71 protein-coding genes and 2 pseudogenes are annotated in these 81,964 nt (G+C 53.9%); 30 read left to right on the forward strand and 43 right to left on the reverse strand.

Features of this window, described 5'->3' with window-relative positions; all coding sequences use genetic code 11:
- Positions 1 to 251: 251 nt before the first annotated feature.
- Positions 252 to 911, reverse strand: a complete 660-nt coding sequence (elbB, locus tag HP566_RS03585; RefSeq protein ID WP_249975896.1) for an isoprenoid biosynthesis glyoxalase ElbB — start codon at positions 909 to 911, stop codon at positions 252 to 254.
- Positions 912 to 1,090: 179 nt separating this feature from the next.
- Between elbB and hemB the strand changes: the two genes are divergently transcribed.
- Both hemB and ppk1 read left to right on the forward strand, forming a co-directional pair.
- Positions 1,091 to 2,098: a porphobilinogen synthase gene (gene hemB / locus HP566_RS03590; RefSeq protein WP_249975897.1), complete on the forward strand. Its 1,008-nt coding sequence runs from the start codon at positions 1,091 to 1,093 to the stop codon at positions 2,096 to 2,098.
- A 125-nt stretch (positions 2,099 to 2,223) separates the two neighbouring features.
- A complete protein-coding gene (gene ppk1, locus HP566_RS03595) occupies positions 2,224 to 4,416 on the forward strand; it encodes a polyphosphate kinase 1 (protein ID WP_249975898.1) in 2,193 nt (730 codons plus the stop codon).
- Positions 4,417 to 4,502: 86 nt separating this feature from the next.
- On the opposite strand, the gene metE is transcribed toward ppk1, so the two are convergent.
- Positions 4,503 to 6,800 (reverse strand): 5-methyltetrahydropteroyltriglutamate--homocysteine S-methyltransferase, encoded by a 2,298-nt coding sequence (metE, locus tag HP566_RS03600; protein ID WP_249975899.1) that lies wholly within the window; start codon positions 6,798 to 6,800, stop codon positions 4,503 to 4,505.
- 98 nt (positions 6,801 to 6,898) lie between these two features.
- On the opposite strand from metE, the gene HP566_RS03605 reads away from it, so the two are divergent.
- Positions 6,899 to 7,837 carry a LysR family transcriptional regulator gene (locus HP566_RS03605; protein WP_249975900.1) on the forward strand — a complete coding sequence of 313 codons (939 nt, stop codon included), beginning with the start codon at positions 6,899 to 6,901 and terminating at the stop codon, positions 7,835 to 7,837.
- On the opposite strand, the gene HP566_RS03610 is transcribed toward HP566_RS03605, so the two are convergent.
- From HP566_RS03610 to HP566_RS03630, 5 genes are all read right to left on the reverse strand, one after another.
- Complete coding sequence (locus HP566_RS03610) at positions 7,800 to 9,407, reverse strand: ATP-binding protein (protein WP_249975901.1); 1,608 nt, start codon at positions 9,405 to 9,407, stop codon at positions 7,800 to 7,802. The genes HP566_RS03605 and HP566_RS03610 overlap by 38 nt on opposite strands.
- Positions 9,408 to 9,425: 18 nt before the next feature.
- Positions 9,426 to 10,184: a winged helix-turn-helix domain-containing protein gene (locus HP566_RS03615; RefSeq protein ID WP_284041297.1), complete on the reverse strand. Its 759-nt coding sequence runs from the start codon at positions 10,182 to 10,184 to the stop codon at positions 9,426 to 9,428.
- A 446-nt stretch (positions 10,185 to 10,630) separates the two neighbouring features.
- On the reverse strand, positions 10,631 to 10,810 hold the full coding sequence (locus HP566_RS03620; RefSeq protein WP_249975903.1) for a PLDc N-terminal domain-containing protein: 180 nt from the start codon (positions 10,808 to 10,810) through the stop codon (positions 10,631 to 10,633).
- 71 nt (positions 10,811 to 10,881) lie between these two features.
- A complete protein-coding gene (locus HP566_RS03625; RefSeq protein ID WP_249975904.1) occupies positions 10,882 to 11,397 on the reverse strand; it encodes a retropepsin-like aspartic protease family protein in 516 nt (171 codons plus the stop codon).
- 16 nt (positions 11,398 to 11,413) lie between these two features.
- A complete protein-coding gene (locus tag HP566_RS03630) occupies positions 11,414 to 12,760 on the reverse strand; it encodes an MFS transporter (protein ID WP_249975905.1) in 1,347 nt (448 codons plus the stop codon).
- Between the two features lie 230 nt (positions 12,761 to 12,990).
- Between HP566_RS03630 and HP566_RS03635 the strand changes: the two genes are divergently transcribed.
- Genes HP566_RS03635 through HP566_RS03645 form a run of 3 tightly spaced genes read left to right on the forward strand, consistent with a single transcriptional unit; the run spans position 12,991 to position 15,687 of the window.
- Positions 12,991 to 13,704, forward strand: a complete 714-nt coding sequence (locus HP566_RS03635; RefSeq protein ID WP_340163061.1) for a substrate-binding periplasmic protein — start codon at positions 12,991 to 12,993, stop codon at positions 13,702 to 13,704.
- Positions 13,697 to 14,428: a substrate-binding periplasmic protein gene (locus tag HP566_RS03640; protein ID WP_249975907.1), complete on the forward strand. Its 732-nt coding sequence runs from the start codon at positions 13,697 to 13,699 to the stop codon at positions 14,426 to 14,428. Before HP566_RS03635 ends, HP566_RS03640 begins: the two co-directional genes overlap by 8 nt.
- Entirely contained in the window at positions 14,425 to 15,687 is a 1,263-nt protein-coding gene (locus HP566_RS03645; RefSeq protein ID WP_249975908.1) for a GGDEF domain-containing protein, read from the forward strand. The genes HP566_RS03640 and HP566_RS03645 overlap by 4 nt, the downstream gene beginning before the upstream one ends.
- 190 nt (positions 15,688 to 15,877) lie before the next feature.
- On the opposite strand, the gene HP566_RS03650 is transcribed toward HP566_RS03645, so the two are convergent.
- The 3 genes and pseudogenes from HP566_RS03650 to HP566_RS03660 all read right to left on the reverse strand — a co-directional run bounded on the left by HP566_RS03650 (position 15,878) and on the right by HP566_RS03660 (position 18,999).
- Complete coding sequence (locus tag HP566_RS03650) at positions 15,878 to 16,048, reverse strand: hypothetical protein (protein WP_249975963.1); 171 nt, start codon at positions 16,046 to 16,048, stop codon at positions 15,878 to 15,880.
- A gap of 53 nt (positions 16,049 to 16,101) precedes the next feature.
- Positions 16,102 to 17,725, reverse strand: a pseudogene (locus HP566_RS03655) (BCCT family transporter).
- A 248-nt stretch (positions 17,726 to 17,973) separates the two neighbouring features.
- Positions 17,974 to 18,999, reverse strand: a complete 1,026-nt coding sequence (locus HP566_RS03660) for a PDC sensor domain-containing protein (RefSeq protein ID WP_284041298.1) — start codon at positions 18,997 to 18,999, stop codon at positions 17,974 to 17,976.
- Between the two features lie 159 nt (positions 19,000 to 19,158).
- Between HP566_RS03660 and HP566_RS03665 the strand changes: the two genes are divergently transcribed.
- A complete protein-coding gene (locus HP566_RS03665; RefSeq protein WP_249975909.1) occupies positions 19,159 to 19,515 on the forward strand; it encodes a hypothetical protein in 357 nt (118 codons plus the stop codon).
- A gap of 63 nt (positions 19,516 to 19,578) precedes the next feature.
- Here HP566_RS03665 and HP566_RS03670 read toward each other — a convergent pair whose 3' ends face one another.
- The 5 genes from HP566_RS03670 to trmB all read right to left on the reverse strand — a co-directional run bounded on the left by HP566_RS03670 (position 19,579) and on the right by trmB (position 26,172).
- On the reverse strand, positions 19,579 to 20,472 hold the full coding sequence (locus HP566_RS03670; protein ID WP_249975910.1) for an AEC family transporter: 894 nt from the start codon (positions 20,470 to 20,472) through the stop codon (positions 19,579 to 19,581).
- Positions 20,473 to 20,590: 118 nt separating this feature from the next.
- Positions 20,591 to 23,560 (reverse strand): bifunctional [glutamate--ammonia ligase]-adenylyl-L-tyrosine phosphorylase/[glutamate--ammonia-ligase] adenylyltransferase, encoded by a 2,970-nt coding sequence (gene glnE / locus HP566_RS03675; protein WP_249975911.1) that lies wholly within the window; start codon positions 23,558 to 23,560, stop codon positions 20,591 to 20,593.
- A 68-nt stretch (positions 23,561 to 23,628) separates the two neighbouring features.
- Entirely contained in the window at positions 23,629 to 24,000 is a 372-nt protein-coding gene (locus tag HP566_RS03680) for a diacylglycerol kinase (RefSeq protein ID WP_249975912.1), read from the reverse strand.
- Positions 24,001 to 24,031: 31 nt separating this feature from the next.
- On the reverse strand, positions 24,032 to 25,510 hold the full coding sequence (dacB, locus tag HP566_RS03685; protein WP_249975913.1) for a D-alanyl-D-alanine carboxypeptidase/D-alanyl-D-alanine endopeptidase: 1,479 nt from the start codon (positions 25,508 to 25,510) through the stop codon (positions 24,032 to 24,034).
- Positions 25,507 to 26,172: a tRNA (guanine(46)-N(7))-methyltransferase TrmB gene (gene trmB, locus HP566_RS03690; RefSeq protein WP_249975914.1), complete on the reverse strand. Its 666-nt coding sequence runs from the start codon at positions 26,170 to 26,172 to the stop codon at positions 25,507 to 25,509. The genes dacB and trmB overlap by 4 nt, the downstream gene beginning before the upstream one ends.
- 210 nt (positions 26,173 to 26,382) lie before the next feature.
- Here trmB and HP566_RS03695 point away from each other — a divergent pair, with 210 nt between their 5' ends.
- The 7 genes from HP566_RS03695 (at position 26,383) to HP566_RS03725 (ending at position 33,499) form a co-directional block, all read left to right on the forward strand.
- The gene (locus HP566_RS03695) at positions 26,383 to 28,263 is read left to right on the forward strand and encodes a beta-ketoacyl synthase (protein WP_249975960.1); all 1,881 of its coding nucleotides are present in this window, start codon (positions 26,383 to 26,385) and stop codon (positions 28,261 to 28,263) included.
- Positions 28,263 to 28,757: a pantetheine-phosphate adenylyltransferase gene (gene coaD / locus HP566_RS03700; RefSeq protein ID WP_249975915.1), complete on the forward strand. Its 495-nt coding sequence runs from the start codon at positions 28,263 to 28,265 to the stop codon at positions 28,755 to 28,757. Before HP566_RS03695 ends, coaD begins: the two co-directional genes overlap by 1 nt.
- Positions 28,758 to 28,833: 76 nt before the next feature.
- Positions 28,834 to 29,082, forward strand: coding sequence for a YfhL family 4Fe-4S dicluster ferredoxin (locus HP566_RS03705; protein WP_039182874.1), 249 nt, complete (start codon positions 28,834 to 28,836; stop codon positions 29,080 to 29,082).
- A 12-nt stretch (positions 29,083 to 29,094) separates the two neighbouring features.
- Complete coding sequence (locus HP566_RS03710) at positions 29,095 to 30,402, forward strand: MATE family efflux transporter (RefSeq protein ID WP_249975916.1); 1,308 nt, start codon at positions 29,095 to 29,097, stop codon at positions 30,400 to 30,402.
- Positions 30,403 to 30,551: 149 nt separating this feature from the next.
- On the forward strand, positions 30,552 to 31,862 hold the full coding sequence (locus HP566_RS03715) for a short-chain fatty acid transporter (protein WP_249975917.1): 1,311 nt from the start codon (positions 30,552 to 30,554) through the stop codon (positions 31,860 to 31,862).
- 75 nt (positions 31,863 to 31,937) lie between these two features.
- Complete coding sequence (locus HP566_RS03720; protein WP_249975918.1) at positions 31,938 to 32,462, forward strand: acyl-CoA thioesterase; 525 nt, start codon at positions 31,938 to 31,940, stop codon at positions 32,460 to 32,462.
- Positions 32,463 to 32,494: 32 nt separating this feature from the next.
- Positions 32,495 to 33,499, forward strand: coding sequence for an ion transporter (locus HP566_RS03725; RefSeq protein ID WP_249975919.1), 1,005 nt, complete (start codon positions 32,495 to 32,497; stop codon positions 33,497 to 33,499).
- Between the two features lie 16 nt (positions 33,500 to 33,515).
- Here HP566_RS03725 and HP566_RS03730 read toward each other — a convergent pair whose 3' ends face one another.
- Positions 33,516 to 34,910: a PLP-dependent aminotransferase family protein gene (locus HP566_RS03730; RefSeq protein ID WP_249975920.1), complete on the reverse strand. Its 1,395-nt coding sequence runs from the start codon at positions 34,908 to 34,910 to the stop codon at positions 33,516 to 33,518.
- Between the two features lie 96 nt (positions 34,911 to 35,006).
- On the opposite strand from HP566_RS03730, the gene HP566_RS03735 reads away from it, so the two are divergent.
- The gene (locus HP566_RS03735; protein ID WP_249975921.1) at positions 35,007 to 35,612 is read left to right on the forward strand and encodes a LysE family translocator; all 606 of its coding nucleotides are present in this window, start codon (positions 35,007 to 35,009) and stop codon (positions 35,610 to 35,612) included.
- On the opposite strand, the gene HP566_RS03740 is transcribed toward HP566_RS03735, so the two are convergent.
- On the reverse strand, positions 35,609 to 35,971 hold the full coding sequence (locus HP566_RS03740; RefSeq protein WP_249975922.1) for an I78 family peptidase inhibitor: 363 nt from the start codon (positions 35,969 to 35,971) through the stop codon (positions 35,609 to 35,611). The two genes, HP566_RS03735 and HP566_RS03740, sit on opposite strands and share 4 nt — an antisense overlap.
- A gap of 98 nt (positions 35,972 to 36,069) precedes the next feature.
- Complete coding sequence (locus HP566_RS03745; protein WP_016916094.1) at positions 36,070 to 36,201, reverse strand: entericidin A/B family lipoprotein; 132 nt, start codon at positions 36,199 to 36,201, stop codon at positions 36,070 to 36,072.
- Positions 36,202 to 36,386: 185 nt separating this feature from the next.
- Between HP566_RS03745 and HP566_RS03750 the strand changes: the two genes are divergently transcribed.
- A complete protein-coding gene (locus HP566_RS03750) occupies positions 36,387 to 36,806 on the forward strand; it encodes an HIT domain-containing protein (protein ID WP_249975923.1) in 420 nt (139 codons plus the stop codon).
- A gap of 52 nt (positions 36,807 to 36,858) precedes the next feature.
- Here the strand turns inward: HP566_RS03750 and HP566_RS03755 are convergent, their stop codons facing one another.
- Genes HP566_RS03755 through HP566_RS03770 form a run of 4 tightly spaced genes read right to left on the reverse strand, consistent with a single transcriptional unit; the run spans position 36,859 to position 39,533 of the window.
- On the reverse strand, positions 36,859 to 37,860 hold the full coding sequence (locus HP566_RS03755; protein ID WP_249975924.1) for a nickel/cobalt transporter: 1,002 nt from the start codon (positions 37,858 to 37,860) through the stop codon (positions 36,859 to 36,861).
- A gap of 59 nt (positions 37,861 to 37,919) precedes the next feature.
- Positions 37,920 to 38,603 (reverse strand): DUF1007 family protein, encoded by a 684-nt coding sequence (locus tag HP566_RS03760; RefSeq protein ID WP_249975925.1) that lies wholly within the window; start codon positions 38,601 to 38,603, stop codon positions 37,920 to 37,922.
- Positions 38,604 to 38,610: 7 nt separating this feature from the next.
- Positions 38,611 to 38,985: a hypothetical protein gene (locus HP566_RS03765; RefSeq protein WP_249975926.1), complete on the reverse strand. Its 375-nt coding sequence runs from the start codon at positions 38,983 to 38,985 to the stop codon at positions 38,611 to 38,613.
- Positions 38,982 to 39,533, reverse strand: a complete 552-nt coding sequence (locus tag HP566_RS03770) for a hypothetical protein (RefSeq protein WP_249975927.1) — start codon at positions 39,531 to 39,533, stop codon at positions 38,982 to 38,984. Before HP566_RS03770 ends, HP566_RS03765 begins: the two co-directional genes overlap by 4 nt.
- 118 nt (positions 39,534 to 39,651) lie before the next feature.
- On the opposite strand from HP566_RS03770, the gene HP566_RS03775 reads away from it, so the two are divergent.
- Complete coding sequence (locus tag HP566_RS03775) at positions 39,652 to 40,788, forward strand: glycerate kinase (protein WP_249975928.1); 1,137 nt, start codon at positions 39,652 to 39,654, stop codon at positions 40,786 to 40,788.
- A 289-nt stretch (positions 40,789 to 41,077) separates the two neighbouring features.
- Positions 41,078 to 41,554, forward strand: coding sequence for a Dps family protein (locus HP566_RS03780; protein WP_249975929.1), 477 nt, complete (start codon positions 41,078 to 41,080; stop codon positions 41,552 to 41,554).
- An 82-nt stretch (positions 41,555 to 41,636) separates the two neighbouring features.
- Here HP566_RS03780 and HP566_RS03785 read toward each other — a convergent pair whose 3' ends face one another.
- Positions 41,637 to 43,100: an aminoacyl-histidine dipeptidase gene (locus HP566_RS03785; RefSeq protein ID WP_249975930.1), complete on the reverse strand. Its 1,464-nt coding sequence runs from the start codon at positions 43,098 to 43,100 to the stop codon at positions 41,637 to 41,639.
- Positions 43,101 to 43,132: 32 nt separating this feature from the next.
- On the reverse strand, positions 43,133 to 45,298 hold the full coding sequence (locus tag HP566_RS03790) for a tRNA(Met) cytidine acetyltransferase TmcA (protein ID WP_249975931.1): 2,166 nt from the start codon (positions 45,296 to 45,298) through the stop codon (positions 43,133 to 43,135).
- Positions 45,299 to 45,628: 330 nt separating this feature from the next.
- On the opposite strand from HP566_RS03790, the gene dctP reads away from it, so the two are divergent.
- From dctP to HP566_RS03820, 6 genes are all read left to right on the forward strand, one after another.
- Positions 45,629 to 46,732 carry a TRAP transporter substrate-binding protein DctP gene (gene dctP, locus HP566_RS03795; protein ID WP_249975932.1) on the forward strand — a complete coding sequence of 368 codons (1,104 nt, stop codon included), beginning with the start codon at positions 45,629 to 45,631 and terminating at the stop codon, positions 46,730 to 46,732.
- Between the two features lie 60 nt (positions 46,733 to 46,792).
- Positions 46,793 to 47,296, forward strand: coding sequence for a TRAP transporter small permease subunit (locus tag HP566_RS03800; RefSeq protein ID WP_249975933.1), 504 nt, complete (start codon positions 46,793 to 46,795; stop codon positions 47,294 to 47,296).
- On the forward strand, positions 47,293 to 48,627 hold the full coding sequence (locus HP566_RS03805; protein ID WP_249975934.1) for a TRAP transporter large permease: 1,335 nt from the start codon (positions 47,293 to 47,295) through the stop codon (positions 48,625 to 48,627). The genes HP566_RS03800 and HP566_RS03805 overlap by 4 nt, the downstream gene beginning before the upstream one ends.
- Before the next feature lie 224 nt (positions 48,628 to 48,851).
- A complete protein-coding gene (locus HP566_RS03810; RefSeq protein ID WP_249975935.1) occupies positions 48,852 to 49,844 on the forward strand; it encodes an iron ABC transporter substrate-binding protein in 993 nt (330 codons plus the stop codon).
- A gap of 93 nt (positions 49,845 to 49,937) precedes the next feature.
- On the forward strand, positions 49,938 to 51,524 hold the full coding sequence (locus tag HP566_RS03815; protein WP_249975936.1) for an ABC transporter permease: 1,587 nt from the start codon (positions 49,938 to 49,940) through the stop codon (positions 51,522 to 51,524).
- Positions 51,521 to 52,621, forward strand: coding sequence for an ABC transporter ATP-binding protein (locus tag HP566_RS03820; RefSeq protein ID WP_249975937.1), 1,101 nt, complete (start codon positions 51,521 to 51,523; stop codon positions 52,619 to 52,621). Before HP566_RS03815 ends, HP566_RS03820 begins: the two co-directional genes overlap by 4 nt.
- Here the strand turns inward: HP566_RS03820 and cydC are convergent.
- From cydC to polA, 6 genes are all read right to left on the reverse strand, one after another.
- Positions 52,605 to 54,377 carry a thiol reductant ABC exporter subunit CydC gene (cydC, locus tag HP566_RS03825; protein ID WP_249975938.1) on the reverse strand — a complete coding sequence of 591 codons (1,773 nt, stop codon included), beginning with the start codon at positions 54,375 to 54,377 and terminating at the stop codon, positions 52,605 to 52,607. The genes HP566_RS03820 and cydC overlap by 17 nt on opposite strands.
- Entirely contained in the window at positions 54,365 to 56,077 is a 1,713-nt protein-coding gene (gene cydD / locus HP566_RS03830) for a thiol reductant ABC exporter subunit CydD (RefSeq protein WP_249975939.1), read from the reverse strand. The genes cydC and cydD overlap by 13 nt, the downstream gene beginning before the upstream one ends.
- Positions 56,061 to 56,180: a cytochrome bd-I oxidase subunit CydX gene (gene cydX / locus HP566_RS03835; protein WP_249975940.1), complete on the reverse strand. Its 120-nt coding sequence runs from the start codon at positions 56,178 to 56,180 to the stop codon at positions 56,061 to 56,063. Before cydX ends, cydD begins: the two co-directional genes overlap by 17 nt.
- 12 nt (positions 56,181 to 56,192) lie before the next feature.
- On the reverse strand, positions 56,193 to 57,329 hold the full coding sequence (gene cydB / locus HP566_RS03840; RefSeq protein WP_284041299.1) for a cytochrome d ubiquinol oxidase subunit II: 1,137 nt from the start codon (positions 57,327 to 57,329) through the stop codon (positions 56,193 to 56,195).
- Positions 57,329 to 58,834 carry a cytochrome ubiquinol oxidase subunit I gene (locus HP566_RS03845; protein ID WP_425348168.1) on the reverse strand — a complete coding sequence of 502 codons (1,506 nt, stop codon included), beginning with the start codon at positions 58,832 to 58,834 and terminating at the stop codon, positions 57,329 to 57,331. Before HP566_RS03845 ends, cydB begins: the two co-directional genes overlap by 1 nt.
- A 370-nt stretch (positions 58,835 to 59,204) precedes the next feature.
- The gene (polA, locus tag HP566_RS03850; protein ID WP_249975942.1) at positions 59,205 to 61,973 is read right to left on the reverse strand and encodes a DNA polymerase I; all 2,769 of its coding nucleotides are present in this window, start codon (positions 61,971 to 61,973) and stop codon (positions 59,205 to 59,207) included.
- A gap of 222 nt (positions 61,974 to 62,195) precedes the next feature.
- Between polA and HP566_RS03855 the strand changes: the two genes are divergently transcribed.
- A complete protein-coding gene (locus tag HP566_RS03855) occupies positions 62,196 to 63,155 on the forward strand; it encodes a homoserine kinase (RefSeq protein WP_249975943.1) in 960 nt (319 codons plus the stop codon).
- A complete protein-coding gene (speA, locus tag HP566_RS03860) occupies positions 63,152 to 65,074 on the forward strand; it encodes a biosynthetic arginine decarboxylase (protein ID WP_249975944.1) in 1,923 nt (640 codons plus the stop codon). The genes HP566_RS03855 and speA overlap by 4 nt, the downstream gene beginning before the upstream one ends.
- A 106-nt stretch (positions 65,075 to 65,180) precedes the next feature.
- On the opposite strand, the gene HP566_RS03865 is transcribed toward speA, so the two are convergent.
- Positions 65,181 to 65,846 carry a fumarylacetoacetate hydrolase family protein gene (locus HP566_RS03865; RefSeq protein WP_249975945.1) on the reverse strand — a complete coding sequence of 222 codons (666 nt, stop codon included), beginning with the start codon at positions 65,844 to 65,846 and terminating at the stop codon, positions 65,181 to 65,183.
- Positions 65,847 to 65,964: 118 nt separating this feature from the next.
- Entirely contained in the window at positions 65,965 to 66,948 is a 984-nt protein-coding gene (thpD, locus tag HP566_RS03870) for an ectoine hydroxylase (RefSeq protein WP_249975946.1), read from the reverse strand.
- A gap of 176 nt (positions 66,949 to 67,124) precedes the next feature.
- Between thpD and HP566_RS03875 the strand changes: the two genes are divergently transcribed.
- Positions 67,125 to 67,580, forward strand: a complete 456-nt coding sequence (locus tag HP566_RS03875; RefSeq protein ID WP_249975947.1) for an META domain-containing protein — start codon at positions 67,125 to 67,127, stop codon at positions 67,578 to 67,580.
- A 42-nt stretch (positions 67,581 to 67,622) separates the two neighbouring features.
- On the opposite strand, the gene HP566_RS03880 is transcribed toward HP566_RS03875, so the two are convergent.
- Positions 67,623 to 69,752 (reverse strand): heavy metal translocating P-type ATPase, encoded by a 2,130-nt coding sequence (locus HP566_RS03880; RefSeq protein ID WP_249975948.1) that lies wholly within the window; start codon positions 69,750 to 69,752, stop codon positions 67,623 to 67,625.
- Positions 69,753 to 69,828: 76 nt separating this feature from the next.
- On the opposite strand from HP566_RS03880, the gene HP566_RS03885 reads away from it, so the two are divergent.
- Positions 69,829 to 70,299, forward strand: a complete 471-nt coding sequence (locus HP566_RS03885) for a MerR family transcriptional regulator (RefSeq protein ID WP_249975949.1) — start codon at positions 69,829 to 69,831, stop codon at positions 70,297 to 70,299.
- A 50-nt stretch (positions 70,300 to 70,349) separates the two neighbouring features.
- Positions 70,350 to 70,921 (forward strand): annotated as a pseudogene (locus tag HP566_RS03890) (integrase core domain-containing protein); the annotation flags it as partial.
- A gap of 53 nt (positions 70,922 to 70,974) precedes the next feature.
- Here the strand turns inward: HP566_RS03890 and HP566_RS03895 are convergent.
- From HP566_RS03895 to HP566_RS03940, 10 genes are all read right to left on the reverse strand, one after another.
- Complete coding sequence (locus tag HP566_RS03895) at positions 70,975 to 72,672, reverse strand: nitrilase-related carbon-nitrogen hydrolase (protein WP_249975950.1); 1,698 nt, start codon at positions 72,670 to 72,672, stop codon at positions 70,975 to 70,977.
- A 17-nt stretch (positions 72,673 to 72,689) separates the two neighbouring features.
- Entirely contained in the window at positions 72,690 to 73,688 is a 999-nt protein-coding gene (locus HP566_RS03900) for an acetamidase/formamidase family protein (RefSeq protein WP_249975951.1), read from the reverse strand.
- A gap of 114 nt (positions 73,689 to 73,802) precedes the next feature.
- Entirely contained in the window at positions 73,803 to 74,519 is a 717-nt protein-coding gene (locus HP566_RS03905; protein WP_249975952.1) for an ABC transporter ATP-binding protein, read from the reverse strand.
- A complete protein-coding gene (locus HP566_RS03910; RefSeq protein WP_249975953.1) occupies positions 74,506 to 75,228 on the reverse strand; it encodes an ABC transporter ATP-binding protein in 723 nt (240 codons plus the stop codon). Before HP566_RS03910 ends, HP566_RS03905 begins: the two co-directional genes overlap by 14 nt.
- Complete coding sequence (locus HP566_RS03915; RefSeq protein ID WP_249975954.1) at positions 75,225 to 76,265, reverse strand: ABC transporter permease subunit; 1,041 nt, start codon at positions 76,263 to 76,265, stop codon at positions 75,225 to 75,227. Before HP566_RS03915 ends, HP566_RS03910 begins: the two co-directional genes overlap by 4 nt.
- Before the next feature lie 63 nt (positions 76,266 to 76,328).
- Positions 76,329 to 77,201: an ABC transporter permease subunit gene (locus tag HP566_RS03920; RefSeq protein ID WP_249975955.1), complete on the reverse strand. Its 873-nt coding sequence runs from the start codon at positions 77,199 to 77,201 to the stop codon at positions 76,329 to 76,331.
- A gap of 105 nt (positions 77,202 to 77,306) precedes the next feature.
- Positions 77,307 to 78,542, reverse strand: a complete 1,236-nt coding sequence (locus tag HP566_RS03925; RefSeq protein WP_249975956.1) for an urea ABC transporter substrate-binding protein — start codon at positions 78,540 to 78,542, stop codon at positions 77,307 to 77,309.
- 149 nt (positions 78,543 to 78,691) lie between these two features.
- Complete coding sequence (locus HP566_RS03930; protein WP_249975957.1) at positions 78,692 to 79,342, reverse strand: ANTAR domain-containing response regulator; 651 nt, start codon at positions 79,340 to 79,342, stop codon at positions 78,692 to 78,694.
- Positions 79,339 to 80,517, reverse strand: coding sequence for a transporter substrate-binding domain-containing protein (locus HP566_RS03935; protein ID WP_249975958.1), 1,179 nt, complete (start codon positions 80,515 to 80,517; stop codon positions 79,339 to 79,341). Before HP566_RS03935 ends, HP566_RS03930 begins: the two co-directional genes overlap by 4 nt.
- 899 nt (positions 80,518 to 81,416) lie before the next feature.
- Positions 81,417 to 81,749 carry a hypothetical protein gene (locus HP566_RS03940; protein ID WP_249975959.1) on the reverse strand — a complete coding sequence of 111 codons (333 nt, stop codon included), beginning with the start codon at positions 81,747 to 81,749 and terminating at the stop codon, positions 81,417 to 81,419.
- Positions 81,750 to 81,869: 120 nt separating this feature from the next.
- On the opposite strand from HP566_RS03940, the gene HP566_RS03945 reads away from it, so the two are divergent.
- On the forward strand, positions 81,870 to 81,964 hold a 95-nt coding region (locus HP566_RS03945), incomplete at its 3' end, for a transposase (RefSeq protein ID WP_249975962.1).

The raw sequence follows: 81,964 nt of genomic DNA on the forward strand, positions 1-81,964 counted from the left end.
GAACATGGTCCTGGCACCACTAACAATCCGGTGCGGCCCACCCTTGCATTGACAGACAACCCTGTCACCAACTTTTACCAGATCCATGAGACTTCTCGCTAATATCCATGAGGCATGTCATCTGGTACCCGAGAATAGCGATGATTTTTCGGGATGAAAACCCCTACAGAACAGAAGCGTATGGCGGCAATTGCCATGAGTCCCGGTCTTTCTTACGTGCTTGTCTGTGTCCTACAGGCTGACGTGTCTATTTAGCCCATCATTTCATCAATACGATCCACTAGCTTAAAGATGCCGGTAGCCGCCTCACTGATACGTGTTGCCAGCATATAGGCAGGCGTTGTGACCACCCGGTGCTCCAGGTCCACCACGATATCTTCAACGCTGCAACTGCGGTGCAAGCCGCCCATGGCGCTGATCGCCCCGGAAACACTGGGGTCGTGGCCAATGGTTACGGCAATTCCGTCCCCTAGCAGGCGCGGCACCATCACCGGCGCAATACACATCAAACCAATAGGCTTCGCCTCCTCCTTAAAGCCCGCCAATGCTTCCTTTAAACTTTCCAGTACCTGCATACCGTCGCCCTGTTCGGCAAAGTCAGACAGGTTTTTGGCAACCCCAAAGCCGCCGGGCACAATAACCGCATCAAACTCATCGGCATTCAGTTCAGTGATCGGCGTGATTTCCCCCCGGGCCAAACGCGCTGATTCCTGCAATACATTACGCTTATCGCCCTCCACGGGCGCTTGGGTTAAATGGTTAATAACATGGTGCTGCTCCACATCTGGCGCAAAACAGCGATAACCAATACCTAACTGATCCAGACGCAGTAACGTTAATGTGGTTTCATAGATTTCGGAACCATCAAAAACACCGCAGCCTGCGAGTACTACAGCTACCTGTTTGGTCATGCCTATCTCCTTATGGTCGCCTGTATGTTAACCACTTACATTTAGCGACCTGGCCAAATCGTTCACTTTAGCCAGTCTGCATAGTCGCCACAAGGCGGCTTTCGCCGCACAGTATGGCTGATATACTCACTCTAAGCCTACGGGCACCCTTTTATGTTTGCGTTTTGCGGAGAAACCTTTTGAGTACACCAAGCCCCCGTCACTTTCCTGCCACGCGTATGCGCCGTATGCGCCGTGATGATTTCTCCCGCCGGTTAATGCAGGAAGCGACGTTATCGCCTGCGGACCTGATATTGCCAGTGTTCGTTCTGGAAGGAGAAAGCAAGCGCGAAGCGGTTGCCTCCATGCCTGGCGTCGAACGCCTCTCGATCGACCTGCTAATTGAACAGGCACGCGAAGCCTATGCGTTGGGGATTCCTGCACTGGCGCTGTTCCCTGTGGTTGGAGCGGAACAGAAAAGTGAGCTGGCAGAAGAGGCATACAACGCCAATGGATTGGTACAACGCTGCGTACGTGCGCTAAAAGAGGCACTGCCGGAGCTGGGTATTATCACTGACGTTGCCCTCGACCCTTATACCATTCATGGTCAGGACGGCATTCTTGACGAGCATGGCTACGTACAGAACGACCGCACGGTAGATACACTGCTCAAGCAGGCACTTTCCCATGCAGAAGCAGGCGCCGATGTTGTCGCTCCTTCGGACATGATGGACGGCCGTATCGGTGCCATTCGGCAGGTACTGGAGCAGGAGCACCTGCATAACGTTCGGATTATGGCCTATAGTGCCAAATATGCCTCCAAGTACTATGGCCCCTTCCGTGATGCCGTGGGTTCAGCGTCCAACCTTGGGAACGCAGATAAACGCACCTACCAGATGGACCCAGCCAACAGTGATGAAGCGCTGCATGAAGTGGCGATGGATATCACCGAAGGCGCTGACATGGTGATGGTCAAGCCCGGTATGCCCTACCTGGATGTGGTGCGTCGTGTAAAAAGCGAGCTTCAGGTCCCCACCTTTGCCTATCAAGTCAGCGGTGAGTATGCGATGCACCGTGCGGCTTTTGATAACGGCTGGCTGGAGGCTGAGCCGGTAATACTCGAATCACTGATGTGCTTCAAGCGGGCTGGCGCTGACGGTATTCTGACCTACTTCGCCCTGGAAGCAGCACGGCTACTAAAGCGTTAGGATGACGCTTCACAGTAACAAGATGACAAACCGGTGACACCGGTTTGTCATCTTTCCCCTGCATACTGCCTTTATGAAAAGTTATAACGCTATGATGAGTATGGGTCATTCACGCGGGGCAGCTTATGGACAACCAAACGCCGGATTCCACGTCTTCAACGCCTTTTGAACCTCAGGGTAGCGAAGGTGAGAGCGTACCACTACGTCTTAATCGGACAACCACCGGGGTACAGGCGCGTGAACCCCAGTCGGAAACCGATCTTGACGATCCCCAGCTCTATTTCAACCGGGAGATCTCACACCTGAATTTCAATATTCGCGTGTTAGAGCAAGCGCTGGATGATGCGCACCCATTACTGAACAGACTGATGTTTCTGTTGATTTTCTCATCCAATATGGATGAGTTTTTTGAGATTCGTGTTGCCGGATTGAAGCATCAAATCGCGCTGGGGGATGACACTACCGCCGCTGACGGACGCTTACCCAAAGCCGTGCTGGCACACATTTCCGACATCGCCCATCAACAGATTGAACGCCAGTACCAAATTTTAAATGAAACGCTGCTGCCAGCATTAAAATCCCAGGGGCTGCGCTTTCGGCCTCGGGACCAATGGAACGATGCTCAAAAAAAATGGGTACGGGAGTTTTTCGATAACGAAATTATGCCGGTGATCAGCCCCATTGGCCTGGATCCCTCTCACCCCTTCCCACGGCTGGTAAATAAAAGCCTCAATTTTATTGTAGAGCTAGAGGGCAAAGATGCCTTTGGCCGCTCCGGTGGGATGGCTATCCTACCCGCACCCCGCTCATTACCACGCCTAATGGCCCTCCCTAAAGTGCTATGCGCGGAGGGCTTTTCGGAGTATGTGTTTTTATCATCCATGATTCACGCCCACGCAGAAGAGCTGTTTCCCGGTATGCGTGTGCGTGGCTGTTACCAGTTCCGGCTTACCCGCAATGCAGATATGACGGTTGACCCCGAAGAGGTTTCCGATCTGGCGTCGGCGCTTCGCGGTGAGCTGCTGGCCCGTCGCTATGGTAGCGGCGTACGTCTCGAAGTGGCCGATAATTGCCCCGATGACTTAACCAGCTTTTTACTGCGCCAGTTTGAGCTGGAAAGCATTGATTTATACCGGGTACGAGGCCCCGTTAACCTAACGCGTATGATGGCGGTACTGGGCGATGTGGATCGCCCCGAACTACTGTACCGCCCCTTTACACCCAATGTACCCAAAGCGCTAAAGGGAGGCAGCCTGTTCAGCGCCATTGCCAGGAGCGATATTCTCCTACACCATCCCTTTCAGTCTTTTTCACCCATTGAAGATTTATTAAGGGAAGCCGCCCGCGATCCTGACGTATTAGCCATTAAACAGACGCTTTACCGTACCGGGGCCGACTCTTCCATCGTAAACGCACTGGTAGATGCCGCCAGCCAGGGCAAGGAAGTGACGGTGGTCATTGAGCTTCGGGCCCGCTTTGATGAAGCCGACAACCTGCAACTGGCATCACGCCTCCAGGAAGCAGGAGCCATTGTGATTTACGGCATCATGGCTTACAAAACCCACGCCAAGATGCTGCATATCGTACGGCGTGAAAAAGGCGAGCTACGCCACTATGCGCACCTGGGAACCGGCAACTACCACTCGAAAACTGCCAAACTCTATACCGACTACAGTCTGCTGACAGCCAACAAGGCGCTATGCGCCGATGTACATAAGGTCTTTCAGCAACTTTCCGGCATGGGTCGGGCACGCAAAATTGATACTCTGCTACACGCGCCCTTTACTCTCCATGAACGGCTATTGGAAATGATCGACCGGGAAGCCCAGTTGGCTCGTAAAGGCAAACGGGGCCATATTATTATCAAATGTAACTCCCTGACCGAACCCAAACTCATTAAAGCGCTATATCACGCTTCCCAGGCGGGCGTGGAGTGCGACCTGATCATTCGCGGTATGTGCTGCTTGAAACCGGGTATTGCAGGCGTTTCGGATAATATTCGCGTGCGCTCCATCATAGGCCGTTTTCTGGAACACACCCGGGTGTTTTACTTTCATAACGATGGTAAATCGGAAACCTGGTGTTCAAGCGCCGATTTCATGTCACGCAATATGTTTCATCGGGTTGAAACCTGCTTTCCTCTGCTGGATAAAAAGCTTGCCACCCGGGTGCGTAAAGACCTGGAAACCTATCTCGTCGATAACTGCCAGAGCTGGTTACTACAGAGCGATGGCAGCTATCAGTTACAGGACCCTGGGAACAGCGATGCCATCAGCGCACAGGAAACGCTGCTCTATGCCTACTCCTCAAAAAGCTAGTGGCCGCTACTTTAAAGCCGCGATGCTCTGAGAGCACCGCGGCTTTTATCACTATCCTAAAGCACCCTGCTTAGGCACATGGGTATTTAGGCGTAGCGTTGACGAAGTATCTTTGCGGCTTCCACCATATTCGCCAGGGCGGGTTCCACCTCTGCCCAGCCACGGGTTTTCAGGCCGCAATCCGGGTTCACCCACAACCGCTCTGCCGGGAGTTTCTCCAGCGCTTTCTCCATCAGCGTCACCATCCATTCGACGTCGGGAATGTTAGGAGTATGGATATCGTATACGCCTGGGCCAATCTCGTTTGGGTATGCAAAGTCTTGGAAGGCATCCAGTAACTCCATATCCGAGCGCGACGTTTCTATGGTGATAACATCGGCGTCCAACGCCGCGATGGCACCAATAATGTCGTTAAACTCAGAGTAACACATATGCGTATGGATCTGGGTGCTATCCGCCACACCTGACGCACTTAGCTGGAAGCTTTGCACTGCCCAATCGAGATATGTTTGCCATTCGTTCTGGCGTAAAGGCAGACCCTCCCGCAGCGCAGGCTCATCAATTTGAATAATCTGGATACCGGCCTTTTCCAGGTCCATCACCTCATCGCGCAGAGCCAGGGCAACCTGGCGACAGGTGGTGGCACGGGGCTGGTCATCACGTACGAACGACCATTGCAGGATGGTGACAGGCCCGGTAAGCATCCCCTTCATGGGCCTTTGCGTCAGGGTTTGGGCGTATTCACTCCAACGCACCGTCATCGGTGTCGGTCGGGTGACATCGCCAAAGATAACCGGGGGCTTAACACAGCGGGAACCGTAACTCTGTACCCATCCAAAACGGGTAAATGCAAAGCCTTCAAGCTGCTCACCGAAGTACTCCACCATGTCATTGCGCTCGGCTTCACCGTGCACCGGCACATCCAACCCCAAGGCCTCCTGGCGTTCCACCGCATAGGCAATTTCTTCACGCATGCGTGCTTCATAGTCAGCCTGGCTAAGTTCGCCCGCTTTAAAGGCGCGGCGCGCTGCACGAATCTCCTTCGTCTGCGGAAAGGAGCCAATGGTTGTGGTAGGAAACATCGGTAACGGTAACGTGCGCCGCTGGGCAACGGCTCTTGCCGCATAGGGTGATTGACGCTGGCTATCCTGTGCGCTGATCGCCGCCAAACGCTCACTGACGGCAGGTTGGTGAATACGCGCTGATTCACGACGTGCATCCAGAGCACGGGTAGCGTCATTAACCCGCTGTTCATCGACAGCTGTTGCCCGATTATCCACCAGCCGTGCCAGAGTGACGACTTCATCCAGTTTTTGCCGGGCAAAGGCTAACCAGCTGACTAATTCACCATCAAGTTCCGTCTCCTGAGCCAGATCAACCGGCACATGTAATAACGAGCAACTGGGCGCCAGCCATAACCGCTGCCCAAGGCGGACTTTTAGCGGCAGCAAGCGTTCACGCAACACCGCCAAATCGGCACGCCAGATATTACGGCCATCCACAAAGCCAATGGAAAGTACCTGGTGAGGACTTAGACGATCAATAACACTTTCAACCTGATGCGGTGCACGCACTGCATCAATATGCAGCCCCGCCACTGGCAAACGCGTAGTTAATGACAGGTTGTCACCCAAGGCACCAAAATAGGTTGCGAGCAGCAGCTTTACAGGGGCTGAGTGCAGACGATGGTAGGCACGCTCATAGGCTTGCTGCCACTCCAGCGGTAAATCCTGTACCAGCGCTGGTTCATCCAACTGTACCCACTCAATGCCCTGGGTAGCCAGGCGGGCCAGAATCTCGCTATATACGTCCAGCACACTATCCAGCAGTGTCAGACGATTAAAGTCATGGCCTTTGGTTTTACCCAGCCATAGCCACGTCAGCGGACCAGTGAGCGTGACCTTGGGTGTGAAACCTCCCTGCAGCGCTTCCTCAACTTCGTTGAACAAGCGGCTGGATGCCAGCGTAAATGTCAGACCTTCATGCAGCTCAGGTACCAGGTAGTGGTAGTTGGTATCAAAATACTTGGTCATTTCACATGCGGCGGCAGGCTCCCCGCTAGGCGCACGCCCCCTGGCCATACGAAATGCAGTGTCTATATCAACCTCCCCTGCATTTACTTCTTGCTGGGCTTTAAATCGACCCGGTACGGCACCTAACATCACAGAAACATTGAGCACCTGATCGTAAAAAGCAAAGTCTCCTACGCTAACAAAATCCAACCCGGCATTGTGCTGTGTTTGCCAGTGGTGCAAGCGCAAGGTCTGGCCTGCCTGTTCCAGTTCCGTGCGAGAGACCTCCCCTTTCCAATACGCTTCCGTGACTCGTTTAAGTTCGCGCTGGGCACCGATACGGGGATAGCCGAGAATATGAGAAACTGTCATGATGAAGCCTTACAACGTGAATGATTTCACACAGTCTGATCACCCCAAAAAATGAATCAAACTAAAGTTTTTAATACAAAACATGAAAAATACTCACCATGATTGAATTACGACATCTGCGTACACTGCTTGCTCTACGGGAAACCGGTTCGCTGGTGGAGGCCGCTGAGCGTATCCACCTTACTCAGTCAGCATTGTCGCATCAGTTGAAAGACCTGGAAGGCCGGGTAGACAGCGCGTTATTTGTCCGTAAAACACGCCCCGTGGAATTTACCCGTGCGGGGCTGCGCCTGCTGGCCCTGGCCGATCAAATTCTTCCTGAAGTGCGCAAAGCGGAGCGCGATCTTGCACGCCTGGCGGGCACCGAGCAGGGGCGCCTGCATATGGCCATTGAGTGCCATAGCTGCTTTCAGTGGCTTATGCCCACGGTGGATTATTTTCGAGATCACTGGCCTGAGGTGGAAATCGATATTCCCAGCGGTCACCACTTTGATCCGCTGCCCGCGCTTGCCCGCGAACAGCTTGATTTGGTGATTACCGCGGACCCTCAACCGCTTGAAGGCGTCCATTATGCTCCGTTGTTTCGCTACGAGGGGTTACTGGCCGTTGCCCGGCAGCATCGCTTTGCCGGACAACCTTTTATTGAACCTCAGGATCTTGCTGACGAGACGCTGATCACCTACCCGGTGGAACAATCCCGGCTGGATGTCTTTACCCAGTTTCTGAGTCCTGCCAATGTGCGCCCCAAGGAGATTCGGACTGCTGAGCTTACCATCATGATGATGCAGTTAGTGGCCAGTGGCCGTGGTGTCTGCGCCCTGCCGAACTGGGCACTTACCGAGTACCTGGAACGTGACTATGTAAGCGCAGTTAAATTAGGTGAGCATGGTATTTGGAGCACGCTATACGCCGCCATTCGTGAGGAAAACCTTGACGCACCCTGGATGCAGGACTTTTTACGCACAGCCAGGGACACCTCATTTGCCGTGTTGTCAGGTATTAAGCCAGCGTATCGCGACGAGGAATCAGCAGCGTAAAACGTGCGCCCCCAAGGGCTGGGCTGGAGTCGACAGTCACGCTGCCCCCATGCCCGGCCATGATTTTCTGGACAATGGAGAGACCCAATCCATACCCACCGGAGCTACGGGCACGGCTGTCATCAAGCCGGGCAAACGGTTTGAAAATATCCGCCCTCGCCTCAAGAGGAATGCCGGGGCCGTCATCTTCAACATCAATACGCACTAAATGCGGCTCATCCCATAGGCGAATCATCACCTGGGATTTACCGTAGCGGCAGGCGTTGCTCACCAGATTTTGCAACGCACGCTGCAAGTAGCGGGGCTCTGCCATCAACTCAATTTCCGGGCTGGTTGCTAACACCAGGTTCAGCCCTTTATGCAACGGCGTAAGCGTGTCGATAACACGTTCCGCCATCGCCCGACACTCTACCAGTGTCATTTCAAGCTCTGCGCCATTAACAGCTTCCCCCCCCAGGCGAGCATAGGTAAGAATTTCATCCACCAGATCATCAAGTTCCGCAATATCGGCATCGATTCCCTGCAACTGGCGCCGGATTGCCGGCTGGTCGGTCATGTCTTCAACCATTTGCACTGCAAAACGAATACGCGCCACAGGGGTGCGCAATTCATGGGAAACGGCACGAATCATCTCCTGCTGGCCACGGAGCAGCGTCTGTACCTGGTTGGCCATTCCATTGAACGCCATCCCCAGGCGGCCTAAAAAATCGCCACTTTCCACTTTGACCCGGGTTTCCAAACGGCCACTGGCTATACGCGTCGCGGCCAGTTCCAACCGCGACATACGGGCCTCTATACTGCGCATAATCAAGTAAATAATCAGGCTAAGGACAACCATTAACCCAATCAACAAAGGCAAATGAAGATTGAGTGGCAAGGTATCACCACGGGTGATAGGGCCAGCCTGAAGCCACTGATATTCTCCAGGCAACTGGTAGAGCAAGGTAACCGACAGCTTATCAGAAGCCAGGCGTGTGATGACGCCACCCAACGTCAACTGGAACTGCTGCTCCGCAATAAGATCATCAGGGGGGGTGGAGAGCAGCGCCAGAGGCCAGCTTCCCGGACGAAGTGAGGCAAGCGCTTCCAGGCGCTCTGCTCTCGGCATACTGGCAAGCCACTCGCCCAACAACACCATACTGCCTTGCCACTGCCGCTCACTCCAGGCCACCAGGGTGGCCTCCAGCATCCAGCTCTCTTCAGTGCTGTCATCGGGTATTCGTTGGCGCAACCGCCAGGGGTCCTCAGTGACGAGTACTGTGCCCCGCCCAATACGCTCCCGCTCAAAATAGCCAAGATCAACGTCGTGGAGTTTGCGCAGCGACAGCTGCATACCTAACACATCAGAAAAGTGGCTTAGCCGCTCTTGCCGCTCATCAACCGGTATATCTGCCAGTTGTTGTGTCATTAACGACATGGGCAGTGCGGCAAGCTGCTCACGATAATCCTCCCGGCGGACCTGCTCAATGAATGAGCGCCCCCCAAGAGCTATCAGAAATACGACACACAACGCGAGCCCCAGCAGTAAATAGAACCTTAAGAACGAACCGTGGCTGAGCACTCGCCGCATGAGGCGAACCTCTCTTAATTAGCTGTCTTTAACAAAAAGGTAACCCTTGCTGCGCACTGTTTTAATACGGTGTGGCTGGTTAGGGTCATCACCGATTTTGGGCCGAATACGCGAAACGCGCACATCGATTGAGCGATCCTGGCCATCATATTTTATGCCACGTAAATCGCTAAAAATTTCTTCACGGGTTAATACACGCCCGGCATTACGAGCCAACAACCATAGAAGGTCAAATTCAGCACTGGTCAGGTCGATGCGCTCACTAGACAACCACGCCTCGCGGGTAGCATTATCGATCTCCAGGTTCTCGAACTTAAGGCGCATTTCGCCGTCGGGAGCAGGCCCATCGGCACGCCGTAAGAGCGCGCGCATACGTGCTAACAACACTCGGGGCTGAACAGGCTTGGGCACATAGTCATCAGCCCCCATTTCCAGCCCCAGCACCTGATCAAGGTCGTCGGTGCGGGCCGTTAGCATCATGATGGGCCCGGCAAAATTAGGCCGCACCCGGCGACAAATAGCTAAACCATCTTCACCAGGTAGCATTAGATCGAGGATGACCAAGTCAGGCTGCAGGGTCAAAATACGGTCAACCCCTTTCGCGCCATCTGCTTCCAGTGTGACCTGAAAGCCATTGGCTTCCAGATATTCACGGGTGAGTTCCGCCAAACGCTGGTCATCTTCGATTATCAGCACGTGGTCTTGATCGGGATATTCAGGCATTATCGACTCTTGTGACCCAAGTGCCTGAAATTGCTGTTCCAAGTGATCTACCATCCTTTTTCTTCACTCCGCTTAGGCCGTTTGTATTATCACCTGCTCACCCTACGCAGAAGCAGGCTGTGATAACGTTCAGGATACCTCAAAATCATCCAAACACCTGGCTCCTTCCCCTTTTCTTCACTTATCCAAGCTTAACAGGCATTAATGGAGCACCTTGATTCTTCCACCGTCAAGCGCTAATGTGGGTAAGGCTAACTGTCGACAATCTGACAGGAGGAGAAAGCCATGGGAAATGGCAAGACTAAAAGTGTTATCAAACGTGTTTATGTTCCTACTCAGGTGCGTGATTTGCCCAACGGGGAGAAACTAAAAATCCCAGGGCACTATAAGGCACCGCCCGATGATGGCAACAACTCGCTTGACTAGCATACATCGGTAACGAAAAAGGCAGGCCCCTGGAGGCCTGCCTTTTTTATACCCGGAGTAGAGTCGCGTACTCGCTATCCTTTGGGCCCAAGCAAGAACCACGCAATTAGCCCAACCAACGGGAAAAACAGCAGGACCAGAATCCACAGCAGTTTCGCTACTCCACCGGCAGAACTCTTCGCTACTTTAACAATGGCCCAAATCACAATGATGAGCCAAATTAACCCTAGCAAACCACCTACTTCAATACCCATAGCAACTCCTTAGCGCGTGACATCCATGAGCTTTAAGCTAATCACAACACTTCGAGGCTTACAAGCGCGATTCACTGATCCGGCAGACTTATTACCATTTCGCCACCGCGAATTTCAATCGCCAGTAAATTTAGAAAGCTCATACCGAGTAACACAATATCGCGCTCCATACCTGGGCTAATGGAACCCTGCACGTTGCTCACCCGTATTCCGCCTAGCATCACCTCTTCAAGCTGGGTTAAGTTTCCCTCTACACGCCCATTGGCGGTATTAAACCAAGCGCTGCGGCCTGGCTCCAAGCCTAACCTGGACGCCATATTTTCAGGCACAGCGACATACGTTGCCCCTGTATCCAGTAAAAAAGTAACCGGCTCTCCATTGATCTGCCCTGGGGCTTCAAAGTGACCGGAGCGGTTACGTTGCAATGTGACAGGCCCACTGTCAGGCGTAGCATGCATTACATGGGCGTTGGGTGTCATGATGTTGTCAAATCCGCCATCCACTAACCACGTACCAACCCCCAGCAGTAGCACCCAAAACAGCAGCATCAAGACGATACCACCGCGCTGTGCTGTTTGTGTTGCCATGTGTCTCCCCAACGGGTTATGCGTTTTCCCACGCAAGGGCTGCATCGCGCCCTCGCTGCTCATTAACGCCAGCACAAATCAGCATGGCAATAATAAATAACCCTACACATAACAGAATAGACGCTTGTAAGCCGACTAGCGTTTGTAAAATACCCAGCATCACAATCCCCATGACGCCAGCCAGTTTATTAGCCAGCCCCCAGAACCCGAAGAATTCAGCGGATTTTGCCAGTGGTGAGAACACCCCCACCAATGCCCTACTGGCGGACTGGCTCGAGCCCAGACTTAAACCAGCCAAGCAGCCGACCACCAAAAACACATACTGCGCCTGCCACTGCCATTCAAAGCGGCTATTGATCCACCCGGTTAATCCAGGTGTCGCCCAAATAGCCAGAATGGCCGCTACCCACAGTGCCAATGTAACGAGATAGGTACGCTTGGCGCCCAGCTTGTCCTGTACAAACCCAAATCCCAGCGCACCCGCAGCCGCCGTTATCTGAACGATGATAAACATAATGTTGCGGACACTCTCATCCCAGCCAATCACCTGGGCACCATAGATAAATGCAAACGCAATAATGATGTAGACTCCTGCCATCGAAAACAGCAGCGATACCAGAAAAACAGTCAAATCCTTAAAATGACGTAGCTCATGAAGTGTCGAGAAAACGCGCTGTTTGGCAATCTGTCGATAAGAAACACCATGGGGCCTTGGTGTCTCCCGCTCCTTAAGCCACAGAAAGGTGGGAATAGCCGCTATTAAAAAAAAGCCTGCTGCAAAGGGGCCAACCCAGCGTATGCGCTCAAAGTTTTCCGCAGTGGCTTCCCCTAAGACCACAAGCGTAAACCCAGCAGCGAACAGGCCTCCTATATAGCCTAACGCCCAACCAAACCCCGAAATCTTACCCAACGCATCAGGAGGACCCAGCTCAGGTAAAAACGCAGCGATAAAGGATTCACCCATGGAGTATGCGTAGTTTGAAAGCACAATTAATAATAAACCAATCACCACATACCCAGGCTCAACAATGTAAAGCATCGCGGTAGTGGCGACCGTTGCGAGGTAGCTGATGAGTAAAAAACGTTTTTTTTCTGCCCGATAGTCCATAACAGCACCACACAGCGGCGCGGTAATGACTACCATTAAATAACTGATCGCCAGTGCCAAACTCCATAAAAAATTAGCTAAGCGAAAGCCATCTCCTCGATCTCCTACAATCACGGTTGTAAAAAGCTCGCCGAACACAACGGTAATGATCAGCAGGGTATAGGCCTGATTGGCGAAATCAAACATCGCCCAGCCAAAAATTTCGCGGTGCGATGCAAAGGCAGGAGCAACCTTGGCAGTCTGGTCAGGCAACATATTGAGTCTCTCTTAAAGGGGACAACAAGATTACCAGCTTGGTGTTCCAAGCCGCTATGGCCAAACGTTAATAGAATTGAGATGACAGCGCCCCTAAGTTGCTCTAAGTTTGCTCAATCAGGGAACAATAGGAACGCAGTTAAATGGCTTATGGCTGCACTAATATAACGCGCTTAACAGCCGCAGGCACACTTTGTGTCAGCAGCGTTATTACGCTGGCTTCCATAAGTGTGGATGCTTGTGCAGCATCAGATGCCTCTCTGTCTTCACTAACTTTTGTTACTGAAGAGTATCCCCCCTATAATTACTTGACTGATAACGGCTTGGCCGGAAAATCCATCGACCTGCTTGAGGCAATACTTGAGCACACCAGTACTCCGTTTAGCCGCGAAAATATACTCTATTACCCTTGGGTACGGGGTTATAATCTTGCGCTTAACGAACCAAATACAGTGCTATTCTCCACAACCCGCACCCCAGCCAGGGAGAGCCAGTTTCATTGGGTTGGTCCGATTGCTGAGGATCAAGTGGTACTACTGGCTCGCAGCGATGTGACGTTGGATATAAACACTCTGGAAGACGCTATTGATCAAGGCCTTAGCGTGGCGGTCATTAGAGAGGACATTGGTGCCCAAGCCTTAACAGAATTAAGTTACCCAGAACACCTTGTTCGCTCGGCTATTGATAATCGCAGTGCACTTTATATGCTGCTACATGGCCGTGTGGATCTATGGGCATACAGTGCTGATGTGGCTGAATGGATTGCACAGGAAGAGGGATATGCGCCAGACACGCTAAAACCGATCTATACACTGATGGGAAAATCTTATCTATACTTTGCTATCAACCAGGACACCGACCCACGGCTAGTCACTCAGATGCAGCAGGCCCTGGATGAGGTAACCAACCTTCCGGCAACCACACAGGCAATTAACGATGGTTAAAGGTTCTCCAGGCAGGCATTCGCAGCGACTGTCCAGTATGGTTGCCACAGTGCTGATTAGCGGCCAAATAAGTGCCGCTGCCTGGGCGCAAATTCCTCCCTTAACCATCAACACCGAAGAATATCCACCATTCAACTACCGGGATAGCCATGGTGCGGTGGCTGGTACGGCAACTCAGCTACTGCGTAGTGCGCTGAGCCAGGCTGGCATTGAAGCACGTTTTCGGGTGCTCCCCTGGGCACGTGCATACACCGAGGCCACGTTACGTGATTACCATTGTGTTTACTCCACCACTCGTACTGAGGCGCGGGAGGCCCTATTTCATTGGGTAGGTCCGCTGGTGGTTAACGAGTGGTCAGTGTTCGGGTTGGCTGAGCGCCAATTAAAGCTCACCGACTTAAATGATCTCCGCTACTGGCGGGTTGGTAGTTTCAGAGCAGATGCGGTAGGAGACTATGTCGCCAATCAGGGAATTGAAGTGTTAAGGGCGCCTAGTGAACGGGAAAATATAGCGCGCCTGGAAGCTGGTTTTCTGGATGTCATAGTGACGGGCAAAGCCACCGGAGAATTTATTGCCAAGGAACAAAACATAGCACTGCAACACCTGCTTACCTTCTTTTATGCCCCACTGTACCTTGCCTGCCATCCAAGTGTGCCGCGTGAAATGATCGAACGTATTCAGACACATCTTGATGCACAGTTAGCCGCTGAGGCAATGCCGTGACTCATAACATATCGGCTAGCAAAGGCCGCCTGACCCTTAAACAAGCCCTACTCACGCTGCTCATTGCGATTGTTATCAGCCTGGTGGCAGGTGCCGTTGAGCTGTTTGGGTACGTAAACAGCATGCGCGAGGATATTCAACAGCGTACTACCCAGCAGTTGGCCATTATCAATGGTGCGGCGGCGGAAGCGGCTTTTCAGCTTAATCCAGATCTCGCCCATCAAATCGCTTACGGTTTATTTAGTAATAGCGAGATTGCCCAGGTTACTATTCAAGACGATTTTGGTCGGGCGCTGGCCGAATTTTACCCCGACTCTCCACCCCACCCTACGTGGTTAAGTAAACGCTTGTTTGGAGATATTCTTCATCATGAAATGTTGCTCAACTACTACATGGGCAGCAGTATGCCTGATGCGATTGTGGGAGAAATTCAGATTGCATTGGATCAAGGCTATTTAACCGAGCGTTTTTTGGCCCGCGGCTACCTGGTGGTAGGCTCCAGCATCTTTGAAGCCTTTTTGCTCAGCAGTGTGGTAATTGCGTTTTTCCATTTCTTTATTACCCGACCGCTATTAAAAGTACACTCTGCCATCACCCAGACAGATCCAGCGCAACCCGGAAAATGGCCTAAGCCCACGCTTCGGGGCCATAAAAATGATGAGTTAGGCCACTTGGTAGAAAGTCTGGATCACTTGCTCAACGAGTTTCAAGTGGGATTGGAACAGCGAGACCATTTACATCAGCTCTCGCAATACGACGGTCTGACGGGCGTTGCCAACCGCCGCTACTTTGATAGCTTCTTTGCGCAACAGTGGCAGTGGGCAAAACGCGCACAACAGCCCTTGTCCGTCATCTTTATCGATATCGATAATTTTAAAGAGTTTAACGACCATTATGGGCATGCCATGGGCGACGACACGCTACGTGCTGTGGCCAAAGCCCTCAACCTCTGCGTTGATCCGCAACGAGATTTACTGGCCCGTTATGGCGGTGAAGAGTTTGTCTGCGTCTTGCCAGGAAAGAATCATGCCGAAGCAATACACGTCGCCAACTGTTTACAAAGCGCTGTACTCTCACTAGCCATTCCCCATGCCTTTTCCAGCACACACACCCACCTTACTGCCAGTATGGGGGTTTCCAGCATGCTGCCAGACAAGTCGATGAGCGCCGACGATTTATTAAAATGCGCCGACCAACGGCTTTATCACGCCAAGCGCGGCGGCAGAAACCGGATACAGACAAGCGAGCGCCCGGCATAGCTGGGCTCAGGCTGATGACCAACCCTTTGCTTGCTGAGTAGCGGGGGTCTTTCGCCAGGGATGGCGAAAGTAGCGCCCACGGATGGGTCCCACAGCGCCCCCGTATAGGGTTACTCAAGACCGCTTCTCTGCTTTGCCAGTCTCCACCCAGCAAGACGGGCGCGGCAGCAAGAGGCGAAGACGAATTATCTCACAGCAGCCAGTGCGCGAGCACCGCTGACAGTCCAATCACCATAGCCGTCACCACGGCGATCGTGACGATACGGTCAAGCCAACGGTCAAAAACCGCGCCTTTAGGCTGCCATCGTGTCTTGGGCTGCCGTCGTGTCGCGCCGTGACGCCCCTGCCGAGCCATTAGCACGCCGGTTCCATGTGCGCTCCCTCCCCTACAACCAGAAGCTGATTAGCTATTATTTAGCTATTAATACGCCGATTGACCACACTGGGTGTACGCCGTAAACGCTCTTCTTCGCCCAATTGCTCTGCTTCAAATGCATCCGCACCTACCGGCGTTTCACCATGGCGACGATATAGCTGTGTCAGCAATGCCTTACGGTCAGCACGCAGTTCGCGTATCAATACTATTACCATCATATATAGAATAAAGGTAAACGGTAACGCTGACAGCACGGCGGCTGACTGCAAGCCGGATAAGCCTCCCGCCGCAATCAGCGTCAAGCAAATTGCGGCGATCAACACACCCCAGACCACACGTTTGTACAGGGGAGGGTTGATAGAACCATTATCCGTCATTTGCGCCACGATATACGATGCTGAGTCTGCTGACGTCACCAGGAAAATAAAGATCAGCATCATCGCCACCACCGATAACGCACCAGAGAATGGCATTAACTCGAACATCTCAAACAGGGCAACGGTAATATCAGCCTCTGTTGCGGCAGCCAGCCCTACATTATCGCCATTTAGCTCCATATTAAGCGCAACCCCACCAAACACGCCAATCCATAGGCAGGCCAGTAGTGGTGGTACCAGCAAAACTCCAAAAACATACTCTTTAATAGTTCGTCCACGCGATACGCGGGCCACAAAGGTGCCTACAAAAGGTGACCATGATTACCCAGGCCCAATAGAACACCGTCCAACTGCTTGCCCACTCATTATCACTATAGGGCGAGATACGCAGGCTCATACCAATAAAGTTCTGTAAGTAGTCACCAATCCCTAACGTAATGGTTTCCAGAATTACGATCGTAGGGCCAGTGACCAGCACATACACCATCAAGCCAATGCATAGCACCATATTCAGGTTGGATAATCGCTTGATGCCTTTATCAAGACCTGACCATGTGGACGCCATATAGGCACAGAACATGGTAAAGAGAATAATAAACTGCCACAGACCATTTTCCGGCAGACCAAACACTGCATTAAGGCCGCCGTTCACCTGCAGAACGCCCAAACCTAATGAAGTAGCAACCCCCATCACAGTTGCGACCACTGCAAAGACATCTAACCATGAAGCATAGGGGCGGATGCGGGGGTTTTTTGCCGTCACCGATGAAAGGACTGACGAGACAAGCCCTGCCTGCCCCTTACGAAACTGAAAATAGGCAATGATTAAACCAACCAGGGAAAAAGCAGCCCACTGGTGAATGCCCCAGTTAAAGTAGCTGTACTGGATTGCATAACGCGCAGCTGCTTCGGTTTCCGCAGGCATATCTCCATAAGGTGGGTTGATGAAGTGACTCATAGGCTCAGCCATGCCATAAAACACCAACCCCACACCAAACCCGGCGGCCAACAACATACTTACCCAGGAGAAAAAGCTATAGCTTGGGGTGCTGTCCTGCGGCCCGAGACGCACTTTGCCATATTTACTCAGTGCCAGTGCAACCAGGAAGATAACAAAACCAAATACAGAGATGAGATAAAACCAGCCAAATAATTCCGTTATGGTACCCAGTGCCATTTCTGCCGCTTGACCAAAACTTTGTGGAAAAAATGCTCCCGTGACCACCAAGCCAAAAATGATTACCGCTGATGCGATAAACACTGACTTTCCTCCATGATCCGCCATACAACCATCCTGTTAGAAGTAGCTATTAAACGCGTCGTGCCAACATGTTATATAGCCTACCGCTCTCAGTATCCTGTCGTACAGTGTTGTATAAAATTGCATTAGCAAAGTACTACTTAAGCAGTAGGTAAGTAGCAAAACAGCCCGCAATCTTTGGCGGGCTGTTTCATAAGACACGTACCAGCAGAGTTCAAAAAAGCAGCATGTACCACTCGTAGAAGTACCAACTTATTGACTACCGATATAGCTCAGTTACTGCCAAGATGGTACTCGACGACGCCAAGCCACCCTAGCCCCTGGTAGGTTTCGTAGCCGGGAGTTTCTGCAAAGCTGACCAATTTATCCTCATGCTGATAGTAGCCGCGTGTAGCGTTGTTACGCTGTAATGGGTAGGTACTGCCGATATTGTCAGGCTGGGTATCCGCAATAACACGGTAAGAGGCATCTAACAGCATCACTCGGCTTAACGCCCTCTCCTCCTCGGTAAGCCCAACACCTTCCACTACGTCTTGAGCCTGTGGCGCCCAGTCAAAGAAAATTCCCAACACACCTGTTGTCCTGCCATCGCGTTCGCCACCCTGGCGGATCGCCGTCGCGTAAGTCGCCACCGCCGCCTCGTTCAGCGCAGGGTTTTGCTCAATATCGGTGACCACAAACTCATCACCGTTGGCAGTTTTCATGGCACGCTTAAACCACTCAGTATCGGACACATTAATGCCCTTAACGCCGGGGTACTGATCCGGCCTTCCGTTGGCAATCACATTACCCTGCGCATCGGCCACCCATAAATCCAAATAGACGGTATACGAGCGTAAAATGGTGGCTAACCGTGAGCTGGCATGGCTGCAGCGCTGCTCACTGGGTGACTCAGCCACCTCGACCACCGCACTATCCGTCGCCCACCAGCGTACGTCACAGGAGCGCTCAAATAAATTGCGATCAATAATTTCGACGGCGTTCAACGCAATGTCAGTAAAACGCTGGCCACGGAATTCATTCATCATCGTAGAGCCTACCGTTTCAATACTCTCGGTATGCTGCTCCACCTGCTGCCGGAAGTCTCGGGCAATCTCGTTGATGCCTCCCGATACCCGGCCCATCTCATGGGCAACCACTGCAAATGCCGCACCGCTACTGCCAGCACGTGCGGCTTCAATACGAGCATTGAGCGCTAAGATCTCGGTTTCCTGCATGATTTTCTCAATCATGCCGATTTTTTCCCGGGTGATGGTAGCAATATCAAACGCGAGTTCTAAAATATTTTTATCCTGCATAGACGCCCTCTTGGTGACATGGCAGCTGACAAACCTATCAGCCAACGCTTACTATTCAAGCAAGATATACGCCAAACAAGCAAAGGTATACGCCAAGCCAGTGGAACTTATCCTATTGGCTATGTTCAGAAGAGTGTCAATTCAATCATGGAGGCTTTTATGCCACAGATGAATCGCGACCAGCGCAATGCCGCCTGGCAGGCAGCTAATCAATGGCGTGCCCGGGCAACACAAACTCAGCCTACCGGTTTAATGGGTAGCTTCAAGCTGTTGCTTACCTGGCTTGCGTTTGGCGTGTTAATGATTGTTGGTGTCGTACTCGGTCTGTTTTTCTTATTGGTTGGTTGGGCCATGATGCCCTTTGTACGCCATAAAATGAAAAAGCGCATGGAGCAGATGCGTGCTGATCAAGCACAGGATATCGGCGGTGGTTACGCCAAACCGCATCAGCAGGCTAATCAATACGATGCGCTTGAAGGCAGTTATGAAGTTAAAGACGACACACACCGCCCCTAACTATTGCCTTCAGTTAGCTTAGTTATCTCGTCATTGCATTACTGGTTTACGCAGGCACCGCCATCAAGGCGGTGCCTGGACCCAGACAAATATGGCTGCCAATGTTAATGGCATCACCACCAGGCTTCCCAAATTCCCAATAAGTACCAGCGATGCCACCTTCTGTGGCGCCAGCTTGTACTGTTCAGCCACCAAGTAATTGAGTACTGCCGGTGGTAGTGCAGCAAACACAAGCAACACCGCAGTTTGCAGGGGGTTTAAGGGCAGTACCCATATTAACGGTAGCGCGATGACCAACCCGGAAAGCGGGCAAAGCACCGCTCCCAACAATCCTGTTCGCCAGTCGCTAAAGTCGATATCCAGCAAACGGACACCCAGCGCGAAAAGCATCAGGGGGATACAAATCCCCCCAAGCATATGCATTGCCTCTAGCAGCCAGCCGGGTAGCGGCACCTCGCCTACATTGACCGCTAATCCCGTAAGACTCGCCGCTACAATCGGCATACGCAGCATCCGCCATAGCGAGGTCTTGGGGTCCAACAGGTAGAGACCTACTGAGAAATGCAGCAACATTTCAATAATAAATACCACCACCGCCGCCGGTAGCACCTCTGGCCCAAAAGCAAGGACCAGTAAAGGCACTCCCATATTGCCTGAGTTGTTAAACATCATTGGCGGCAGGAATACCTTTATATCAAGCGACAGCCATTTAGCCACTGGCCATAATACCAGCCCGGAACCCAAAACCACCGCCACTGCCGCCGTGGCAAGCCAGGCATAATCCACCAGTGGCGCCTGGCGGTCAGCCAGTACCGCAAACACCAGCAACGGTACAAAAAGCTCCATATTAAGTGTGTTCAGGCTACGGATATCCGGCTTCCGGTATCGCCCGTAAACCGCTCCACACCCAGCAATTAAAAAGACCGGTAGCAATGTCGCCAGGATATGCCCGGTCATACACTTGCCGCCCAGGGGCGTGATCCATTGTCATACAGTGCCAGCATCGCTCTCAGTTCCTTTTTGTTATCAGGCTATACTGCCTGCTGATGCTACTTAAAAAGCATTTGCCCGCCAATCACGGTTCAACAAAACGCTGCCAAAGTGCTATGACAATGTCACGATGCGCCTGAAACTCTGCTGCATTCACACTCGCTTTCCCCCCCGTTAACGCGGCACGATGGGTACGGCTTCGGTAGGCAAGGTAAGCTTCTCGCAGTTGCGCTGCTTCTGCCTGGCGGATATGACCACTCTCGGCGAGCGTTTCCAAAATACGGATATTATCGCTATGGGTAATGAGAGCTGGCGTTTTATGCGCCAGTGCCAGTACCGCGTACTGGCAGAGAAACTCGATATCCACCATGCCGCCCGCATCATGTTTCAGGTTAAAGGCCCCCCCCTGGCTGTCATCATGCTGCCCTTTTGTCCCCAGATGATCACGCATCTTATGCCGCATGCTCACCACATCATCGCGTAGCGTTTGAGGGTCACGCTCACGGCGCAGCATATCGCCACGAATTTCGTTAAACCTGGCCGCGAGGGCTATATTACCTGCCACAACACGCGCACGTACCAGGGCTTGATGTTCCCAGGTCCAGGCACTTTGGCGTTGATACTCTTCAAAGGCCGCCAACGAGGTAACCAGCAGACCCGCATTGCCTGACGGGCGCAGGCGCATATCTACTTCATACAGGCTGCCCGCCGGGGTCACAGCGGTTAATAAGTGAATAATGCGTTGCCCCAAACGGGTAAAGAACACCGGGGTATCCAATGGCCGGGGACCGTTGGTGCTGCCTTTACCGTCATGGTTGTGAAGAAACACCAAATCCAAATCAGAGCTATAGCCAAGTTCAATACCACCCAGCTTGCCGTAGCCAATAATCAGAAACGCCGGTTCCTGGGCATTCAGCCCTTCCGGCACACCGTGTTTACGGGTGATATGTTTCCACGCCATGGTCAGCACGGCATCCAGGATGACTTCCGCGATATAGGTTAAGTAATCGCTCACCTTCATGAGATGGCGTGTACCAGCAACATCTGACGCAGCGACATGCAATATCTGTGCATGCTTGAATACCCGCAGGGCTTCCAATTGTGCCTCTTCATCGTCTTCCGGTATACGGTTCAGGGTTTGGCGCAATTCATCGGCAAGGCGTGCCTTATCTGCGGGTGTATATAGCGTTTCGGGCGTTAGTAGTTCGTCCAGCAGAATCGGGTAGCGTGCCAGTTGCTCGGCAATCCATGGACTGGCCGAGCAAAGCCGCATAAGGTGCTCAAGAGCATGGGGGTTCTCACGCAGTAACGCGAGGTAAGCGGTACGACGCAGCACTGATTCTATCAGTGGCTGTACCCTGGCAAGGGCAGTATCGGGTGTCTCATTTTCTGCGGTAGCATCAAGTAATAGCGGCATCAATGCATCCAGCCGCTCATAGCCAATCCGCTGCATGCTTTGTACCTGGCGGGAGTGATAGAGGCTATACAGCCGTTTCAGTGCTTTCTCCGGCTCATGAAAACCAGCATTAGCCAAATGATTCAGAGCCTCTTCCTGCTCCAGCTCACCGCGCCACAGTAAGCGCCACTCGGCCAAGCCAAGACATGCATCGTCGTTAGCTTCTTCAACATCCTCTTCAGGGTCGGAGATCACCGCATCAAAGTGCTGTCGTACCCTTTGGCGCACTTCATCCAGCTGCGCCACCAAGGCAGGCCAGTCCTCGTGGCCCATGGCAAAGGCTACCCGTTCCCGGTCGATATCATCGGTTGGCAGTGTTTGGGTCTGACGGTCTTCCAGGGTTTGCAGGGCGTGCTCAACATCACGTAAGAAGGCGTAATCCGGCAATAGCTCATCCACGATGGTTTGGGGTAGCAGGCCCAGCGCGGGTAACCGGTTTAGGGCAGTGTGCAGTGAGGTTACCTGGAGTTCGGTATCACGTCCTCCGCGGATCAGTTGAAATGCCTGTACGACGAACTCAACCTCGCGAATGCCTCCAGGGCCCAGCTTTATATTGCTCAGCATGCCTTTACGTTTGACTTCCCGGTTGATCATCGCCTTAAGCTCACGCAGCGACTCAATAGCCCCAAAATCCAGGTAACGGCGATAAACAAAGGGCTTTAAGCTTGCGAGCAATTCATACCCGGCATCCAGATCACCGGCAACCGGGCGCGCCTTTAGCATCGCGTAACGCTCCCACTCCCGGCCCTGATCCTGATAGTAGCTGGAAAGCATTGAGAAACTGCCTACCAGTGGGCCACCATCCCCTAGTGGGCGTAATCGCATATCCACGCGAAATGCAAAACCGTCGGCGGTCATGGCATCCAGCGCTGCAATCAATCGCTGTCCCAGCTTGGTATAGTACTCCTGATGCTCAAGGGGTTTACGCCCCCCTTCGGTCTCCCCCTTTTCCGGGAATGCAAAAATCAGGTCAATGTCCGACGAAAGATTAAGCTCGCCCGCTCCCAACTTACCCATTCCCAGCACCACCAAACGCTGGGGGGAACCATCATAGCGGGTCGCTGGTGTTCCCCAGCGAGGAGCATAAAAGCGTTCCAGCCAGTCTAGCGCTACCTCGATACATACTTCGGCCAGCCATGTCACCGCCTGGGCGGTATCCCACATGGTGTAACCTGGGGGACGGTTAAGGTCGCGCCATACGATGCCCAGCATGCGGGCACGGCGAAAGCGACGGATAATCCGCTGCATCGCCTCTTCCTCATCAGCGTCTTCAAGCGCCTCCTGCAACCAGCACACCTGTTCATCCTTGGCGGGCGTGGCGTCAAGCTCACCTGCAACATCAAGCTCTACCAGCCAGTGAGGAAAACGCGTTAACGTATCCAGAGCAAAGGTCGATACAGCAAGTACCCTGGCTAACGCCTCCCGGCGCACTTCAGAAAGTGCCTCCCAACTGTTAGAGGGCAGCGATTGGTTTGTCATCGACGCAATATTATCGGCTTGCTCAAGCGCATCACTTAGACGCTGCCAAGCCTTCTGCGTAACAGGCACCAACACCGGAGGCAGTGTCGCGCTGGGTAAAAACGTATCGTTCAATTGCATCATCACCTCACTACCAAGCACGTTGCGTAGCTGTTAAGAGCCGGTGCTGTTTAAAGGTGGCTGAACACTTAGCCAAAGAATTTTTGCCAGGCTAGTAGCCCCCATGTCAGGCCAGCCATAATCAGCGACAGCATAACTGCCGCCGATCCAATATCTTTTGCCCGCCCGGAAAGCTCGTGGTGCTCAGTACCGATACGATCCACAACGTTTTCAATAGCACTGTTAAGCAGCTCCACAATGAGCACCAGAAACAGGCTGCCAACCAATACCAACCAGCTTATCGGCGTGTCAGCGATCCACCAGGCCAAGGGTAGCATGATCGCTGCGATCACCACTTCCTGACGAAAAGCCGTCTCATTTCTAAATGCAGCTTTCAGCCCTTTCCACGAGTAGCGCGTGGAGTGCACCAGATGCGTTATCCCTGTATGCCTTGACTTCATGCACGTTGCCCATTCTGCGAATAGTAAGTCGTTAATTAGCCAGTATCATCTCGTCCAAATCCAGCGATAGCGGGTCAAGCACTTCAGGCCAGCTAAGGTATGGCGTACTGCCGCTACCGTTGACCAGAACAGTAAACACCCCCCAGCGCCCCTGGGCAGTTCGGAAGTACCCCGCCGCGGCACGCACAGCAAACGGCTGATTCAAGGTACCGGTTTTCAGCATGACATGGTTCTGAAACGTGGGCGAACCCCGACGGATAAAACGCATCACCCCGTTGGCGGGCGACTGAAAAGATGCCACGTAGCTTGGAAAAAGCGCACTTTGGCGAAACATGTCCTCCAGCATAACGTTTACACCATGCGCCGAGGTGCGATTATCCGTGGTTAGCCCACTACCGCTATGTAACGTAACCGGCCCATGCCCCGGCAGACTCTGAACATAAGCTTCAATCGCCTGGCCAGCCTGACGCAGTTGCGCCTGCGGTGTTTCCACCAGATTAAGCGCTAATACGTCAGCCATATAGTTATTGGAGTAATTCATGGTACGCAGCAACAGTTCCTGCAGTGGTTGACTGTCTACAGCGGCCAAACGTTGAGCATTACTGGGGGGGCGCGTGGAGCTGACGCGCCAGGGGTCACGCACGATTATGCCTGCCTGGTTCAACATGCTGAGCAGTACCTGGGCGGTTTTTTCTGCGGCATCCCCTGCCCCACGATAAATATCCCTGGCAGTTGCATTGGTGGAAATCTGACCACTAAGACGCATCACATCCCCCCGCTCGTCGGTAATGCGCTCGGCGCTGATTTCCGTGCCGCTGTTCGCGGGGCGGGTAACGACTTGGTTATCAATATTAATCAATGGCTGCTGACTATCGCACAGCCCCACACGGGCGGGTTCACCGGGCGTTACGGCGGGTGCCACGTTGACGCACCAGGCACCGAAATTCACCCCAGCCGAGGTTAGCGGTGCACTGTAGGTATTGGTCACCCGGGTGCGGGCATTGCAACGGTCAGTGGTAATACACTCAACAGGGCCAAAGCGCCACTGGCTAACCACCAAAGCACCATCCACCTCTTGTACGCCAGCCAGTTGCAGACGCTGCGCCAGGCGCCACAAATCTTCTGTCGTTAGCCCTGGATCCCCACCACCTTCGAAGACCAGATCACCGCGTAACACCCCATTATCAATACTGCCGGTACTAACCAACTGGCTGGTAAAGCGATGTTGAGGCCCAAAACGACGGAGCACAGCCGCAGCCAGATACGCTTTGGTAACGGATGCGGGCGATAGCTGGCTATCAGGGTTAAGGCTACCCAGCAAAGCGTTGCTGCCGGTATCAGCATCCAACAAACGCGCCTCGGCACTAATGGAAAAGCCTTTATTTTGCAGCTGGCCCAAGCGGCTAAAGTCGGCAAATAGGGCCGAACTTACACACAACGTGGCGGTGGCCACACAAAACACAAAGGCACCACGCAACAAACCTACGGGGAATTTGAAGAAGTGCGTCATGTTCGCTCCAGTTCAATGCATAAACGCCACAACGTTTGGCCACTTTGATCATATTTTGCTTCAAAGGGCGTCAAATAGTCATCACCAGGTGAAAATGTGACCACCTCTGCTTGCTTGCCTGTCACCAGGGCTAGCGCATACGCAAACTCTTCCACGTATAGCTGCCAGTTGGAACGCACTTCCAGCCGCCCGCCCAACGCCAGCAGTGTGGGGAAAACAGGGTGTCCATGCCAGCGCATTTTAAGATGTCCCGCCTTGGGATAAGGATTGGGATACAACAAGTAGTGGCGTTCCAGCCCCCAGCCTGCCTGCTCTGCCAAACGCCAAAAATCCACTAGATCCGCCCGTATCAACAGCGCATTGTCGGGCAGTTTTCCGTGATCCTTCCCCAGGCGCTCTGCACTACGGTCAACCCCAATTACCGAATGTTCAGGGAACTGCTCGGCCAAACGGCGGGTCGAAAGCCCCACTCCGCAGCCTGCGTCCAGAATAAGGGGCGCCTGGCGCTGTTGATACCATGCATTGGCCTGCTTAAATGCCTGCAGGGTATGATCGGCAATCGGTTTGCGCAGCGGATGCGCTAATGCACGTGCCACTCTTCGTTCCACATCGTGGTGAGGGCCTGGCTGGTTGGAAACCACCTGTCGAGAATTATGCTGCATGCCATCCCCTGCTAGAAAAAAGGCGTGATTCTACCAGTCTCCCGCGTGTCCGGCATGACGCCGTTGCATACCCGGTGCTATGATCACGCTCGAGATATCTATTAAGTGCAGATGAGTAATGCAATTCACCATGTATCTGCCAATAACTGTTACTACAAACCACCGCACCACGAGGAACCCGGCTTGTCACACTTACCGGTGATTGTCGGCATGGGCGGCATCAATCCCGCCGGCAGAACCTCGGGCCACCAGGCCTTCCGCCGCACCGTGCTTGATGCTCTTCCTGCTGACCAACAGCGCCAAACACTGGAAGGCTTGGCAGCGCTTATGCGCCTTGCCGAGCACTCCGAAAAAGGGTGGCACGATAGTGCAGGCCAGCCCCTGGACTCCCCTGCTCAGACGCTACGCGACCAGGTGCTTAATCACACGCTGATTCGTCGCAATGAAGATCCGCGTTTTCTCGCACCGGGCCTACCAGCCAATCGTCAGGCCAATATGGCACTGGCAGAACCGCTGCACTTCACGCTGCGCCGCCGCCAACTGCCCGAGCAGATTCCAGCTAATTGGCAGGTAAGGGATATCGATGCGCGTGAAGTCGAGGTGACTGTACCTGCGGGGACGCTGGATGTCCTGCTGCCGGATGCTCATGAGCCCAAAGTCCGCGCAGCGGCACAGCTACCCAGCGGATTTGATCCGGCAAGTCTCTACCGTAGCGTACACCATCCCCGTGGGCTATCCATGGCCATCTTCGCCGCTAGCGATTGCCTGGGAGCCAGCGGGCTTTCATGGGAGTCCCTTCGCCAGCAGCTTAACCCGGACCATATTGCCGTCTATGCAGGCAATTCGATTGGCCAGTTGGATGACCAGGGCTGGGGAGGCCTGTTAAAAAGTTTGGTGAGTGGCCAGCGCGCCACCTCCAAGCAGATGCCGCTTGGCTATGGGCAGATGCCTGCCGATTTCCTTAATGCCTATGTGCTGGGCAGCGTGGGCAGCACAGGGGCGGCGCTAGGGGCTTGCGCCAGCTTTTTATATAACCTGCGCCTGGGCATTGATGATATCCGCTCGGGTCGCTGCCGCGTGGTGATGGTAGGCACAGCCGATGCCCCGATTACCCCCGAAATTATTGAAGGCTTTCGCGCCATGGGTGCGCTGGCAGATGATGCCAGCTTAAAGGCTCTGGATGCCCTTGAACTGCTGACCGATGCCGACTATCAACGCGCCTGCCGCCCATTTGCCCGCAACTGTGGTTTTACCATGGCGGAGGCGAGCCAGTTTGTGCTGCTGATGGACGACGCTCTGGCGCTGGAGCTAGGCGCGGATATTCTAGGCGCAGTACCCGATGTTTTTGTTAATGCGGATGGTTTCAAACGCTCTATTTCCGCTCCCGGTATCGGTAACTATATTACGCTGGGTAAAGCGGCCTCGCTGGTGCGTGGGATGCTTGGTGAGAAAGCGCTAAAGGAGCGGACATTCCTGCATGCCCATGGCACCAGTACGCCCAAAAACCGCATTACCGAATCCCATGTCTTTGATGAAATTGCCCGTGCAAACAGCATCAATGATTGGCCGGTAGTGGCGATTAAGGCCTTTATTGGTCACTCCCAGGGCTCTGCTGCGGGTGACCAGCTCGCCAGCGCGCTAGGCAGCTTTGCCCATGGTTTACTACCGGGCATTCCAACCCTGGATGCAGTCGCAGATGATGTCTATGCCAACCGGCTGCGCCTGTTTACCACGCCACAGCTGTTTAAAGCGGATGCTGCGTTTATTAATGCCAAAGGGTTTGGCGGCAATAATGCCACTGGCGTGGTGCTGTCTCCCGATGTGACTGAACGGCTGTTAGCCAAGCGCCACGGTACTGCAGCCATTAACGCCTGGAAAGCGCGGCGCGAAGCAGTGAGGGCCAACGCAGCGGCATACCTGGCTCAGGCAGACCACGGTCACTATAAGCCGCGCTACCAGTTTGGCGAGGCGGTTCTGGAAGGCCCAGAGCTTGAGATCCATGCCGACCGCATTCACATTCCCGGCTACGAGCACGCCGTATCGCTTACCAGCGATAACCCATATGGTCAGCTTGATGAGGAGACCTTTTGATGTGTGCCCATCGCATTAATATCGCGGTCTACCCAGGCACTTTCGATCCGATTACCAATGGGCACTTTGATCTGATTGAACGCGGCGCAAGAATGTTCGACAAGGTCGTCATCGCGGTGGCCGCCAGCCCAGGCAAGCGCCCCAGCCTTTCGCTGGAGACTCGCACGACCTTGGCCAAAGCCGTTTGTGCTTCGTTACCCAACGTAGAGGTCATCGGCTTTGCCACCCTATTGACCACCATGATGCACGAACAGGGCGCCACTATTATTCTGCGTGGCCTGCGTGCAGTCTCAGACTTTGAGTACGAACTGCAGTTGGCTAACATGAATCGCGCTCAAAATCCCGAGCTTGAAAGCGTTTTCCTTACCCCTGCGGTGGAAAATTCCTATATTTCCTCAACCATTGTGCGAGAAATTGCCAAGCTTGGTGGTGATATTTCCCCTCTTGTTCACCCACAGGTCGCAGAGGCGCTGCGTAAGCACTACAATACGTAGCCATCGACATTGTTGAGTAAAACACTCGGGTATCCAGCGGGTATCCGGGTGAGCCAGCCATTCGTGAGGTATGCCCATGGCCCTGATGATCACCGACGAATGCATTAACTGCGACGTCTGCGAACCCGAATGCCCCAACGACGCGATCTCTCCCGGAGAGGAGATTTACGTGATCAATCCAAATCTGTGTACCGAATGCGTTGGGCACTTTGATGAGCCCCAATGCCAGCAGGTTTGCCCAGTGGACTGTATACCCCTGGACCCGGAACGCCCCGAAACCCAAGAGCAGCTGATGGAGAAGTACCGCATTATTACTGCTGCATAGCGCCACTACAGCGTGCGTATTTGGGCTCTTGCCTGGCCAATTATTCTGTCTAATATCACTGTCCCCTTGCTGGGGCTGGTGGATACTGCCGTGGTCGGCCATCTACCTGACTCACGCTATCTCGCGGCAGTCACACTAGGTGCTACGCTATTCAGCTTTCTCTATTGGGGCTTTGGCTTTCTACGCATGGGTACCACTGGGCTGGTGGCCCAGGCCATAGGACGCGACAACAGTAGCGACGTGCGTAACCTGCTGGGGCAGTCGCTGATTATGGCGGGCATTATTGGCACGCTGCTGATTGTGTTTGGCTCGCCACTGATTTCGCTGGGGTTAAGGTTGCTGGATGGTAGTGAGCTAGCAACACCACTGGCCCGGGAGTATGCGGAGATCAGGCTCTGGTCCGCCCCGGCAGTACTTGCTAACTATGCCATTCTGGGCTGGTTCCTGGGCCAGCAAAACTCCCGCGTTACCCTGATGATTCTGATGCTGACCAACAGCGTCAATATCGTGCTTGATCTGTGGTTTGTGATCGGGTTTGGCATGACCAGCAACGGTGTTGCCTTGGCAAGTGTTATCGCGGATTACACTGCATGTGCCTTTGGCGGCTACCTGGTGCTGCGCCAGTTGGGTCGGCTGGACGGCTGTTTTCAGCGCCAGCGCCTGCTGGTGCTATCCGCCTATACCGCTCTGTTTAATGTCAATGCCAACCTCTTTGTGCGTACCATGGGCCTACTGTTCGTCATGGCTTTCTTCACCGCTCAGGGGGCCCGCCAGGGCGACACCATATTGGCCGCAAACGCCGTCCTGCTTCAATTTATTATGCTCACCAGTTATGCGCTGGATGGTTTTGCCCATGCCGCAGAATCCCTGGTGGGCAGAGCCTATGGCCGACGTGACTGGCGCGAGTTTGCAGAGATGATACATGCCGCCGCCCGGTTTTCGTTCTGGACGGCCGCGGCGGCTGCGCTGGTATTCGCATTAGGCGGCCACTACCTTATTGCACTACTCACTAGTCTTGACGAGGTCCGCAGTACTGCTGCCAGCTATCTGCCCTGGATGGTGGTCATGCCGCTGATTGCCGTGTGGAGCTATCTCTTCGACGGTGTGTTTATCGGCACCACTGCCATTCGTGAAATGCGCAACAGCATCTTTGTTGGCCTGGCAGTTTATTTACCCTCCTGGTGGCTAACTCAGGGCCTTGGCAACCATGGGTTGTGGTTAGCCTTTACACTCTTCACTTTAGCACGCTCCGCCGTGCTCATCGGTTACTACCGCCACTACCGGCATACCCGCTGGCACGCTACCCCCCCAAACCAATAGAGCGTTGAAGTCTAAAACGTTCGCCCTTTTCCAACTGCGCTAACGTACAGGTAGGCAGCTGGATAAGTCATCCCATGAGAGATGAAATATACGGCGCGTCCCCGTATATTAGCGACGCACTTCCTAATAACGAATAAAGTGAGCATTTCATGCTAAAACTCATATCCAGACCAGCGGTTAAGCTGGTTGAGCGCTACCTACCAGACCCCTACATTTTTGTGCTCCTATTGACGCTCATCGCGGCAGTTGCCGCCATCGCCGTAGAGCGCCAAACGCCTCTTGCGGTACTACGCATGTGGGGGGATGGCTTTTGGGGCCTGCTCACCTTCTCCATGCAAATGCTACTGGTGCTGGTCACTGGCTTTATGCTGGCCAGTTCTCCGCCAGTAAAAAGTATTCTGCAAAAAATTGCCAGTACCGCGAAAAGCCCAGGTGGCGCTATTATTCTTGTCACTCTGGTTTCCTTAACCGCAAGCTGGATCAACTGGGGGTTTGGCCTGGTCGTAGGTGCCCTGTTTGCCAAAGAGCTGGCACGCCTGATCAGGGTCGATTACCGCTTGCTGGTGGCCAGCGCCTATTCAGGCTTTGTAGTATGGCATGGCGGCTTGGCAGGCTCAGTTCCATTGACCATTGCGACGGAAGGCCACTTCGCTGCTGATCAGATCGGTGTAATCAGCACGGGTTCTACCATCTTTGCCTTCTTTAATTTGGCGATCGTGGTCTGTTTGTTTATCGCCGTCCCCCTGGTCAACCGCATGATGCTGCCTGATGAAAAAGACAGCGTTTATGTGGATCCTAAACTCCTTGACGATGAGCCGGAACCACAAGGGCGTGTGACCCGCCCAGCGGAAAAACTGGAAAACAGCATGCCGTTGGCCCTAATGGTTGGCGTACCGGGGCTGTTATTCCTACTTGATCACTTCCTGCTGCGCGGCGGTAGCCTGAACCTGAATGTGGTCAACTTTCTGTTCCTGTTCCTGGCCATTGTGCTGCACCGCACGCCACGAAACCTGCTGAATAGCCTTAATGAGGCGATTAAAGGCGGGGCAGGAATCGTTATCCAGTTCCCCTTCTACGCTGGCATTATGGCCATTATGGTCCAGTCGGGTTTGGCACAAAGCATGTCGGAGTGGCTGGTATCGTTTGCGACTGCCACCTCACTGCCGTTCTGGTCCTTTATCAGCGCTGGCATTGTTAACTTGTTTGTACCTTCCGGTGGCGGCCAGTGGGCAGTTCAGGCTCCCGTGATGCTGCCTGCCGCTGAAGCGCTGGGTGCTGATATAGCCCGGGTTTCCATGGCGGTTGCCTGGGGCGATGCCTGGACCAACCTGTTGCAGCCCTTCTGGGCATTGCCGGTGCTCGCTATCGCAGGGCTCAAAGCCAAAGACATTATGGGCTTCTGTTTAATCCAGCTGTTTATTACCGGTGCCATCATCTCTATTGGACTCGTGTGGTTTTAGAGCTTTAACCGCCTGACTACATATAAAAGCCCGCCCTTGCCAAGGGCGGGCAACTTTAGCCCTCAAGGTTCTCCCATGCCTGAAACACCTACAATTGAACACAACGCCCTGCCCGGCCAGCATGAACTTTCAATGACGGTGTTAATGACACCGGATATGGCCAATTTCAGCGGCAAAGTACATGGCGGTGCTATTCTTAAAAAGCTTGACGAAGTGGCCTATGCTTGCGCTAGCCGTTACTCGGGTCACTATGTGGTGACACTATCCGTCGACCTGGTGCTGTTTAAGCAGCCGATACACGTTGGAGAGCTAGTGACGTTTCTGGCAAGCGTGAACCATGTGGGCCACTCCTCCATGGAGATTGGCGTTAAAGTGGTCGCCGAGGATATTCGCGCAAAGCTGATCCGGCACACCAATAGCTGTTATCTCACCATGGTGGCCGTTGATGAACATGGCAAGCCAGCCAGAGTGCCGATGCTCTCACTGGAAACGCCACTGCAAAAACTGAGATTTGAAAAAGCCGCCCTGCGCAAAAAACTGCGCAAGCAGGCAGAACAGGAAGAGCTGCTCACCCAACAGCAACATCAGCAGCACTCTTAACCTTATTCTCATGCTAACGACAAGGAGTCCTCATGCCCGCCAGGGAGCGCTACCCCCATCTACCTAAAGCGGTTGAGTATGCGCATATAGGCTGGGATTTTCTAATTCTCGCTGCTGTGGTTGTTAACCTCTGCCTGCTGCTATTTGATTCGTTGTTCCTTATCGAACCACTTAACCAGGCGATTGCCACCATCACTCCCGGCTTCCACGATTTTTACGATTCGACGATCCATAGCCGGTTTATTTATATCGATCTGGTATTTGTCAGCTTTTTCATTGCCGATGTACTGCTGGGCTGGGCCGTTGCCATTGCAGAACGGCGCTATCACCGCTGGTTTTTCTACCCATTTATACACTGGTACGACGTGCTTGGCTGTATTCCGCTGAGCGGTTTCCGCTTATTGCGCGCCCTTCGCGTGGTATCGCTACTGCATAGACTGCACCGTTTACGCCTGATCGACATTACCCGCTGGGCGGGCTATCAGTTTTTTGCCAAATACTACGACATACTGCTTGAAGAACTCTCCGACCGTATTGCTCTTCGTCTGCTTGGTAATGTGCAACAACAAATTACAGCCAGTGATTCGCTAACTGAGAGCGTAATTGACCGCGTGATCCTCCCCCGCAAAACCCAGTTAATTCACGAAATCACCCAGCGCCTGGAAGATACGGTAGGACAATCCTACCAGCAGAACCGTGCTGCCATTATGGCGGCAATTGATGACCTGGTAACCCGGACATTAAGGGAGAGCCCTGAAATTCAGCGTTTACATCGCCTGCCGATGGGACAAACGGCCTCCAATGCCATGCAGGCATCCTTAAGTGGCGTGGCCCAGCGACTGGTGGATGAACTTGCGTTAGGCATTCATTCAACGGAGTTTCGACAATTGATTGAGCGCACAGCAGAAAGCGGGTTCGACAGCTGGCTAACCGTCGATGAGGGCAGCGCCCATGTTACCGAGCAGGTGCTCTATGACATGCTGGAAATGCTCAAAGAGCAGGTTCGCCGCCAGCGTTGGAAGGATCGCTATGATTAGCCGCTACGGCATCTGCTCAAACCGTTATGGGAGCAAGAGGCGGCTGAACAAGGCACTCCTTGATCATCATTAAAGCCTTGGTCAGCACTTGCCGATCCACCGCAGCACCAATGCAGATGCGAATTGCCTGAGGGGCTGGCGCACTGCCTACGCAAAAGGGTTCCGCGCTGGACACCTTTACCCCTCGATTGAGCAGACGCTCACATAGCGCTACGGCGCGACTGCCTTCAGGAAGGGTTAGCCACACATTGCTGCCATGAGCTCGCCGACCTAGCGTATAACCGGATAAGATACTGGCAGCCAGCTGCTGGCGCATGGCTAACTCTTCGGTTTGCCACTCCAGCAGGGTGTGGGCAGCCGACTGAGTGATCCAATGGCAGGCCACATCCACCATCAGTGGCGGCACCATCCAGCTTTGTGCCCTAAGCCCAGCGGCAAGCTGTTCAAGCAGAGGTGTGGGCGCACGCAAGATACCGATACGCAGCCCACCGGCCAATACTTTCGCAGTGCTAAACACAAACAGTGTTCGCTCCGGTGCCAACTGGTACACAGGGGTACCACGCTGCGCGTCGGGTAAATACTGTACGCCATCTTCAAGTAGCCAGATATCGTAGCGTCTGGCAAGCGCTACCAGTTGCTGGCGACGCGTTTCGCTAAGACAGGTACCCGTGGGGTTGTTCTGGTCAGGTGTTACATAGATAAGCCGTGGAGGCTGACGGGCGCACTGCGCCTCCAGCGCATCCATCCGCATCCCCTCCTCATCAAACGCAATACCTACCATTTTGAGATGGGCTTGTTGAGCTGCACTAATCGCGCCGGGATACGTTAATGCATCCGCGGCCATTAGCTCGCCTGGGCGTAACAGCGTACCAAGTACCAGACTAATGCCGTGCTGGCCACCTTGAGTAATCAGTAACTCGTCAGCCGCCAACGGCATACCCAGCCCCTCCAGCCATTCAGCCAACTGCTGACGATGCTCTTTGTTGCCTCTCGCATCCAGATAAGAAACTCCACGCGCTAATGCCGTTGGCGAGCGACTTACCGCACTTAACGCGTCGCTTAAGGCCTGCTGTCGGAGTGGGTGGGGGGGAGGCAGGCTCAGGCCCAAATTAATCATGCCAGGGTTATCGTCAGGCGTTAACCCCATATCAAAGCTCGTCGGCACTGCGGGCTGTTTAACAAAAGTGCCACTGCCAACCCTGGCGACCACCCAACCATTATGCTCTGCCTCAGCATAACCTCGCGTTACGGTACCCACTGTTACCCCTAACGCATCAGCCAGGCGTCGCTGAGGGGGCAGGCGCTCTCCTGGAGTCAGCACTCCATCTGTAATGGCCGCTCCAATCGCATTAGCAATGGCTCGATAACGAGGACCGGAAATTTCGTCGAGTGATGGCACCCAAATTGTCATGGTGACAATAAAACCTTTGACGTAAATATAGCGGTCATTATGCTAACAAAATCACTGACAGGCAATCCATTATCACAAAATTGTATGGATACAAAAATGAATAGCGAATGGTTAATCCTGGGGCCTGCTGCGCTCTATATGGTATCGATGACGCTAACCCCTGGCCCCAACAATATTATGTTGACGGCATCCGGCGCCAACTTCGGCTTTCGCCGTACGATGCCACATATGTGGGGGATTTTAGGTGGCTGCTTTCTGTTATTCGCCAGTATTGCTCTGGGCCTGGGGGTACTGTTTGAACGCTTTCCGGTGGTGCAAACCACTCTGCGTTGGGTGGGAAGCGCCTACTTACTGTATCTTGCATGGAAAATTGCTATCGCCCCACCCCCACACCTTGATGGCAATCAGCTTAGCGTACCGCTAACCTTCTGGCAGGCAGCAATGTTCCAGTTTGCTAACCCCAAGGCGTGGGTCATGGGTCTGGCCTTGATGGCGGGCTTCCTTCCCGAAAGCGGTCAGCCTGTCATCAACGCACTGGTGCTGGCGGGCTTTGCGGAAGTGGTCGCGCTGCCCTGCATCGCTCTCTGGGCAGTCTTTGGAACCGCCATTGGCCAGTGGATTAAAAGCGACAGTGCATGGCGAGCTTTCAATGTCACCATGGGCCTACTCACCGCCGCCTGCGTCGTATTGATATTGGGTTAACCGCAGCGCAGTGCTTCGATCATGTCGTTGCTTTCTAAATGGATATTCAAGCGGTCTTCCCGATAGTCCATCGTGGCAGCGCTGCCGGGGCGTAACACACGTACCTGACGGGCACTGCTTTCACTCTGTAACTGGGGTACATTGGCCTCATCAAACGGCTCTCCAATGGCATACTGAATGGTGTCAATATTGCAGGTAGCCCCTGCACTGGACACCTCTTCCTGCCCAACCGTAGGGGGTGGAGGTGCACTTTCATCGTCAGGAACACTGGCGCACGCTGCCAAAAGCGTGGCCGTCAACAGCACCACAAAACCGTTCATTGCCAGCTTTTTTACTGAGCAGCGTTGTAAATTACCCATGCAAGACCTTCCTTTATTTACAAGTGGTCGCCACACATACTACAAAGTAGGCTAGGCAGACATGCCTAGCCGACAAGAAGCGTCCGCTATCAACAACGTTAACTCGCTGCATCCTGAACGGCCCGCCCACCTTCCTGAACATCCTGCCCGGCGCCTGCTACGGTATTACAGCCTGCTAAAGCGCCGGCGGCCATGAGCAGAATAAAGCTGGTAGCGAGTAGTTTTTTCATTGGTGTTCTCCATAACAAGTCGGTCAACATCGGGAAGCTCCGGCGGTAGTATTACCACATAGGAGTTCTTTCAGCGTAACAGCGTTTTAACAAATTCGCCTGTTTTACACCTGGTTGCCTGGCGCCAATAACATGATCCACTGCTATGATAGCCACCATTCATCCGTCTACCTGGAGTAACTCACTTGGATACGTTTGCTCTTGATCCACGCTTGGAAGCTGACTCATTACCGCTCGCCGACCTGCCCCTAAGCCGGGCTTTATTAATGAACGACGCACGTTATCCCTGGGTTATTTTGGTGCCCAGAGTGCCCTCCATCAGCGAGGTGTTTGAGCTATCCCAGGAAGATCAGGAGCAGTTGTGGCGTGAAACAACCGCACTGGGGGCGGCAATGAAAGAAGCGTTCCACGGTGACAAGCTTAATATTGCCACCCTGGGTAATGTGGTTAGTCAGCTGCACATCCATCTGGTCGTACGATATCAGGATGATGCCAGCTGGCCTGCCCCCGTATGGGGCAACGGCAGTGCCAAACCTTATGCTTTAACTCAACAGGGAGAACGCCGTGAGCAGCTATTGGCCCAAATTAGGGGCCTAACGCTATAGGCGGACTAAGGGGGAAGGAATCAAATCATCAACTCCCATCCAGCATGACCACCTAGCCTCTTAACAAGGGGGAGTTCTGCCGCTGGGCGGGCTCATTCAGCAATGGGCCACTGGTAGGCTGGGCAGCGCCTGCCAGTGAAAGCGACACGCCTAACGCAATAATGAGTGCGCCACCGGTCAGTGCCACCCATCCGGCCACTTTTTCAACCACTTGCTGGCTGCGTTGCTTATGTAAACGTTTGGTAGCCCAGCCGCGCGCAAATACGCTGGTCAGGGCCAGCGCCGAAACGGTGATTCCTGTCCCTAGTGACATCGCAAGGACAGACGCCACACCGACATAAAACTGCCCTAGCAGGCTGGCAGCCCCTACCATCAACACAGCGCCGGTACAGGGGCGCATGCCAATGGCTCCTACGGTCATCAGGGCGGTGCGCCAATCAAGCGCCTGCTGCGGCTCGATATGGTGAGCACCACCACAACAGTGGGAATGATCATGAGTGTGGCTGTGGCTGTGGCTGTGGCCAGAAGCATCAGAAAGCTTAACCGCATACGCACGGCGCAGCTGTTTCACTGCTCGCCAGCATAGCCATCCCCCTAATAGCACGACCAGCATAAAACTCGCCTGCTCCACCCAAGCCACACTCCCCATCGCCTGGCGGGTCACCCAGCCCAAGCCGTGCACCAGTACTACCACCATGGCAATAGCGGTAACCCCTTGCAGTAATGAAGCCGCAAAAGAGAGACCTAATGCGCGTCGGGTTGCGCCTCCATGGGATGCCAGATACGTGGCGAGCACCGCCTTGCCATGTCCCGGCCCTGCGGCGTGAAACACCCCATAGGCAAAGCTGACTCCCAGTAGCGATAGCCAGGTTGCGGTGGTGGGCTCACGTGAAAGTTCAGTGATAGCTAACGTCAGGGCTCGATGCAGGTCACGCTGCCAGGATAGCAGCTGTAAGCTGGCCCCCTGCAAATTGGCTTGTACCAGATACATAAGCAGTGCCACACCCAGCACAGCACACATACCCCAAGCCATTTGTCGCCACAATAGAGGCATCAATACCCTCCATAAATATTCTTCAGCTAACCCATCGTCCGGAATTGTCTACTTTCAAACTAACGGCATACCACTCGGCCTGTTTCTGCAAAATGACGACCCAAACCTGGCTCGCCCTCTTCATCAACATCCAGCAGCGCCGCTTGCATGACCCGCTCTGGATCAGGATTGGCTGGCACAATGCTCAGCTCACAGCCAGGTACTCCATTGAGGATGAGCGCCTGCTCAGCGGGAGAGCCATCCTCTCCCTCATGTACCATTTCGATGTAATAGGTAGGGTCAAAGATTTGATACTCAAGCGTTTTACCCGCTAGCGGCTGGGGAGTTTCCAACGGCAGAATAAACATAAAGGTGAGGCGATTATTCCTTTCCAGTGCCGTATATTCAGTTACATCAGCTAATGGCTGACGCTCCCCATCAATCCGCACTTCGGTAAAGTAATGCTGGTGAGACAGGTTATCGCGAATTTCGCGACCCAACTGGTCAAGGCCAGCCTCTAAACTCGCCCCGTCCACCTGCTGCAATTCTTCAAATACGACCAGACTATAGAACGGGTCCATCCGCCACGTTTGATGCAACCCTTTAGCGTTACCCTCAGCATCGCTAATCACCCGTACGCTTATGTCGATCCAGCCATGAGGGTGGGCCTGTACAGCGGCACTACTCAATAGGCCCACCGCTCCCACGGCCACAATGCTCCAAACAGAGCGCCACTTACTCATTAAAGCAATACGCTCTGGCATGCGGCTGTCACGGTGCCTCTCCCAGTTTATGCTGCAACTCGACCAACCAGGGATCCAGCAAATAAGGCGGCAACGGCTGACTTCCCCGCAGGGCTGAAACCCGCACTCGGCTGCCGCCACTCTCTTCGCTTACCTGCAACTGCATACGATATTCCGGCCAGCGCGCCAACGATGCTTCTGCACGCCCTAATGATAAATCGGCATGCCTGACCACGTACCCCTGCTCAATCATTAGCTCCACCGCCTCACGGAATGTTTGTTCAGCGGGGGCTGAGTACCTTAACTCTCGGGGTTCGACAGGCTGTGGCGTCGCGCACCCCGAAAGAACCACCAGAGCACTTAACGTCACTGACGTTAAAAGGAGTTTGCGTAGAGGCTTCATAATGCTCTCCCGGTGGCAGGCGTTTGGGCAAAAGCAGACTGAAAACGCTGACAAAAATCATCGTTACTGGCGCTGTAAGACTCGCGCAAATCGCCCAGGTGGTCAAAACGGCGGATATCCCGGGAAATTCGCACATAGCCATCAGTCACCAGTAACGAGACGCGCTCCACTTCAACTGGCTGCTGGCCTATACCACCACCGAAGCCTAAGCCAATACCAGACCCACGCCCAAGACCCACGCCCCCAAACATCCGCATTCCACGCCCGTAACCATAGGCGTTATCGTAAGGATCGTAATAGCCCACTAACTCCCGCTGACGACTGGCACTAACCAGGCCCAATGCTGTATCCGTCGAATCAAGCTTAAACCCCCACTCTTCAAGCACTGCGACACTTTGGCTGACCAAATCAATGTTTGTGGACGCTGAACCAGCCGGGAAATAACAGGCGGCGGCTGGTACAGGCTCGGCCTGGGGCAGGCGGTCCGGTACTGTCTGACAGCCCGCCAACAACAAAACACAACTGATACTTAGTGAAATTGGCTTCATTTTGGGTCCTCTGACCGTTGTCGCGGCTGGTGTGTCATGAGGTAGCACGCTAAGCTCGCCAGCGGTGATAAAAAATAAATGACAATACAGTGTGACAACGTTTTACGGAGGTTGTGCGATGAATGTACTGCTTTGCCCCGATAGTTTTAAAGATGCCCTGGGCGCTGAACAGGCCGCCCAGGCGATGGCAAAAGGTGTGCAGCGCGCCGCACCTACTGCCACGGTACACATTTGCCCACTGGCGGATGGCGGTGAAGGCAGCCTTGATGCTCTGATTGCCGCCACTCGTGCTGAACGGCGCCAGCTCATCGTACAGGATGCCCTCGGCCGACCACGCCAGGCATCCTGGGGCTGGCTTAACGCCCAACGTACCGCGTTTATTGAACTGGCAGAAGCCAGTGGTTTACAGCACCTCACCTCCCAGGAACGTAATGCACTGCATACCACTACCCATGGTGTGGGCGAGCTGTTCAAGGCGGCACTGGATGCCGGCGCTGAAAAAGCGCTACTGCTGCTGGGTGGTAGTGCCACCAACGATGCCGGAGCTGGTATGTTACAGGCACTTGGCGCTCAGCTACTGGATCAACACGGTGCCCCGCTACCGCCTGGAGGGGCTGCGCTACAAACCCTCGCCACACTGGATCTTTCAACACTGGACCCGCGCCTAACCAAACTAAGCGTCGAGGCAGCAGTAGATGTTGATAACCCACTGCTGGGCGAACGCGGTGCAAGTGCGATCTTTGGCCCACAAAAAGGTGCCTCCCATGACGACGTTGCTCAGCTTGACCTCGCCCTTGGCCATTTTGCCGATATCAGCGCCCAGGTTCTTGGACGTGATGTTCGGGAGTTACCCGGCGCAGGGGCAGCGGGCGGCATGGGCTTTGCGGCCTGCGCCTTTCTTAACGCCACCCTAAAGCCAGGTATTGAAATGATTATGCAGCAAGCCAAGCTGCCGAACCTGCTAACCCAGGTAGACCTGGTGATAACAGGAGAAGGCCGCTTGGACGGCCAGAGTCTGGCGGGGAAAACCCCGATTGGCGTGGCTCGCGCCGCCCACAAACAGGGAAAACCTGTCGTGATCCTGGCGGGTAGCCTGGGTGATGGCTGGCAGGCCTGTCTGGGCGAAGGGGTGACGGCTGCGTTTGCTCTCGCAGATGGCCCGATGAGCCTTGAAGATGCACTGCCACGCACCGCTGAACTGCTGGCAGCACGCTGTGAAAACATCGCGCGCATGTGGCTCGCACGGCCCGCCTGATCTTCACTATTTCAGTCACCACGTTAGATAAGGGCTTGAAAAATGACGGCTGCGCCTGCATTTCATAAGCAGGCACGATAACGGGAGGGCGCGGTTGAGTAGGCGCGCACGGGTTACACGTGTCAGCGATGAGTCAGCCGTCGCCAGCTCACCGCCAGGGTAATGTTATGGCGCTATCAGCGCGATGCAAAAAACTTGTTTTGCATCACATCTTCAGCGCCTTAAGCTGAATCAAATGATTTGATGGCCGCCGGGTTTCAGCGCGGCTCCAACCATGGAGGAGCACCATATGTCTGATATGAACAGCATTGGCCTACACGAAAGCAGTGCCAGCCAACTGGCCGAAAAACTGAACCATCTGTTGGCCAATTACCAGATTTTTTACATGAACGTTCGCGGCTACCACTGGAACGTTAAAGGTAACGACTTCTTCGAACTGCATGCCAAATTTGAAGAGTTCTACACCGACCTGTTAACCAAAGTGGACGAAGTTGCCGAACGCATACTGACACTCGGCCATAAGCCGGTGCACGCTTACAGTGACTATGTGAAACTGTCGCATATCCTGGAAGATAAGGACGTGCATGATGGAAAATCATGTGTCAAAGGTGTACTGGCGGGTTACCAAACGCTGATTGAGCTGCAGCGTGAAGTGCTGTCACTGGCCTCGGATGCAGATGATGAAGGCACCGCCTCCCAGGCGAGTGACTATATTCGTGAGCAGGAAAAAACCGTATGGATGCTGAACGCCTATCTGGGCAAGTAAGCGTCACAGGCTGGCTGCCCACATACAGTCGCGATAAACGGCGCCCTGACTGGGGCGCCGTTTTTATTGCGATAATCACCGGTTAACGCAACGTTGCAAGCTCCTCAATAAGGGCACGCAACATGCTCCAGAACTCTTCTACTGAATCAATCTCTACCCGCTCATCCGGTGAGTGGGCACCACGAATAAGCGGCCCGAACGAGATCATATCCAGGTTAGGATATTTACTACCTAAAATACCGCACTCAAGCCCTGCGTGAATCACCTTGACGTCGGGTTCGCGGCCAAGTAATGCAGCATGGCAGGTTTTGAACGTCGCCAATAGCGGACTGTCCGGATTGGGCGCCCAGCCAGGGTAGCCGTTTTCAACTTTCACCCTGGCACCTATAAGCCCAAACAGCGCCTGGAAGCGGTCAGCCATGGCGGCAGCGGCGCTATCATGCAGCGAGCGTACCAACGCGCACAGGTGTAAACGCCCTGCTTCCAGGCTCAGCACACCCAGGTTATTAGAGGTTTCCACCACCCCAGGGACATCCGCACTCATTCTCTCCACGCCACAGGGCGCTGCGTGCAGTGCAGCTAATAACATGGCGCTGGCATCAAGCGTCAATGGCTCGACCAGGCCCGTTTCAGTGCGCTGGACTGACAGCACCAAACCGCTGTCACCGCTTCCCAGCTCTGCTTTGAGCGTGCGCTCCAGCGCTTCCACCATGGCAAGCGCTGCATCCACATCATCGGCAGGCAGCGCAACCTGAGCAAACGCCTCACGGGGGATGGCATTACGCAGGGTTCCCCCCTGATAGCTGATCAGACGTATATCAAATGCTTCCAACGCCCGCAGCACACGCACCAGCAAGCGGTTGGCATTACCTAACGGCTTATGGATATCCATGCCTGAGTGACCGCCTTTCAGCCCGGTCAGCGATAATGCGAGCACTTGCTCATCCTGCTGAAGTACGGCACCAGGTAGCTGGGCATCGACCAGCACATCGGCACCACCAGCACAGCCGATATACACCTGGCCACGATCCTCGCTATCGAGATTAAGCAGTAAGGAACCCTCAAGCCAGTCTTCGGCCAGATTAAGCGCGCCGCCCATGGAAGTCTCCTCCTCAAGGGTAAACAACGCCTCCAGCGGGCCATGGGTTAACTCGGGCTCCTCCAGGACAGCAAGAATCGCAGCGACGCCAAGCCCGTTATCAGCGCCTAATGTAGTCCCCTTGGCGTGTAACCAGCCATCTTTGACATAGGTACTGATGGGGTCACGGGTAAAGTCATGGTCATACCCTGAGTTTGCCTGAGCCACCATATCCAGATGCCCTTGCAACACAACCCCTGGCGCCTGCTCACAGCCCGGTGAGGGCGGTTTTCGAATGCGCAAGTTACCGAAGGCATCACGGTCATGGGAAAGCCCCTGAGCATCAGCCCAGGCTTCCAGAGTAGCCACTAATGCGGCCTCATGACCGGAAGGCCGTGGCGTATTACACAGCGTACGGAAATGGCGCCAAACCATGTTGGGTGCGAGCGCTTCTAAATGTACGTTCATGGCAACTCTTCATTATCGATAACCGGACTACTTTAACGCTCCCGGCCATCAGGTAAAAGCTCACTATGTTCAATAACACATTGAACGGCTTGCCGCAGCTGATGAGACGCCGCGCTTTGAGCCCTGGCCAAAGGTCGGTTTTGAAACGCCCACGCGGCTAACTGTTGCAGTGCCAAGGCAGCAACTTCATCCAGTACATAGTGGCTGGCCTCATACACCAGCGCCTGGAGCGAAACGCGTGCGAAGGCAGGGTTACGATGGGCATAAGCAACATCCTTCACTGCCTGCCAATCACCAGCACTCATTGGTTCACCGGGAAGCGATCGTAATAAAAGCACCACGACCGAGGCGGGCAAGTCACTTAATTCAAATGCCAACAGACTGGGTAGCGAGTCTGCAAACTGAACTCGCAAGGCGTTGAGTACCTCCTGCCCTTCAGCATTGAGTGCCTTCGCTACCATTACCGCATACTCACCTGTCGCCGTCTCTTTCGTAACGCCGAGACGCACCGGCGTAAACCCTAGCGCCAGCCAGAATTGTAGCAGCGAAGCCTCAGCACCAAACGTCGCGCCATAAAGCGCCACTCCTTGCAGGGTCGCCTCGGCGATATCATCTTCCAGCATACGCCGCCCCAACCCTTCGCGCCGCCGCTCTGGGTGGGTAGCAATGCGCGAGACCCGCCTCCACCGGGATGTCAGTGCTTGTCGACTGCCACTGTGGGCTGCCAGCGACTGGGCCAGCAGATGCCCCTGGGGGCGCCGCTCACCACGTGCCACCTGCTCAGCCAATGCCCATGTAAATCCGCCCTCTTCACGGGTCACCAGTACTGCCTGTGGTTCGCCGCCCCCGGCCACTATGCGCAGCGCCGTGCCTGGGCCATCCAACAGCTGGCGCAGATCACTGGGAGACGTGCGATAGTGAGACTGCACCAACAGGCCAAACAGCTTCTCCAGTAACACTTCCTGGCGAGCGAGCAGCGCCTGTGGCAGGAGAGTCGTTGTGATGACACCGTTTGGCTGAGCATCTGGTAAAGGGGCTTTCAACAACAGTAGACGATGAACCACTGACTCAAGGGGATCCTGCGCCGACCAGCGGATGGGGGTATCGAGTTCCACTGCGCGCCACTGCGGTGTCTGACGTCTGAGCACATCAAAAAACCGCAGTGCAAAGCCTCTCCCCGAACCTTCATAGCCATGGACCGTGGTGGCGAAAGCTATGCGTGGAAATGCCGTCAGCCACTGCCCCAATAGAGCGGCTGGAATAGCGGCGGCTTCATCGACCATCAGGTAGCTGCCGTCACCGCCAAGGCATTGATTGTTGACCTGTGCGGTTAGTAGGTCGGGGGGTAGAAAACAGAGCGCCTCCCCTCCCGGCATCACAAACCGACCTGGCGTTGCTTGCAGGCCGTCTGGGCAGAGTGCTGCCAAGCGCTCAAATACACTTTCCACCGCACTGAGTCGCGGTGCCGTTATAATGATGCGCGCCACCCCCTTACCCAGCAGTCGGGCACAGGCAATCCCCAGAGCTGCACTTTTACCACGCCCTCTATCAGCAGTTACGACGAGTGGACGGCGACGTTTCATCCCGACCAGTGCAGCCACACCCCTGGCCTGATCTGCGGTCAGGCAGGCTGCATCTCCCACGTAAGTGGCACCCACCGGGCTGGCTGGCAGTTTAGGCAGTAATAGCTCGCCCTCTACCTGCCAGCGAACGATGTTGGGTGAGGCACTAAGCAGGCGTGCTAAACGTGTCAGGTAATGAGCCGTCAGCGCCTCCCATCGCCAGGGATAGTCGGCAAAACGGGCATAGTCCGGATCAGGGTGATCACCCCAGGCATCGGGGGTTAACACAACACACAGGCCACCCGCTGTGATCGTTCCTGCTAATGCCCCCAATGCATCAGGGTCCAGGCCTTGGGCACCACATGCATCCACAACAACCAACTGATGCTCAGCCCCTAAACGTGTGCGTGCCTTGCGGGCCGACAGGCACGGCGTAACAGGTGCCTCGTGCTCATCGCCCACCCACAGCGGTGATTGCCAGGCAGCAGCCTGCCAAAGCTGTACAGCAGCGTGACGGCAGTGGCGTGATGGCCCGGAGAGCCATACCAGTTGACGCCAGCGGCGGCGCTTCAAGCGCACCGCATGGCAGGCCAACGCCAGGGCTTGGTTTGCGCTGATAGCGCATTGCGCAGACATGACGACTCCTTAGCAGGGCATTTCACTTACAACTTTGGTGTGAAAGAGCCGTTATTTTCAACGTTCCCAATGCGCAAACCGCCTGAAAGATCAGCCCCAAAAACACTACAAACACTTGTTAAATATAACAATATAAACAAAAAAAGCGCTAAAGCCGCGTTAGTTTTCCCGAATCAATAATATTGCGCTGTAGCGGGGGGTATGTGCTAGCTTAGCGTTGCAGTGCGGCATTTTGCTACTTTACGTAAACGTAAGCCTGCTCACTGCACTTTCCTGCTTTCAGGTACTAACACTAATAACGCCATACGCCAAAATACCAGGAAATACATCATGACAAAGACTACAAAATTTGCGCTTACCAGCCTTGCCGCTGGCGTTGCTTTCGCCACCCTCACGACCACCGCACAAGCACAAGAACAGTGGACCATGACCAGCACCTGGCCGGATAACCTTGATCTGATTCAAATCGATCAACACTGGGCAGAGCTGGTGAACAAACTGGCAGGGGATGAACTGCAAATCAATTTCCGGGCAGGCGGTACCTTAATGCCTGGAACGGAAGTATTTGATGCCACCGAAACCGGCAGCATTGAAGCTGCTGGCGACTGGCCTGGATACTGGGCGGGCCTGAACCCGGCATTTTCACCACTTGCAACGACGACCAGCCTGTTTAACGGCGTTGATTACCTTAACTGGATTCAGCAATGGGGTGGTCGCGAACTCTATGATGAGATCTACGGCCAGTTCAACATGGTCTATCTACCCTATGGTATTACCAATAACGAGTCGGGCTTCATGGGCCGCACGCCGATTGAAAGTATTGCCGATTTAGAGGGTAAACGTCTGCGCCTGTCTGGTCGCGACCAGGGCCGTGTGCTTGAAGAACTTGGCGGCTCCCAGGTGACCCTGGCGGGTGGCGAGGTTTACCAGGCGATTGAGCGCGGCGTTATTGATGCTGGCGAATTCTCCACACCAGGGGTCGACTTCAACGCGGGCTTTGCGGAAGTGGCCGATTACTGGGCAACGCCTGGGTGGCACCAGTCAGCCAGTGTGTTTGGTGTCATGATCAACAAAGACGCCTGGGATGCACTATCCGAGGAAACCCAGGAGAAACTTCGTATTGCGGCAGATGCCACCATGGCGTGGTCACTGGCATGGTCCGAGCGGCAGTCCACGGAAGCCACTCAGAAATTTATTGATGCCGGCGTGACCATCAACCAATTCTCCGAAGAAGACCTGGATCGCATTCAGGAAATCACCAACGACGTTATTCTCCGTGGCGCCTGTGAGCATCCTGACCACGCCAAGGTCTATCAATCCATGATTGCTTACCTGGAGCATTACGCAACATGGCGTGATGTATCGGCTCCCTACAATATGAGCCGTGTTATGGATAATCTGCCTTCATTGGAAGAGATCGAAGCCTGCCTATAAGGCGCTTTCTTACCGCCCCAGCCACTGGGGCGGTTTATGTGCTGACCGCGGAGACCTTCCATGAATGCGATTGCCAAGGCGATCGATGCAATTAACGAGCTGTTTGGACGAATCATTGCACCGTTAATTGCCATCATTACCCTTATTGTACTGTTTGATATTGCATCACGCTTTTTCTTTGGCCGCCCAAGTGACTGGGCATTCGACATCACCAAAATGCTGTTTGGTGCCCACTTCATGCTGATGGCAGCCTATGGGCTCAAGCATCATGCCCATGTCGAAGTGGATGTGCTAAAGCGCCTGCTATCCCGTAAACGCCAAACACTTCTTGATGTGATCGGCTACCTGATTTTCTTCGTTCCCTTTATCTGGATGCTGCTCACTTACGGGTGGCGCTTCTTCGAGCGCTCCTTCAGCCGAGGCGAAACAACCTATGGCATGGTGTCAATCCCGGTGTATCCCATCAAGGGCGTTATCGTGGTGGCTGCTGCACTGTTACTGTTACAGGCAATCGCCATCGTCCTGCGCGCCATCATGCAACTGCGCGAGGAGAAATCAGTATGAACCTGAGTCCGGAACTACTTGCGCTGGTGATGTTTGGCGGGCTGCTGTTGGGTCTGTTCATGGGCCACCCCTTGGCCTTCGTATTGGGCGGTGTCGCCGTTATCGGCGCTTTTCTTGGCCCCGGGGAACGTGTGCTGGGTACGCTGATTAATAATATTTTTGGTAACGCCATGGATAACTACGTCCTGGTTGCAATACCACTCTTCGTGCTGATGGCACGCTTTCTAAATGACTCCGGCGTCACCGAGCGAATGTTTGATGCCATGCGCTTACTACTGGCTAACTTGCGTGGGGGGCTAGCCCTGACAGTGGTGGTTGTTTCTGTCCTGCTGGCAGCAACTACCGGGATTGTAGGGGCCTCCATTGCGGTGATGGGAATGATAGCTCTCGTCCCCATGCTGAAGTACGGCTACAACAAAGAGCTGAGTACCGGCGTCATTATGGCAAGCGGCTGCCTTGGGATTCTGATTCCACCCAGTATCATGCTGATTTTGATGGCCAGCTACTCGCCGGTTTCGGTGGGTGCACTGTTTGCGGGCGCCATGGTTCCTGGGGTTATGCTGGGTTGCATGTATGCACTTTACGTACTGCTGGTTTGCCACTTCAAACCCTCTTATGGACCACCGGTACCTAAAGAGGAGCGCGCTGAAGTCAGCACGAAACAGCTCTTGATCATGCTGGGTAAATACGTGGTGCCACCCATGTCGTTAATACTGGGCGTGCTAGGTGCCTTGTTTACCGGTATTGCCACGGCCACAGAAGCGTCTGCCATTGGCGTGTTTATCGCGTTTATCCTGTTTTTAATTTTCGGCGACCGGAAATTATCCACCTGCTACCACACGTTAATTGACGCTGGCAAAACAACCACCATGGTGATGCTGGTACTGGTAGGTGCCACCGCCTTTACCGGTGTTTTCTCCCGTGGTGGCGGTATGCAGGTCATTCAGGATTTACTGCTGGCTATACCAGGCGGCACAACAGGCGCGCTGATTATGATGCTGCTACTGGTATTTGTACTCGGCATGTTTCTCGATTGGACCGGTATTGTGTTACTTAGCTTTCCTATCATGCTGCCTATTATTCAGCAGATGGGAGTGGACCCGCTATGGTTCATCGTTATGGTCGCGGTGGTCTTGCAGACCTCGTTCCTAACCCCCCCCTTTGGTTACGCGCTTTTCTACTTAAAAGGTGTCTCTCCTCCAGGGGTTGAAACTATCGACCTGTATAAGGCGGTAATACCGTTTGTCGCGCTGATCCTGCTCGCCTGTGTACTGATGGCCTTTTTCCCCATTCTGGTAACCGGCTTACCCAGTATGATGCTGGGCTATTAACCTGAAAATAAACGGGGCGCTGCCAGGCGCCCCTTCTACTACGCTCTCTTGTGCTCCTTACCCTTGTACTGAGAAACCGTTACCATTCGTTAGCGTGTTTACGAATTGTTTTGCATATCATTATCATTTAAAAAAGAGACTTTTTTTGATATTGTGCGTACAGCTTATGGAAACACGCTGTTCGAACACCTGTTCTTGATATCTATTACAAAGGAACGCTCACTATGCAAAAAACACTTTATGCTACTGCAGTCGCCACACTCCTGGCAGCACCACTAGCCTCCGCCGCAGATCTGACGCTTTACTCAGGCCGCGGCGAAACCATGGTTGAGCCGATCATTGCACAGTTCGAAAAAGATACGGGCATCAACGTCAACGTGCGTTATGGGGATACCGCACAGCTGGCAGTGCTGCTACAGGAAGAGGGTGACCGCTCCCCCGCCGATCTTTATTGGGGCCAGGATGCAGGTGCTATGGGTGCTATTAGCCAGGCTGGGCTGCTGGCGGAATTACCTGAAGATATTTATGAGGGTTTACCCGCTATTTATACCAGCGAAACTGGCAATTGGGTGGCATCCAGCGGACGCGGGCGTGTTCTGGCCTACTCACCTGAGCGTGTCAGTGAAGACGAACTCCCTGAGAGTGTCTTCGACCTGACCGATGAGGCCTATGAAGGCCGCGTTGGCTGGGCACCCACCAACGGAGGCTTCCAGTCGTTTGTCACGGCCATGCGCCTTGAGCATGGTGAAGATACTACCCGCGAGTGGCTGGAGAGTATGCGTGACAATGGAGCGGTGGTATTCCGCAACAATGCCACTCAGGTTCAGGGTATTGCAGATGGTGAAGTCGACTTCGCGCTGGTAAACAATTACTATTTGCCTCGCTTTAGGGCTACCGATAGCGAGTTCCCCGTTGAACAGACCCTGTTCGTTGATGGTGATATCGGCAATCTGGTCAACGTTGCAGGGATCGCCGTGCTGGAAAGCAGCGATAATAAAGACGCTGCCGTCGAGTTCATTCGCTTCCTGCTATCACCGGCTGCTCAGCAGTACTTTACCGGCAATGTCTACGAGTACCCTGTCACTCGTGACGTGATTCAGAACCCGATTCTTGAAGACTTCGACCAATTACTGGAAGTCTCACCTGAAATCGACCTGGATGATCTGAGTGATCTCGAAGGTACGCTGAACCTGCTGCGGGAAGTCAACTTGCTGTAACGGTGTACATTGTGGCTCAAGTGCGCTTGAACCACAGATTGGTAAACACCCAAGCCGCCCTTCAAGGGCGGCTTGGCGCTGTCAAGAGATACCATGTCACATTCGCACACTTATGCCGCAGTTCCCAACCAGCGACGGATACCTCTTCATATTCTGCTGCCTTCACTCATGGCAGCCGGGGTCATGCTGCTTCCGCTTGTTTATTTATTATTGCGAGCCTTCCAAGCTGACAGCGCCACGCTTTCCTCACTGATTCTTCGCGCCCGCAACCTTGAACTGTTACTCAACACGCTGCAGTTGGCTACAACGGTGGTGATCACCACTACCCTGATGGCCTTCCCGCTTGCCTGGCTGGTAACACGCACAGATATACGTTTCAAACGCCTATTGACCATACTTGGCGTTGTCCCCTTGGCAGTTCCAGGCTACGTGATGGCGTATGCTCTGCTTAGCATGAGTGGCAATTACGGCGTCTTCGCCCAGTTCTTCGGTATCCAATTACCACGTCTCCAGGGCTTGCCTGGGGCAACCATCGCACTTTCTCTGTACACATTTCCCTACCTGTTTCTCAATTTGCGGGCTGCCCTCGCCGGGCTGGATGGCAACCTTGAAGAGAGTGCCCGCAGCCTGGGGTATTCACAGTTCGATGTTTTCCGCTATGTCATTCTTCCCCATCTCATGCCTGCGCTGATGGCTGGTTGGCTGGTCATTACACTTTACGTGCTGGGGGACTTTGGTGCTGTGGCCCTGATGCGCTACGAAGCCTTCAGCTACGCGATTTTCACACAATATTCCGGGGCGTTTGATCGTATCTACGCCGCCTGGCTTGCCATTATGCTACTGGCCCTGGCCCTATGCTTCGTACTGATTGACAGCTTCGTGGTTAAACGCAAATTGGCCCGCGTCGGTACGGGGGTAGCTCGCCCTATCGCTCCCAAGCCACTGGGCCGTGCCCGGTGGCTAGCCTGGCCATACCTGATTATTTTGTTTGGTGCTTCAATCGGCTTACCTGCCCTCATTCTTTGCTATTGGCTGCTGCTGGCGCCACCTGATGTCAGCTTCTTCGCACGGGTTCCAGGTACGCTGCTACGTTCAGCAGGGGCAGCGCTACCAGCGGCGGTACTGGCAGCTGCATTCGCTCTGCCGCTGGCCTTCTTGAGTGTACGCTACCGCTCTCCATTCACGGCCATGATTGAGCGCTCAGTATATATAGGTTACGCCATTCCCCCCCTGGCGCTGGCGCTGGCCATGGTTTTCTTCGCTTTACAAGCCGCGCCGTTCCTCTACCAAACGTTGGCGCTACTCATTCTTACCTGGGCAATCGCATCGCTTGCCCTGGCGCTTGGACCTATTCGCAGTGCGTTGCTGCAAACCCGCCCCAGTATGGAGCAGGCTGCCCACTCATTGGGGCACGGGTCAGTCTCTACCTTTCTGCACGTAATTTTCCCACGTTTGCGGCGTGGCATACTATCAGGCGTGGTACTGGTGTTCGTGCTATGCATGAAAGAACTCCCCATTACCTTCCTACTGGCACCGACCGGCTATACCACGCTGGCTGTCACGGTCTTTACCCGGACATCAGAAGGCATGCTGGCTGAAGCTGCGCCTTTTGCGGCCGCCATCATCTTTTTTTCCAGTGTATCTGTTGGCTTACTACTCGCCCGGGAGGGACCACGATGACTACTCTCAATGTGCCTACAGCCGCATATGACAGCGTCTCGTCGATCCCTCCCTTATTGAAGGTGGATGGGCTGACCAAACGCTATCGGACTGGCGACCCTTTGGCCGTTGATAAAGCCAGTTTCGAATTGCACAGCGGCGATATCCTCGCCCTGCTGGGCCCCAGTGGATGCGGTAAAAGTACCACCCTGCGCATGATTGCCGGCTTCGAACGGCCTGATCAGGGCCAGCTGTTCCTGCACGGCAAAAACGTGACCGCGTTAACGCCCCAGCAACGGCGCATTGGGATCGTATTTCAGGACTATGCACTGTTCCCGCATATGACGCTCAGTCAGAACGTCGCCTTTGCCATGCGCCATATTCCCAAAGCCAAACGCGCCGATAAAGCCCGAGAGTGGCTGGACCTGGTAGGGCTGGCCGATCTTGGCCGACGGATGCCCGATGAGCTTTCCGGCGGGCAGCAGCAGCGCGTCGCCCTGGCGCGTACGCTTGCCGCGGAGCCTGAACTGATACTGCTTGATGAACCTTTTTCCAACCTTGATGCTGCTCTGCGCGAATCCACACGCAAAGAGGTTCGCACACTCTTCAAGGCATCGAATACTACGGCTATTCTAGTTACCCACGACCAGGGGGAAGCCCTCTCGTTTGCCGACCAGGTCGGTGTCATGAACGCAGGAAAACTGCTTCAGATTGATCGACCCGAGGATATATATCAGCGCCCAACGACAGCCTTCGTGGCAGAGTTTCTTGGTCACACCAATCTACTGGAAGGCGAAGCAGCGGGGGATATCGTACAGACAGCGCTGGGGCCTGTGGGTATTGACACCTCCGCGTACGGGCCTGTGGAGGTTTCGCTCCGTCCCGAGCACCTGTCCATGGAACCCACCCAAGGCGAACAGGGTGCCACCATCATCGAGCGCGAGTTTCGTGGTCATGACTGTTTTTACGTGCTGGAAAAACAGGGCCAACGGTTTACCGTGATTACCCCCAGCGATACTCTGTGGAACGTGGGAGAGCAAGCCAAACTCACTCCTCGTCTACGGGGTAGCGTGGTTGGGGAGCAGCCGAGTCGGCAGTTGCCTATTTCATTGCCCTAGCTCTCAGGTCGGCACAGGCCTCTTTTTGATGCCTCCATGTGAGAGGGGATACGCCTGGCCGACCCTCTTCCAGCATAGGCAGGTAGTGTGTCCGATGCTCCGGCAATACCAGCGGCACATGGCTGGAAATAACTAGAATTCCTTTTTGTGTACGTCGCACAAGGCTGTCAACGACATGATGACGTGTGATTGTATCCAAACCGGCCAACGGCTCATCCAGCAACAGGATAGGGCGACGCGTCAGCAGTACCCGCCCCAGCGCAATACGCCGCGCCTGGCCACCGGAAACTGCGGCACCGTACTCACCCAGCGGCGTATTTAGCCCTTGCGGTAATCCTCTCGCCCACGTACCAAGCGCCATATCGTTGAGCACGCCCCACAGAGTGTCATCACTGGCGCCTTCGTCACCAAGACGTAGATTCTCTGCCAGACTCATATCGAATACATCCCACTGCTGGGGCAGATAGCCAATCGTTTTGAGCAAAGGCCAGTGTTCCGGCGGCTGCCCATTTAGCCAGTAATGTCCTGATAAAGGAGCCAGCTCACCCGCCAACACCTGCAACAATGTTGATTTACCGCACCCTGACGGCCCTTGCAGACATAATATCTCGCCGCTTTTTAATGAGAGATGGATATCCTGTGGTCCAGTCAGAGCACCTGGCAAGCGTGCTGTCAGCTGACAGGCCTCCAACTGCCAGGTTAGCGGTACAGCGCCGCTCCATGTAACGGGCGGTGATGGTCGCGACTCATCAGCGTTAATCAGTGCATTAAGGCGGTCGCGCGCCGCAAGGCTCGCCCCCAGAGCAAGAAAACTGCTGGCCAACGGTGCCAGAATTTCGCCTAATGCCAGGATGGCCAAGACCGCAGCTAGCAGTATTGGCACCGTCAAAGCCCCTGTATGCATCAGCACTTCAGCCTGCCACAACACACCAATAATTGAACTTCCCAGTGCCACCTGCTGCATGGCAGTCGTTAGGCTTGCCAGGCTAAATTGGCGCTCCTGCTGCTGTAAGAAATTGATATCCTCTCCTTTTACTCGCTGCCGAATATCCGGCCAGCGCCCCCATAGCACCAGCGACGTAATCGCTGCTAACGGATCAAGCAGAGCCACTCGGCGACGTTCTGCAAACTCGGCATCCCTGCGAGCCTGACGAATGCCACGCCATACCGCTAGCAGTGGCAGTCCCAACCAGGCAATCAGCAACCCTGGCAAGGCGGCCCAAAGTAGCGTGCTATTCAACCAGTACAAGCCACCCATCACGGCAGCGACCATTAACCCACTCCAGCCCCACGGCAGTAGGGCTCGCAGCACGACCTGGTCCAGGTGATCAATATCCGTAATCAGACGATGCATGGCTTTGGCGGCACGGTAATGAGCAGTGGACACAGCCGACTGCAAAGGCTTTTTCCCCAAAGCCCTGAAAAGGCGACAACGCAGATCCTTAAGCAGTCCCAGCGCTGTATCATGGGAAGCCAGACGCTCGCCATAACGCCCGGCAGTGCGCACGATAGCGCATAAGCGGATCAGCGCAGCCGGGCGAAAATAGTCGAAACCAATAGCGGCGGCAGTGGCCGTGCCAGCCACTGCCGCCGCTGTAATGAACCAGCCCGAGATGGCCAGTAAGCCTACCACTGACAGCAGCGTCACCGCCCCCAGCAGGAAAGCCAGTAACCAGCCGCCGCCCCGCAGCAACAACAAATCACGTAGCCGGATGCTGGTGTCGCGGGTCTCTGACACCTTGCCTAACCGCAACATGGGATGCCCCTTCCCGATGTCAATACCCGCCGGTGCTCAACCCACTCCAACCCCACCGACTCGTGGCTGACAATAATCACACTGCGCCCCCGGCTGAGCCGCCCAATCAATGTATTCAGTTGCCAGGCCGAGTCGGGATCAAGGTGGGCTGTCGGCTCATCAAACAACCATAGCGCGGCATCACGAAGTAACAGTTGTGCCAACCCCAAGCGCTGAAGCTGCCCACCGGACAACCCTTGCCCACGCTCTCCCAAACGCGTGAACAGACCATCACCACGCACCAGTATCGGCCAGAGACCTACCCACTCCAGCGCCTCGATAAGTTCAGTATCCGTTTTATCAGGGCATGCCAAGCGTAGGTTCTCGGCAATGCTGCCACCCAATACCGGTGGTTGCTGCCCCAGATAGCCAAGCTGGCACCGCCAGACATCGCCAGGCCATTGCGACAGTTCGCAACCGTTGACCATTACACTTCCCTGATAGGCGGAGAAGCCCAGCAACGCTTCCAGAAAGCTCGATTTCCCTACCCCGCTTTCTCCCTGTATCAGCAATCGCTCCCCTGCAGCCAGCATAAGGCTCAGTGGCGCCAAGCGCAGGCGGCCTCCTTCACCGCACACCGCCAGTTCATGGCACGCCAGATGGAGTGGCTCAACTCTCACCTTGGCCGAGGGTTGCTGCCCCTGTGGTTGCCAGGTGCCGGCTTCCAGTAATGGGGATAAGGACAGCATGGCGCCAGTTGCTTCCGCACGTGCATGGTAGTCTGCTCCCAACTGGCGTAATGGTGCGTAAAACTCCGGCGCCAGCAGCAAAATAAATAGTGCCCCCTGGTAAGGCACCGGTACCTCCCCTTTCGCCCAGGGCAATAGCCCCAGCAACCCCAAGCCCAGGTACAGGGCCACCAGGGCAATGGCCAGCGCAGCAAAAAACTCAAGGACAGCGCTGGATAGAAAGGCCAGCTTCAGTACTCTCATGGTACGAGTGCGGTAAGCTTCACTGGCGTCTGCCACGCTGTCCTCTGCCTGTGCGGTCGCTCCCATGCGCGTTAGCGTCGCCATACCACGAACCAGATCAAGGAAGCGCCCGCCCATACGTGCCAAAGCGCTGAACTGCTGTTGACTGGCGCTGGCGGCAGCACGGCCCACCAACACCATGAACAATGGCACCAAAGGTGCGGTCGCCAGCATCAGTCCCGCGGACAGCGGACTATAAAAGGCCACCACAGCGGCAACCAGACAGGGCACCATGACGGCAAGCAGGCTCTGTACACGATAACGGCTGATATAGCCATCCAAGGCATCCACCTGCTCCAAAACCTGTGTGCCCAATGCGCCATCGCTGCCCAGATGGCGCCTGGCTGGCCCCAATCGTTCAAGCTGTTCCAGCAACTGGCTGCGCAAGGCGATACGTGCACGCTGGCTGGCTTGACGGGATAACCATTCTCGTCCGGCCTGAAGCAACGGGCGTAACACCAGGCAGATGATTAGCCCGAACAACACCCCCGACTGATAGCGGGCTGCCTCTGTGCCCTGCCAGAGCTGCAACCAATGATGGAATAGCGTGGCCAGCAACCAGCTTTGAATAATCAGCAGTACAACACTGAACAGCGCCAGTAACAAAGCTCCGCGTAACCACCATCGATGAGGAGCAATACAGCGGCCCAACAGCTGCTGTGGATCAGTGGAGTCAGTCACGCCGCTCATGATCGGCTTTACTTTCATAGCCGTTCACTTCCAGCCACATAGCGTTAAGAATACTGATGGTGGCCGCAAGCGTGACCCCCAGAATCCATGCGAAATACCACATGCTGCATCCTCCTCAGTAAAGCGCTTTATCATTGTTACGGATGAACTGTTCATCTAACCGACCGCGCATGACCCAATAACTCCAGGCGGTATAAAGCAGCACCAACGGTACAAAGATACAGACCACTACAAACATGATTTTGAGGGTCAGTTCACTCGCCGTTGCATCCCACATGGTCAAGCTATGATTAGGATTCAGCGACGATGGCATCACGAAGGGGAACATCGTTACACCGGTAGTCACAATCACCATGGCCATGGCGGCAGCCGAGCTGATGAATGCCAGTACATGCCGCCCCATTTTCATGGTCACAGCACAGAGCAAGAAACCCGATACACCCAATAGAGGCAACAGCCATAGCAGCGGGAACCGACTATAGTTGGCGATCCACCCTCCTGTACTCACCGCAACAACCTTACCGGTCGTATCGTTATATCCCTGGGTGTCGATCACACTGGTCACCTGGTAGCCATCGACACCCAGTAGCATCCAGACACCTCCCAGCATGAACAACATGGCACACACCACGGCAGTCCACGAACCGATAGCCGCACTGCGATGACGCAGCTCTCCTCCGGTCTTTAACTGAAGCCATGCAGCCCCGTGGGTGATGAACATCAGCAGGCTCAGCAACCCTGCCAACAAAGCAAAGGGATTCAATAAATCCAATAAGCCACCTTGATAATCAAGACGCAGGATGTCATCGAACTGAAAGGGAACGCCCTGCAGCAGGTTGCCAAAGGCAACACCGAAGATAAGAGCAGGCACCGCAGAGCCCAACGTCAGCCCCCAATCCCAGCAGCTGCGCCACGCCTGGCTTTCCAGTTTAGAGCGGTAGTCAAATGCCAATGGGCGCAGAAACAGTGCGAACAGTGTCAGCATCAATGCCAGATAAAAGCCATTAAAGGCTGTGGCGTAAACGGGGGGCCAGGCAGCAAACAAAGCTCCCCCGGCCGTGATTAGCCACACCTGATTGCCATCCCAGTGGGGGGCCATGGAATTGATCATCACTCGACGCTCTTCATCACCATGGCCTACCACTTTGAGCAGCGTCGCGACCCCCATATCGAAACCATCAGTGACCGAGAATCCTATCAGCAGCACACCAATCAGCACCCACCAGATAAATCTGAGCGTTTCGTAGTCCATTATTTTTCCTCCCGGTAAGGGCTGGAGGTTGTATAGGCCACATCAATGTCGTCATCCAAGTAGCCGCTACCTGTCGGCCCTTTACGGGCAAAGTGCTGCATCAGCCACACCTCGATGATGACAAAAACGGTATAAAGGATCCCAATGGCAACCAGGGTAGAAAGCACCTGTTCAGCTGTCAGGCTGGAAACGGCTAAATGCACTGGCAGGATTTCACCAATAGCCCACGGTTGCCGTCCATACTCAGCCACGAACCAGCCAGCTTCAGAAGCAATCCAGGGCAAAGGCAGGCTGAACAGTGCAAAGCGGAGCAACCATGGGGACTTTTCTGGCTGACGGCGCACGCTATGCCAGAACGCCAACCCAAACAACAACAACATGATAAAGCCAGCGGCCACCATCGCCCGGAAAGACCAGAACAGCGGCCACACCTTGGGAATAGACGCTTCCACCGCCTGGGCAATATCTGCCTCAGTGGCATTGGCCACATCGTCGGAGTAGGCACTTAGCAAGAGCCCATAACCGATATCGCTACGCACTTCTTCGAAACGGGCAATATCCTCTTCACTGCCTTCACCACGACGCAGGCGTTGCATCAGGGTATACGCTTCCTGACCATTGGTTATTCGCTCTCGATGCTCCTCCTTGAGCTCCCTGATACCCATGACCTCTGTGTTCCACGAGCGCGTGGCAATCAGCCCCATGACGCCTGGGATTTTGATCGCCATATCGGTACGCTGCTCACGCTCGTTGGGTATCCCAAACAGGGTAAAGGCGGCGGGAGCAGGATGTGTTTGCCACTCGGCTTCAATGGCTGCCAGCTTAACCTTTTGCACGTCTCCCAGCTCATAGCCCGACTCGTCTCCCAATACAATGACAGACAGTACACTGGCCAGCCCAAAGGCCGAAGCAATCGCAAAGCTGCGACGGGCGAAAGCGATCTCCCGGCCCTTGAGCAGGTACCAACTTGAAATGGCCAACACAAACACCGCACCGGTAACATAACCGGCAGATACGGTATGCACGAACTTCACCTGGGCAACAGGATTAAGCAGAACATCGGCAAAGTTAGTTAACTCCATGCGCATGGTCGCAAGGTTGAGTTCCGACCCTACTGGATGCTGCATCCACCCATTGGCCACCAGAATCCATAGGGCTGACATATTGGTGGCTAGTGCCATGAGCCAGGTAACCGCCAGGTGCTTCTCTTTCGACATACGATCCCAGCCGAAGAAGAACAGCCCGACCAGCGTCGACTCAAGGAAAAAGGCCATCAAGGCTTCTATGGCCAGAGGGGCACCAAAAATATCACCCACATAGTGCGAGTAATACGACCAGTTAGTGCCAAACTGGAACTCCATGGCAATACCAGTCGTCACCCCCAACGCAAAGTTGATACCAAATAATTTTCCCCAGAACTTGGTCATCTGACGATAAATGGTCCTGCCAGTCATCACATAGACCGACTCCATGATCGCCAGCAGTATCGACAGCCCCAGCGTCAATGGTACGAACAGGAAATGCACCATCGCCGTAAAGGCAAACTGCAACCTGGATAGCTCCACAATGTCCATGAATGACTCCCGATGGATAGCTTGAACATTCCCTCGCTCCACCGGAAATCAATGACGACCAGTTTCGGGTAAAGCGGAGCCTATAAGCTATTCCCACTGCACGGCCAAAAGACTGATACAGATCAGTTTTTCAATAGCGTGCTTTACAGTTGCGACAATATGCCATATGCACTGCAGACGTACCGGGGAAGTACTGCGAAGGGACATGGAAGACCTGCCTCCTGAATCGGGGGCAGGTGTATTAGGGGGCTAAAAGAGGAGGATGTGAGCAGCCATGCAAATGGTGGTTATTTCATGAATGTTAATGGGCTTCGTCCCAATTCATGCCACTTGCAGCCTCGACGATCAGAGGCACCTTAAGCTCACCTGCAGACTGCATCCTTGCCTGAACCTCGTGGATAAAAGCGTCCACCTGGGCTTCAGCCACTTCAAACACCAGTTCGTCATGCACCTGCATGATCATCAGGGCATCGAACTTCCCTTCAGCCAGCCAGGCATCCACATTGATCATCGCCTGCTTGATGATATCCGCCGCCGTACCCTGCATTGGCGCATTAATCGCGGTGCGTTCCGCCCCCTGGCGACGGTTGCGGTTCTGTGAGTGGATCTCCGGTAAATACAGGCGGCGCCCCATCACCGTTTCCACAAACCCATCCTCCGCCGCCTGGGAGCGTATACGCTCCATATAGCGAGCCACACCGGGATAGCGATCAAAATAGCGATCAATGTAAGTTTGTGCCTGGTTCCGCTCAATGTGCAATTGCCGGGACAGCCCCCAGGCACTCATCCCGTATATCAACCCAAAGTTAATCGCCTTGGCACTGCGCCGCTGCTCACCGGACACCTTTTCAAGCTGGGTGCCAAAAACCTCGGCAGCGGTAGCGGCATGGATATCCTGACCTTCAGCGAAGGCGTCCAGTAACCCTTTATCTTCTGACAGGTGGGCCATAATGCGCAGCTCAATCTGCGAATAGTCGGCAGCCACAATCCGATAGCCAGGGCGGGCAACAAACGCCTGGCGAATTTTTCTCCCCTCTTCGGTACGAATGGGAATGTTTTGCAGATTAGGGTCAGAGGAGGATAGCCGACCGGTAGCCGTTACTGCTTGGTGGTAGCTGGTATGAACGCGCCCCGTGGCTCTATTAAGCAACCGCGGCAGCTTATCGGTGTAGGTAGACTTCAGTTTCGCCAACCCGCGGTGCTGCATAATGACTTTAGGCAATGGGTAGTCCAGCGCCAGCTCTTCCAGTACTGCTTCAGCTGTTGAAGGCGCCCCCTTGGGGGTTTTTTTGATCACGGGAATTTTCTGTTCTTCAAACAGAATTTGGCCCAATTGCTTCGGCGAACCCAGATTGAACTCACGGCCTGCTAACTCATATGCCTTGCTTTCAAGCTCCCGGATGCGGCTCTCCAATTGCTGGCTCTGCTCGTGCAGGCGCTCAGCATCCAGTGCCACACCGTTGCGCTCAATACGGGACAACACGCCAATCAGCGGCAACTCAAGGGTATCCAGTACCTCAGCCAAACGCCCTTCCCGCTCCACCTGAGGGCGCAGTGTCTCTTGCAGGCGCAGCGTGATATCCACGTCTTCGCAGGCGTACGGAGCCGCCTGCTCCAGGGCTATCTGGTTAAAGGTAAGCTGCTTGGCCCCTTTCCCGGCAATCTCCTCAAAGGAGATGGTTTTCTCGCCCAGATATTTTAACGCCAGGGAGTCCATATCGTGGCGGGTAGCCGTGGAGTTGAGTATATAAGAGGCCAGCATCGTATCGGCCAATGGCCCTGAAACGGATATCCCGTAGTTAGCCAGTACCGAAATATCGTACTTTAAGTTTTGACCAATTTTGATTTTCGACTGGTCTTCCAGGATCGGTTGCAACGTTTTTAGCACTGCTTTGCGATCCAACTGCTGGGGGGCATCCAGATAATCATGGGCTAATGGGATATAGGCCGCCTCCCCTACCTCCAGTGCCAGGCCAATGCCGACAATTTCAGCATCCATATAATTCAGGCTGGTGGTTTCCAGATCGAAGCAGAAGCGCTCGGCGCCTTTCAGCCGCTTAAGCCAGGCATCAAATTCACGCTGCTCTAGAATCACATGATCCGTACGGTTGGCAGACGAGGATACCATGTCCTTGTCGGTTGCACTGGCAGGGGCTGGCTCGCCCCCCTTGACATCATCGACGCCCTCATCCTTGCCCTCAAGCAGCTCGGACAGCCACTGCTTGAACTCCAGCTTTTTATAGAGCACAACCAGTGCTTCCCGGTCGGGATGGGCAATATCCAGATCATCCAGCCCAACGGGCAAGTCGCAGTCGGTTTTAATGGTCGCCAGCTGGTAAGAAAGAAACGCCTGTTCGCGATGCTCTTCCAGTTTCTTCGGCAACGTTTTTGCGCCTCGGAAAGCAAGTGCTTTCACCCGTTCCAGATCGCCGTATATGGTATCTAAACCGCCCCCCATTCCCTGTAACAGGCCAATAGCCGTTTTTTCGCCAACGCCAGGAACGCCTGGAATGTTATCCACTTTGTCGCCCATCAGGGCAAGAAAATCGATAATCAGAGCAGGCGGCAAACCAAACTTCTCCTCCACTCCCGCGGGGTCAAGGGTTTCCTCCTTCATGGTATTCACCAACGTAATATGGGCATTCACTAGTTGCGCCATATCTTTATCGCCGGTGGAGATCACCGCATCACGACCTGCCTGGGTGGCATGGTGAGCCAGAGTGCCGATAACATCATCGGCCTCCACACCCTCTATGCATAACAGCGGTAGCCCCAGCGCTTTCACGCAGGCGTGCAGTGGCTCAATCTGGCTGCGCAAATCATCCGGCATGGGAGGACGATGCGCCTTGTACTCACTGTACATATCGTCGCGAAAGGTTTTGCCCGGCGCATCAAACACCACTGCCATAGGGCTTTCAGGGTAGTCCTTGATTAGCCGCTTAAGCATGTTCAATACGCCCTTTACGGCCCCCGAGGGCTGGCCATTAGAGGTCATTAGCGGCGGCAACGCATGAAAAGCGCGGTATAGATAAGAGGAGCCATCGACGAGCACGATTGGAGCGCGGGCCATAACCAAGTTCCATAGTTAGAAAAGAGACAGTAACCAGACGATAGTGAGAAATCGGCTGTTTAAAAAGGATTCGTGTGACAGTCTAACCGCTATGATACGCGTTCAAAGCCGTGCCTGCAGAAACAACCACGGCTAATCCACTCACTTCAGAACGTAACAACGCTGCCAACTGGCGCGGCAAGCCGCTACAATAATGAGCTTAGCAACCTGGGCGAGATTCTCATGGCTGTATTCACCCCGTTAAGCGACGCACAGGTCGCCGCGTTTTTGGAAAAGTTTGATGTTGGCAGCTTCGTTTCGCTACAAGGCGTTGCAGGCGGTACAGAAAATTCGACATTTTTTGTCACCACCGACCGCCGCAAGCTGGTGCTGACCCTGTTTGAACAGGGCGAACATGAAGAACTGCCGTTCTTTGTCGATTTATTGGATTACCTGGACGAACATCGTTTACCCGTGCCCGGAACGGTACATGACCGTGAGGGCATTGCGCTACACAGCCTTGCGGGCAAGCCAGCATTGCTGTTTCCATGCCTGCCCGGCCGCCATCCGGTGGCGCCCAACCTTACTCAGTGTCAAACACTGGGCGCTACTCTTGGGCGCCTGCATGTCGTCTCCCAGCACTTTCCAGGCCACCGTCCCAACCCGCGGGATCTGAACTGGCTGCGGGCGGTGCACCACAAGGTACTCGCCTATCTAAGCCCTGACGACCAGGCGCTAATGAAGAATGAGGTCGATGACTTCGAGAGCGCTTTTAGCCAGCATGGCGAACTGCCTCAGGGGGCACTTCATGGAGACTTATTCCGTGATAACACCCTGTATGACGGTGACCAGCTAGGCGGCATCATCGATTTTTATAATGGTTGTACTGGCGACCTGCTGTTTGATCTGGCCATTGTCATTAACGATTGGGCCTCCAATGAAGATGGCTCGCTGAATGCAGAGCGTCACGACGCTATTCTCAGCGCTTATCTGGCACGCCGACCTCTGACCATTGATGAGCGGGCGCTCTGGCCGACCATGCTACGCATGACGGCCTTGCGCTACTGGCTCTCTCGTTTGCTGGTGGTCTATGTCAATCCACCTGCTCACGACCTGACTCCCCACGACCCTGAGCGTTTCCGCACTATTTTAAATGCGCGCATCTCCCTCGGCACACTACCGCTTCCAGAGGCTTCTTCATGAGCGAAACGGCCACCACCACAAGTAGCCCGGCACTTCGCGCCCGCCGCACGTGGAATATTGACCAGTGGGGCAGCGGCTACTTTGACGTAAACGATGATGGCCAGGCTCTCGTACGCCCCCTCGGCAGCGAAGCCGAAGGGCCTGCGCTCCCCATCAGTGATCTGGTGCACCAACTTCAACAGGCCGGATTACGCTTGCCGGTACTGGTGCGCTTTAGCGATATTCTTCATGACCGGGTTGAGCAACTTTGTGGTGCTTTCGACGCCGCTATACAGGATGCGGAGTACCAAGGTGGTTACACAGCGGTGTACCCTATTAAGGTTAATCAACAGCGTCGTGTGGTGGAGGAGATTCTAGCCACTGCCGAACGAGGTAATGGACGTGTAGGGCTTGAAGCAGGCAGTAAACCGGAGCTGTTGGCGGTGCTGGCCTTGTCAGATGGGGGCTCCTCGCTGATTGTATGTAACGGCTATAAAGACCGTGAATACGTTCGACTTGCTCTGCTAGGCGAAAAGCTTGGTCATCGTGTCTATCTGGTCGTAGAGAAGCTCTCTGAACTAACGGTCATTCTCGAAGAAGCCCGCGAGTTGGATGTGATGCCACGCATCGGCTTAAGGGCCCGGCTTGCCTCCGTGGGCAAAGGCAAATGGCAAAACACCGGTGGGGAAAAATCCAAATTTGGCCTGACCGCCGGCCAAATTCTGGAAGTGGTGGAAACGCTACGCGCTCAGGAGGCGCTTGCCAGCCTACAGCTTGTCCATTTTCACCTGGGTTCACAGATCGCCAATATACGCGATATACAGCGCGGCCTGCGTGAGTGCGCACGCTTCTACCAAAATCTGATTAGCCTGGGCGCTCCCATCGACACGGTGGATGTTGGGGGCGGTCTGGGCATCGACTACGAAGGCACCCGCTCGCTCAGCTACTGCTCCGCCAACTACTCCATGCGTGAGTATGCGCGTAATGTGGTTAGTGCCTTTGCCCAGCTATGCCAGGAGGCTGATTTGCCACAGCCACACCTGATCAGTGAGTCCGGTCGGGCACTGACGGCCCATCATGCCGTCCTGGTAACCAACGTGATTGGTGAAGAGCGTATTGATGATACGCCTCCCGAACGCACACTTCAGGATGACCCTCAGGTAGAGGTGCTGTGGCGTGTTTTCGAACAACTGACCCATACCCAGGAGCCTCGGATACTGGTGGAAGCCTGGCATGACTTGCTGCAGGCAATGGGTGAGCTACAGGATCGCTTTGTATTGGGGCTAAGCGATATCAACGCACGTGCAGTAGGTGAACGACTTTATATGGCCGCCTGCACAAGACTGCGTAGCCAGTTGGACACCCGCAACCGGGCCCACCGTGAAATTATGGATGAGTTGGCTGAGAAGCTGGCTGACAAACTATTCGTTAATTTCTCGCTCTTCCAATCCGTGCCTGATGTGTGGGGCATTGAGCAGATATTCCCCGTATTGCCACTGAGCGGATTACATCAAGCACCTACCCGCCGGGCTGTCATTCAGGATATTACCTGCGACTCCGATGGCCGTATCGACAGATATGTAGATGGCCAGGGCGTGGAAAGCACGTTGCCGCTGCCTGAGTGGGAAACCGAGGATGAGCGTTGGCTGGGCTTCTTCCTGGTGGGCGCCTATCAGGAAATTCTCGGAGATCTGCATAACCTGTTTGGCGATACGGATTCCGTCGATGCCGCGCTGGATAAAGACGGCGGTTGGGTGTTCTCCAACCCTCAGGCTGGTGATTCCGTCGCCGATGTCCTGGCCTACGTTAACTTCGATGCCAGCGTATTAAAGCGGAAATTGTCTGAACAACTGGCGACCAGCGGCTTTTCTGAGCAAGAGCAGGCGCACTTTGCTGCGAGCCTGAGCGAGGGGCTTGAAGGCTACACCTACCTGGAGTAGCCAGAGACTCATAAAAAACGCCTCCGGCGGCTATTCACCAGCCACGGAGGCGCTTCTATGGATAGTCCGATGAGATGGCCGACTATTCAGCCATCACCTGCACTGCTTACTCCACCACGCTTGTGGTGATATCCAGCCCACCGGTTAACGTTAAGCGAAGTTTGGCACCACGTGGCAGCTCTCCAACACCGGACGGCGTACCCGTTAAGATGACGTCGCCTGGCTCCAGTGTGAAATGACGACTCATTTCCGCTACCAACGTGGGAATGGCGAAGATCATATCGGACCCTTCACCATGCTGACGCTCCTCACCATCGATCTCTAGCGTAAAAGCCAGTGCATTCCAGTTAGGTACACGACTTAGTGGCAAAAACGGTGAGAGCGGGCAGGCACCATCAAATGCTTTGGCGACTTCCCAGGGATGCCCCTTCTCTTTAAGCTGCGTTTGAACATCTCGCAGCGTAAGGTCCATTGCCAAACCAATGCCAACAACCGCCCGTTCCGCTTCATCTTGAGTAGCGTGAGTAAGAGTATCACCCACCAGCAGTGCCAACTCTACCTCGTAGTGTACATTGCCTCTGGAAAAAGGTGGATCCAGAGGTTTTGTCAAGTCTACAACACTGGTGGCTGGCTTAATAAACAGCAGTGGCTCACTTGGAACCGGATTATCCAATTCTTTGGCGTGGTCAGCATAATTGCGGCCAACACACACGACCTTGCCCAGCGCGTGGGGAAACTCCTGGCCATCGGTAAACTGTGGAACAAAACGCATGGCGGATATTCTCCTTCTCATTATGCATGCCGCATTCGCAACGACAGGCGCACCAGTCTACCCCACCTATGCGAATGTTCCACCGTCTAATCACACACTTTTTTGCACCAATATCAACTCATTGGCCAGGAACCCAACGATTCTCCGGCCCATGGGCCAGGAAATCCGGGCGCCGCTTGGCTGCCGCAAACGGCTTGACACAGCGGTTGTCGGGTCGATTAAACACAAAAAATACGTTACTACGTGGATCCGGTGACAGATTGGCGTTTGAGGCATGAAGTGTATTGCAATCGAAGAGCAACAACCCACCCGCTTTTCCTTTTGGTGCTTCAATGCCGTGTTCTGCCACCAGCCTGGTTAACGCTTCCAGGCTGGGAACGCCCACCTCTTGCGCTTTCAATGAACGTTTGTGATTGTTTTCCGGAGTTTCTCCTAAGCACGGTACAAACGTCCTATGCGAGCCGGGAATCAACATCAACGGCCCATTGAATTCATGATTGTCGGTCAGGATCAGCGACGCGCTGATGGCGTGCATATTCGGCATACCATCTTCAGCGTGCCACGTTTCAAAATCGGAGTGCCAATTAAACCCTTTGCCCACAAACCCAGGCTTGTAGTTGATTCTTGACTGGTGCACATAAGGGTCATCACCAGTAATTTGCCGGGCTGCACCTGCCAGACGTTCATCACAAGCTAACTGACCCAACCGCTCAGACAGCATGTGCACAGCAAAAAGCGACCGTATTTCATTGCTCTCAGGCTCGGTAACGCTAAACTCCTTATCCCGGTAGGCATCGTGGGCCATTAACTCATTGAGCTCTTGGCGCAATTCATCAAGCTCAGCACCACCAATCAGATTCGGAATAAATAGAAAACCGTTGCGCTCAAACTCATCCAACTGCGCTTCGGTGAGCGGCCCGGATAAATGGCGCCCTTTAACCACTCCGTCATGGCGTGGCTGAGTCAGCGCTGCCGGGGCTTTGGATAACCGCGTCGGATAGAGGTCTTTGACCTTTCCCTTTTGTGCCGACGGTACATCGGTCATTTCACTGTGCTGCTTATGGGCGGTCACAATATTGAGGGAAGTATTGCTGACTGTCATCTAATCCACTCCTTGTAAGATTAAATTTCAGATCACATGTGTTTCCTTAAACACACACTGCAAGGGACAAGGTAGCCAACCTGAAAGCCCCTGCAAGCTGGAGCCAAGTGCTTTATAACGTGGGTGATGAGAAAAAAATTTTAACCGCAGTTTTGATACATAGAGGGAATAAGATTATGAAGTATAAATGGCTGAATGCAGTGCTTATTAGCCTGCTGTTGCTGACGGCGGGGTGCCAAACTGCTGCATCTCCAGATCAAAACAGCGAAGCACCTGATGAACCCCTCACCAACACCTATTGGAGGCTGGACTCCCTGAACGGGAAGACGGTTACAGGAGCTGAGAATTTTCGCGAAGCGCATATAGTGCTTCATAATGACAACCATCGGCTGGCGGGATCGACTGGCTGTAATACGCTCGTTGGCAGCTACCGTGTCGCCAGGGAGAGCCTGACATTTGGGCAAATCGCCACTACGAAAATGGCCTGCCCGGAAGCACAGATGCGCAACGAACAGGCAATGTTAACTATCCTGGGACAGGTAGGTCATTGGCAGGTGAGCGGAAGCACTCTTTCGCTCAAGGATGCCGATGGCAACCTATTAGCACTCTTTGAAGCAGTACATCTCTTTTAACTATTCTTCAAGGGGGCCTCATCAGCCCCCTGTTACTACTGATTATTTCCCAAACCGATAGCCCAGCAGCCGCATGGCGTTGAGGGTCACGAGCACAGTTGCTCCCGTATCAGCCAATACCGCAATCCACATTCCTGTGAAACCAAGCGCGGTTGAAACAAGAAAAAATGCCTTGAGACCCAGAGCAACCGCCACGTTCACTTTGATATTGCCAAGCGTTGCCTGAGATAGTGCTATCAACTGGGCAATACCAATCAGGCGGTTTTTTAGTAACGCAGCATCGGCTGTTTCCAAGGCCACATCCGTTCCTCCTCCCATCGCTATCCCCACGTCAGCGGCAGCGAGCGCAGGAGCATCGTTAATACCATCTCCCACTTTGCCAATGGGGCCTCTGCCATGGGAATTTAATTCCTTGATATAACGAGCCTTATCTTCTGGCATTAATTGACCGTGAGCTTCAATGCCCAGCATATCGCCAATGGCACGTGCCGTCCGCGTATTATCACCACTCAGCATCACAGACTGAACACCCAACTGGGACAACGCGGCTAATGCCGCTCGTGCATCCTCACGCGGCTCATCACGAACCGCCAACAGCCCTAGCACCTGTTGCTCTTCAAGCAAAACAGCTACGCTTTTACCGTCTTCCTCAAGCGCATGGATGCTCTGTTTCAGTTGATCAGACACCGCTACTTTAGTATCGAGCGCATGGGGTGATAAAAGCGCCAGCGATTTACCATCCACTCTCCCACTCACCCCTTTTCCAACCTGAGCCTGGCCCTCTTCAAGGTTCCCCAAACCGAGTCCGGAAGCCTGGGCATGCCCAACAATAGCCTTGGCAATAGGATGGCTGGAGCCACTTTCCAGCGTTGCAGCCAACCGTAGCAGCGCTTTGGAATCAACCTGTTCCTGGAAGCTCACGATATCCGTAACGGTGGGCTTGCCCTCCGTTAATGTTCCCGTTTTGTCGAAAGCTACCGTACGTAACTTACCAAGCTGTTCCAGTACGGCCCCTCCCTTAATCAGTAATCCCTGTCTGGCACCTGAGGATAAACCTGCCGCGATGGCCGCTGGCGTTGAAATGACCAGCGCGCAAGGGCAGGCAATTAGCAGCAGTGCCAGTGCCCGATACACTGACTCACTCCAGCTCAACAGTGACAACAAGGGGGGGATAATTGCCATTAAGAGCGCTGCAGCCACGACCGCTGGCATATAGTAATAGGCAAAGCGGTCTATAAAGCGAGCTACGGGGGCCTTGGCTGCCTGGGCTTCTTCAACTAATCGGATAACGCGAGCAATGGTATTATTGTCACTGCTACGCGTTACCTCAACCTCCAATGTGCCACTCAGGTTGATGGTACCCGCAAAGAGATCATCCCCCTCAGCACGTAACCGTGGTACTGACTCACCATTGACGGGTGACTCATCCAACTCGGATGTCCCCTTGAGGACCAGTCCATCGCAAGGTACCCTGTCCCCTGGGCGCACCATCACTCTCTGCCCTGGCTGTAGGGTGTTAACGGCAACCTCCCGCTGGCCATCAGGTTCGATCAAATAGGCTGTCGAAGGCGTCAAGTTAGCCAAGGCTGAAATACTACGCCTGGCCCGTGATGCTGCCACCCCTTCAAGTAATTCCCCTACTGCAAATAAGAACACCACAACTGCCGCCTCGGCAGCCGCATCAATAAACAGGGCTCCCACCGCAGCAATGGTCATCAGCATTTCAATGGTAAAGGGAGTACCGGCTTTCAGCGCCTTCCAGGCCGCCTGTGTGATGGGCGCCAAGCCGACCAATGTTGCAAACAGGAAAGGCCATTGACCCAGCACAGGCCACAGTAACTGGAATAAGAAAGCGGCCACAAGCAATCCACCCGTTACTATTACCAATTGCCCTTTGGGGGTTTTCCACCAAGGCACTACTGCTTGATGCTTGCTCTCGAGGATTTCGTAGCCCAACCCGGTAATAGCTTCCTTCACTGCTTGGCGAGGTTGCTTTCCAGTTGGGTGAAACTCAACGGCTACGGCCCCTATCACTGCATTGGCCGTTACCTCTTTGACCCCGCCTATGCGGCCCACAGCAGAAACAACCTTTCTTTCACAGCCACCGCAATCCATACCACGAACACTCAGATTGAGCACATGGGAATCTAACGGCGATGTTGACTCAGACATGGCGTTACTCCAGAAATCCGCTTAACCTGTTTAAATCTTAAGACCTATAGTAGCTAGAGGTTCAAGGAGAACATTGATGAGTTTTCCATCATATTCATCACCGCAATCAATAAGTATCGGTCATCTGGCAAAACGCACCGGCTGTAAGCCCGAAACTATTCGTTATTACGAGCAAATTGGGCTGTTGGGTGAAGCCAAACGGACGGAAGGTGGGCAACGGCGCTATTCTGAGGCCACCGTGCAACGCCTAACGTTTATCCGTCATGCCCGTGATTTTGGATTTTCGATAGAAGCGGTACGAGAACTGCTGAATATGGTGGATAGCCCCTTAACGGACTGCCAGCAAATAGATGCCATCGCCAAGCACCATTTGAGAGAGGTAGAATCGCGTATTCAACGGCTTGAAGCCCTACGGGAGGAGTTACAGCGCATGGTGACTCAATGCTCAGGAGGCAGCGTGGAAAGCTGCCGCATCATTGAGGTGTTGAGTAATCATCGGCTGTGCCAGCATCAGGAAGTACATGGCGGCGCATCGGATCTACGCTAACGCTTATGCACTATGGCCTAGAGGCCTGAAGGATGTCGTGTTTTTCATGTTCTCTAGTACTAGCCTGTGAGTGCATGGGTGTCAGTGAGTCCTGCTACCACTATCGGCCCAAACGGCGTTCTGAGAACGACGTCATGGCCGATTGCTGCTGCGCTTAACGACGGCCAATAAGCGCTGAGGGTTTGGGCTTTGCTACCAGCATTTGCGCAATGTGCGGGATTACACTTGGAATCATAATCGCGTTTACCGCATTTATCGGGAGCTTGAGTTGAACCTGCGCATCAAGCCCAGGCGACGCTTGAAGCGAGATAAGCCGGATGCCTTGAGAGTACCGACGGCTCTCAGCCAAGTATGGTCTATGGATTTTATGAGTAACTCGCTGATCGACGGTCGAACACTGCGAACCTTCAATGTCATCGAGTGGCGGGGCAAGCCGACTCAAAATGCCTATATCGAGCGGTTTAATCGGACGGCACGGTATGAATAGTTGGAGTTGCACCCGTTCCACTCGGTCAGCCATGCACAGGAACTCGCGACTAAGTGGCGATGGCAATACAAGAACGAGTGCCCCCATACCGCTATCGGAGGCACCCCACCTCGGCAACGACTGATGACAGCTTAAGTTTCTACGGATAGCTGATTCGTAAAATGGGGGGATTACAAAGGAAATGCGAACTATCTCTCCAATAAGTTTTGGTAGTGGTGGGGTAGACGCATCGCCACTAAGTCCTTGCGGCGTACAGCGCTGTTAGGGTAAGACGACTCTAGATTGCTCGTGTCAATAGTAAGCTGAACGCAGCCAGTTGCACTGGTTAAGAGAGCCTCCTGTCGAGGAAAACGGAAAGTATCCGGGCCAAATATTCCGCTTATCCCTGGCAATCCCAACTCGGGCTTATAGACATTGGCGAAAGCGAAATAGCAGTTATTCTCGCCACCGCGTACCCGGTAATGGTGCCAATGGTGATCATCCGGGCCGGTAGGGATAGGAGCAGACTGATTAATATGAGTACCAGGATGCGCACAATGAAAGGGGCCCGGTAGGGCAGCGGGGCAAGCGATTATGTCGCATCCCCGCAGGGCCAGGATACGCCCTGCTTCGGGAAAATCGGCATCATGGCCAATTAGTACTCCAACGCGACCTAACGGTAAATCACAGCTTACCCAACGCTCGCCAGGCGTCGCCCATTCTCGGTCAGCATCGCTTAAGTGAATCTTACGATAAACCGCTAAGACGCCCTGTGAGCCAACTAGGGCGGCAGCATTGTAGAGATTTCCATCCGCCTGCTCCGCGAAACCAACCACATAGTACTGCCGATGTTGCTGAGCAAGCTGACATAGCGTATCGAAAACGCCGTGATGCTGTGTGATGGGGTTGAGAGCGCCAGCGTCTAGCCCCGTAAGGGCTAACTCGGGTAATACTACCAGCTCAGCATGCTCTGCCTGAGCGATCAGGGCGAGACATTGGGAAAGGTTATCATCAAGGTTGTTAGTTGGAGAAAATTGAGCAACGGCACTATTACTTACTTTGCCCTTGGGCAGTGGTTGATGGCCATAAAGCCTGAAAAAGTCTAGTGGATTCCAAGCGTATGTTTGATGCAGCAGCTCATGATAGAGCGCTGGACGGCGCTCGCTGGCCAACGGGCCCGTGACGCGGTCAGTATCAATCTCACCCAGCACGACACCATCCCCACTATCTCGGCTAGCCTGGATATGTCCATCCGGTTCAATCACGCAGCTCCCCCCACTGAATTGCACGCCCCGCTCACATCCCCAGCGGTTACTTTCGATAAGATAGCAGCCATTTTCTCTGGCACGACTCATCCAGTAAGGAGCCGGTGCGCGCTCAGCAAGCCAATTACTCAGATGGCAAATGACATCGGCTCCTTGCAAAGCCACCAGCCGTGCGGTTTCGAGAAAATGAATATCCATACAAATGAGCAGTGCAATACGGCCCAGCGGCGTCTCGAACACTTGATGGCCGCTGTCGCCTGAGGCCGCCCATTTTGGCTCGGCGATATAGGGGTGGCTTTTACGGTGCTTGCCCAGATAGCCCTCAGGGCCAATCAATACAGCGGTGTTGTAGTAAAGCCCATTGGTCACATCTACTTCTGGCAGGCCAATAACAATATAGCAGTCAAGCTTCGCCGCCAGCGCGGCAAAGCATTCGGTTGAAGGCCCAGGTACCGGCTCTACATAGGGAGCTACTTCTTCCCTGTCATACCAGCAGTAACCAGTAAGCCCCATCTCCGGGGTGATGATTAGCCGCGCACCAGACGCAGCTGCCTCTTCCACCAATCGCTTCAAAGCATCAATATTCCGCTCTTTGGCAAACATTTCAGGCTCAAACTGCACGGCGGCGGCAAGGTATTTCATATTTACCTCCCCGCCCGCTAGCGTGCTTGCCCAACAATGGACTTGAGGATGGAAGCACCCAATGTATATTTTGGATCCACCATATTGCCCAACCGCACTCGTCCTGCCTGGGTAAGAAGCATGTAGGCATCTATTTCATCGAAATCGAACTCTGCGGCTAGCCAGCGAACCAGCTCTCTGTAGGCAATCCGGGTGGCATCTTCCATGGGGCGCGCTGAACCAATGGTCATGTAAAACTGTTCGTTTTCCAGGCGCGGCCACTTAAAAGTCCAATCTTTAATCAAGTCGACCTGAACGGTGGTAACGGTAGGATGCTCAATAGCAACGCCGCATAACTCACCATCTCCCTGTGCTGCATGGCAGTCGCCAAGATAAAGGTAGCCGCCTTTGGTATGTATCGGTAGATAGATCACCGCACCAGGAGCCACATCGGGTAAGTCCATATTGCCGCCGTAATAATCGGGGACCAGCGAGCTAATCGACTCAATCTCCGGCGACACTCCAATGGTGCCAATAAAAGGCTGATAGGGAAGGGTAATTTTATCAGACCACTTCACGCCGATATCAGCGTCAACCGCCACTTTTTTTACCCGCTCCGGGATCGGTGTGTTGAGTAGTGCGGTATCCCCGGTCGCCACTAGCCCCCCAAATTCTGTAATCAGCGCCGTCGTACCACAAGGCTGAGGACCACGTGGTTTCATGTCGCGGGTATAAACCGCAAGGCAGTCGCCCTTTTCCGCCCCTTCTACGTAAATCGGCCCGTTCTGCGGATTGAGGTAAGGTAAATTAAGTAGCTCGCTTGGCTTGTCACTCTCCGAGCGAAGCTTCCCTTCGAAAGCATCATGGGTTTCCGCACTGACGATATCGCCAGGCTGGATATGCAGCACGGGCCTGGGGTTAGGCCCAAGCGTATAGTGGTACTGACCTTGAGCTTCCTCGGTAAGGTAGTGAGTGGTACCAGGCTTACCGTTGGCGACGGCGCGACGTGCCATAATGGAATGATCAAACCAGTTCATTGTGCTACTCCTTTTGAGTACGTTCAGTCATCGCTCCGGCAACTGCAGGCGGGAGCTTGTGTCATGGTTAAATAAAAACCGCTTTGCATGACCACATTCAGGCCACGCGCGCCCTCAAACCGCCAGAATGCGACGCATGGCGTCACGGTCACAGAGTTGCTCTGCCGCGAGCTCGCGGGTGATTTGCCCCTTATCCATGACGTAGCAGCGCTGCGCCGTCATGATCATGTCCAGGTTCTGCTCGACGAATAGAATGGTTACGCCCAGCTCGCGATTGAGTTTGAGGATGTTGCGTGAGATATCCTTGACGATATTCGGCTGGATGCCTTCGGAGGGCTCATCAAGTAGCATCAGCTTCGGTTTGCCTACCATAGCCCGACCGATAGCAAGCTGTTGCTGCTGTCCACCGCTAAAGGTGCCTGCTCGCTGATTAGCCCGTTCGCGCAAAATAGGAAAGAATTCGTAGACCCGCTCATAGTCGACACCCTCGCCGGGCTGTTGGAGCATCTCGCCAACCTTGAGATTCTCCCAGACGGTCATGCGCGAGAAGACCTCGCGTCCTTGAGGGATATAACCAATGCCCAAGCGTGCACGTTGGTGAGATTCGAGAGCGCTGATATCCTGGCCATCAAAGCGGATAGCACCCTGCCGATGTTTGAGAAGACCAATCAGCGTTTTCATTAACGTCGTCTTACCGACGCCATTTCGGCCGATAACGGCAACTATCTCGCCGCGTCCAACATTCAAGCTGACCTCTTGCAGCACGGAGGTGGTACCGTAGCCGGACGTGACGCCCTCAACGCTCAATAACTTTGTATTATTCGTCGTCATCGGCTGTCCCCAGGTAAATACGTGCGACCTCTTCGTTAGCCTCGATTTCGTTGATCGTGCCTTCGGCAAAGATTTCACCGAAGTTCAGTACGGTGACCTTATGAGCAATCTGGCGTACAAACTCCATGTCGTGCTCAACCGCCAAAATGGACATACCCTCGCGATTGAGTGCTTTGATCATTTCGCCCGTGCGCGCCGTTTCATCGGGCGTCATGCCCGCTGTAGGTTCGTCAAGAAGTAGCAAACTCGGCTCTGTGCTCACCGCCATGCCGATCTCAAGCCACTGCTGCTCGCCGTGCGAGAGTTCACCCGCAAGTTCTCCGGCCTTGTCGGTAAGCCTTACAAAAGCGAGTGCTTTGTCGATAGCCGCTGTCATGGAATCGCCATGCAGATGGTTCTGAACTGCGATCTGCATGTTTTGCCAAACGGGCAGCTCAGAGAAAATACCCGGCACCTGAAACTTGACGGCAATGCCCTGTTTCACGCGCTCAAAGGAACGAAGCTGGGTGATTTCCTGGTCTGAGAAGTAGATCTTCCCAGCGCTTGGTTGGTGCTCACCGAGCACAAGCTTGAAAAACGTGCTCTTCCCAGCGCCATTTGGGCCAATCAAGCAGCGTATTTCACCAGGCTCCATTGAGAAGTTCACATCTTGCGCAACTTTTACGCCGTCGAAATGTTTATATAAATTTTCGGTTTGCAATAGGGTCACGACAGGCCCTCCTTACGCTTACGAAGGCGGCTAACAAGCCTGACCAGCCCCGGTATCAAACCTTCCGGCAAGTAGACCACGACGACAACCAGCAGCAACCCCATAATGACGAAGGCGTAGTAACTGCCATAGATCGTCAGATTCTGGAAGATGCCAAGCACTACCAAGGTGCCCACCAACGTCGCGGTGAGGTCTTTACGCCCCCCCACGGCCACCCAAATAATGGGTAATGCGGCGGCCGCCAAATTCATGTTGGACGGGCTGATGTACTGCCCCCAAGCGGTATAGAGCACGCCGGAAAGTCCCGCTAAGCCACTGCCAATAACAAAGGCAATTAACTGATAGCGGCGTATGTCGTAACCGAGCATTTCAGCGCGGTGCGGATTCTCACGAATGGCGACCAGCACATTGCCGAATCTAGAATTGACGAGAACCCGTAAACCCAGATAGCAAAGCACCAGCATGGCCAGAAGAAGGTAATAAAGTGGCACACCCGAATACAGCGCTATATCCCCCCCAACCCAAGGGATTGTCAGCGGCGGCATACCGGTCATGCCATTGTCGCCACCAAGTCGAGCATCGCCGATCGCCCACTGGGATCCCGCCGTCTGTGCCATAAAGGTGGCGAAAACCAGCGTGGTAGAGAGCGTGACAATCCCGAGGAATACGCCGCTAATGCGCCCATAAAAAAGCATGTAACCAAGTAACGCCGCCCCCAAACACGATATCCCAACCCCAATCAGCAAGCCGACAAGGGTCATACCGTACGCCGCGCCAAAGTTGATCGTGACGACACCATACGTGTACCCGGCAAGCCCGAAGAAAGCGGTCTGGCCAAAGCTGAGCGCCCCCGTATATCCCCATATCAACGACAGCCCAAGTGCCATAAACACCCAGCAAAGGAAGTAGGCCGTATTACCAACGCTCCAGGCATCCGCGAAAGCGGGGTAAACGACGGCTGCACCAATTGCCAAGGCAAAGCCGACCCAAAATATTGGACCGTGGCCCAGTGTTTGCGGGCCATTAACAAGTCGCATCCAGTGTGGCATTCGAGACGCTGACCGAGCCGTATTTGAACCTTGTCTTTGCAAACTACCCATTTATGTACGCCCCTTGAGCAACCAGCCAGACAGGCCTTGTGGGAGAATACGGATGACCACCATGACAGTGATTAACAGCCCCACCTGACCCATTAACTGCCCTTGCCAGCCAGTCAGAAAAGCCTTGATAACCGCGAGTGTAGCCGCTGCTGGTGCCGTACCCAGGAACACATCAGCACCGCCGACAACAACCGTCACAAAGCTTTCTACCAGGAAATTGGCGCCAAGCGTCGGGACGATGGATATCGTGGGTGCATAAAGAGCGCCTGCCAATCCCGCCAGTGCTGCCCCAAGTCCGAAGGTGAGTGAGTACATACGCCCGGTGTCGATACCCACAGCCTTCGCCATGTGCGGTGCTTGAATCGTTGCTCGTGAGTGGATACCGAACGTCGTATGGTGAAACAGTAGATACAAGCCAATAAGCACTAGTACAGCCACGCCAAGCAGTACCATTCGATAGGTTGAGTAGCTGTAGTTGCCCACCGAAAAGCTACCGAGCGGCGTGCTGATACCCGCCATGCTGGAGCCAAGCACGATCAGCGTGCCTTGAGTAAGAATCAGGCTGATCCCCCAGGTGGCTACAATAGAGTCCAATGGCCGATGGTAGAGCCGATGAATAATCGTGCGCTCAAGCACAATGCCAAGCATCCCGGCGGCAAGGCTGCCGCATAACATAGCGATGGGCAGTGGAACCCCCATGCGCGCCGTTGCCACCGTTACGTAGGCGCCACACATGATAAATTCGCCGTGAGCCAGGTTGATGATGCCCATCATCCCGAAGATCACCGCAAGCCCCATGGCGGACAGCACCAAAAAGGCAAACGCATCCCCAAACTGATAAAACGCTGTAAACGCGAAATGTATATATTCCATATCCAGGCTCCTGGGCAGGAAACGACAGCGAGGTTTCCCGCTTAATGCAAACTCACAGGCCAGGCAGGGTGAAACGCTTCACCCTGCCGGGAGGAGGCGTGATATTTACTCGTTGGGAGGGCTAGAAGGGGTGTACTGGGCACTTGGGTCGTTCTGGGTCAGATCACAACCATTTTCACCCAACCAGTACGGCTCGATATTTTCCCAAGTTTCGGGAAAAGAGATCTCATGGTTCTCATCCACTTTCGCCAGAAAGATATTGTGAGACATATGCTGGCTCTTAGGGTCGAGACATACGGTGCCAGAAGGGCCATCGAAGCAGACATCTCCCTCGGCAATAACTGCACGCAGGTCTTCCTTGTCGGTAGAGCCGTCGGCACGCTCAACCATCTGCTTATAAAGGTACATGGAGATATAAGAGTTCGCTGCTTCCTGATTCACATAGGGCGCATCAGGGAAGCGCTCATAGAACTTCTCAACAAACGCATTCGCCTCAGGGGTATCAACTTCTTCAATAAAGTTCGTTGTAACGAACATGTTTGCCAGGCTTGGCGGCGCGAAACGCTTATGCTCGTAGCCCTGCCCGACATTTACCGACGAGGCCATGGGAAGTCCCAGGTTAGCGGATGCTGCCTGCTCGTAGTAAGACGCCTGATTGGAGCCAACCAGTAACGTCACGACAAAGTCTGGAGCTTCACCCTGAATGTTCTGAATGGTCTGCGAGAACTGGGAAACACCCAGGGGGATGAAATCCTCGCCCACTATTTCCCCGCCCTCTTCTTCTACAATCTGACGCACCCACTCCGCCGAAATCTGGCCAAAGTTATAGTCCGCGGCGATCGTATAGACGTTAGGGCCATACTCTTCCATCATCCAGGGAATCAGCGTCGAGAACTGCTGTTCAGGAACTGCGCCAGTGACAATCATGTTGGCGTCACACACGCCGCCTTCATACTGATTGTTATAAAACGCCAACCCATCAAACTGGTTCACAATCGGGCGATACGCTTCTCGTGATGAAGAAGCAAAACCCGCAAAGACGGTATCCACTTGATCACGCTGTAGAACCCGCCGCATTAACTCCTGATAACGACGATCATCAGACTGAGTATCATAAATGACAAGCTCCACCTCGCGACCAGCAATACCACCCGCCGCGTTTATTTCCTCAGCCGCCAACTCTATGGCATTCACCTTAACCTGCGTCACCGCAGCAAAGTTGCCGGACTGATCCTCAAGCACACCAATCTGGATAGGATCATTCGCCGAAGCGCTGGTCACTAAAGAGCCCGCTAACAACGTTGATAAGGTTGCCGTTCTCTGAATTGTTGAGTATTTCATTTGTATACCCCTGTTTAAGGTTTACTTTTTCTTCCTCGCCGTCCTGCAACAACACAACTCCCTAGCCGTCTCTTCATGAAACGAGAAACGACCTTTTGCTCTTGAATACTGCTCTAGATGCTCCACTTCGATTAATCCTAATGAGTTCGCTACAAATAACGGTTCAACCGGGTTTCCCTAAGACGATGAACGGTGTCGGCATCCTCTTTCAGCGCCGCAACAGCAATCTCACCCGAGACGATCATTGCCGCAAAATCCTCAAGCGACAGGCGTCGGCTCATACTCGCCGAACGCAACAGAGCAAAGGCGTCATTGACCGAAATATCCATATCCTCGATGAGCCTGATCGCCGCCGTGCATACGACTTGACGCGCACGAACCTGCTGCTCCAAACGATGGAGCTTTTGTTCCGTCTCGTAGGACGCGTTAAACGTTTGGTAAGCAATGATTAAGCTTGCGAGAATACCGGCCTTACGTAACGGCTTGGTCAGATAGCCACACACGCGGCGTTCGATGAACCAATTGACCGAGCTCGGCGCATCCGAACCAATCAGTGCAATCGCCGGCCCCTGGACGCTATCGATCATGCGAGTGATGCCACCAAACTGGCGTCCTAATTCATCGTCGAAAAACACCAGGTCAAACGGCCTATGAGACTCTGTCTCATCATGGCTTTCATGAACAACCGGCGTGACCCCCAGCTCCAAAAGGAACTGAGTCAGTACCGCTCGATCCTTTTCGGCGGCACATACAATCAATGCACGATGGCCCTTGAAGTTGCGTCGTGTGGTAACCGTCATCGTACGACCCTCAAGCCAATACTGTTTTGGGCAATGGGCGCTGCAGGCTGAGCTGAGCCTGCTCCACATACTTCCGCCCAAACCAGATAAGGATCTGGGCGAACGGGTGCGTTGGCTTCTAAAATCACCTGAAATGTCGCGTCTTCGCGGGATATTCCCAGCCGAACGGTCAAATAACTGTGGTTACTATCAGGATCGACATGAACCCTTCCCTGAGGCGCTTGGAACGACGTCCTATGCAGTGCTTTTTTAACCTGGTCGATATCAACTGAATTGGCGCCAGCCAAGGCAAGGGCGAGTAGATGAACGGTGTTGTAAGACGCTTCTGCATCTGCGCTAGGCAGAGCTTCATGACCGAAGCGTTGTCGGTAACTGGCGACGAACTGCTTATTAACCTCTGTCTCGATAGTCGAAAAGTAAACGCTGGATGCGAGATGCCCAGCACACGCCTGAGAACCAATCTGGGCGAGTTCCGGCTCGCAAAGCGTGCAACTGCCAACCACCGTATTTTGTAGCGCTGGGTTTTCATCGCGCGCCTTGGCAAATGCGCGGTAAAACGCATAGCTAGACTCACCGATCAGCATGTTCATGATGAAAGCGGGGCGCTTTTCGTGAATCTCTTCAATAATACGGGCCACATCCAGGTCACCGACCTGCAGGTAACGCTCGGCGATTATCTCTCCGCCATGCGCCTTGGAAAGCTCTCTGATGATGCGGCCATTTTCCCAGGCCCAAACATAATTAGAACCGATGAAGTAAACATCGCTTGTGATATGGGTGAGCACATAATCCATCAGCGGCAGAACATGCTGGTTCTGAACAGCGCCGGTATAGATAACGTTATTATTGGTCTCAAAACCTTCGTAGTGAGACGGATACCAAAGCAAACCATCGTATTTTTCGAAAATTGGAATCACTTCTTTTCGGCTGGAAGACGTATAGCAACCAATCACATGCTTTACGCCCTCGTGGCGCAGCAAGCTCCTCACGTGTGTGCTATAAGCAGCGTTATCACCGGCTGGCTCGCATTCGATGGGTACAAGCTCAAAGGGGAATCGTTTGTCCTGGTTAACCTCTTCCAGCGCCAGCATCGCCCCATCACGCATCGAGCGGCCAACGGTGGCGTAAGGACCTTGGGTAGAGAAGAGTATGCCAACCGGGATACGACTGTTCATTGACTGACCTTCCTAATTCCGGACATAAAAAAAGGGCTCACAACGAAACCTGACGGTAACGATGGGAGCCCTATTGCTCTGTGCCCTTTCGGCGTGAGCCGACGCACAATATGTCTATTACTAAACTTAAATTGTGGCCCCTAATCAACTTTGTCAACTCATTGACGCTATGCTGAAGTCGAAGGCCATTACTACTAAAACAACTATACATAAATTAAAGCAACAAGTGTGCCAATTAAATAAATTGCCACAACAGCGGCTTTTGAACATATTTAGTTCAGGTGTTTCGCCTCTTTTTGATACACATATAAGAATTTATGCTGCACAAAAGTGCAACTCACTGCGAAATCCTAAAGGACCCGCCCAGCCAGATGATGAGAGGTTTTGTATGACTTACTGAAGGCTACCAATGATTTCGACTACTCTGATACGATTTGCAAATCTGATAGAACAGGTAGAATTGGTCTTGAGAGAAACGGTACGCGATACGGCCTGCAGATGCAGGGCTTGGAGAATGAAACAAAAAAGGCCACCTTTAAAAGCCGCCTCTTTAAGTCTCTAACATGTTGCTTTTAAAAATCTTTTGATGATGCCGACACCATGAGCCGAACCCGGGGCCTACTAATTTCAAGTAAAATTTAGAAAGGTCTCATATAAATCGTTAGAGTTTAACAAACGTCTATTAAATAATATAAAACAGTCACTTATCTTAATTGTAAAGTTTGCTAGTTCTCTCTGATACGCTGTAATTTACTACATTTCATAGACCCGGCGTATACCCGCTTAGAACCACTGACTCTGAGTAAAAAAATATTTGAGAGCCCACACATGCCAAAGCTCAACTTCACCTAAAAGGCCATTAATAGCCTAGAGCCACCACCTCAAGGAAAGCGAGCCACCTACACCGATACCAAGATTCCTGGCTTAGAGCTACGTGTCACTTCCGCAGGCACCAAAACCTTTAGCTGCCAGCGGTAGGTGACGTCGCCCTCATTACAGGTGCTTGGTGATTTAGAAACGAAGAAACCGGCACGGTGGCCGGTTCCTTCACCCCGACTGCCAGCGAATTGAATCGCTGCGTTACGGGGTTGAGCCGTGGTTACAGTCTTGCGCATATTGAGCGCCCCGTCAAGTGGCTGGAATCGCTGCCGTTCGAGCACGCGGGGGTCCTTAACGTAATCGCTTGTAGCCAGCCACCACAGCGGCTGGTAGGCGATGAAGGACAACACCATGAGTGCACCGCACCACTAAACCCTATCACCCAATAGCAGTCTGACAGCTCGCCCTCTTTGAATCGCCCCAGGTTTCGTAGACACCTCCAGGCCTTATACTAAAGGTATCTAGGAGGATCCATGAGCCGTCCCCGTTACACTGAAGAATTCAAAATCGAAGCCGTTAAACAGGTGGTAGAGCGTGGCCATCGAGTTGCCGAGGTCGCTGAGCGTTT

Origin of the sequence: Vreelandella olivaria (assembly GCF_023507745.1) — a bacterium.
GTDB lineage: Bacteria > Pseudomonadota > Gammaproteobacteria > Pseudomonadales > Halomonadaceae > Vreelandella > Vreelandella olivaria_A.

Coding starts and splice junctions, on each gene's coding strand:
- HP566_RS03800 (WP_249975933.1), top strand. CDS start 46,793: ATGAATGCGATTGCCAAGGCGATCGATGCAATTAACGAGCTGTTTGGA.
- HP566_RS03905 (WP_249975952.1), bottom strand. CDS start 74,519: ATGACGACGAATAATACAAAGTTATTGAGCGTTGAGGGCGTCACGTCC.
- dctP (WP_249975932.1), top strand. CDS start 45,629: ATGACAAAGACTACAAAATTTGCGCTTACCAGCCTTGCCGCTGGCGTT.
- HP566_RS03705 (WP_039182874.1), top strand. CDS start 28,834: ATGGCCCTGATGATCACCGACGAATGCATTAACTGCGACGTCTGCGAA.
- HP566_RS03895 (WP_249975950.1), bottom strand. CDS start 72,672: ATGAAATACCTTGCCGCCGCCGTGCAGTTTGAGCCTGAAATGTTTGCC.
- HP566_RS03880 (WP_249975948.1), bottom strand. CDS start 69,752: ATGTCTGAGTCAACATCGCCGTTAGATTCCCATGTGCTCAATCTGAGT.
- dacB (WP_249975913.1), bottom strand. CDS start 25,510: ATGACGCACTTCTTCAAATTCCCCGTAGGTTTGTTGCGTGGTGCCTTT.
- HP566_RS03695 (WP_249975960.1), top strand. CDS start 26,383: ATGGGCGGCATCAATCCCGCCGGCAGAACCTCGGGCCACCAGGCCTTC.
- HP566_RS03925 (WP_249975956.1), bottom strand. CDS start 78,542: ATGAAATACTCAACAATTCAGAGAACGGCAACCTTATCAACGTTGTTA.
- HP566_RS03670 (WP_249975910.1), bottom strand. CDS start 20,472: ATGACCGGGCATATCCTGGCGACATTGCTACCGGTCTTTTTAATTGCT.
- HP566_RS03740 (WP_249975922.1), bottom strand. CDS start 35,971: ATGGGTAATTTACAACGCTGCTCAGTAAAAAAGCTGGCAATGAACGGT.
- HP566_RS03785 (WP_249975930.1), bottom strand. CDS start 43,100: ATGAACGTACATTTAGAAGCGCTCGCACCCAACATGGTTTGGCGCCAT.
- HP566_RS03620 (WP_249975903.1), bottom strand. CDS start 10,810: ATGGGTATTGAAGTAGGTGGTTTGCTAGGGTTAATTTGGCTCATCATT.
- HP566_RS03660 (WP_284041298.1), bottom strand. CDS start 18,999: ATGCAGGATAAAAATATTTTAGAACTCGCGTTTGATATTGCTACCATC.
- HP566_RS03605 (WP_249975900.1), top strand. CDS start 6,899: ATGATTGAATTACGACATCTGCGTACACTGCTTGCTCTACGGGAAACC.
- HP566_RS03935 (WP_249975958.1), bottom strand. CDS start 80,517: ATGAACAGTCGTATCCCGGTTGGCATACTCTTCTCTACCCAAGGTCCT.
- HP566_RS03815 (WP_249975936.1), top strand. CDS start 49,938: ATGTCACATTCGCACACTTATGCCGCAGTTCCCAACCAGCGACGGATA.
- HP566_RS03625 (WP_249975904.1), bottom strand. CDS start 11,397: ATGGCAACACAAACAGCACAGCGCGGTGGTATCGTCTTGATGCTGCTG.
- HP566_RS03805 (WP_249975934.1), top strand. CDS start 47,293: ATGAACCTGAGTCCGGAACTACTTGCGCTGGTGATGTTTGGCGGGCTG.
- HP566_RS03730 (WP_249975920.1), bottom strand. CDS start 34,910: ATGACAATTTGGGTGCCATCACTCGACGAAATTTCCGGTCCTCGTTAT.
- cydX (WP_249975940.1), bottom strand. CDS start 56,180: ATGTGGTATTTCGCATGGATTCTGGGGGTCACGCTTGCGGCCACCATC.
- HP566_RS03820 (WP_249975937.1), top strand. CDS start 51,521: ATGACTACTCTCAATGTGCCTACAGCCGCATATGACAGCGTCTCGTCG.
- HP566_RS03900 (WP_249975951.1), bottom strand. CDS start 73,688: ATGAACTGGTTTGATCATTCCATTATGGCACGTCGCGCCGTCGCCAAC.
- HP566_RS03615 (WP_284041297.1), bottom strand. CDS start 10,184: ATGGTAGATCACTTGGAACAGCAATTTCAGGCACTTGGGTCACAAGAG.
- HP566_RS03640 (WP_249975907.1), top strand. CDS start 13,697: ATGGTTAAAGGTTCTCCAGGCAGGCATTCGCAGCGACTGTCCAGTATG.
- HP566_RS03775 (WP_249975928.1), top strand. CDS start 39,652: ATGAATGTACTGCTTTGCCCCGATAGTTTTAAAGATGCCCTGGGCGCT.
- HP566_RS03765 (WP_249975926.1), bottom strand. CDS start 38,985: ATGAAGCCTCTACGCAAACTCCTTTTAACGTCAGTGACGTTAAGTGCT.
- HP566_RS03810 (WP_249975935.1), top strand. CDS start 48,852: ATGCAAAAAACACTTTATGCTACTGCAGTCGCCACACTCCTGGCAGCA.
- HP566_RS03770 (WP_249975927.1), bottom strand. CDS start 39,533: ATGAAGCCAATTTCACTAAGTATCAGTTGTGTTTTGTTGTTGGCGGGC.
- metE (WP_249975899.1), bottom strand. CDS start 6,800: ATGACAGTTTCTCATATTCTCGGCTATCCCCGTATCGGTGCCCAGCGC.
- HP566_RS03760 (WP_249975925.1), bottom strand. CDS start 38,603: ATGCCAGAGCGTATTGCTTTAATGAGTAAGTGGCGCTCTGTTTGGAGC.
- HP566_RS03665 (WP_249975909.1), top strand. CDS start 19,159: ATGCCACAGATGAATCGCGACCAGCGCAATGCCGCCTGGCAGGCAGCT.
- HP566_RS03630 (WP_249975905.1), bottom strand. CDS start 12,760: ATGTTGCCTGACCAGACTGCCAAGGTTGCTCCTGCCTTTGCATCGCAC.
- polA (WP_249975942.1), bottom strand. CDS start 61,973: ATGGCCCGCGCTCCAATCGTGCTCGTCGATGGCTCCTCTTATCTATAC.
- elbB (WP_249975896.1), bottom strand. CDS start 911: ATGACCAAACAGGTAGCTGTAGTACTCGCAGGCTGCGGTGTTTTTGAT.
- trmB (WP_249975914.1), bottom strand. CDS start 26,172: ATGCAGCATAATTCTCGACAGGTGGTTTCCAACCAGCCAGGCCCTCAC.
- glnE (WP_249975911.1), bottom strand. CDS start 23,560: ATGCAATTGAACGATACGTTTTTACCCAGCGCGACACTGCCTCCGGTG.
- HP566_RS03745 (WP_016916094.1), bottom strand. CDS start 36,201: ATGAAAAAACTACTCGCTACCAGCTTTATTCTGCTCATGGCCGCCGGC.
- HP566_RS03780 (WP_249975929.1), top strand. CDS start 41,078: ATGTCTGATATGAACAGCATTGGCCTACACGAAAGCAGTGCCAGCCAA.
- HP566_RS03865 (WP_249975945.1), bottom strand. CDS start 65,846: ATGCGTTTTGTTCCACAGTTTACCGATGGCCAGGAGTTTCCCCACGCG.
- cydD (WP_249975939.1), bottom strand. CDS start 56,077: ATGAGCGGCGTGACTGACTCCACTGATCCACAGCAGCTGTTGGGCCGC.
- HP566_RS03680 (WP_249975912.1), bottom strand. CDS start 24,000: ATGAAGTCAAGGCATACAGGGATAACGCATCTGGTGCACTCCACGCGC.
- cydB (WP_284041299.1), bottom strand. CDS start 57,329: ATGGACTACGAAACGCTCAGATTTATCTGGTGGGTGCTGATTGGTGTG.
- ppk1 (WP_249975898.1), top strand. CDS start 2,224: ATGGACAACCAAACGCCGGATTCCACGTCTTCAACGCCTTTTGAACCT.
- HP566_RS03610 (WP_249975901.1), bottom strand. CDS start 9,407: ATGCGGCGAGTGCTCAGCCACGGTTCGTTCTTAAGGTTCTATTTACTG.
- HP566_RS03875 (WP_249975947.1), top strand. CDS start 67,125: ATGAAGTATAAATGGCTGAATGCAGTGCTTATTAGCCTGCTGTTGCTG.
- cydC (WP_249975938.1), bottom strand. CDS start 54,377: ATGTTGCGGTTAGGCAAGGTGTCAGAGACCCGCGACACCAGCATCCGG.
- HP566_RS03755 (WP_249975924.1), bottom strand. CDS start 37,860: ATGCCTCTATTGTGGCGACAAATGGCTTGGGGTATGTGTGCTGTGCTG.
- HP566_RS03790 (WP_249975931.1), bottom strand. CDS start 45,298: ATGTCTGCGCAATGCGCTATCAGCGCAAACCAAGCCCTGGCGTTGGCC.
- HP566_RS03940 (WP_249975959.1), bottom strand. CDS start 81,749: ATGGTGTTGTCCTTCATCGCCTACCAGCCGCTGTGGTGGCTGGCTACA.
- HP566_RS03920 (WP_249975955.1), bottom strand. CDS start 77,201: ATGGAATATATACATTTCGCGTTTACAGCGTTTTATCAGTTTGGGGAT.
- HP566_RS03735 (WP_249975921.1), top strand. CDS start 35,007: ATGAATAGCGAATGGTTAATCCTGGGGCCTGCTGCGCTCTATATGGTA.
- HP566_RS03715 (WP_249975917.1), top strand. CDS start 30,552: ATGCTAAAACTCATATCCAGACCAGCGGTTAAGCTGGTTGAGCGCTAC.
- HP566_RS03855 (WP_249975943.1), top strand. CDS start 62,196: ATGGCTGTATTCACCCCGTTAAGCGACGCACAGGTCGCCGCGTTTTTG.
- speA (WP_249975944.1), top strand. CDS start 63,152: ATGAGCGAAACGGCCACCACCACAAGTAGCCCGGCACTTCGCGCCCGC.
- thpD (WP_249975946.1), bottom strand. CDS start 66,948: ATGACAGTCAGCAATACTTCCCTCAATATTGTGACCGCCCATAAGCAG.
- HP566_RS03915 (WP_249975954.1), bottom strand. CDS start 76,265: ATGCGACTTGTTAATGGCCCGCAAACACTGGGCCACGGTCCAATATTT.
- HP566_RS03885 (WP_249975949.1), top strand. CDS start 69,829: ATGAGTTTTCCATCATATTCATCACCGCAATCAATAAGTATCGGTCAT.
- coaD (WP_249975915.1), top strand. CDS start 28,263: ATGTGTGCCCATCGCATTAATATCGCGGTCTACCCAGGCACTTTCGAT.
- HP566_RS03725 (WP_249975919.1), top strand. CDS start 32,495: ATGCCCGCCAGGGAGCGCTACCCCCATCTACCTAAAGCGGTTGAGTAT.
- HP566_RS03720 (WP_249975918.1), top strand. CDS start 31,938: ATGCCTGAAACACCTACAATTGAACACAACGCCCTGCCCGGCCAGCAT.
- HP566_RS03930 (WP_249975957.1), bottom strand. CDS start 79,342: ATGACGGTTACCACACGACGCAACTTCAAGGGCCATCGTGCATTGATT.